This is a genomic window from Halorussus rarus (assembly GCF_003369835.1).
GTDB classification, from domain to species: domain Archaea; phylum Halobacteriota; class Halobacteria; order Halobacteriales; family Haladaptataceae; genus Halorussus; species Halorussus rarus.
In genome coordinates this window covers 382,341-493,100 of the sequence record NZ_QPMJ01000001.1, presented here as the reverse complement: position 1 = coordinate 493,100, position 110,760 = coordinate 382,341, and the positions used below count along the sequence as shown (strand labels likewise).

The window sequence follows — 110,760 nt, the reverse complement described above, 5'->3', positions numbered from 1 at the left end:
CGCGCGCCGGTCCAGCTCGCCAGGGAGTGTCTCCCGCACATGCGCGAGACCGGCGTCGGCTGCGTCGGCAACATGGCCTCGGTCCACGGCCACTACGTCACCGCCGACAAGGTGGCCTACAACGTCGCGAAGTTCGGCCTCCGGGGGCTCACCCAGTCCATCGCGGCCGAGGGAGATGGGGACGTCCGCGCGTTCTCGGTCAGCACGGGCTACGTCAAGACGCCGCTCGTGACCGACCAGATTCCGGACACCGCCGAGCAGCGCGGCATCTCGAACCGGGAGGTCGTCGAGGACGTGATGCTCGGCCAGTCGCGCACCGACGAGATGATGACGCCCGCCGAGGTGGCCAACCTCTTCGCGTTCGGCTTCTCGAAGCACGCCGACCACCTCAACGGCGGCGACCTCCGGTTCGACGACGGGATGACGCTGACCTACGAGTGAGCCGCGGTCTCTCCCCGGATTCCACAGCGGGACCACGACGCAGAGACCGTCCCAGCCGTGAACCGCCTACTCCAGTTCGTCGAGCGCCTCGACGACGCGCTCGATCATCTTCTGCTGGCCCCGCCGGAGGTTCTTCGACACCGCGGGCTTCGAGACGTCGAACTCGTCGGCGAGGTGGCCCAGGGTCGCGCCGCGGGGGCTCTCGAAGTAGCCGTCGCTGACGGCGGTCTCGAGGGTCTCGCGCTCGACGTCCGAGAGGTCCCGGCACCCCTCGATGAGGGTCATCGCGGCGCCCGCGTTCTGGACGAACCCCTGGAGGTCCGGAATCTCGGTGTTGTTGCGGTCGAGCACGTCGAACTCGTTGTCGCGTTCGAGCTCGGCCAGCGTGGTGTCCTCGCGCTCGACGTCGTCGAAGCCGACGTGCCAGATCTCGCTGCCCTCCTTTATGTGGAAGGGGCCGGTGATGTAGCCGTCGTTCTCCCGGATGGCGGCCATCGCGTCGGTCTCGCCGATGACCGTCCGGATGTGGGCGACGTTGCCCCTGCGGGTGAGCAGGTCGTAGTTGTGCATGTTGTCGTGATCCCGCAGGGAGCCCAGCCCCGCGGTGAGTTCGTCCCGGTCCTCGCCCTCGACCATCAGCCGGGTCTCGAGCCGGCGCTCCGTCCGGTCGAAGTCCCACTGGACGGCCGAGAACCCCACCGCGTGGTCGTCGGTCGTGTCGATAAACGGGCAGTCGTACTGCTCCATGTCCATCGTGATGTCTATCATGGGCCTGCCCTTGCTATCCGACCCCATACGCGAGGCAGGTAAAAAGATTTTATCTTCGGTTCCGGCAATCATCGCCGGAGGCGGGCCGTCGGCGGCGACCCGCATCTTTCCGACGCCGTAACTGCTTTCCACGGCGTGGCCCTACACTCTCTTGTTATGGCTCAGCGCGAGGAACGCGGAGACGCGTCTACGCTCGACGGGATGCCGCGGCTCGGAATCGGCACGTGGGAGAACACCGACGCCGGGACGTGCGCCGAAAGCGTCCGGCAGGCCCTGGAGATGGGGTACCGCCACGTCGACACCGCCCAGATATACGACAACGAGGAGCACGTCGGTCGGGGCATCGCCGACGCCGACGTGGACCGCGACGACGTCTTCCTCGCGACCAAGATCTGGACGAGCAACCTGACTCACGACGACGTCATCGAGACCACGAGGGAGAGCCTCGACCGGCTCGGGGTCGACTACCTCGACCTGCTGTACGTCCACTGGCCGGCACGCGAGTACGACCCCGAGGACACGCTCTCGGCGTTCGACGAACTGTACGACGAGGGGCTCGTCGAGAACGTCGGCGTCTCGAACTTCGAGCCCCGGCACCTCGACGAGGCCCGCGAGGTGCTCGACGCGCCGCTGTTCGCGAATCAGGTCGAGATGCATCCGCTGCTCCCGCAGGACGAGCTCGTGGAGTACGGCCGCGAACACGACGTCAACCTCGTGGCGTACTCGCCGCTGGCCCGCGGCAAGGTGTTCGACGTCCCCGAAATTCGGGACGTCGCCGAGAAGCACGACGCCTCGGCCGCACAGGTCAGCCTGGCCTGGCTGCTCCAGCGCGACGGCGTGGCCGCGATTCCGAAGGCCTCCAGCGAGGACCACATCCGGGACAACTGGGGGGCGCGCGACCTCGAACTCGACGACGAGGACGTCGAGAAGATCGAGTCCATCGACGACCGCGAGCGCCAGGTCGACCCCGGCTTCGCGCCGTGGAACTGACCGAGGCGGCCCGGCGGGCGCGGGAGTTCCGTTCCGACGGGGAGAACAAAATGTTTTACTGATAGGTCTCCGTCGCTGCGGACGATGATCGACTCGCCCGACGATTCCACCGTCCGCGCCCTCCATCGACTCGTCGAGCACTACACGCCCGACGGCGCGCTCGGCCGGACCCTGCTCGGCGGGCCGGCGCTGCTGCTCGCGCCGTTCATGTTCCTCGGCGGAGTCGCCGTCCTCGGCAGCGCAGGGAGCTTCGCGGCCTTCGTGACGGCCCTGCTCATGGTCGTCCTCAGCGTGCCGGCGCTCCTGGTCGGAGTCGTATCGCTCTGGCCGGTCTACCTCTCGCTCATCGGCAACGTGGAGTCGGCGGCCGCGTACCCCGACGGCGCCGCCGGCCCGGACGACGAGCGCCAGACCGCCGAGGACGTCCTCAAGCGTCGGTACGCCGCCGGGGAACTGAGCCAGGACGAGTTCGAGCACCGCCTCGACTCGGTGCTGGCGACGAGCGAGCGCGGAGACGACTCCCGGCCGAGTGGTCAGTCGAGCGGAGAGCGAGAGCGCCGTCGGGAAACCGACACGCACCGCGAACGCTCCCGGAACCGGTAGGTGGCCGGTCTCGAAGTGGTAATAACCCTACATTTCTGGGGGCAGAATCGACACCGTTCCGCCGGAACGACCCCGAAACTTCATAACGGCCGTAACGTATTAAAACGCAGATGCACGGCGGAACAAGCGGTACCGGCCTCGTCGGAGCGATCCGATACGACCTGCAGCGGCTGCACGAGAGTTGGATGGCGCTGTTCTTCCCCCGGCAGCGCGGGAACCAGAGCGGCGTCCTCGGCAAGTGGGAACCGACCTCGACGTCGGGGAAGGTGGCGTACGGCGCGTGGAGCGCGGTCGGAACGGCGGTCGTGGCGCTGCTCTACCCCCTGACGCTGTTCGGCTTCGCGGCCCGCTACTACACCCGGAAGATAGACGGGACCGCGACCCGACTCGGCGTCGTGGGCGTGCTGGTGCTGTCGATACTCGTGTGGGGCGGACTGACCGCGCTCGCCCGGGTGCGCTTCTCGACCGACGGCTTCCTGGCGGTCGCGGTCGCCGGGGGAGTCGCCACCGTGGCGGCGGTGCTGGCGTACGTCTCGGGGACCCGCGGGGGCCGGCTCAGCACGGTGCTTTTCGCCTACCCGTTCGCGATGACGGCCGTCTTCCTGCCGCCGGTCGTCGCGGCGCTGTACTCCCCGACCCTCTCGGAGGTGATCTTCCCCAAGAGCTACACGCTGGCGGTCTGGCTGCTCGACAACCCGCTCGACCTCTGGGGCCTCAACACGTTCCTCCGCGAGCAGTTCACCCTCGAGGGCGCGAACTACGTGGCGATGTGGTTCGGTCTCTCGGTGCCGACGGGGTGGTTGCTGGGTCTGCTGGTGACGCTGGCCGACGTCGTCCGGCCCAAGGGAGAGTAGAGCAACGCTTTTGCTTTCATCGTCCCGAGAGTCGCGTATGGAGTTCAACGCACCTGTAACCGGTGCAGTGTTGCTCGCCATCGTCGCCCTCGGAACGGTAGGACTCATCGCCATGGACTTCATGGCCACGAGCACGGTACTGATGATGGTGGCCCCGTCGATGCTGGTGTTCGGTCTGATCGCGCTCCTGCTCGGCGTCAAGCACGGCGAGTACCGGGCGATGCACTGACGGGCCGGATTCGGCCAACTGATCGAAAAGAAAGGACGCGGTCCGCGACCCGCCGTCCGCGACCGCGGACTGTGCGGTCAAGCACCAGCAGTTAGACCGCGAGCGAACGAAGTGAGCGAGCGGACCGAGGAACCCTCGAACTCACGCGCCGTCAGCGCGTGAGTGAGGGGGTGACGACGTGTTTTTCATGAACGTTTTCCCAGGGAGAGAGCGCCTACGGCGCTCTCGACCGCAGGAAAAGGTTCACATGTAGCCCAGGTCGCGGAGGCGCTCCATGAGGTCCTCCTTGTCCTGGGCGCGGCCGGCGCGCTCGGTGGTGTCGTCGAGGTCCTGGAGCCACGCGGGGTCCTCGGTGGTCTTCTCGGTGCTGACCTCGCTGCCCAGCGACCGGAACCCGGCGAAGTACTTGGGGCTGACCGGGATGTCGTCCTGCGTGAGGTCGTTCGGCAGGTCGTCGTGGTCCTGGGGCACGTAGCCGTCGTCGGGGTACTCCTCGACGGTGTCGGGCACGACGTAGTGCCAGAAGGTGTCCCAGACCGCGCGCTCGTCGAACTGGAGGATGGGCTGGACGCGGTCGTGGGGCGGGTAGATGTCGGGGTCGTGGCGCGGGCTGAAGAACGTCTCGTCGGCCCGGGCCTCCTGCTCGTCCCAGCGCACGCCCGAGATGATGCCGTCGATGTCGTGCTCCTCGATGGCGTCGTTGAGCGCCACCGTCTTCAGCAGGTGGTTGCCGACGTAGGTGTCGAGCAGGAACGGGAACTCGTCCTCCTCGTACTCGAGGATGTCGCGGACGTGGTGCTGGTTGTGCTCGTTCAGCGCGTCGATGGGGATGTCGTCGCCGGGTTCGAGGTCGTTCTCCTGGGCGTACTCGCCGACGTCCTCGTTGCGGGCGTAGACGACCTCCAGGTCCCACTCGTCGGCCCACTTATCCACGAAGTCGTGGATGTCGTCGAAGTGCTGGTAGTGGTCGATGAACACCGCGGGCGGGGTCTCGAGGTCGTACTTGTCGGCGACCTCCTTGATGAAGTACAGCGTCAGCGTCGAGTCCTTGCCGCCGGTCCACATCACGGCCGGATTCTCGTACTCCTCGAGGCCCTGCCGAGTGACCTCGATGGCCTTCTCGATCTTGTGCTCCATCGAAGCGTAGTCCTCGGGGTCCTCGCCTTCGCCGTCGGTGTAGTCGACGTCCACGTAGTCGGGGAAGTCTTCTGCCATCGTTCGTAATTAGATATAATTACCGGCCTAAAGTGCTTTTCGGCTCTCCATCGTTTCAGGCCGCGTAAACTACCTTGCAGGCGTCTTCTACCGCGATTCTGCGTGGTGGCTGATGGCACACCTCGACGCTTCGACTGACGTACAGGAATCCGCGTGAACCCCGATTACTTCATCTTTTTGCAGCGACCGGAGGCTCGCGCACGATAGGTAGTACTGCGAGCGAACGAGCGCAGCGAGTGAGCGAGTAGACCAAGGAACCCTCGACGAGTCCCGAGCGGTAGCGCGGCGCGGAGCGCCGCGAATGTGAGTGGCGAAGCCGCGAACAAGCGAGGGACGAGTGAGGGGGTGACGCCGTGTTTTTCGTCAACGTTTTGCAAGCGAGCGCCGCTCGTGGCGCGAGCGCAGCAAAAGGTTGTTTAGATGAACTCGTTGTCGCGCCAGTCGACGCCGCCGGAGCCGGAGTTCGAGGAGGTCGGTCCCTCGACCACCTCGATGGAGGCGGGGCGGTCCTCCCCGTCGACGATGCGGGTGGCCTGGAGTTCGCCGTCCTGCTCGGTGATCGCGGTGAGCGTCCCCTTCTCGGCGAGGCGCGCGATGTCGCAGAGCACGAGGAACATCGGGTACTGGAGCGCCGTGTTCTGGAGGACGGTCTCCCGGTCGCCCTTGAACGCGGCGACCTCGATGAGTTCGCCCATCGGTTCGTCGTCCTCCTCCTCTTCCTCGACGTCGTCACCCCAGCGAGGCCCCTCGCGTCGCTTCTGCTCCTCCTCGGTGTAGACGCGGGTCTCGGAGATGCTGGCCTTCAACTGGGCGGTCGGCGTGTACTTGCTGATGCTGTCGTCGTCGGCCACCGCGCTGATGATGAGCGTGTTCTTGCGCCGGGTGATGTCGACGCTGGCGATCTTGGGCGGCAGGTCGGGGTCGTCCTCGAAGTGGTCGTACACAGTTTCCAGCGGCAGTTCGAGCGTCGAGTGAAGTCGATATACTTGCCCCGTCATTTGTGAGTTACACGCAGGTTCCCGGCTGACGACACGGTACACGGAAACGTAGGTGGTCCGAACATATATGACCTACCCTTTCAGTTCCGGATTGTGTCAATCTAGTATCGGATTACGCCGACAGCGTCTCGCCCAGCTCGCCCCGCTCGTCGAGCTCTCCCAGCACGTCGCTGCCGCCGACGAACTCGCCGTCGACGAACGTCTGGGGGATGGTCTCCCACCCGCTGTGGTCCTCGAGCGCGGTCCGGAACTCGGGGAGCGCGTCGAGCACGTCGACGGTCTCGTAGTCGTCGCGGTGCTGCTGGATGAGTTCGAGCGCCTTCTGGGAGTAGCCGCACTGGGGCATCAGCTCGTTGCCCTTCATGAACAGCACGACGTCGTTGTCCGCGATTGCCGAATCGACGCGCTCGCGGACCTCCTCCTCGCTCAGGTCGCTCTCGGGTTGGAAGGTCATGCCGTTCGATACGGCCCCCGTGCGCAAAGAAGTTGCGTTACTCGTCGTTGCCGACCCGCACGACGTTGATGAGCGAGTGGACCGGGACGCCCTCGACCTCGTCGACGCCCTGCTTGTCGACCAGGACGACGCAGCCGACCGGCGTGCCGCCCTCCTCGCGGATGGACTCGACGGTCTCGGTCATGGTGGTCCCGCTGGTGATGGTGTCGTCGACCACGTAACACTCGCGGTCGCGTATCTGGGCGAAGTTCCGCGAGAAGGTGCCGCCGAGGTCCTCGATGTCGCCCTCCTCCCACTGGTGCTTGCTTGGGGCGTAGGTGCCGAGGTCGGTGTCGAGTTCGCGCGCGACCGCGGTGGCCAGCGGCGCGCCCGCCTTCTCGATGCCGATGGTCAGGTCGACCTCCTCGCCCTGCTTGGCCATGAGGTCGGCCATCGCGGCCCCGGCGTGGTAGAGCCGGCTGCTGTCCCGGCCGAGCGCCGACCAGTCGACGTGGATGTCGTGGGGGCCGCCGGTGGGTTCGGGTCGCGGGGTCGTCGGCGTCTCGGTTCCGGTGCCGCTGCGCTCGACCAGCCAGCTCGCGGTCTCCCGCGAGACGTTGAGCTCGTCGGCGATCTCGCCCTTCGACAGCCCCTGGTCGGCGAGTTCGGCCGCGCTCTCGATGAGGTCGTCGACGTTCTTCATATCTGGTCGAATTGGACCGCGGTCTTTATTGTCGTTTCGTCATCCGCAAATGCGGCCCGGTAGTCGTCGAGGCCGTGGACGCCCGTGACCAGGTCGTCGAGGAACCACGCCGGGAGGTCCCGGAGGGTCCGGACCGCGGCCTCGAAGTGGGGGACGTCGGAGTTGACGCTGCCGACCAGCGCCTTGTTCCCCATCACGAACTCCTTGTGGAGCCGCCCGCCGTCGATCTCGAACTCCCAGGGTTCGGGCACGCCCAGCAGCGCCCCGACCCCGCCGGGCGCGAGCGCCTCGATGCACTCGAAGGCGTGCTTCGCGTAGCCGGTGGCCTCGTAGACGAGGTCCATCGGCTCGTGGGCGTCGGGGATCTCGGGCACCGGCGTCTCCCGCGAGTCGACGTAGGTCGCGCCGAGCCGCTCGATGAGGTCGACGGTCGGGTCCGGCCGGTCGCGCCGACCCAGGCAGTAGGTGCGGTCGTAGCCGCGCGATTCGAGCATGGCGAGCGTGAGCAGGCCCAGGCTCCCGTTGCCGAGGACGAGTCCCGTCTCGGGCTCCCAGTCGAACGCCGACCGGGAGGCGTCGGCGTGGTCGAGCGCCTTCTCGGTGATGCTGACGGGTTCGACCAGAAAGCCCCACTCGGCGAGGTCGTCGGGCACCGGCACCAGCGACTCGGCGGGGCTGGTGAAGTACTCGGCCATGAAGCCGTGGGCGCCGTCGATGCCCCGTTCGACGTACTCGCCGGGCGGCGCCATGTCGGGCTGACCGCGCTCGAAGTACTCGTTGGTCCCCGACGCGGGGCGCCGTCGGACGGTCGGGGCGACCACGTCACCCGGTTCGAAGACCGTGTCGGTGCCGTCGACGACCACGCCGACCGCCTCGTGGCCCAGCACCATGTACTCCTCGCCTTCGGGGAACGCACCGTGGCTCCCCTCGATGACCTCGTGGTCGGTGCCGTCGACGCCGACCCGGAGCGTCCGGACCAGCGCTTCCCCGGGTTCGGGCTCCGGACGCGGCACCTCGGCGACCGTCGGCGAGGTCGCGCCCCGCTCGATGACAACTGCTTGCATGGGTGTCGGTTGGGGCGGGAGGGTCTAAAGATTTATTCTATATCGAGTAAACATCTTGCGTCAGGAGAAGTGGCCCCGCTGGATGGGTGTGCGCCGGAGAGAACGGCGTAGCGACCTACTCCCAGAGGTCGTAGAGGTCGTCGCGGACCGCCTCGGTGACGAGGTCGCCGTCGAGTGCGACGCCCGGGTCGTCGGTTTCGCCGGCCACGACGCCGATCTCGCTCGCCTCGATTCCCTCGGCGTCGAGCGCCGCGAGGGCGTCGTCGCACTCGTGCTCGGGGACCGCCGCCAGCAGCGCGCCCGACCCGAAGATTCGAAGCGGGTCGACGCCCATCGCCTCGCAGATTTCGGCGGTCTCCTCGCGGACCGGGACCGCGCTCCGGTCGACCTCGAGGCGGACGCCCGAGGCGCTGGCGAGTTCGACCAGTCCGGTGACCAGGCCGCCCTCGGTGGGGTCGTGCATCGCGGTGGCCGACTCCCGGAGCACTCGGGCGTCGGGCACGACGCTGATGTCGCCGAAGAAGTCCTCGGCGCGTTCGAGGACGTCGGCCGACAGGGCGAGGTCGTCGCGGAAGTCGGTCGCCAGCACCGCGGTCCCCTCGATGCCCGCGCCCTTGGTGAGGACGAGGCTGTCGCCGGGCTCGGCCCCGCCGGTCGGGACGTACTCGTCGGCCAGCCCCAGCGCGGTCATCGATACCATCGGCCGCTCCAGCGCGGGGACGAACTCGGAGTGGCCGCCGACGATGGTGACGCCCAGCTCGCGGGCCTCCTCGTCCATCTGGGTCGTCAGCGCGTCCAGAGTTTCCCGGTCGTCGTCGGGCAGGAACATCACGTTCGTCAGCCACCGCGGGTCGGCCCCGCAGGCGGCGACGTCGTTGCACGCGACGTGAACCGCGAGCGTGCCGAGTCGCTCCTTCGCCAGCGAGAGCGGGTCGGAGTTGGCCACCAGGACGCTCCCGTCGTCGAGTCGCATCGCCGCCGCGTCCTCGCCGTACTTCGGGCCCATCAGTACCGAGTCATCACGCGCACCCGTGCGCGAGAGGACACGAGCGAGGTCGTCGGGGTCGAGTTTGCCGAGCATACCCGTGCCTCGGAGGTCGGGGGCCTAAGGTGCGGCGACTGGCGAGTGACGCGGGGTCGGCGGGGACCGACGGGTCTCCGAGGCGATCGAACCGTCAGCACCGAAGAATTAACACTCCGAGCGTCGTTTCGTCCACGTCCAATGTCCTCGCTCTCGGAGTGGGACGCGCTCGCCGGCGCGGCCGCCGTCGCCTACCTGGTCGCGCTGCTGCGGCTCCGCGTCGACGTGGGGAATCCGGTCCACCTGGTGCCGTTCGCGGTCGTGCTGTTCGCCGGACTGGTCCTCGTGCTCCAAGGGCTCGCCCCGCCGGACTTGGAAGTGCGGCTGGTCCGGTTCCGACTCGGTCGGGTCGGGCGGGCCGTCGAGTGGACCGCGGGCGTCGCGCTGACCGGGCTGACGTGGCTCGCGCTGGGCGAACCGCTGACCGCCGTCGCAGTGGGACTCGCAGTGGGCTACCTGTGGACCCAGCGCGACGACTACTACGTCGACCTCCGCGACAGGGTCGACCGACTCGAAGCGGCCGAGACAGCCGTCCCGGAGGAGAAGTCCTGAGTCCGATTCCGGCGCTCGGACGCCGACGTGGCGACTGAGCGACGCGTCAGGGATTTAGCGGCTCGGTGCGTGGGACTGGCATGGAACTCCCCGAAGCCCTCGACGCGAAGCTCGACGTGCTCCGGCCGACGTGGCGGTGTCACGACTGCGGGAAGACCTACCGGTTCAACCGCCGGACGTGTCGCCGGTGCGACTGCACGGTGTTCGACCGGGTGCGGTGAGTGGAAGCGGACGTGGACTCTTTTCGAGAGACGAGTCGCTCCAGTAGCATCCGGGGCAGACAGCGGTCGGCGCGCGCTGGCGTCTGCACGAGCGGAGCGAGTGCAGGCTCGTGGGAGCTTGCTCCCACGGCGGCCCCTCGGGGTCCGCCACGCCGCGCGAGGGAGGCGGTCGCGTTGCTGCGACCGCCGAGGCTGGGGAGGGGTGAGGCCCGCGGTTGCGGTGCTGTGCGGAAACTCATCGGTGACGGCAGTAGCTAGCTCCTGCCCAACATCCACTTTAATTCAGAGCCAGAAATCGTGTCCGAAGCTCAAGAAGAATGTCTCTACCCGTTTTTCACACCGACCCCCGCCCTTTATCCCCGCGAGCGACCCACTGCCGGCATGGAGCGGTACGACCAGCTCTATCGACTCTACGACGAGTTCGACGCGGCGACCCTCCGGGCGCTCCAGGACTTCGTGGACCTGTTCCCGCCGGTCGACTCGCGGGTCGCCCTCGAGCACTGGCAGGAGGTCGGCGACGAACTCGACGACCGGAAGACCGAGATTCGAGAGGCGTTCTCCGCGACGGGCGAGACCTTCTGCGAGCTCGCGGCGCGGGCCACGCGCGACCAGGCGTTCACCGCGCTCGACCTCCACGCCAAGCACGACCGCGGTGTGAACGTGCTGGTGCTCGACGTCGACGAGACCCTGCGCTCGGCCGGCGGCACCGACAACGAGATCCCCCGCGAGACGCTCCACCTGCTGACCGAGTTCCACGAGGCCGGCACGCCCATCGTGGTCTGCACCGGCCAGACCCTCGAGAACGTCAAGGGCTTTCTCATCCAGGGACTGGGCAACGAGATCGTCCACTCCGGGGACCTCTCGGTGGTCTACGAGGCCGGCACCGGGGTGTTCACGCCCGGCCACGGCGCGGACACCAAGCGCCTGCTCTACGACGACCTCGACGACGACGTCCGGGCCATCTTCGACGCGGTGCGCTCCCGGGTGCTCTCGGAGGCCCCCGAGGAACTGCGCCGGGGGTGTCACCTCCAGGGCAACGAGTTCAACGTCACCATGAAGCCCAACTTCGAGACCGGCAGCGACGACGCCCGCGCGGTCATCGACCGCGCGCTGGTGTACGAACTCGACCTGCTCGGCGACGCGGTCGCGGCGGAGGCCGGTGACGGGGAAGCCACTCCGAGCGCGGACGCAGACCCGAACGAGAGCGCCGGGGACGACTCGGTAGCCGGAGACCGCGCCGGCGACTGGGCGCGGGCCTACTACGTCGAGCAGGACCCCGAGATCCGCGGCGTGCTCGAACGCGAGGGCGAGACGCCCGACTGTGGGCCCGAGGACGTGCCCGACCCGATTCAAGACACCTTCGAGCGCATCGACGTGGCCTACTACGAGGCCGACGCCGCCGAGATCGGGAGCCTCGAACTCAACAAGGTCGTCGGCGTCGAGGCCGCCTTCGAGGTGCTGGGCATCGACGACCCCTTCGCGGCGGTGCTGGGCGACAGCAAGAGCGACCTCCGGGTGATGGAGTGGGTCGCGGAAAACGACGCGGGCATCGCGGCCGCCCCGGAGCACGCCTCCCGCGACGTGCTCGACCACGTGATTCGCACGGACGAGCTGGTGTTCGACCGCGGCAAGGCCGGCGACGTGCTCCGGACAATCTTCGCGCTGAACCGGCTGGCGAACCTGGGATGAGGGGCTCGTGCAGCGATTTTTGTGGTTGTGGAGAATTTCGGTTACAACTCCAATGAAGCACCGTAGAAGCTAGCTACTGCCGTCACCTATGTACCGCAACCGCACGGCACCGCGACAGCCTCACGCCTCCCCAACCGCCTGCGCTTCTCGGTCGTCACTTCGCTCCTCCCTGCGATGCTCGTCCCTCGCGCGACTCGGCGCGACACGAGGTCGCGCCGGCGCGCGCCGGGGTCGAGGTGAACCAGTCGCTCTTGCGGTCGTCGACGCTCGACAGAGAAGCGACGAAAGAGGTCGGGGGAGAGAACCCAGAAACGAAGAATGGCCAGTTTCAGACGTTCAGTCGGAACCGGACCGTATCGCCGTTCTCCAGGGGGCTCCCCGTCGAGAGCGTCTCGGTCGAGTCGAACGACTCGCGGACGACCACGGTGTCCGAGCGGAGGCGCTGGCCGTCCAGGACTCCAGCGCGGACCTGCGGGCCGTACTGGTCGGCGAGTGCGTCCACCACGTCCGCGACCGTCGCGTCGTCGGGCACCGCCACGCGGGCCTTGCGCGTGCCGGTGCGGGCGACGAGAGTGCCGGTGAGTTCCACGGTGACGTTCATACACCTTCATCGTGACCCCAGGGACTAAAAGTTTACTCACACGCGAAATAGTCCTGCCGGGACGGAATCGCTTAAGGACGCGGCCCGCCACTTTCCCGGCATGGTGAACAACGCACCGGCGCCCGGTAGCGACGACCCCGTCGGTCTGCACGGGGTCGTCCCGCCGACCGTCACGGCGTTCGACGCGGACGAATCGGTCGACTACGAGGCGACCGCGGCCCACGCCCGCTTCGTCGCGGACCGGGGCGCCCACGGCGTCTTCCCGCTCGGGACCAACGGCGAGTTCCCGCTGCTGACCCCCGACGAGCGCGAGGGCGTGGTCGAGGCCGTGGTCGGGGAGATCGACGGCGACGTCCCGGTCATCGCGGGCGTCGGCGCACCCAGCACGCGCGAGACGGAGGCCCACGCCCGGCACGCCGAGCGGGTCGGCGCCGACGGCGTCGTGGTCGTCACCCCGTACTACTACCCGCTCGACCACGACGCGGCGGTCGCCCACTACCGGCGGGTCGCCGAGGCGGTCGACCTCCCCGTGTACGTCTACCACATCCCGAGCAAGACCGGCAACTCGCTGTCGCTGGAGACGCTCGACGCGCTCGCCGACATCGACAACCTGGTCGGGCTCAAGGACTCCAGCAAGGACGTGCCGTGGCTCGGCCAGGCCATCGACGCCCACCCGGAACTCACGTTCCTCGCGGGGTCGGACTCGCTGCTGTTCCCCGGCCTGGAGGTCGGCTGCGCGGGGCTGGTGAGCGCGGTCGCCAACGCCTTCCCGGAACTGGTCGCGGACCTCTACGACGCCTACGACGAGGGCGACGAGGAGCGCGCCCGCCGGCTCCAGAGCGAGGTGTACGACGTGCGGTCGGCCCTGAAGCGCGGCCCGTACATGGCGGGGGTCAAGACCGCGCTCGGCCTCCGGGACGTCGGGTTCGACGTCGGGCCGCTCCGGAGCCCGCTCCGGACGATGGACGACGAGGACCGCGAACAGCTCCGGGACGACCTCTCGGACCTCGGCCTGCTCTGACTCGCGGACCCGCCCGTCTTCCTTTTGTTTTCCGGTTCGTTCCGCTCGGTTCCGCATGATTTCGGCCGAACAGTCGGAGGGTTTAATGCCCTGGTGTGCTAATAGTTATCACACGAGTCGAGTCGGGCGGACGCGGCTCGGCCCCGCGACCGCGGAGGCTGTCGCTCGTCACGAAGGTCACTCATGAACTGCACCATCCCTCCACTCAACAAGCGCACCGCACTCGGCGGACAGTTCTGGGCGGTCGGCGCGCTCGGCGCGCTGAGCGTCCACTGCGTCCCGTTCGCGACGGTACTGGTCGCGGTCGGCGTCCAGTTGGTCCTGGGCCCCGCGCTCGCGGCCGGCCGGAGCGCCGGACCATTCAAACTTTTACTCTCTCCGGAGTAACCATTTCGCATGGTTCGTAACTACGAGTCGCTCCACGACCCGAACGCCGAGTACACCATGCGGGACCTCTCGGCGGAGACGATGGAGGCCACCGGAGCGCGCGGCGGGGGCCGGGACGTAGAGATCACCGACGTTCAGACCACGATGGTCGACGGCAACTTCCCGTGGACGCTCGTCCGCGTCTACACCGACGCCGGCGTCGTGGGGACCGGCGAGGCCTACTGGGGCGCGGGCGTACCCGAACTCGTCGAGCGGATGAAGCCGTTCGTGGTCGGCGAGAACCCCCTGGACATCGACCGGCTCTACGAGCACCTGATCCAGAAGATGTCCGGCGAGGGCTCGATCCAGGGCGTGACCGTCACCGCCATCTCGGGCATCGAGATCGCGCTCCACGACGTCGCGGGCAAGCTGCTCGACGTCCCCGCCTACCAGCTGCTCGGCGGGAAGTACCGCGACCAGGTCCGGGTGTACTGCGACTGCCACGCCGGCGAGGAGGCCGACCCCGAGTCGAACGCCGCGGAGGCCGAGCGCGTGGTCGAGGAGCTGGGCTACGACGCACTGAAGTTCGACCTCGACGTGCCCTCGGGCCACGAGAAGGACCGCGCGAACCGCCACCTCCGCAACCCAGAGATCGACCACAAGGTCGAGATCGTCGAGGCCGTCACCGAGGCCGTCGGCGACCGGGCCGACGTCGCCTTCGACTGCCACTGGACCTTCTCGGCGGGCAGCGCGAAGCGCCTCGCGAGCGCCCTCGAGGAGTACGACATCTGGTGGCTAGAGGACCCGGTCCCGCCGGAGAACCTCGACGTCCAGGCCAACGTCACCCACTCGACGACCACGCCCATCGCCGCGGGCGAGAACGTCTACCGAAAGCACGGCCAGCGCCGGCTGGTCGAGGAGCAGGCGGTCGACATCGTCGCGCCCGACATGCCCAAGACCGGCGGGATGCGCGAGACCCGCAAGATAGCGGACATGGCTGACACCTACTACATCCCGGTCGCGATGCACAACGTCTCCTCGCCGGTCGCCACGATGGCGTCGGCCCACGTCGGCGCGGCCATCCCGAACTCGCTGGCGGTCGAGTACCACAGCTACCAGCTGGGCTGGTGGGAGGACCTCGTCGAGGAGGACGTCATCGAGGACGGCCACATCACGGTCCCGGAGGAGCCCGGCCTCGGCGTGACCCTCGACATGGACACGGTCGAGGAGCACATGGTCGAGGGCGAGGAGTTGTTCGACGAAGCGTAGCTTCGTCGCATCCTGACGGTATCTCTGTTCTCGGCAGCCTACCCGACTCCCCGATAGCGTTACAGTTTTGGTCCGCGGCTCGCCGGCTACGAGTATGGCCCCCGCCCTCCTCTCCCCGAAGCGCCGCGACGCCCTCCTCGCAGTTGTCGCGCTCGCGCTGCTCGCCGGACCGATCTGGGCGCCGCTGGCCCACTTCGGCGACCCGACCTACCGCTACGAGAGCGCTCGCGTCACCGCGTCCGACGGGACCATCGCGTACGCGAACGACTCGGACCCGCCGGTCCGCGGCCCCATCAGCGCCGACGTCGCGTGTACAGGTGATTTCGCACACTCGCGGGGCTGCTACTTCGAGCGGTACCTCGCCCGGAACCACACCGTGCCGACGGGAATCGCGTCCAGCACGCCCGGACCGTCGAGACTCCCGACAGTCGACCACTACGAGTACGCAATCGTGAACGGAACGACGTACGAGACGAGCTACGTGGCCAATCGCTCCGCGGAGAACAGCGACGGGATGTACCGCGTCGACCTCGCGCTCGAGCCGGCGTCGGCCGGCGACGCGCTCCAACGGGTGTCGGTCTCGGCCGAGGACGTCCGCCCGGCCGTCAGGGAAGCCGCCAGGACCGGCGTCGGGACGGCCCACCGCGAGGTCGACGTGCCGGAGACGCCCGTGCGACTGGGCGACAACACCTACTACCGTGTGTACGCCGCCGGACACACCGACCGGCTCAACGTGGAACTGCTCCTCGCCGACATCCTGCGGTGGGGCAGTCCGCTGGTCGGCCTCGCGCTGGCCGGGCGACTCCGGAGTCGGGTCGACGTCCGGTACGTCGGGGACGGTCGCTCGGAGTAGGCCCGGCCGGTCGTCGGTCTCGGGCCGCGCCCTCGTCCCGAGGAACGGCCTGCACCCCGGTTCGTCGACCGACGCACCCCGCTCCGGACCGCCCGCTACGCGAGCGCCGGTTCGACCTGCCGACCGATCCAGAGCAGGCTCCCGACCAGCAGGACCACCGCGGACGGAATCAGCCACTCGAACGCGGTCAGCAGCGTGCTGGAGGCCTGAATCCCGAAGACGATGAGGACGACCGAGCCGCAGCAGGCCGCCCCGGAGAGCAGCGCCGGAACCCCGGCGAGCACCCCCGTTGACGACGTCCCGATGCCGCAGGCCGCCGGCTGCCGCCACGCGAGGTACGTCACCGCGAGGTTGAGGCCGACGAGCACCGCGACGCCCAGCCCGAGGACCGTGTTCAGCGAGAACAGGTAGGTTCCGAGCCCGAACTCGACGAGCGCCACCGGCTCGAACGACAGCGCGCCGTTGGCCAGTTCGAAGAACCGTCCGAGCGGATCGCCGGCCACCGTCAGTCCGACCCCGTCGTTCCCGAGGTTCAGCAGGTCGCTGAACCAGAGGTACGCCACGAGATAGAGGACCGTGACGCTCGCGAACACCGCCCGACCGTCGCGCCGGCCGAGCGCCGCCCGGAGGGCGAACCCGGTGCTGGCGACGGTGCGCCCCACCGGCCCGCCCGCGACCGTCTCGGCCGCCATCAGGTCACCAGCCCCGTGCTCGGGTAGAAGCCAGCCCACGCCAACCACATCGCGTCGAAGGCGTACACCCGGTCGAGCGGCAGGTCCGCCGGAACGTGGCTGGTGCCGTCGGCGGCGACCGCCCGACCGTCCCGGTAGTCGAAGGCTGCGTCGTCCGGGTTCCGGTAGACGTACGCCGTGTCGAGGGTCGGGTCGTAGACTGCCAGGTGGGTCGACTCGTCGTCCGACCCCGCCGATCCCGACAGGAGACCCGCCTCCCGCAGCGCGGACTTCTCGACCGCGAGGCGCCCGTCCCCGGTGCGAACCCCCACGACCACCGCCTTGTTCGGCAGGCGGTCGTCGCGGCCGAGCGGCGGGAACAGCGTCGCGTCCCGCGAGTAGTAGCCCGCGGGGTCCGGTACGTACGAGCCGTAGGGGTCGTTGCCGTAGTCGCGGAGCGCGTCGGTGTCGGTCGAGAGGACCCTCGTCTCGGGGTGGGCCGTCCTCCACTTCCGCCAGGTCGTCCAGACCAGCCGGAACTCCTGCAGCGACTTCCCCTCGAACTCGCCGGAGATGGCCGTCGCGAGCACCTGGGGCCAGCGGCTGTCGGTCGCGCGGTCGTACATCACGAGGTTGTTGTTCAGCAGCTCGCCCGAGACGCCGAACGTGGTCTCGCCCCGGCGGAACCCCATCGCCGTCCCGGTCAGCGGGCAGTAGGTCACCGCCACCGGCTGCTCGCCCACGACGTCGTTGACGATCTCGTGGTGGACCAGAATCCGCTGCGGGTACGCTTTCACCTCGCCGTTACGGACCAGCCCGAAGACGACGTCCCGGTCGCGAAGCTCCCGGTCGGCTCTGTCGACGCCCCAGAACGTGGGCTCGTCGATCGAGGGGATGCCGTCCTTGGGCGGGCCACCGGACAGCACCTCGTCGCGGAGCGCCCCGAGCTCGTACTCGACCGGCAGCGCCGTGCTGCGGACCGGGACTCCTCCCATTCGTTCTCCCGTCGTGGTCGCGGGCTGTGCCGACTCCCCTTCGTCCCGGTCCGACGGCGGCTGCGGGGTCGCACCGCCGAGACACCCCGACAGCCCGCCGACGGCGGCCGCCATCGCGGATACGAACGCTCGTCTCGACGTCGGTTCCATGCCGGTCGGTACCGCTTGCGAAGAGTTAACGCTTCCACGCCTGTGCCCGCCGACTGCACACCCGACCGCCCGGGCTCACTCCGCCGAGACGACGGCCGGTTCGAGTTCGCCGACCGCGGCGAGGACCTCGCCGCGCTCGCCGTCGGGCACCTCGAACGACGCCAGCGCCTCGTCGAGGTGGACCGCGATGATCTCGAAGTCCTGCGCGCCGATGTCGAGGTGGGCGTGGGCGGTCTCGAGGTCCGCGCCGTCGTACTCGACCGGACCGCCCGTCGCGGACGCGAGGAACTGGGTCTGGTGGGTCCGGAGCGACGCCACGTCGGCGTCCTCGAAGAAGTGAGCCACGCGCTCGTCGTCGAGGACGCGCTCGTAGAACGATTCGACCACCGCCGCGATGGCGTCGCGACCGCCGAGCCGTTCGTAGAGGGTCTGGGACACGTGTGACTAATCGGATATAACCGAGGCGATTAAATGTATTGGCCGATTTGCGGAAATTCACCGACCACCACTGCCTGAAAAAGTGTCAGCGGTGGCGAACTGTCGGATTCGGTGGTATATTTCCGGGGAGTAGTATTTTATACTTTGCACGGCTCGGAGCGAATAACAGGTATCACGCCATGAAGACCGGGATTCTCATCGTGGACGACTCGGAGTTCATGCGCCAGCGGGTCAAGAGCGCGCTCGCGGCCGACGAGTACCGCATCGTCGCCGAGGCGCCCAACGGCGCGTGGGCCATCCAGCGGTACAAGGAGCACGCCGACGAGGTCGACCTCGTGCTGATGGACATCGTGATGCGGAAGGCCAACGGGCTGAAGGCCACCGCCGCGATCAAGAAGCTCGACGAAGAGGTGCGGGTCATCATGTGCACCAGCGTGGGCCAGCGCCAGAAGATACAGTTGGCCGCGCGGGCGGGCGCCGACGCCTACATCACCAAGCCGTTCGAGGACGAGGAGCTGACCGACGCCATCGACGGGGTGGTCGCCCCGTGACCGCGGTCGCGACCGACGACGCCGACCGGCGCCTGCGACCCGACGCCTCGCGGGGGTACAGGGATGGCTCCGACTGACGACGCCTTCCGCCGCGAGGCGAGGTCCCAGATCCGCACGCTGAACGACGGCCTGCTCGCCGCCGAGGCCGGCGGGGACGCGGACGCGCCGGTCGCCGAGCTGTTCCGGGTCGCCCACTCGCTCAAGGGGTCGTGCCGGACCCGCGGGCTCGACGACGCCGGCGACCTGGCCCACGCGGTCGAGGACGCGCTCGACGCGCTCCGGGCCGGCGCGGTCGAACCGACGCCCGCGCTGATCGACGAGGCGCTGGCGACCGTCGACCTCCTCGAAGCGACGGTCCGGACCGACGCTGTCGGCGGCGACGTCGAGGGCGACGTCGCCGCGACCTGCGCGTCACTTCGGGCGACCCTCGACGAGGAGCGCGCGCGGACGCCGACCGACTCGGACGCGACGCTCGACGCCGCCGCGTCCGGCTTCGCCGACCCTGACGACGACTGGGACCCCGCCGAGGAGGGGCTGAGCGACGACGTCGTCGCGGCGCTCGAGGAGACCTCCGAGTTCGACGACATCGACGGCCTGCTCGACGGGCTGGACGACCCGGCCGACGACGAGGAACTCGACGGGTGGGGCATGCTCGGCGACGAGGGCGACCTCGGGACCGACTCCGCGACGTCCGGTTCGACTTCGGCCGACTCCTTGCGAGGGGCCGACGACGCCGACTCCGCCGCCGGCCCTGGTCCCGCGGAGACCCCAGACGAACCCTCGGCGTTCTTCGAGGAGACGAAACGGCGGGTCGACGACGACCAGGGCGTCGACGACCTCCAGGCCGACATCGACGCGGTCGAGTTCGGCGAGTTCGACGACGAGGACACCTACACCATCGAGGAGCTGCTGGCGCTCGAACCAGAGGAGGATCCGGACGAGGACGCCGCGGCGGCCCCCTCCGAGGACGGCGCCGCCGGACCGGCGTCGGAATCGGCCGACGCCCCGACCGGAAGCGGCGACTCCCCTGACCTGCCGCCCGACCTGCTCGGGACCGGCGACGTCGACGCCGACCCGGCGGGCGGCGCGGCGGTCGGCGAGAGCAGCGGCGAGCCTGCCGACGCGATCGGCGACCCCCTCGGGCTGGCCGACGCCGATCCGTCGCCGGACGACGACCAAGACGGGGCGGTCGGTGCGCCCGACGCGACGACCGACGCGAGTGGCGAGCCAGACGCGGACGGCGAGGTCGAGGGAGTCGACGAGACCGACGAGACCGAAGAGACCGAAGAGCCGGGCACGTTCGTCTTCGGGGGCGACGAGGCCGAGGACGCGCCGGAATCCGGCGACGGATCGGTCTCGCCCGGGGAACCGACGTCGTCCGCGACGCCGGACGAGGCGTCGGACGCGGAACCAGCGACCGCGGCGGACGACGGGACGGACGCCGACACGGTCGCGGCCGACGACGGGGCACCGGACGCTGATCCGGTTCCGGACGACGACTCGATCCCCGACGCGGACTCGGTGCCTACTGCGGAGTCGGCCCCGAACGCGGACTCGCTTCCGGACCCGGACGCGATGCCGGACGCCGAACCGGCGTCGGACGCCGACCCGATGCCGGACCCCGACTCGCTGCCCGAGACCGACCTCGGCGTGGACCTCCGCGGCGAGTTCGACGCCGACCTCGACGGCGACTCCGACGCGGGCGGCGGCGCCGAGATGGACGTCGCGGTCGACGAGGAGATGGCGGAGTTCGAGTCGCGGTTCGGCGACCTGCTCGGCACCGGGCCGGGGAGCGAGGACGCCGGCGACGAGGGCGAGGTCTTCCGGTCTGCGGTGCCGACCATCGAGGCGAGCAGCCTCGACGCCGCGGAGTTCCCGGACCGGGGCGGGGAGCGCGCCGGCGACACCCGGGAGTTCGACCGGCTGCAGGCGACGACCGTCGACGTCGAGACCGCCGACCGACTGCTGAACGTCGCCGAGGAGCTGTCGCTGTCACACCTCCGGCTCGACGAGGCGGTCGGCCCCGAGACCGACGAGGCCGTCCGCGAGGAGGTGTCGAACCTGCTCCGGATCGTCACCGAGTACCGCCGGACCGTCGTCGACGTGCGGCTCGTGGGGCTCGAGACCGCGCTCGAGGAGATCCCCCGGACCGTCCGGGACGTGGCTCGCTCGCAGGGCAAGGAGGTCGAGGTCGTCGCCGACGACGCCGACGTGGAGCTCGACCGCTCCATCGTCGACCGGCTCCGGGACCCGCTGGTCCACCTCGCGCGCAACGCGGTCGACCACGGCATCGAACCGCCCGAGGAGCGCGAGGCGGCCGGCAAGGCGCGAGACGGGACCGTCGCCATCTCGGCCGAGCGCGTCGGCGACGAGGTGGTCGTCGAGCTCTCGGACGACGGTCGGGGCGTCGACCCCGAGGCGGTCCGCGACCGAGCCGTCGAGAACGGCGTCGTCACCCGGGCCGAGGCCGCGGAATTGAGCGACGAGCAGACCTACGACCTGCTGTTCGAGCCGGGATTCACCACCAGCGATGAGGTGACCGACGTGAGCGGCCGGGGCGTCGGCATGGACGTGGTCCACCGGACGGTCGCCGACCTCAACGGCACGGTGAGCGTCGAGAGCGACCCCGGCGTGGGGACCACCGTTCGGCTCACGGTCCCGGTGTCCATCGCGCTGACCGAGGTGCTGTTCGTGGCGACGACCGGCCAGACGTTCGGCGTCCCGATGACCGCGGTCGAGCAGGTGACGCCCGCACCGCCGGTCGAGACCGAGAACGGCCGGGAGGTGGTCCGGCGGTCGGACCTCGACCTCGTGGGCGGCCTGCCGGAGGGCGTCGAGGCCGAGGACGCCTACCCCCACGTTCGGCTGGCGTCCGCGCTGGGGCTCGAGGGCTCCGACACCGACTCCGAGCCCGAGGCCGGCGACCAGATGGTCTGGCTCCGCACCCAGGCCGGCCGGCTCGCGCTGCGGTGCGACCGGATGGTGACGTCCCAGGAGGTCGTGGTCCGGCCCTACGGCGACCTGCTCCGGGACGTCCCCGGCGTCAGCGGGGCGACCACGCTGGGCGACGGCCGCGCGGTGAACGTGCTGGACGTGGCAACGCTATGAAACTCGACGTCGACACCCTCGGGACGTTCTACGAGATGGCCCGGGAGGGCGCCGGCCTGGCGGCCAGTCGACTGAGTTCGATGACCGACATCCCGGCGCGGGTCGAGGTCACCCACCTCAACTTCACCAGAGACGACTCGGTCGCGCGCGAACTGGCCGACGCCGAGTGGGTCGGCATCCGCGTGGGCCTCTCGGACGGGGTCGGCGGGACCTCGCTGCTACTGTTCGACCGCGAGAGCGCCGAGACCATCGCCTCGGCGGTCGTCGCGGACGTCCCCACCGTCGAGGAGGGGACGCTCCGGGAGAGCACCGTGACCGAGATCGCCCAGATAATGAACAACGGGTTCGTCGACGGGTGGGCGAACGTGCTCGACACCAACGTCGACGTGTCGGCACCGACGTACGTGACGGCCGACGACCCCGACGCGTTCCTCGGCAATGCGGAATTCGCGCTGGCGGGAGCAGGAACGGGCGGCGATGGCGACACGGTAGCTGCCGAAACCGCCGAGACGGGCGAGCGGTCCGGAACGCCCGCGTCCGACGACCTCGCGGTGCTGTTCCGGAACAACCTCGAGGCGGTCGGCGAGGAACTGACGTTCCGCCACTACCTGATTCCGGACGCCGAGACGGTCCGGCGGCTGTTCCGGGCCCGGACCGAGGACCGCGCCATCGAGTTCGAGAAGCTGGTCGGGTTCGACCGCATCGCCCAGCGCGGCGCGACCCAGGTGGCGGCCAACCTGACCCAGATGACCGACATCGAGATGGACGTCGACATCCGGCGCATCAACTTCATCTCGCTCGACGCCATCCCCAGCGAGGTGTCGACCGAGCGGATGATCGGCGTGGCGTTCAGCTTCTCCGGGATGCCCAGCGGCTACCTCCTCTTCCTGTTCGACGAGGGCTCGGCCCGGCGGCTGGTGAGTCGGAGCGTCGAAGGCCGGACCGCGACCGACTTCGGCGCGTTCGAGCGCGACGCCGTCCAGGAGCTGTCGAACGTGATGGCCAGCGGGATGCTCGACGGGTGGGCCAACCTGCTCGACACGACCATCGACCACTCGACACCGGCCTACGCCCACGACATGGGCGCGGCGGTGGTCGACCCCCTCGTCGTGGGGCTGGGCGAGTCCCAGGAGTTCGCGTTCGTCTTCGACACCCGCATCGAGGCGGTCGACACCGAGGTCGACCTCGACATCTACGTCATCCCCGACGAGGCGGACCTCCGGACCGCGCTCGGCGAGTTCGACATGGCCCGGGTGGCCGACACGGAACCCGAGGCCGACACCGACCTCTCCGGCGAGGAGATGGACCTCGACTACTGGGACTCGCTCTGAGCCGCGAGCCGTCCTTCCGACGAGAGTTACCTTTCTGGGGGGATACTGCCCCTCACCCCACGAACCCCTAACTTTCGCTCCGAAGCGTCCTCTATCATGACGGCCAGAACAGTTATACTATCAGTCCGAATCCGATTGAAACATGTACCAGCGTCGGAGGGACCCGCCGCCGGACGCGGCGCACTGGACCGAGCGAGGCGTCGTCGGGTCGGGATCAGCGCGCGCCGCGACCGGGCCCGCCGGGCGGGAGCGGTAGCCGTGCACGGCATCGTCCTCAAGGGGCTGAAGGACTTCGTGACCGCCGAGTACGACGACGAGGCCTGGCGGACCGTCCGGGACCGCGCGGACCTCGGCGGGACGGTGTACGTCCCGGTGACCGAGTACGCCGACGCCGACGCGCTCGCGCTCGTGGAGGCGGCGTCGGCGGTCACCGGCGAGTCGGTGCCCGACCTGCTCGACGCGTTCGGCCGGTTCCTCGTGCCGTCGCTGGTCGAGACCTACGGCGTCCACGTCGACGCCGACTGGACCGGCCTCGACCTGATCGCCAACGTCGAGACGTACATCCACGAGGCGCTGCGGGGCAAGCAGCTGTCGACCTACACCCCGCCCAACCTCGGCGCCGAGCGGGTCGGGGCCGACGAGGTGGTGGTGACCTACGCCTCCGACCGGGAGCTCTGCCCGCTTGCGGTCGGGCTGCTCCGGGGCGTCGGCGACTACTACGGCGAGGCGTTCGCCGTCGACGAGCGGACGTGCATGCGCGATGGCGACGACCGGTGCGAACTGGTCGTCCGGCGTTGACGGTCGTTGGTCCGCGACCCTCTCGCTGAACGTGATCGTATCTCGGTCGGTTCTACAGATATGTTTCGACGGTTGATTTTACCTGGCGCTATATTTTTATAACTCTTCGTTCATGTTTCGTTAAGATTTATTACGTCGTACTGATTGTGTTCGCTCAATGGCTAACGTTGTGCGAGCGGTCGTCCCCGGCTTCGTCAGGCGGCGCTACCCGCTGAAGGTGGGTCTGACGATGGCGGCGGTCGGCGCTCTCGCGGCAGGAGGCGTGTACGCGACCGGTCAGTTCGACCGAACTGTCGTCGGAGCGACGCTCGGCGGCGCGCTCCTCGCGGGAGCCGTCGGGACGACCGTCTCGTGGCGGGCGAGCCGGGCGCTCGACCGGCTCGTGGCGAGCGCGGACCGGCGGGCCGACGGCGAGGAGCCGTCGTTCGACTCCGCCCGCGCGGACTGCGTGGGCCGGGTCGCGGCCTCGATGGCCGACACCCACGAGACGCTGCTGGACGAGCACCGCGCACGGCTCGAAGCCGAGGACCTCCACGCCCACGTCGAGCAGACCGCCGAGGAGTACGGCCGGGTCATGCGCCGGTGCGCCGACGGCGACCTCGGCGAGCGGGTCGAACCCAGCTCCGAGAGCGAGGCGATGAACCGGGTCGCGACCGAGTTCAACGCGATGCTCGAGGAGTTCGAGGCGACCGTCGAGAACCTCACCCGGTTCGCCAACGAGGTGGCCACCTACAGCCAGGAGGTCACGCTCAGCACCGAGGAGGTCAGCGACGGGAGTTTGCGGGTCGTCGACTCGCTCCGGGACATCTCGGTCGACGCCGAGGCCCAGACCGGCGACCTCCGGGCGGCCGCCGACCAGATGGACCGGCTCTCGACCGCGGTACAGGAGGTCGCGGCCTCGACCGACGACGTGGCCGCCATCGCCGAGCGGACCGCCGAGACCGGCCGCGAGGGCCGGGCGGCCGCCACCGACGCGGTCGAGGGGATGAACGATATCGAGACCGAGTCCGAGGAGACCGTCGAGGCCATCGAGGGGCTCGAATCCGAGGTCGAGCAGGTCGACGAGCTCATCGACTTCATCTCCGAGATCGCCGAGCAGACCAACATGCTCGCCCTGAACGCTCACATCGAGGCCTCCCGCGCCGGCGAGCAGGGCGCGGGCTTCGCGGCGGTCGCCAACGAGATCAAGGACCTCGCCGAGCGCACGAAGGAGGCGGCCGGCGACATCGAGGGGCGGCTCAACCGCATCCAGCACCAGACCGACCGGACGGTCGACGAGGTCCGGGACACCAGCGACCGGATCTCCCAGCAGACCGACTCGGTCGAGAACGCCGCGGAGGCGCTGGCCGACATCGCGGGCTACGCCCAGAAGACCAACGCGGGCGTCCAGGAGATCTCCGACGCGACCCAGCAGCAGGCCGACTCGACCGAGGAGGCCCTCCAGATGGTCGAAGAGGCCGCGGCGGTCAGCGAGGCCATCACGGCCGAAGCCGAGACCGTGGCGACCGCCGGCGAGTCCCAGACGACGGCCCTCTCGCAGGTTTCGGACAGCGCGAGCGACCTGGCCCGCCAGGCGACCCGGCTCAGCAACGCGCTGGACTCGTTCGACACCGAGGACGCCATCGGCGAGGACGCGGGCGACGACGCGGACGAGGACGACGGCTCCAAATCAGCCGGGGCCGACGCCGACGGGTCGGGAGTCGATACGGACGACTCGGCGGTTCCCGACGAAGGCGACGCGACCGCCGACGCCGACGACCCGCTCCCGCCGGAGGACCGCGACACCGAGCCCGTGTCCGTCTCGACCGCGGACGTCGGGAGCGATGCGGAGGCGGACACCGCCGAGACCGACGCGGCCGAAATCGACCCGGCCGTCGCCGATGTCGATACCGACGCAGGGACCGACTCGACCGACGTCTCCACGGAGGACCCGCTGGCCGAGTCCCCCGAACCCGGCGGCGAGCCGACCGAACCCCTCGGCGACGGGGAGGCCTGACGGATGAGCGGCGAGCTATCGAGCGCGACGACGACGGGGGCCGCGGCGGACCGGCGCGAGTGGGTCGAGTTCGTCCGCTTCGGGCTGGGCGGCGACGAGTACGGCCTCGAACTCGGCCACGTCGAGCGGGTTCTCGACGCGCCGGCGGTGACCCCGGTCCCCCACACCGGACCCGCCATCGCTGGCGTGGCCAACCTCGGGGGCCGGATTCCGGTGGTCGTCGACGGCCGGGCGCTGCTGGACCTCCCGCCCCGAGCGTCCGACGAAGAGTCGACGCTGCTGGTGCTCGACCGCAGCGACGCCCGGCCGACGGGCCTGCTCGTCGACGAGGTGGCGGGTATCGACGCCCGACACGTCGGGCGCATCGAGACGCCGACGTCGGCCGACTGGGAGCCGCCGGCGAACCGGCGGTGGTTCCGGGCGGTCGTCGCCGACCCCGATGACGGGGACGACCCGCTCGGGGTGCTCGACCTCGACGCGCTGGTCGACGAAGCGAGGGCCCAGGCATGACGCCCGGCCGCGACGCGACCGGGCGGACCCGCGAGGGCGGCGCCGGGTCGGGCGGCGGCACCGAATCGGGCGGCGCCGAGTCGGGTGACGCTGAGGCCGGCGCGACATCGGGCGGCGAGGACGACGAGCGGACCCGCGCCGACGACGAGCGGGCTCGGGGCGACGAACGCCAGACCCCCGACGCGGGCGGAACGGACCGCGATGCGCGCGACGGCGAGCCCGACAGGGGTTCTGTCTCAGACGCCGAGCAGGCGATTCCGCTGAAGACGCTTGCGGTGCTGAACTGGCTGGGCGACCGGGGCGTCACCGGGGTCGAGGACCGGCTCAACGACGTGCTCGACGACGACCTGACCGCGACCACCGAGCAGGTCAAGGTCGGCTACGCCGAGCAGCGGACGGTCGGCGGCCAGTTCGTCGCGGCCGACCGCGCGGGAGCGCGGGTCCTGCTGAGCGAGCCCCTCGTCGGGAACGTGCTGGTCGTGTTCCCGATGGCGAGCGCGAACAAGGCGGCCGCGCTGATGCTCCGGCGGGCGGTCGAGGACCTCTCGTCGGTCTCGACCGAGATGGGACGGGACGCGCTGACCGAGCTCTGCAACATGATGGCCAACGGGTTCGTCGACGAGTGGGCGACGCTGTTCGACACTACCATCGACACCGGGTCGCCGGTCGCGGTCCAGGACCCCGAGCGGACCCTGGTCGCGCGCATCCTCAAGCAGTACGGCGTCGGGCTGTTCATCCGGTCGCGGCTGCACATTCCCGAGTACGACGTGAACGCGACCATCTACGTGTTCCCCGGCCGGCGGGAGTTCGTGACCAAGCTCTCGGCGGTCGGCCTGGAGGTCATCGATCCGTGACTGGGCCACACCGACCGGCGACGACGGGGGTCGTCGACTCGTGACGACGGAGGTGACCGCGTGATGGAGACCTACGAGACCGACCTCTCGGAACCCGATCGCGAGCGCCGCCTCGTCGGCGTCTCGGAGTACGAGGTGGTCGCCGACGGCGCGACGCTGGTCGCCTACGGCCTCGGAGCCTGCGTGGGACTGGCGGTGTACGACCCCGAGCACGGGGTCGGCGGGCTCGCCCACGCGATGCTCCCCCGACAGTCGGAGGGCGGCGGCACCGCCGACGGCAAGTACGTCGACGCCGCGGTCGAGCGACTGCTCCGGGAGGCGGTGTCGGCGGGCGCGAGCTACGCCGGGCTGGAGGGGTACGTCGTCGGCGGGAGCGACCTGCTCGACCTCCGGGAGCTTCCGCGGGAGGTCGGCGACGATAACGTCGCGACGGCCCGCGAAGCGTTCGGCGGTCTGGACGTACCGGTCGCGGGAGAGGACGTCGGCGGCGGGCGGGGCCGGACCGTCGAGTTCGACACCGGAACGGGACGCATCGCGGTCCGGACCGCCTACGACCCCGAACCGGTCCTGCTCCGGGACGGCGGGGACGGAACCGGCGGGGACGAGACGGGGACGGACTGACGGGTCGCGCGTTCTGGCGCGGTAATTCTCCGGGAAGCGACGCGTGCCCGGAGCGTCGCGGCCGCGACTGCCAGATCAGTCCTGTCCGGAGACGCCGGCGGACGTCGCCTTGTCGCCGAACTTCTCGCGGACCTTCTGCACTTTGGGTTCGGCCTGGATCGAGCAGTACTGGTCGTCGGGGTTCTTCTCGTAGTAGTCCTGGTGGTACTCCTCGGCCTCGTAGAACTCCTCGAGGGGCTCGACCTCGGTGACGATGTCGTCCTCGTCGTAGGCGCCCTCGGCCTCCAGTTCCTCGATGAACCGCTCGACGGTCCCGCGCTGCTCGTCGTCGTGGTAGAACACCGCCGACCGGTACTGGGTGCCGACGTCGGGCCCCTGGCGGTTGAGCTGGGTCGGGTCGTGGACCGTGAAGAACACCTGGAGGACGTCCTCGTAGCTCAGCGCGTCGGGGTCGTACTCGACCTGCACGACCTCGGCGTGGCCGGTGTCGCCCGAGCAGACCGCCTCGTAGGTCGGGTCCTCGACGTGGCCGCCGGCGTAGCCCGACGTGACCTCGCGAACGCCGTCGAGTTCCTTGAACGCGGCCTCGGTGCACCAGAAGCAGCCGCCCGCGAGCGTCGCGGTCTCTGTGTCTGGAGTCATTGGGTGAACGTAGGCGCCCCAGATGGTTAGGTTTGCGGGAAGCGGCTAGGAATCGGGCGTGGTGTGAACCTCGGAAGCGACAGAGGCGCGACTACCGGCCACGTCGAAAAGACGTCCCAGAAAGCCCGCGGCCGCTCACGGTCGTTGTCTCCGAAAATTGGGAATTTTCGGGATGACGAAAGAGCTTCGCTCTTTCGAACCACGCGACATCTCCGACGGACGTAGCTGCGTCGGAGAGAGGTCGCGCAAGCGACCACGGCCTTCGGTCGCGAGCGGCCGGCCCCTTTCAGTCCCACCCGGACGATTAGTCCGCGTCACCGAGCGCGAGCCTCACACCTCCCCAGCCTCCTCCGTCGTTCGCTTCGCTCACTCGGTCGTCCCTCGCGCGGTTCGGCGCGGCACGGAGGTCGCGCCTGCACGCGCCGACGTTCGTCGATGAACTTCCGACACCGACTGATTAGCAGATCGGCTTCGGGTCCAGCCCCATCCCCTTCAGCGTCTCGGCGTAGTCGTCGTAGGCGATCTGCACGACTTCCTCCGCGGTATGTTGAGCGCGTTCCCAGTCCTCGTCGTCCTCGCAGCGGGCCGCGAGCAGGTCCGCGCCGGCCGAGACGCCCTTCCGGGTGTCCTCGCGCAGCTCGCGGAAGAGGTCGGCCCGGCGCTCGTCGGCCTCGTTCACGAAGAAGTTCACGACCTGCAGCTGAGTACGGTCGCTCGCCAGCGACCGGCCGACCAGCCCCGCCGCGCGCTCGACCGTGTCGTCGAGTTCGCGGAGGCGCTCGTGGACCGAGTCGACCGCGTCGTCGGGGGCGGACTCGCCGCCGAGTTCCGCGGCCACGCGCTCGTAGTGGTCGGTCTCCTGGTCGGCCAGCGCGGCGAACGCGTCGGCGGCGTCCGAACCGGCCTCGCTGTCGGCCCATTGCCGGAACGTCTCGCGGGCGGTGTGCTCGCTCTGCGCCGCGGCCCGGAGGACCGCTTCGGCGTCGAGGTCGGCGTCGGTCAGCGCCACCAGCGCCTGCTGGGAGCCCAGGCGGTCGAGTTCGGTCGCCTTCGCGGTCTCTACCTCGTCCGGAAAGGCGTCGGCGTCCATGCCCGTCGGTACGCCGCGAGCGCGTTTGAAGGTTTGCGGAGCCGCGCCCCGGGTGAGGGACCGCCGACCGCCTCGCCGCTCGCCACACCGTTTTCTCTCCCCGGCGCGTACGACCGGACATGACCGGCGAGACCGAAGAGAACGACGACACACCGTCGATATCGCCCAAGGAGCTCCACGAGCGAATCCGGCGCGGCGACGCCGTCCACCTGCTCGACGTGCGCAACCGCGACGAGTACGAGGCGTGGCGCATCACGGGCGACGGCGTCGACGCGACCCAGGTGGCGTACGCGCAGTTCACGGCCGCGAAGGCACGCGGCGACCTGCCCGCGTTCGTCGACGACCTCGGCCTCGACCCCGACCAACCGGTCGTCGCGGTCTGCCCGCGCGGGGAGGCCAGCGCTACGGTCGCAGAGTTCCTCCGGGACGAGGGCTTCGACGCGCGGAACCTCGCCGGCGGGATGCGGGGCTGGGCGCGGGTGTACGTCGCGACCGAACTGCCGGCCGCGGCCGTCCCCGGCGACGCGACGGCCGTCCAGTACGACCGGCCCGCGACCGGCTGTCTCTCGCACCTGGTCGTCGCCGGCGACGAGGCCGCGGTCGTCGACCCCCTGCGGGCCTTCGCCGACCGCTACGTCGCCGACGCGGAGGAACGGGGTGCGACCCTCCGGTTCGCCGTCGACACCCACGTCCACGCCGACCACCTCTCGGGCGTCCGGCGACTCGCCGAGGAGACAGGTGCCCGAGCCGTCCTGCCCGCGGGCGCGACCGACCGCGGCCTCGCCTTCGACGCCAAACTGCTCGACGACGGCGACGAACTCCGGGTTGGCGACGTCGCCCTGACCGCGCTCCACGCGCCGGGCCACACCACCGAGCTGACCGCGCTCCGGCTCGGCGACCTGCTGTTCTCGGGCGACGCGCTGTTCGTGGATAGCTTCGGCCGGCCCGACCTGGAACGCGGAGCGGAGGGCGCGCGCGACCTCGCCGGCACGCTCTACGACACCCTCCGGGACCGCCTGCTCGCGCTCCCCGACGACACGCTGGTCGCGCCCGGCCACCGGACGCCCGAGGCCGCGCCGAACCCCGACGAGGGCGGCGCCTACGCGGCCAGAATCGGCGCTATCCGCGAGCGACTGCGCATTCCCGACGAGAGGGCGGCGTTCGTCGACCGGGTGCTCGACTCGCTACCGCCCCGGCCCGCGAACTTCGAGGACATCGTGCCGGCGAACCTCGGCAAGGAGTCGCCGGACGACGAGACGGCCTTCGAGATGGAGCTCGGGCCGAACAACTGCGCGGTGGCCGCGGACGACTGAGCGAAAAGGGCTGTCGGCGGCGCACGGAGCGGCGGTCGACCGCGGGCCGCTATCCGTCGTTCTCCTCGTTCGCCCCGACGTGCTCGCCATGCACGCGGTCGCGGTCGCCCTCCTCGTCGTCGGGCAGGGCCGCGGCGTCGGACTGGTCGGTCTGTTCGGAGTCCATCTCCTCGTCGACCCGCTCCATCTCCTCCTCGACCTCCTTCTCGCGCTCGGCCTCCATCTCGTCGCGCCGGTCGGTCTCGCCCTCGGCGGTCTCTTCGTCTACCATGTCCGGATCGAGGTTCCAGATGGCCTTCGACCTGGTGGCCCTCCGTCGAATCCGCCGCGCGCTTCGTTCGTCGGAACGGACTCTCGCTCGCCGGAAGCGCAAACTCTTCGGCGCGCCGCCTCCTTGCCCCGACATGGAACTCGACCCCGACGAGGTGTCGTCGATGTACCGGACCCTCGCGGGCGGGGTCGTGCCCCGGCCCGTCGCGTGGGTCAGCACGACCGACCCCGAGGGAGCGGACAACCTCGCGCCCTACAGCTTCTTCAACGTCGCCGCGGTCGACCCGCCGATACTGATGTTCGCGCCCGTGGACGACGACGGGTCGCCCGAGGGGCTGAAGGACACCCCGCGGAACGTCCGCCGGACCGAGGAGTTCGTCGTCAACGTCGTCACGGAACCGGTCGCCGAGGCGATGAACGAGTCCGCCGCGACCCTCCCGCCGGGCGAGAGCGAGTTCGACCGCGCCGACGTCACGCGCGCGGAGTCGCGGGCGGTCGCCCCGCCCCGGGTTGCCGAATCGCCCGTCGCCTTCGAGTGCTCGCTCCGCGAGCTGGTCGACCTCGGCGGGTCGACGATGGTTCTCGGCGAGGTCGAATGGGCACATCTCCACGACGAGGTGACGACCGACGGGAAGCTCGACGTCGAGAAGCTCGACGCCGTGGGGCGGCTGTCGGGGAGCCGCTACGCGACGACCCGGGACCGGTTCTCGATGGAGCGACTGCCATGAGCGGCGAGGACGACCCGACCGAAGACGGGGGCGACGAGCGGAGAGACGGGGACGGGGCCGAGGTGACGAGCGAGGCCGACGCGATCGAACGCATGGACGACCCGCTGACGGTCGGGCGCATCGCCGCCGACCTCCGGGAGCTGGGCGTCGAGGCCGGCGACACCCTGCTGGTCCACTCGTCGCTGTCTGCGCTCGGGTGGGTCGCGGTCGGGCCGTCGGCGGTCGTCGACGCGCTGCTGGAGGTGGTCGGACCCGACGGGACCCTCGCGATGCCGACCCACTCCACGCAGTACAGCGACCCCACGGGGTGGCGGAACCCGCCGGTGCCCGACGACTGGGTCGGTCGCATCAGGGCCGAGCGCCCGCCGTACCGCCCGGCGGTCACGCCGACCCGCGGGATGGGCGCGATTCCGGAGTGCTTCCGGTCGTACCCCGGCGCGATCCGGAGCCGCCACCCGACCTACTCGTTCGCGGCGCGGGGCGCCGACGCCGAGTTCGTCGTGGCGGACCACGCCTACGACCACGGGCTCGGCGAGGGGTCGCCGCTGGCCCGGGTGTACGACCGCGACGGGAGCGTCCTCATGCTCGGCACCGGCTACGACACCAACACCTCGTTCCACCTGGCCGAGCACCGAGCCGACCGCGAGCAGACCGCATCGACTCACGAGGCGCCGGTCGTCGGCCCTGACGGGGACCGGGAGACCGTCACCTACGAGCAGTTGGACTACGACAGCAGCGACTTCGCGGAGGTGGGACGGGACTTCGAAGACGAGCGCCCGGAGGCGGTGACGGCGGGGTCGGTCGGACTGGCGGACGCGAAACTCGTCTCCCAGCGCGACCTGGTCGACTACGCCGCGGAGTGGTTCGAGAGGAATCGGGAGTAGGCGACCGGTGGTCGAGACCCGCCTCAGTCGTCGGCCGCCGCGGGCTCGTTCTCGGTCACGGCCTCGGCGTCGTCCTCGATGCTCGGCGGGTACTCCCCGCGGTCGAGCACGAGGTCGGTCTGCGGGCGGGCCATGCAGGTCAGCGCGTAGTCGTCGGCCTCCTCGTCGGTGAGGCCGCGGGCCGCCGGCTGGGTGACCTCGCCCTCGACGATCTCGGCCGAGCAGGCCAGGCACATCCCCACGCGGCAGGAGTACTCCTGGGCGACGCCCTCCTCGATGCACCTGCTCAGGATGGTCTCCGTGTCCGAGACCTCGATGGTCTCGCCCGTGCCGACGAACTCGACGGTGTACTCGGTCATACCTCGGGGCTACGAAACTCCGACACTAAACTCTTTATCGCCGTCTCCGTCGGCGTATCGGGGACGGAATCCCGGTTCGCGTATAAAGAGTTTTGCCCCCTCCGTCTCGTAGCCGAAGGTATGGCTACGCACGAGCGCGACATCGTCGTCGTCGGGGCGGGGACGGCGGGCTGTTACGCCGCCGCCACCGCCGCGCGTGAAGGGTACGATGTCGTCGTAGTGGAGCGCAAGGACGAGGAGGAAGCGGGCCACATCGCCTGTGGCGACGCCCTGAAGGGCGCGGACGCCTTCCCCGAGGCCATCCCGAAGTCCCAGCTGGAGCCGTCGTTCACCAACACCGGCGTCGACCACGGCCGGTTCGAGATCCCCCAGGAGGACACGGTGCTCGAGATTCCCGTGCCGGGCGAACTCGCGGTCATCGACCGCTGGGAGTACGGCCGGCGCATCATCGAGGGCGCAGAGAACGCCGGCGTCGAGTTCCACTACGACACCGTGGTCAAGGACGTGACCCAGCGCGAGGACGGCCGGGTCACCGGCGTGCGGGGCAAACGCAACGGCGACATCCAGCGCTACGACGCAGACGTCGTCGTCGACGCCGCGGGGTCGCTCTCCATCCTCCAGGACAAGGCCGACCTCGCCGACGCCACCTTCGACACCAACGTCACCTACTCGCAGTTCTGCTCGGCCTACCGCGAGATCGTCGAGGTCGAGGAGCCGGTGCCGTGGGACGACGCGCTCGTGTTCAAGCCCACCTCGCGCGCGGCGGGCTACCTCTGGTACTTCCCCCGGACCGACACCGAGATCAACGCCGGGCTGGGCTTCCAGATGAACGAGGAGCCGATGCACCTGGTCGACGACCTGAAGCGCGACCTCCGGAACCGCGCCGAGTTCGACGGCGCGACCGTCACCGACAAGCTGGGCGCCGCGCTCCCGACCCGCCGGCCCTACGACTCGGCGACCGCGCCGGGCTTCGTGGCGGTCGGCGACGCCGCGGGCCACGTCAACCCGACCACGGGCGGCGGCATCGCGGGCGCGGCCTACGCCGGCAAGTACGCCGCCGAGGCCGCCATGGACGCCATCGAGGACGGCGACGTCGGCGAGGCCAACCTCTGGGAGTACAACCAGCGCGTGATGGACCACTTCGGCGCGCGCTACGCCGGCCTCGACGTGTACAACATCTTCTCGACCGCGGTGGAGGTCGACGACCTGATGGGGCTGCTCGGCGCGCTCCCGGCGAACAAGCTGGCCGAGGCGCTCTACTCGGGGTCGGCCAACATCGGCTGGTGGCTCAAGATACAGACCGCCGTCAAGTCGTTCGGCCACTGGGAGCTCATCTACGACCTCTATCAGGCCAAGAACCTCGCCGACGACCTCATCGACCACTACGAGCGCTACCCGAGCCGCCCGCAGGGGCTCGAACCCTGGCAGCGCAAGCGCGACGAGATCATGGACGACATCTACGCGACGACCGGCGCCGAGCCGAAGTACTGAGACGACCTTTTCCAGCGGGCGGCGCCTGAACGCGCCGCCCTTGCAAAAGCTCGACCAAAAACACCGTCAGAGCTCCGCTCTGACGAGCCTGCGCTCACTCCGTTCAGGCAGACACGGCACTCCTCCCTCCGGTCGTCGCTTGGTCCGCTCGCTCACGTTCGTTCGCTCGCGGCACAACAACTGGTGCGAACCGCAAACGGCCGAGTCGCTACTCCACCTGCTCTCGTAGCTCCTCGACGTGGTTCTCCAGCCGGCTCAGCGCCGCGTCGGCGTCCATGTAGCCGTTGTCGTACTCGCTGTACACCGTGTCCGCGTCGCGCAGGAACTCCGAAACCGCGTCTTCGAGGTCACTCATACGTTACCACAGGAAGGGCACGGAGAAAGGCCTGATGAAGTCGCGCCGGCGTAGCTGACAAGTTGCGCACCAGCATACGGCGCGAAGCGCCGTTTCGCCGCGAGCGAACGCAGTGAGCGAGCGGGAGTTTTTAGCGTAGATTTTTACGAGGAGTGGTGCCCGCAGCGCCGGAGGCGCGAGGACACCCGACGAAGTAAAAAGGTACTATTGGAACATCCGGAGCGGTTGGGCCTGCGAGCTCTCGTCGGTCTCGGCCTCCTGCATCCGCTGGGCGAGCTGCTCCTTCTGCTCGCTGATCTCCTCGGCGCGTTCGACCAGGTCGTCGGTCGGGACCTCGACGCCCGCCAGCGGCGAGATGCCGTGCTCGATGAGGATGCGGGCGGCCTCGGGGTCCGGGAACTGCGGGTCGCTCTCCACGACGAGGCCCAGCGCGTCGAGCCCCCGGGCGTCGGCCTCGTAGAGCAGCGCGCCCGTCGGGCCGCTGACCGCGCCGCGCTCGCGGGGAGTGGAGATCTCCTGCTCGTCGAGTCGGTCGCCGGCGTCACCCGTCGCGACGCCGTAGAGCGTCGGAATCTCGGCGGCGTCCTTCTCGGTGGGGAGCCCGCTCATGTAGACCGGCGTGGCCTCGCGGTCGGCGATCCAGTCGGTGACGCAGGCGGCGAACTCCGGGGCCGCCGACGCCGACACCGGGACGTCGCTCTGGAGCGCCACGAGGTCCCGCGACTCGTCGGCGTAGAGCCGGACCGGCGGCCGGAGCGTTCGGCTGTCGTCCTCGTACACCGCGATGCGCGGCAGGCCCTCGCAGTCGATGCTGGCGTAGTAGCTCATCCCGAACGACTCGACGAGGTGGTCGGTCGCCAGCTTGCCGACCAGCCCGACGCCGGGGAGCCCCTCGACCAGCGCGGGTCGGTCCAGCGAGACGTCGTCGTCGTGGATCGTGACGCTTGCCATGGCAGCCAGTTACGTCAGCGCGCGCATAAAGGTCCGGGCTGGTTCGCTCGCCGCTTCGCGACCGAGCGGCGTCGCGGTCGTCGGGCGACAGGGCTACGTCTCGGACTCGGGGTCGGCGGTGTACGCGAGTTCGAGCTGGAGCAGGGCCGAGCAGGAGATGTTCTCGACGTCGAAGTCGATGCCCTCCACCTGCTCGTTGAGATAGCCGTTGCACCTGCGCTCTTCGATGATGTTCTCGATGGTCGCCGGCGAGCCGCACTCCGGGCAGTCGAAGTAGTAGCCGCTGTCGCTCTCGTGGATGGCGTCGGGCTCCAGCTCCATTCGAGCGGCGTCGTCCCAGTCGATGTCGTCGGGTGCGTTCGCGTTTGCCATGCGTGAGACGACGGGCGAAGGACGGGTAACGGCTACGGCCGGACCCGCCGGCACTCGCCGGGTTCCGAAACCCACAAGCGCGGCTCGCGCCAACCGTCGACCGATGGAGACACTCGAGCGGTACGAACCGCTGGTCGACGACTTCGAGGCGTTCCTCGACGCCTGCCGGCGGCCGCTTCCCTCGGTCGTCCGGGTCAACACGATCAAGGCGACCCCGGAACGGGCGAAGGCGGCGCTCGACGAGGACGGGGTCGGCTGGACCGACCGCGAGTGGTCCGACACCGTGCTGGAGCTCGACACCGACGCCCCCGGCAGCACGTGGGCGTCGTACCACGGCTGGGTCCACGGCCAGGAGGAGGTCTCGGCGATTCCGGCCGAGGTACTCGCGCCGGAGGCCGGCGAGCGCGTCTGGGACGCCTGCGCCGCACCGGGGAGCAAGACCACCCAGCTCGCGGCGCTGATGGACGATGAAGGACTCGTCGTCGCCAACGACAACAACCTGGGTCGGCTGTCTGCGCTGCGGTTCAACACCGAGCGACTCGGCGTGACGAACGCCGCCGTCACGAACGCCGACGCCCGGAACTTCTCGCTCAAGCCGTTCGATTTAGACGCCTTCGACCGAGCGCTCGTCGACGTGCCCTGCTCGTGCGAGGGGACGATACGGAAGAACCCGACCACGCTCGACGACTGGACGATGGACCACGTCCGGAGCGTCGCCGGCGTCCAGAAGGGCATCCTCCGGCGCGCGGTCCAGGCCACGAAGGAGGGCGGCACGGTCGTCTACTCGACCTGCACGTTCGCGCCCGAGGAGAACGAGGCCGTGGTCGACCACGTGCTCGACGAGGAGGACTGCCGGCTCGTCGAGTTCGACGTCGGCCTCGACGCCCGGCCCGGCGTCGCCGAGTGGGACGGCGAGCGGTTCGACGAGAGCGTCCGGAAAGCGAAGCGGTTCTATCCCCACCACAACGACACCGGCGGGTTCTTCTGCGCGAAACTGGAGGTGGCGGGATGAGCGGCGAGAGCGGCGGCGGGGCCGGCAAGACCAACGTCGGCCAGCGGTTCGACCGCCTGCCCGAGACCGCCGACGAGCGCGAAGTCGAGGGCCGGGCGACCCGGCGGGAGGTCGTCGACTGGTGGGACGACCGGTTCGGCGTCCCGCCCGAGACGTTCGACGGCTACACCTTCTGGGAGAAAGGGAAGGGCAAGATCTGGATTCTCCGGGGCGAGGCGCCCTCGCCAATCCGGGTCGAGGCGCTGGGGATGACGTTCCTGCGGACCCGCCAGGAGCACTGGAAGCCGACGACCGACGCGGTCCAGCGGTTCGGCCGCGAGGCGACGAGGAACGTCATTCGACTCACCCGCGAGCAGGCCCGGACGTTCGTCCGGGGCGAGGACCAGGAACTCGACTGGGACGGCGACTGGGGGTACCTGGTCGCGGCCCACGACCAGGCCGGCGCCCCCGAACCCCTCGGCGTCGGCCTCTACGTCCACGGCGAACTCCAGAGTCCGGTGCCGAAGGGCCGCCAGCGCGACCTCTGAGGTCTCTTCACCTCACTCCTTCTCCCGGACCGTCCCGCCGCTCAGCCCCTCCCACTCGACCGTGAAACCGAGTTCCGAACGGCCCGCACCGGCGTCACGTTCAACTACGCGCGCGGATTCTGTCCCTCATGGCAAGTGATAACACGATCCGTCGGAAGTGGGACGAGGGCGAACCCGTAATCGGCGCGAAGGCGATGACGATGTCCCCGGCGGTCGTCGAGGTGTACGGCGCGCTCGGGTTCGACTTCGCGTGGCTCGACTTCGAACAGTTGGGCGGCAGTCCGCTGGACAGCACCGCGGTCGACGAGCTGACCCGTGCGGCCGACGCGGCCGGCATCGAACCGCTGGTCCGCCTGCCCGCCCCCGACCCGACGACCGCCAGGAAGTTGCTCGCGGCGGGCGTCCGGACAGTCCTCGTGCCCCACGTCGAAACGGCGGCGCAGCTCCGGGAGGTCGTCTCGGCGACTCGATTCACCTACGACGGCGCCCCCGGCGGCCGCGGTGCGACGACGGGCCGCGCGAACGCCTGGGGCGCGGGCGCGCGACCCGCAGACGAGGACATCGTCGTCGGAACGATGGTCGAGACGAAAGCCGCACTCGAGGAAATCGACGAACTCCTGTCGGTGCCCGAACTCGGATTCGCCTTCGTCGGACCGGCCGACCTCTCGGTCGCGCTGGGTCACCCGGTCGAGAAGGACCACCCGGAGGTCCGGGAGGCCGTCGCGACGGTACGGGACGCGTGCCTCGCGGCCGACGTCCCGGTGGGATGTGCGGCCGACGACCGCGCGACCGCCGAGTCCGCGCTCGAGGAGGAGTATCGGCTGGTGCGCGTCGGCGACGAGCTCTCGGCGGCCCGCGAGGTACTCGGCGAGCGGGTCGAGCACCTCCGGGCGGCGGCCGTCGAGCCGAGCGAGTAGTTGGCGAGGCGGGCCCGAGCGGTCGTGCGGCGGGAACCGGCCCGTCGCCCGGTCGAGGACAGCCTTTTGCGGGTCGCCGTCGTGGACGGGACATGGCAGGCTCCGAGATACATGGCCTGACGGCCGCGGAAATGGCGCGGCGGGTCCGCGACGGCGACCTTACCGCCACGGAAATCGTGGATGCGCTGCTCGAGCGGATCGACGAACGGAACGACCGGACCAACGCCTTCGTGACGGTGACCGACGACCTGGCGCGGGAAACCGCCAGGGAAGTGGACGAGGCGGTCGAGCGCGGCGATCCGCCCGGGCCGCTGGCCGGCGTCCCGGTCGCGATCAAGGACCTCGACGACGTCGCCGGGGTGACCACGACCCATGGGTCGAAGCTGCTGGAGAACCGCGTCGCCGACGCGAACGCGCCGTTCGTCGAGCGGCTCCTCGACGCGGGCGCGGTCGTGATCGGCAAGACGAACACGCCGGAGTTCGGGCTGGGGTGTACGACCGACAACAGAGTCGTCGGGCCGACCGGGACTCCATTCGATCCAGACAGAAACGCCGGCGGGTCGTCCGGGGGCGCCGGCGCGGCGCTCGGCGACCGGCTCGTCCCGCTGGCACAGGGGTCGGACACAGGCGGCTCCATCCGGACGCCGGCCTCGTTCTGCGGCGTGTACGGGCTGAAGCCGTCGTTCGGTCGCGTTCCCATCGACAACCGTCCCGACGCGTTCGGGCACCACACGCCGTTCACGCACCTCGGCCCCATGGCCCGCTCGGTCGAGGACGCCGCACTGATGCTCGAAGTGATGACGGGTCCCCACCCGGCCGATCCGTTCAGCCTTCCCGACGACGGGACCGACTTCGTCGCCGCGACCGAACGCGCGATAGACGGGATGCGGATCGCGTACACTCCGGACTTCGGCATCTACCCGCTCGATTCCCGGGTGCGAGCCGCCCTCGACGACGCCGTCGACGCCTTCGAGCGCGCCGGCGCGGTGGTCGAGCGCGCCGACCCGGACCTCGACCTCGAACAGGCCGACGTCCTCGACGCGTTCTACACGTTCGCGAAGGTGCGCTGGGAGGCGCTGTTCGACGCGCTCGAAGCCGAACACGACCTCGACCCTCGCGGCGCGGACCGCGACCGCCTCCGGTCGGTCACCGTCGAGACCATCCTCGAATCCGACGCGGTCTCCACCCGCGAGTACAAGCGCGCCGACGTCATCCGCACGAAAATCTACGACGCCCTCCGGGAACTGCTCGCCGAGTACGACCTGCTCGCCACGGCGACGCTCGCGGTCCCGCCGTTCCCCCACGGCGAGGATCCGACCGAGATAGACGGGACCGAGGTCGAACCGCTCCGGGGCTGGGTCCTCACCCAGCCGTTCAACATGAGCGGCCATCCCGCCGCCTCGATTCCGGCCGGGGTCACCGACGACGGCCTCCCAGTGGGACTGCAGGTCGCCGGCGGGCGGTTCGCAGACGACGACGTGCTCGCGGCGAGCGCCGCCTTCGAGCGCAAGCGGCCGTGGGACGAGTCGTATCCGAAGTGACGTCGAGAGGCGTCGGATTCCCGGAATCGGCCCTTCGTACAAGGAATCGCCGAATCATAATTATAGAGAAGATACTTTGCCGAATCGGTCGACGTCGAGAGTAGGTATGAAGCAGGTGAGATTTCTCGATCCGGCCGGAAGCGAACGGCGCGGTGAGTGGACCGGCGACGGCGTCGCCTTCGCCGGGCGGACGTACGACCTCGACGAGGTCCGACTGCTCCCGCCGGTGGAACCGTCGAAGATCGTCTGCATCGGGCGGAACTACGCCGAGCACGCCGCGGAGACCGATTCGGAGGTCCCCGACCGGCCGCTCCTGTTCCTGAAGGGGCCGAACACGCTCGCCGGACACGGCGACACGGTCACGCTTCCGGCGGACAAAGAACGCATCGACTACGAGGCCGAGTTAGGCGTCGTCATCGGCGAGCAGTGCCGGAACGTCTCGGCGTCGGACGCCGATAGCGTGATACGGGGGTACACGTGCGTCAACGACCTCTCGAACCGCGAGGACCAGCGGAAGGAGCAGAACTGGATCCGCGGGAAGGCCTTCGACAACGCCGCGCCGATCGGCCCGGTGGTTGCGACGCCGGACGAACTGCCAGAGAACCCGACGGTTCAGTCGCGGGTGAACGGAGAGGTCAGACAGGAGGCCACGACCGACAAGATGATTTTCCCGGTGGCGGAACTCATCGAAGAGATAACGAAGCTGGTGACGCTCGAACCCGACGACGTAATCGCCACGGGGACCCCGGAAGGCATCGGTCGGCTGGAGGAGGGTGACAGCGTGGAGATCGAGGTCGACGGAGTCGGTACCCTCCGGAACGAGGTCCGTTTCGACTGACTCGCGTCGGGGCGGCGCCACGTCGTCGGTTTCGACCGAACGGTCCCGCGGCGAAGCGCAGCGCTCCGGCGACCGAATCGCTCGGAGCTGTTTCTCCGCGGGCGTTCCCGTCGAAGCGCTACGCGAACCGAAGACTGCGGGGACTGAATCCCGGAGCGACCGTAGCGGCCGGTCAGCGACCCACTCTCGGTCGACCGTCCCGGACACCCGCCGGTAGAGAGGTTTCAGATGTTTCGACGGGAAGTAATGGAGAAGAGAGTTACCCCTCAGAAGTTCTCGGGATTGGGCGTCTCGCCCTCCGGCCAGGCCTCCAGGTCGGCACCCGACGGGTAGTGGAGCCTGCCCTGGTCGTCCCATCCCCAACCGGCCTCCGAGAGGGCCTGGCGTGCGGCCTCCACGTCGCGGGTCTCTTTGCCGACCTTGGTGAGGTTGTCCTCGTCGTACCACGGGTGTTGCTGGGAGTTGAACGTGCCGTAGACGACCTCGTCGGACTCGCCGAACGCGTAGGTGTCGTTGAGGCCCTGCCGGTCGACTGCGTACGACAGCGCCTGGCGGAACTCCCGGAACATCCCCGGCGCGTACGACATCTGGGGCATCATCCCGAACGGGAGGAACGCCGCTCCGTTGACGATCTGGGCAGTGTCGCCCATGCTGTTCGATATCTGGCGGCCGGCGTCGGGCGTCAGCGTCACCGCGATGCTGAGTTCGCCGTTCTCGAACGCCCGGCGTACCGCGGAGACGCTGTCGTATATCGACAGGATCATCGGCGATTGGACTTCGAACTGGGGATTCCCGTCGTGGGGCTCCAGTGCGATGTTCTCCTGATTGTTGTACTGCGTGATCTGGTAGGGACCGGCGCCGATCATCGGGTCGTCGAAGTCGGTCGGGTTCTCCTCGATACCGGCCTCGACGTAGGGGTCCCGGGGCAACACGCCGAACGTCGGCAACTGGGCCGTCACCAGCGTCGGCGACGGCTCCGGCGTGACGAACTTGACCGTGCTGTCGTCGACGACCTCGACGGTCAGCTCCGCGGGGAGTGCGGTCCACTGGTAGTTGCCCTCGTGATACTGAGCGGCCAGGAACTCGTAGGTCCACTTGACGTCTTCGGGCGTCACCGGGTCACCGTTGTGGAAGGTCGCGTCCCGCAGGGTGAACGTGACCTCCGTTCCGTCGTCGGAAACCTCCCCGAGCCCATCGGCCAGCACGGGCACCCGTTCGTAGTCGGAGTTGTACAACATCAGCGGCGAGTGCGTCAGTTGGGTGTACAGCCCCAGCGAGTCGGTGTCGCCGACGGTCGGGTAGAAACTGCTGGTGAGGAACTCGCCGGGGAGGTTCCCCAGGATGGTGTCCGTCCCTTGCTGAGTCTGAGCGCCGCTCTCGACCAGCGCGGCCCAGTTGACCGCGGACAGCCCCGCGCCACCGGCCTCGATGGGCTGGACCATGTCCGTGTTGATCGCGGCCGTCGTCGGCCGCTCTATCGTCGGGATGAACGGCATGTCCTCCGAGTAGATGCTCATCGCCTCGCCGACGACCTGTCGGCGCTCCTCGGGGACGCCGATACTCTCCTGCTGGTTGGCCAGCTCCGAGAACTGCGTGTTCGCGTAGTTCGAGGGATTGTACTCCCCGTTCGCGCCCGCGCGGCCGATGCTGTACGACTGCAGCAGATTGTTGGGGTCGAGCCTCCCGGGGTCGGGACCGTGGCTGTTGACCGCGACGTGGAACTCCCGCACGTCGTCGCCGACCGCGGTGATCCCCTGGGCCGTCGTCATCGGCTGGGTCTCGATCTGGATGCCGAGATCCGAGGCGACCGACTGGATGTTCGAGATGGTCTCCTCGAACAGGACCGTCGGCGGCCCCTGATCGGACCAGTACTGGAACGTCAGGGTCGGTACGCGCTCGCCCAGACCGCCACCCCCTCCGCCGTCGGTCGTCGTCCCCGTCTCTTGCCCCCCGCCGTCGGTCGTCGTCTCCTGCTGTCCCCCGCCGGTGCACCCGGCCAAACCGGCGGCCGACGCGGCGCCGATTACTTGCAGGACTCTCCTCCTGTCAACCCCCTCTTGCTTGCCATCTGTTGGCATGGACCACACATCTACTCAGGATATTAAAAGAATACCGGTGACATTGAACATGTATCGACGCTTAATTTCTCCGATTCCGATAAATCGTATCGCGATTCTATGTAAGTTATAGATGATGTGACGCATCTCGACAGGAGCGATCCGTCGCTCCGCCGGCCACGCCGAGGGGAGGCGGTCGGACGTTCGGAGCGTTCTGTCCGTCCCGGACCCGACGCTGACGAACTGCGGCGTCGCACGGCATCGCTCCGGGTGTCGAATCGGGTCCCCCGATTCGGCGCCGGGTCCGGGTAGGGCCGGTCTACTCGGCTTCGCCCTCTCCGACGGAGACGCGGGGGTCGAGCACCCCGTAGAGCAGGTCGACGAGGAAGTTCCCCAGGATGACCCAGACGGCGGCGACGAGGAACACGAACTGGATGACCGGGAAGTCCCGCGCCAGGACCGAACTGACCAGCAGCGAGCCGATGCCGGGCCAGTTGAACACGATCTCGATCAGAACCAGCCCGCTGATGGAGGCCGCAAGCGAGATGGGGTAGAGCGTGACGACGGGCAGGGAGGCGTGGCGGATGATCTTCCGCAGGAGCTTCGACTGCGGGAGCCCCTTCAGCCGGTGGTAGTGGAGGAACTCCTGGTCGCTCACCTCGACGACGCTGTTGCGCATGATCAGCGCGGGGTACTGCATGAAGTACAGCGTCACCGTCGCGAACGGGAGCGCGTAGTGCATCCAGAACTCCGGCAGCAGGAACCGGTGCCAGTACGGCTGGTCCTCGATCATGATCATCGTCGGCGCCGAGAGCATCCCCGACGTCGGGAAGATGCCAAGCGACGAGGAGAACACTGCGATCAGGATGATGCCCAGGAAGAAGTCGGGGATGGAGTGGAACACCGAGACGCTGATGATCCCGGTCTTCTCGAAGTACCCGCCGCGGCGCCAGCCCATGATCGCGCCGAGGATACCGCCGATGATGTACGTCGCCGTGATGGCGGGCGCGACCAGCACGAACGAGTTGAGGATCCGGGGCCAGACCAGGTCCCAGACGGGCTCCCCGTAGCGGAACGACTGACCGACGTCCGCGGTCATGAGGTTCACGATGTAGCGGACGTACTGGACGTGCAGCGGCGCGGCAAGGCCCCACTTGCGCTCCAGCGCCTCGACCTGCTCGGGGTCCATCCCCTGCTGTACCAGCAGCGAGGTGTAGTCGCCCGGCATGAACCGGAAGAACAGGAACAGCGCGGTCGCGACGAGGAAGATGAGCACCGCCGTCACCGCCGTGCGTCGGGCGAAGTACCGCAGGCGGCTCACGGGCGCTCACCTCCCCGCGGCGACGCCGTCCCACCGGCGGGCGGCGAGCCGTCGTTCGGCGTCCGATCCGTCTCGCTGCCGCCCGGCGGGTGTGACGCGTCTCTGATCATACCGTGTCCTCCGCACTGCTCGGATGGGGGTCGTCGCTCGGTCGTTCGATCATCTCGGGCTCGGCCTCCTCCTCGTGGTCGTAGTAGAGGTGGCAGGCGACCGAACGGGTCTCGTCGCCGTCGGGCGCGACGTCGAGGGGCGTCCGGTCGCAGACGTCCATCCGCTCGGGGCAGCGGTTCTTGAACCGACATCCCTCCGGCATGTCTATCGGATCGCCCGGCTCGCCGCCGATGGTCGCCTGCTCGCGCTCGTAGTGGGGATCCGGAATCGGGATGGAGCGGATCAGAGCCTGGGTGTAGGGGTGTTTGGGGTCCGCGAGCAGCTCACGGGTCGGCGCCTTCTCGACGATTCGACCGAGGTACATCACGTTGATCCGGTCGCAGATGTACGACACCGTCGACAGGTCGTGAGAGATGTACACCATCGACACGCCGAACTCGTCGGTCAGCTCGTTCAGGAGGTTCAGGATCTCGGCCTGCGTCGACACGTCGAGCATCGACGCCGGCTCGTCGGCCAGGATCACGTCGGGCTCGGTGATCAGCGCCCGCGCGATGGCGACGCGCTGTTTCTCCCCCCCGGAGAGCTGGTTCGGGAACTGCCGGATGTACTGGTCCGCCGGCGTCAGTCCGACGGTCTCGAGCATCTCCTCGATGTCGGTGCGGTCGTAGTCGATGCCGTGGATCTGCAGGGGCTCGGCCAGGGTGCGGCGCACGCTAAACTTCGGGTCAAGAGAGTTGAAGGGGTCCTGGAAGACGATCTGGACCTGCTGGCGGAACTCCTTCCAGTCGCTCTTGGTGAACTCCGAGGTCGGTCGGCCGTGGAACCGCAGTTCGCCGCCGGTCGGCTCGTAGAGCCCGATGAGGGTCCGGAGCAGGGTCGTCTTCCCGCAGCCGCTCTCGCCGATCACGCCCTGGACCTGGTTCTCCTGCAGCGTCAGGTCGACGTCATCGACCGCCCGCACCAGGCGCGGTCCCCCGCCGGCGAGCCGGTTCCTGATCGTCTCGACCAGCCCCGAGGTCGTGTCGAAGTACTTCTCCAGCGACCGCAGCTCAAAGACCGGTTCGTCGTCGCTCATCCCTCCCCCTCCAGGATGCTCGTCGACTCGGTCGAGCGGTCGAGGTACTCGCCTGCCAGCTCCGACATCTCGTCGGCCCGGACGCACCACGCGAGGTGGTCCTCGTCGCCGGCGACGGGGTTCGCCGGGGGCGCCCCTTCGCGGCAGGCGGACACGGCCCACGGGCACCGGTCGACGAACGTGCAGAAGTCCACCTCGTCGCGCAGTTGGGGCGGGTGGCCGTCTATCACGGCCAGCTCGCGGTCCGGGTACCGCACGTCGGGGAACGCGTTCTGGAGGAGGATCGCGTACGGGTGCCGCGGGCGGTCGAACACGTCCTCGACGGTGCCCGTCTCGGCGATCTGGCCGCCGTGCATGACCGCCATCGAGTCGCAGTTCTCGAACACCAGCGAGATGTCGTGGGTGATGAGCAGCATGCTGACGTTCCAGTCGTCCTTCAGGCCGTTGATGTGGTCCATGATCTGGTCCTGCATGATGACGTCGAGCGCCGTCGTCGGCTCGTCCGCGATGATCAGGCTGGGCCGGAGGAACAGCGCGAACGCGATGATCGCGCGCTGCTGCATCCCGCCCGAGAACTGGTGGGGGTAGTCGTCGATCCGGGACTCCGACAGCCCGACGACGTCGAACAGTTCGCGGAGCCGGTCGAGCGCCTCGGGCGTCGTGAGGTCGGTGTGGTACTTCGCCATCTCGACTGCTTGCTCGCTCAGCTTCATCACGGGGTCGAGGCTGTTCATCGACGACTGGGGGATCACCGAGATCTCCTTCCAGCGGATGTTCTTGTTGAACTCCGACTCGGAGTAGTCCTGGATCGGCTCGCCCTTGTACCGGATCGTCCCCGAGGCGACCTCGCCGTTGTCGTCGAGGCCGCCGACGATGGCGTCGGCGATGGTGCTCTTTCCGCAGCCGCTCTCGCCGACCAGCCCGAAGTAGTCGTGTTCCTCGATCGAGAACGAGGCGGCGTTGACCGCGTGGACGTCGTCGGGCCCGTCGGTCCGGTAGCGGATGTCGACGTCCTCGAACGCGAGTATCGGGTCGGACACGTCAGACCACCACCTCGTCGTCGCCGCCGCCCTCGTAGCCCCGTCCGAGGAGGTACAGCGAGAGGACGGTCAGCGCGATCATGATGCCCGGCGGGAACGACCACCACCAGGCGTCGGCGACCCGGCCCGCCTGGTTGGCGTTACGGATCATGATGCCCCACGTCGGCGTGAACGGGTCGGTCACGCCGATGAACGAGAGGCCGGCCTGCTCGAGTATCGCCAGCCCGACCCCCATCGCGAAGAACAGCGCCGCCATGTTCGCGATGTTCGGCAGGATGTGCTTGCGCATTATCCACAGAGTGCTCGCGCCGGAGGCCCGCGCGGCCATGATGTACGGCCGCTGCTTGATCTGGAGCACCTGCGAACGGATCACCCGGGCGATGAACCGCCAGAGGACGAGCCCGAGGATCGCGATCGTGGTGTAGAAGCCCGCCCCGAAGAACGTGATGAGCACGATGGCGAACGGGATGAACGGGATGCCGTACATGAAGTCGACCAGTCGCATGAGGAAGCTCTCGGTCTTCCCCCCGACGTACCCGGCGGTCATCCCCACCGACAGCCCGACGGTCATCATCAGCCCGCCCGCGAGCAGCCCCGTGATCAGCGTCGTCCGCGCGCCGATCAGGAGCCGCGAGAGCACGTCCTCCCCCCGGTCGTTGGTGCCGAGCGGATGGTCGAGCGACGGCGGTTCGTACCGCATCAGCTCCCCGTCGGCGGTCGTCTGCTGTTCGTTGTACTGGTACGGGGCGATCATCGGTCCGACGACGCCGAGAATCAGGATCCCGACCAGGACCGCGAACGCGAACTGGGTGATCCGCTCCGAGAGGAGGTTCCGAAGCGTCCGCCGGGCGATGACCACGAGGTCGCTCTCCCGGTACGCTTCGAACTGTTCGGCGACGCTCATCGCATCCCCCACGACGCCGGCACGCAGTACTCGGCCTCTCCGTCGACGGTCATGATATGGTGCATGTTCACATACTCCAACCGGGATAAAGATTTTGACTTCGCGACCGGCTTCCTCGCGTGAGACGCCGGTTCTCCGCGGTGGCGTTCATGCGCAGTGGCGCTCCAGCTCCGCCTCGACCGTGGCGGTGCCGTGGGCGCCGTACAGTCGCGCCTCGACCGTTCCGTCGCGCACGAACAGCAGCGCCGGTCCCGCGGTGAGGTCGTACTCCCGCTCGAGGAACTCCCGGTGGGCCGGGCCGTAGACGGCGAACGGCATCACTTCCCGGGGCTCCGCGAAGACCTCCTCGAGGTCGCGCCGGGCCAGCTCGCAGCTCCGCGAGTCGTCGAGCCAGGCGTAGACCACCGACGGCGAGTACACCCGCGTCAGCTTCGGGAGGTGGTCGGCCGGCACCGGAACGAACGGATCGGGAGCGCCCTCGGCCCTGACGTCGTCGTCCCGGAACAGCCGCAACGGAGGGAGCAGCTGTAGCCACTCCTCGTCCTCCGTCGCCTCCACGCGATCGGCGAGGGCACACAGCTCGGCGACGGTCCGCGGGTCCGCCGCACCGAGCGCCGCGAACTGCTCGGCCACTTCCTCGTCGTCGACCCGGCGCCGGACCGCGGCTGCCAGGCCGTCGGCGTCGCACCCCTCGAACTCGGTCGCGTACTCCCCCACCGCGTCCTCGAACTCCCCGGTCGTCGTCGCGGTCTCGTCGACGACGGTCAGGACGCTCGCTGCGAATAGCGAGTTGCTTGTTGACATCCCACAGACCCTAGCCGGCCCGCACGGACATAAATCCACCGCGAGCAACACCGGTGACCGGGAACCGGCTATCGGTTGACGACCTGACGCGTCGCGAGCGCTGTCGGTCGCCGCGCCGGTTCCCCGACGGGGAAACGCTTTTGGCAATTGTTATCTATTGACGTGGCTATGGCGACCCGACCGGAGATACCGACGCTCGGGCTCGGCACGTACCGGAACGACGATCCAGACCGGTGCGCCGAGAGCGTCCGGACCGCCCTGGCAGCGGGGTACCGACACGTCGACACCGCGGAGGCCTACGGCAACGAGGAGGCGGTCGGGAACGGAGTGGCGACGAGCGAGGTGTCGCGAGAAGACGTCGTGCTCGCCACGAAGGTCCTGCACCCGAAGTTCACCGACGACTACTCGACCGAGGGCATCGTCGAGAGCGGCCGGGGCTGCCTCGACCGCCTCGACGTCGACTCGGTCGAGCTCTTCTACGGCGTCCACTGGCCGGGCGGCGACTACGACCCCGAGGACACCTTCGCGGCTTGCGCGCGCCTCCACGAGGAGGGGGCGTTCGACCGCCTCGGCGTGTGCAACATGACGCCCGAGCTCGTCGACGAGGCCCGCGAGACCTCGGACGTGCCCGTCTCCGCGGTCCAGGCCGAGATGCACCCGCTCCTCCAGCAGGAGGCGCTGCGGGAGTACTGCGACCGGCACGGGATGGACCTGGTCGCCTACGCCCCGCTCGGGAACGGTCGGGTGTTCGAGGTGCCGGAGCTCCGCGAGATCGGCGAGAAGCACGGCGTCAGCGAGGCGCAGGTCAGCCTCGCGTGGCTGCGCGAGAAGGGCGTCGCGGCCATCCCCAAGGCCACGGGCGGCGAACACATCCGCGACAACTGGGGGTCGCGCGACCTCGAACTCGACGACGGGGACGTCGACAGAATCGACTCGATCGACCGCGAGGAGCGCCAGTACGACAATCCCTATGCCCCGGACTGGTGACGGTCGGCCGACCCGGTCGGGTCGCCCGGTCTCCGGACGGGTCCGGACGGGACGCATCGCCCCGGCCCCGGGTCGGCGGCACTGACGGGTGCTCCCATGAACCGCCGGGAACTGCTGTTCGCGTTCGTCGTCAGCGGTGTCCACGGCGTGGACCACCTGTTGAAGCGCGTCTTCCCGCCGCTGATCCCGGTCTGGGCGGCGGCGTTCGGCTACCCGCTCTGGCAGCTCGGCCTGCTCCTCGGCGCCCACTCGTTCGGCTCCGCGCTCGGACAGGCGCCGATGGGCGTCCTCTCCGACAGGTACGACCGGCGGTACCTGCTCTCGGCTGGCCTGGGCGTGATGGGCGTCGGCGTGCTGATCCTCGCGACGGTCCCGACCGTCACCCCGCTCGGCGTCGGAGTCGCCGTCCTCGGATACGACGCGGACGGTCGCCTCCTGGCGATGCTGGCGGCCATGCTCGTCGCCGGATTCGGGTCGAGCACGGTGCACCCGTCGGGATACCCGCTCATCACGGTGAACGTGAACGCGGCCGACAAGGGGCGAGTCCTCGGAATGTGGGGGAGCGCGTCCAAGTTCGGCGACGCGCTGGCCCCGGCGGCGGTCGGCGTCCTGCTCGTCGTCCTGCCGTGGACCGCCATCCTCGGGCTGTTCGGCGGGCTCGCGCTCGCCTTCACGGCCGCCCTCTTCGTCGTTCTCGGCTCCTTCGAGACCAGGCCGGTGGACGCCGATCCCGACGCGTCCGCGGAGGCCCGGACCGGCGGAGACAGCCGCGCGTACCGGTACCCGATGATCGCCATCTTCGCCTACTTCGCAGTCCAGATCATGGCCGCCAACGGCGTCACCGTCTTCCTCCCCGAGTTCGTCGCGTCGATATACGGGTTCAGCGTCTCGGCGTTCGGGACGACGCTCGCGCCCGAGTCCACCGCCAGTTTCTACTACTCGTCGCTACTGGTCGTCGCCGGGCTGGCCCAACTGGGCACCGGCGTGCTCGCCGATCGGTTCGATCGTCGGAAGATAGTCATCGGCTACCTCCTCGTCGCGACGGTCGCGCTGGCGGTCCTCTCCGCGTTGCCCCTCTCGCCCGTCGGACTGTTCGTCGTCTTCGCGGTTCTCGGCGCGAGCCTGTTCAGCCAGAACCCGGCGCGGGACGCCCTGGTCAGCGACATCACCCCGCCCGAGCGCGAGGGGCGGACCTTCGGCTACCTCTGGACCGGGGCGCTCGTTGCGGCGTCGATTTCGCCCCCGGCGGTCGGGTACGTGGCCGAGATCGTCGGCCTCCGCGTCGCGTTCGCCGTGCTCGCCGGGGTCGTCCTCGCGTCCGCCGTTCCGATCGCGTTGCTGTTGAACGAACGTGTCTACGCCAAGCGGGCGCCGACCGTCGCGGACACCGACTGAACCGGTCGCTGTCGAGTGGTGCCCTCCAAGCGTCCGGCTGAGCCGCGACTGCGGGCAAATCTTTTTGGCCCGGTCAGTAGTGGGGGCTGTTGGCATGCAACACGTTCGATTCCGAGACCCGGCCGGTTCGGTCCGTCTCGGGGAATGGGACGAGGGGGAAGCGGTGTTCGCGAACCGACGGTACGGCCTCGACGAGGTGACGGTGCTCCCGCCGGTCGAGCCGAGCAAGATCGTCTGTATCGGACTGAACTACAGCGACCACGCCGAGGAGACCGACTCGGAGATTCCGGACCGACCGTTGCTGTTCCTCAAGGCGCCGAACGCGCTCGCGGCCCACGGCGATACCATCGCGCTCCCGGAGGACAAGGAGCGCATCGACCACGAGGCCGAACTGGGCGTCGTCATCGGCGAGCAGTGCCGGAACGTCTCGGCCGACCGAGCCGACGACGTCATCGCGGGGTACACCTGCGTCAACGACCTCTCGAACCGAGACGACCAGCGCGAGGAGCAGAACTGGATCCGCGGGAAGTCGTTCGACAACGCCGCGCCGATCGGCCCGGTCGTCGCGTCCCCCGACCGGGTACCCGACGACGCCGCCATCGAACTGCGGAAGAACGGGGCGGTCCAGCAGGAATCGACCGTCGACAACCTGATCTTCTCCGTCCCGGAGCTTATCGAGGAGATCACCGAGCTGATGACGCTCGAACGCGGCGACGTCATCGCGACGGGCACCACGTCCGGCGTCGGGCCGATAAGCGACGGCGACACCGTCGAGGTCGAGATCGAAGGGGTGGGCACGCTCCGCAACGAGTTCGTCGCCAGGGAGTTCACCGGCGACGTCGACCACGACTTCATGCCCGACCAGTAGCTACGGGCCGTAGACCCCACCATTCACGAAAGCCCCCTCGACGGGCAGACGAGTGACGACAGCGCCGCTCAGCCCTTGCGCCGGACGGTCCCGCCGCTCAGCCCCTCCCACTCGACGGCGTACCCCAGTTCGGACAGCAGTGCGCTCGCGTCGTCGATGCCGTACTCGCTCAGGAGTTCCTCGACCGCCGAGTAGGCCGTCCCGGACTCGATCCGATCGTCGAGTTCAGCGAGCACACCGGGCCGCACCAGCGTCCGGCCCACGCGCTCGTGGTCGGGGAACGGCTTGTCCGCGACGGCGTCCTCGCTGACGCCGTGTTCGGCCGCGAGGGCTTCGAGCGAGATGACGTCCGCCTCCGGGACCAGCTCGCCGGGCAGGTCGGCCGCGCTCGCGGCGACCAGGTCGTCCTCGTAGCGCCGGAGCGCGTCGCGGACGTCCTTGAGCCGGATAGTTCCGGAGTAGGGAATCGCGCGGTGGTCGCGGGCCTCGACGTCCTCGCCGACGCCCAGGCTCTCGTCGACCGCCACCAGCAGTTCGACGTCTTCGACGGCCTCCAGTTGCGAGAGCTTCTTCTCGACGTACTCTGGCGTCCAGAACCCCATAATCTCGAAGAAGACCCGGAAGTCGGCGTGCGAGTAGTCGAAGGCGAAGTCCGGAATCATCACCCGCGCGCCGGTCTCGAGGGGTTCCGGCTCGCGGGTCAGCGCCCAGTCGAGGTCGAGCGACTCGAACCGGGCGGCGAAGTCGGCCTCGACGCCGCTGTCGAAGGTCACGTCCGCGACCGGTTCGGTGCCCGGCACGCGGACGGGGTCGTCGTCCGAGAGCGAGAGGGTGCGCTCGGTGCCGTAGTCGTCGACGGTCGCCGTAAGCGTCCAGGCGTCGGCCTTCGCGACGGTCCGGAGGAGGCGCGCGAACCGGGTGCCGTACCGCCGGGTCGACCGGAAGAGGGCGTCGGGTCCGGTGACGACGATCTCCCGGTCCGAGACCCGGCGCTCGGGTCCGCTCCCGCCCCCGGTCTTTCGGATCTCGTACATCAGCCGGAGGCGCTTGACCGCCGAGACGAGCGCCCGCGGGTCGGCGGTCCGGACCCGGACCTCGGTCGCATCGAACAGGGCGGTCTGGGCCAGCGAGAGGTTATACTGGGCCAGAAGCTGGTCGGGGTCCCACCGCGCGTCGAATCGGCCCATGACCTGCCGCTCGTCGAGGTCGGCGTACAGCGCGTCGGCCACCGCGTCCGGACCGGCGCCGAGCCGGTCGCTCGCTTCCCGGAGGGCGGCGTCGCGCTCGGCCTCGGTGACGACCCCCACTGCTTCGGCCGCCTCGAACGCGGTCCGGCGGGCGCGCTCGGGGTCGACCGCGGCCTCGGTCTCGAAGGCGGCCTCGCGGTCGAGCAGCTTGGCGAACCCCCGGACCAGCTTGAAGTGGTCGGCGTCGGCTTCGAGGTCCTTCAGCGCGGCGTCGAGGTCCGCGCGGGGCTCGCCGACGTGGCCCTGGTAGGTGCCGAGGACCCTGGCGGCCAGCGGCCGGTGCTCCCGGCCCGCGAACCGGGGGCGGTAGCCTCCGCCGGCCCGCGAGACCCGCAGCAGGTCCTTGGTCAGCATGGCCGGAGAGAGGGGCGGCGCGTACAAAAACCGTCGGAAGACAGAAGACTCATCCCGATGGCCTCGGACCCTCGGCTATGCGCAGGCGTGACGTGCTCCGGAACTGTGCGGCCCTCGGTGCCGCGGCGGGCGTCGGCTCGCTCGCAGGCTGTGCGGGCGGTGGCGACGACGAGTCGAAGTCCGCGGCGTCGCTCTCCCAGACGTCGTTCGACCGGCGGGAGAGCGAGTCGGGCGACCTCGTCGTCACGGTAACCATCGAGAACACCGGGACCGAGGCGGGAACCGGCGACCTCTACGTGACCGTGACCGCCGCCGAGCCGAGCAGTGGGAACGAGACCGACGACGACGGGACCGTGGCGAGCCGCGAGTCCCGGGACGTGACCGTCCCGGCCGGCGAGAGCAAGACCGTCGAGATCGAGTTCGACATCCCGTACGAACAGTTCCGCGAGCAGGGCTCGATCGACATCGACTTCCGGCCCTGAGTCGCGGGGTCCGCCGGCGCTCCGCACCGCAGTCTCCCCTCCTTACCGCCTGCGCTCGGCCACCCGCTCCTCGGCGGTCTCGGCGCTGACGACCTCGTACAGCAGCGCGGGCCGGCCGTCGTCCTTCGGCCGGAGGATGCGGCCGAGCCGCTGGGTGAACTCCCGCTCGCTGCCGCTGCCCGACAGCACCACGGCGACGTTGGCGTCGGGGACGTCCACGCCCTCGTCGAGCACGTTCGAGGTGACGACCCGGGAGTAGTCGCCCTCGCGGAACCGCTCCAGAATCTCGCGGCGCTCGGCCGCCCCGGTCTGGTGGGTGACGGCGGGCAGGAGGAACCGCTCCGAGAGCCGGTAGACCAGGTCGTTGTGCGCGGTGAAGACGATGACGCGGTCGTCGCGGTGGTCGTCGAGAATCGATTCGAGGGCGTCGACCTTCGCGTCGCTGTTCATCATCACCTCGCGGGCGCGCTGCTTGGCGAGCAGCGCCTCGCGGGCCTCGGGGTCCGAGCCCGAGCGCTTGACCAGTTCCTGGTAGTCGCTGCCGCTCCGCATCCGGATGTCCGACCGGGCGAGGTAGTTCGTGAACACCTCGTTGGCGGCCTCGTAGCGCTCGCGCTCGGCGTCGGTGAGTTCGACCTCGACGCGTTTGACGTCGTAGGGCGCGAGGTGCTCGCCCGCCAGTTCCTCGGGGTCGATGGCGTACGCCTTCCCGCCGACGAGGTCCGCGACCACCTCGTGAGCGCCGTCCGGGCGCTCGAAGGTGGCGGTCAGTCCCATCCGGGCGGGCGCGGCCAGCAACCGGGCGATGTCCCGGTACCCTTCGCCGCCGAGGTGGTGGACCTCGTCGAAGATGGCCAGCCCGAACCGGTCGCCGAGTTCGTCGGCGCGCAGGTACGCCGAGTCGTAGGTCGAGACGGTGATGGCTTCGACGTTCTGCTCGCCGCCGCCCAACTGGCCGACCGGGACGCCGAACTCCGCCTCGAGTTCGCGGCGCCACTGCTCCAGCAGGTCGATGGTCGGGACGACCACGAGGGTCGCGGTCTGGAGCGACTCGATGGCCTTCAGTCCGATGACGGTCTTGCCGCTGCCGGTCGGGAGCTCGAGGACGCCCCAACGGCTTCGCCGCTGTGAGCCCCCGCTCGCGTCGCTCGCGGGGACGCCCCGCCGGCCGGCGTCCTCCCACGCCGAGAGGGCGTCGCGCTGGTACCCGCGGAGCTCGTAGGTGGAGGCCACGTCGGGGAGGTCGGGCGCGTCGAGGACCGAATCCTCGAGGTCGGCGCCCTGCCGGGCCAGCGCGTCGCGGAGGGCGGCGTACCGGAAGGCGGGCGCCCGGCGGGTCTTCGACCGGGCGTCGGCCGCGGCGTGGGGCAGATCGAGATCGGCGTCGGGGTCGGTCTCGACCCGGATTGTCCCCTCCTCGAAGGTGAGCGTCGCGTGGGGCACGGTTCGGTCGATTCTCGGGGCTGGGTCGCCTTAAGCGGTCGGTCGTCGGACCCGCCGGAGTCGGGCGCCCCGCGGAGTCGTGCGCCAGGGCACGCTCCGCGCTCGCGCCCGACTCCCGGCCGGCGGGCAGGCAGATTAAGTTGCCGGGCGGCGAAGCCACGTACGAAACCATGGGGGACCAGGACAAACGGCGGGCGGCGCGACTCGTCGACCGCGTCATCGAGGAGGTCGCCGCGTGGCCCCACGTCAACACCAACGAGCACCGCTTCGAGGGCCGGGAGTTCACGCTGGGCCCGCGCGAGGTGGGCCACGTCCACCGATGGGGCATCGTGGACGTGCCCTTCACCGAGCGCCTGCGCGACACCCTCATCGAGGAGGGCAAGACCGAAGAACACCACGTCGTCCCCGAGTCGGGGTGGACGACCATGTACGTCGAGGACGACGAGGACGTCGACCGGGCGACCTGGCTGCTCCGGGTCTCGTACCTCTACCACGTCAACAACCTCAAGAAGACGCCGAAGGGCGCCGAGATGTTCGACGAGATCGACGTGGCCGAGGAGCTCGAGGACCTGGGCATCAGCGACGGGGTGCGGGCCGCGTTCGAGCGCCGCGGCGTGATGGAGTCCTGACCGACGAGCCGTCGCAACGCGGTCGGCAGACCCGCAGCAGCCCCTGTCCGGGACCGCCCCGACTGACCGACCGCGGCGGCGCCCCGCCCGCTTTCTGAATCCTTAAACGCGCCCAACCATTTGTACCGCGTATGACCGACGAGGAAGTCACCGAGCAGGTGCGGGAGGACGCCGACGGAGCCGACGAGGAGCACGAGGCAGAGGAGGACGCCGACGCCGACTCCGCGGCCGAGGCGCAGGCCCGGGCGGACGCGCTCGGCCCGACCAGCACCAAGCTCGTCGCCGAGGTCGCCATCGAGGACGAGTCGCTCGCCGAGGACCTCGAGGACCACCTCGCCGACGTCGAGGCCGAGCGCGAGGCGGCCAGCGAGCGCGCCGACGAGCTCGAATCCAAGCTCAAGCGCGAGCGGGCGGACTTCCAGAACTACAAGAAGCGCGCGAAGAAGCGCCAGGAGCAGCTCGAGGAGACCGCAACCGAGGACCTGGTGGAGAACCTGCTGGACGTCCGGGACAACCTCGTGCGCGCCATCGAGGACGACCACGACGACGTCGAGAGCCTCAAGGAGGGCGTCGAGATGACCCTGAAGGAGCTCGACCGCGCGTTCGAGGACGAGAACGTCGAGGAGATCGCCCCCGAGCCCGGCGCCGAGACCGACCCACAGCGCCACGAGGTGATGATGCAGGTCGAGAGCGACCAGCCGGAGGGCACCGTCGCCGACGTCTACCAGCCCGGCTACGAGATGGGCGGGAAGGTCCTGCGGGCGGCGCAGGTGACGGTCAGCCAGGGCGACGAGTAGGCTCGCAAGAGGACGGGCGGAGCGAATCCCGGTCAGGTTCGTCGGGCTCGACGTGTCGCGAAGTGGAGTGGAATTGCGGTCGGATATATAAGTATGTCATTCTCGGACACAGGTGGGCGCCAAAACCGAAAGACGGCGAGCCGATAGCTCAGCGCGGCCGTACGCCGAGACTAGCAAGGCTTAAACGGAAGAACCCGCAACGTATCGAACAAGATGGCGAGTAACAAGATTCTGGGCATCGACCTCGGTACCACGAACAGCGCGTTCGCGGTCATGGAGGGCGGCGACCCGGAGATCATCGTCAACAGCGAGGGCGAGCGAACCACGCCCTCGGTCGTCGCCTTCGACGACGGCGAGCGCCTCGTCGGCAAGCCCGCGAAGAATCAGGCGGTCCAGAACCCCGAGCGCACCATCCAGTCCATCAAGCGCCACATGGGTGAGGACGACTACACCGTCGAGATCGACGGGGAGGAGTACACCCCCGAGCAGATCTCGGCGATGATCCTCCAGAAGATCAAGCGCGACGCCGAGGAGTACCTCGGCGACGACGTCGAGAAGGCGGTCATCACGGTCCCCGCGTACTTCAACGACAAGCAGCGCCAGGCGACCAAGGACGCCGGCGAGATCGCCGGCTTCGAGGTCGAGCGCATTGTCAACGAGCCGACCGCGGCGTCGATGGCCTACGGCCTCGACGACGAGTCCGACCAGACCGTCCTCGTCTACGACCTCGGCGGTGGCACCTTCGACGTCTCCATCCTCGACCTCGGCGGCGGCGTCTACGAGGTCGTCGCGACGAACGGCGACAACGACCTCGGCGGCGACGACTGGGACCAGGCCATCATCGACTACCTCGCCGACGAGTTCCAGAACCAGCACAACATCGACCTCCGCGACGACCGCCAGGCCCTCCAGCGCCTGAAGGACGCCGCCGAGGAGGCCAAGATCGAGCTCTCCTCCCGGAAGGAGACCGACGTCAACCTCCCGTTCATCACGGCGACCGACGAGGGGCCGGTCCACCTCGAGGAGAGCCTGACCCGCGCGAAGTTCGAGAGCCTCACCTCCGACCTCATCGAGCGGACGGTCGGCCCGACCGAGCAGGCGCTCGATGACGCCGGCTACTCCAAGTCCGACATCGACGAGGTCATTCTGGTCGGCGGCTCGACCCGGATGCCCCAGGTCCAGGAGCAGGTCGAGGAGATGACCGGCCAGGAGCCCAAGAAGAACGTCAACCCCGACGAGGCGGTCGCGCTCGGCGCGGCCATCCAGGGCGGGGTCCTCTCGGGCGACGTCGACGACATCGTGCTGCTCGACGTGACGCCCCTCTCGCTCGGCATCGAGGTCAAGGGCGGCCTGTTCGAGCGGCTCATCGACAAGAACACCACCATCCCGACCGAGGAGTCGAAGGTGTTCACCACCGCCGCCGACAACCAGACCTCGGTGCAGGTCCGGGTGTTCCAGGGCGAGCGCGAGATCGCCGAGGAGAACGAGCTGCTCGGCGAGTTCCAGCTGACCGGCATCCCGCCCGCGCCGGCCGGTACCCCGCAGATCGAGGTGTCGTTCAACATCGACGAGAACGGCATCGTCAACGTCTCCGCCGAGGACCAGGGCTCGGGCAACCAGGAGGAGATCACCATCGAGGGCGGCGCCGGGCTCTCCGACGAGCAGATCGAGGAGATGCAGGAGGAGGCCGAGCAGCACGCCGAGGAGGACCAGCAGCGCCGCGAGCGCATCGAGGCCCGCAACGAGGCCGAGAGCGCGGTCCAGCGCGCCGAGACGCTCCTCGACGAGAACGAGGAGGAGATCGACGACGACCTGAAGGCCGACATCGAGGCCGAGATCGACAGCGTCCAGGAGGTCCTCGGGGACGAGGACGCCACGAAGGACGACCTCGAGGACGCCACCGAGAGCCTGAGCGAGGAGCTCCAGGAGATCGGCAAGCAGATGTACCAGCAGCAGGCCCAGGCCGGCGCGGGCGGCGCCGGCGCTGGTCCCGGCGGCGCGGCGGGCGCCGGTCCGGGCGGCATGGGCGGCCAGGGCGGTCCGGGCGGCGCAGGTGCCGGCGGCGCCGGCGACGACGAGTACGTCGACGCCGACTTCGAGGACGTCGACGACGAGGAGGACCAGTAGGGACGACGAGTCGTCTGCTCGTCAGAGCTTCCCTCTGACGGAGTCGACGACGGCGACGAGTAACCGCGGCGACCGGAAACGCCGACCGTTCGGACGCCTGAGCGCTCGCGCGGCAACGGACCCTTGAAGTAACTCCGACTTTTACCGACTCACAACGAATGAGCGAGGACTTCTACGACGTGCTCGGCGTGAGCAGAGACGCCGACGAGGAGGAGATCAAGGCGGCCTACCGCGAGAAGGCCACCGAGTACCACCCCGACGTCAGCGACGACCCGGACGCCGAGGAGAAGTTCAAGAAGGTCAAGAAGGCAAAGGAGGTGCTGACCGACGAGGAGAAGCGCCAGGCGTACGACCAGATGGGCCACGACCGCTTCGAGCAGGCCGAGAAGCGCGGCGGCTTCGACGGCGGCGCGGGCGGCGCCGGCCGCGGCGGCATGGGCGGCGGTCCGTTCGGCGGCGCCGGCGGTGGCGGGATGGGCGGCGGCATGGGCGACATCTTCGAGCAGTTCTTCGGCGGCGGAAGCGGCCGCCAGTCCAACCGGCCCCAGCAGGGCCAGGACCTCCGGACGCGGCTGACCATCGACCTCGAGGACGCCTACGAGGGCGTCCAGAAGCAGGTCAGCGTCCGCCGGCCCGAGCGGTGCGACGACTGCGACGGCGAGGGCCACCCGCCGGGCACCGAGTCGCACACCTGCCGGGAGTGCAACGGCCGCGGCCAGGTCACCCAGGTCCAGCAGACGCCGCTCGGCCGGGTCCAGCAGACCCAGACCTGCCGGCGCTGCGGCGGCGAGGGCGAGATCTACGCCGAGACGTGCTCGACCTGCGGCGGCGACGGCACGGTCACCCGGGAGGCCACCCTCTCGGTCGAGGTGCCGGCGGGCATCCAGTCGGGCCAGAGCCTCCAGATGGAGGGCGAGGGCGCGCCCGGCCCCAACGGCGGGCCGAACGGCGACCTGCTCATCGAGGTCGAGGTCGAGGACCACCCCGACTTCGAGCGCGACGGCGACGACCTCCACCTCCAGGAGCCCATCTCGTTCCCGCAGGCGACGTTCGGCGACACCGTCGAAATCGCGACGCTCGACGGCACCGTCGAGATGGACGTTCCCGCGGGCACCCAGAGCGGCGAGACGTTCCGGCTCCAGGGCAAGGGGATGCCCCGCCTCCGCCGGCGCGGCCAGGGCGACCTCTACGTGCAGGTGCAGGTCGTGACGCCCTCGGACCTGAACCAGGAGCAGAAGGAGGCCCTCGAGCAGTTCGCGGAAGCCGGCGGCGAGGAGGTCAGCGTCGACGAGGGGTTCTTCGAGAAGATCAAGAACTCATTCTGAGACCACCTTTTTTCTTCGTCGGGTGTCCTCGGACGCTCCCTCCGGTCGCGTCCTGCGGGCACCTCTCCTCGAAAAAATCTGGACCAAAAAAGAGCCGCTCGCTCGGGCTTCGCCCTCGCTCGCGGTAGGACTGCTTGTGAGAGGTGTGTGAGTCCGACTCGCGACTCGGCCCGTCGCCTTATCCGTAGCTGGCCCCCAACTTCGACCCGAATGAGCGAATCAGCCCAGCCCCTCGACGGCGTGACCGTCGCGATACTCGTCGCGCCCGAGGGCACCGAGGAAGTCGAGTGCACCGAGCCCAGGCAGGCCGTCGCCGACGCCGGAGCCACCGTCGACGTGCTCAGCACCGAGAACGGCGAGGCCCAACTGGTCAACAACGACCTCGAATCGGGCGAGACGGTCGCGGTCGACGCGACGCTCTCGGACGTCTCGGTCGACGACTACGACGCGCTGCTCGTCCCCGGCGGCACCGTGGGCGCCGACCGACTCCGGCTGCAGGAGGAGGCCGTGAGCTTCGTGCGCGACCACGTCGAGGCAGACCGCCCGCTCGGCGTCATCTGCCACGGCCCCTGGCTGCTGGTGGAGGCCGACGTCGTCGAGGACCGGACCCTCACCTCCTTCCCCAGCCTGCAGACCGACGTCCGCAACGCCGGCGGGGAGTGGGTCGACGAGGAAGTCGTCACCGACGAGGAACTCGTGACCAGCCGCAAGCCCGACGACATCCCGGCGTTCACCGACGCCGTCGTCGAGACGTTCGCCGCCGAAGCCGAGTAACCCCGTACTGCGAAATTCCCGGCACGCCGCGGGTCGCGGACGTATCGAATCCCGGGACGGCGGAGCCGAGCTTTTTGGCGTCGGGGTTCCTACTCCCGACCGATGCCGCCAGCCCCGATGTACGAGTCGTTCGCCGCCGTCACCCTGCTCGTCCTCGGACTGCTCATCCTCCTCGCGCGGGCCTCCGAGGCGATGTTCGCGGGGGACGACGACGGCGCAGCCGACGAGGACGGCCCCGACGACCGGGAGAGCGCCGTCCCGGAGACCGGCGCGGCCCGCATCGAGCGCCACCGCGACGTCGGCGGGACGCGGGCAGAGCGAATCGAGCGCCGGGTTCTGGACGACGACCGAGACGGCGAGAACGGAGTCCCGTGGGACGACGCGGACCGCGACGACGCGCCCTGGGGCGAGAACGAGTCGGAGGCCGGTGACGTGGCGGGTCGAGAGGACGCCCCCGGCGAAGGGACGAGTAGTCGCGAGCCGGCCGAACAGGAGCACCGGCCGGGGCTGGAGCGCAACGAACTCCACTTCTCGACCGGCGCGCTGCTGGCCAACGTCGCGTTCAGCCAGGGGCTGTTCGGCGCGGCGGTGGTCGGCGCGGCCTGGCTGGCGAACGTCCCCCTGCCGGCGCTCGGCGTCGACCTGACCAACCCCTGGAGCGTCGGCCTCCCGGCGGTCGCGGTGGGCGCAGCGGTCGGCGTCGCGCTGTACGTCGCCAACGAGCTCTCGGCGACGGTCGTCGACGCCGCGGGCGTCGAGTACTCCGAGGGGCTCCGGGAGTCGCTCGCACCCGACACGGCCGTCGGCTGGCTGGTGCTGCTGGGCGTGGTCCTGCCCGTCATCGCGTGCTTCGAGGAGCTGCTGTTCCGGGCGGCGCTGGTCGGGGCGTTCGCCGCGGGGTTCGGCGTCTCGCCGTGGCTGCTCGCGGTCCTCTCGACGGTCGCGTTCGCGGTCGGCCACGGCGCGCAGGGGCCCGGCGGCGTCGCGGTCACCGGCCTGCTCGGGTTCGCGCTGGCGGCGGCGTTCGTGCTCTCGGGCAGCCTGCTGGTCGTGGTGGTCGCCCACTACCTCGTGAACGCGCTGGAGTTCGGCGTTCACGAGGGACTGGGCGTCGAGTGGGCGCGGGACGAACACTTATAGGACTGCTGAGATTACTTCGAAGCGACAGTGAGTACCGACACCCACTCCCGCGACGCGACCGGCGCGACCGCGGAGGAGTCGACCGAGACCGACGGGACCGACTCGTTCTTCGGCTTCCTCGTCGGGCTGTACGCCGCCGCGCTGGCCGCGCCCGCTGCCACCATCGGCGTCGCGCTCGCCGCGACGACCGACGCCCCGGTCCTGTTCGGCACGTTCCTCGTCGTCGGCGTCGTCGCCGTGGCCGCCGGCGCGCGGGTCGGCGGTCGACGAGCCATCGCGGTCCGGCTCGGCGACACCCGGTGGTCGTGGCTCGCGCCGCTGGCGGGTCTCGCGTACCTCGGGGTCCTGCTCGCCGTCGGCGACGGTCCGGGCTCGACGGCGGTCGTCTGGCTCTCGCTGCTCGGCGCGCTCGGCGGCTGCCTCGTCGGCGCCGGCCTGGTCTTCGCGGGGCACAACCGCCACGCGAAGGCCGTCCTGGCCGAGTCGGCGCGGGTCGTCGAGTTCAGCGCCCGCGGTCCGGCCCGCGACCGGAAACGGGTCCACTGGGCGGTCGGCGCGCTCATGCTCGGCGGGATGGTCGGCCTCGCAGCGACGGTCGCGCTCGAACGCCCCTCGCTCCGGTGGGTGTTCCACCTGCTCGTCGCGGCGGGCGCGGGCCTCGTCGGCGTGACCACCGAGCGGACGTTCGCGGTCGCCGACGCCGGGGTCCGGATCGGCACGCCGGTCCACAAGCGCGTCCGGCCGTGGGCGAGGTTCGAGAGCTACTCGCTGACCGACGACGCGCTGGTGCTCCACCACGGCGGCTGGTCGGCGTGGGGGCTGCGCGACGTCCGGCGCGACCCCGCGGACGTCGACGACCTGGACGCGGTGGCTGCAGTGCTCGACGAGCATCTGCCGCGGAAAGAGTAGTTGTACTGCGAACAGGCAACTCGAGTGAGCAGGCCGAGCGACGACCAGTGCGAGCGGCGTAGCCGCGAGCACGGAAGGAGCGACGGCTTTTCGTCGACATCTTGCAAGGGAGCACCGCTCGGGGTGTCTTGGCGGGCGGAGCGAGCCAAGGGTCGGAAGACGCGGTTCGTCTTCCGGCGCGACCGCCGGCCGAACCGAGTTCGGCCGAGCCCTCGCTCGCGATGCTCGCGAGGACGCAGTAAAAGGTCGTTGAGCAAATTACTTCACCCAGTCGCGCAACATTTGCCAACAGGAGGAGACCATGGATACGCTCGAAGACGTCGACGAGATCGTCCACGAACCGAGCCGGGAGTTCGTGGAGTCGACCAACGTCTACCAGTTTATGCAGGAGCACGGCATCGACGACTACGACGAACTCATCGAACGGACGACCACCGAGGTCGAGGGGGTCGAGGCGTCCGGCGTCGACTGGTTCTGGGACGAACTGGTCGACCACCTCGGCCTCGACTTCTACGAGGACTACGACGAAGTCCGGGACGACAGCGACGGACCGCAGTTCTCCGAGTGGTACCCCGGCGGCGAGCTCAACGTCGCGCACAACGTCGTCGACCGCCACGCCGCGCCCGACACCGTTGCGTCGGAGACGCAACGAGCAGACGGCAAAGCCGTCAACAGCGGGACCCGCAACAAGGTCGCGTGCATCTGGGAGGGCGAGGACGGCGAGGTCCGGGAGATAACCTACCACGAGCTCCACCGCCAGACGAACAAGGTCGCCAACGCGCTGGAGGAGCGCGGCGTCGGGGCGGGCGACACGGTCGGGCTCTACATGCCGATGGTGCCCGAGGTCATCTCGATCCTCTACGGCGCGTTCAAGGTCGGGGCCATCGCGGTGCCCATCTTCTCCGGGTTCGGCGTCGATGCCACCGCGACCCGCATCGCGGACCCCGAGTGCTCGGTGCTGTTCACCGCCGACGGCTTCTACCGGCGGGGCGACGAGGTGTCGCTAAAGGGCACCGCCGACGAGGCCATCGAGCAGGCGGGATACGTCGAACACACGATCGTCTACGACCGGTTCGGAACTCGAGAGGGGAGCGAGGATGGCACCCCCGACATCCCGTGGAACGACGACCGCGACGAGTGGTGGGGCGAGGCGGTCGAGACCCGGTCCGACGAGTACGACACGCGGTCGATGGCCTCGAACGACGAGTCGATGCTGCTGTACTCCTCGGGGACCACCGGCAAGCCGAAGGGCATCGTCCACACCCACGCCGGGGCGCTGGTACAGGCCGCCAAGGAGATCTACTTCGGCTTCGACCACAAGCCGGAAGACCGGTTCTTCTGGGTCAGCGACATCGGGTGGATGATGGGCCCGTGGACGCTCATCGGCAACCACGCGCTCGGCGGCACCGTCTTCATGTACGAGGGCGCGCCCGACTACCCCGAGCCCGACCGGTTCTGGGAGATGATCGACCGCCACGGCATCTCGACGTTCGGCATCTCGCCGACGGCCATCCGCGCCCTGCGAAAGTACGGGGACGAGCACGTCGAGAAGCACGACCTCTCGACGCTCCGGCTGCTCGGGTCGACCGGCGAGCCCTGGGACCCCGAGAGCTGGCTGTGGTTCCACGAGAAGGTCGGCGGGGGCGAGGCGCCCATCATCAACATCTCGGGCGGCACCGAGATCATGGGCTGCTTCCTGATGCCGATGCCCGTCCAGTCGCTCAAGCCCTGCACGCTCGGCGGGCCGGGCCTCGGCATGGACATCGACATAGTGAATTCGCAGGGCGAGTCCATCGCCGACACCCACGAGCGGGGCTTCCTCGTGGCGCGGGACTCCTGTCCCTCGATGACCAAGAGCCTCTGGGAGGGCGACGAGCGATACCTCGCGGAGTACTGGTCGACGTTCGAGGATCCGCCGCTGTGGGACCACGGCGATTGGGCCCAGAAGGACGAGGACGGCTTCTGGTTCCTCCACGGCCGGGCCGACGACGCCATCAACGTCGCGGGCCGGAAGGTCGGTCCCGCCGAGGTCGAGGGCGCGCTCATCGACCACCAGGCCGTCAACCAGGCCGCCGCGGTCGGCGTCCCCGACGACACCACCGGCCAGGCCGTGGTCGCATACGTCATCCTGGAGGAGGGCCGCGACGTGAGCGACGCGCTCCGCGAGGAGCTCCGCGAGCAGGTCGGTCAGGAGCTCGGCAAGCCGTTCAAGCCCCGCGAGATACTGTTCGTCGACGAGTTCCCGAAGACCCAGAGCGGGAAGATCATCCGCCGGGCCATCGAGGCGACCTACACCGGCGAGGACCTCGGCGACATGTCCTCCATCGAGAACCCCGAGGCGCTGGACGAACTCGAAGCGGCGCAGTAGGTCGACCTCAGGCGACGTCGCCGGGGCGGACGGCCTCGCCTTCGGGCGCGTCGTCTCCTTCCGCGACGACGGCGAAGTCACCGATAGCGTCGGCGTCGGGCAGCAGAATCGCCGCGCCCGCGAGCAGCGGGGTGACGACGCCCGCGATGACGGTGCCGGGGTCCGCAAGGGGCGCGCGGACCGCCACCCGGTGGCCGGAGTCGAGCCCCCAGTCGTCGGCGACCTCGCGGGCCGCCGAGAGCAGGTCGGCGTGCGAGAGCTCGTCGCGTTCCGTCACCAGCCCGACCGTCTCTGGGTCGACCGGCGTCTCCGGGAACGCGGGGTTCTCGCTCCAGACGTCGCGCTCGAAGTGCGCGATTCCGGGGTCGTCGGGCGGCCCGCCGTAGGCGACCCGCTGGCTTCCCGGCGCGACCGCGTAGGCGCCGACTTCGTCGTGAGGCGCGACGACGATGCGGGCGTCGACGTCCGACCCGCCGTCGTCACCGGGTTCCGAAAGCCCGTACCGGGTCCGCGCGCCGAGCAGCGCGGCCCCGAGGAACGCGAAGATGGCCTCGGGTTCGAGGTCGTCGGCGACCGCCACGGTGGCGTCCGCGTGGACGCCTCGCCGGCGCCAGAAGTTACCGGTCTTCCACGCGGTGTTGCAGAACCGCCGGTAGTCGTAGCGCCGGTTCTCGCGGGGCGCGACCAGTGCGGGGTCCTCGCTCCGTCTGCCGCGGGTCACGAGGTCGCCGAGTGCGTCCATGGCCGGGCGTAGGCGGGGTACGGGAAAAGTGGCGTCGGTTCGGTCGCTGCCGGCGACATCGCCGGAATGCCCGGAGCTATCCGAACCCCTACCCAACTGTTAGCGCTAATCGTGATGTGGGGTCGGCGAGGGACGCATGAACGAGAGCGACGTTCCCGGCTACACCGACGGGAAGGGATCGGTGGTCGAACCGCCGCTCGACGCCCCGAAGTTCGAGCGACTCCAGCGGACGGTGCTCTGGTCCGAGGAGGACGGGGAGCACCTCCGGCTGGCGGGCGACGTGCTGGAGGGCCAGATAGACGACGTGCCGGAGGCGTGGTACGATGTGCCGGCCGTACGCGAAAGAAGGGGACTTCCGAACGGCCGCGCGGCGGACGCCGCCGGCCGCGTTCGCGGGGTCGGTCATCTGCAGTTGCGGGCACGGTCACTCGCCACGCGGTCGCGAAGTCGGTCGACAGGCGCGCTCGTCACTCGGTCTCGATCGGGTCCTCGAACTCGACGTCGGTCGCTCGCCCGCGGCCCGACAGCCACGTGCTGACGGCGACCGAACTCCCGGTCAGCAGCCCGACGCGGGTGCCGAGCCGCTCGCCGCCGACTTTGCGGGCGACGATACTCGCGACGACGAACGCGACGATACCGCTGAGGAGGCTCTTCTTGAGTCCCATGGTCGACGCTACGACAGGTAGCCAAAAATAGGTGTCCATCGCACCCGGCGCGTGGGAATCCGTGGCACACCGCGGGGAGGCGCGGTGGAACCGACGTCAGCGCAGCTGGCAGCGTCGGAACGGCGGCGCCGTCGCTGGTCGGCGCGAAAGAACGGGAGAACGGAGAGAGCCGCGTCGCGTTACTGCGGGCTCGGGCTACCGGTGCCCGACCGACCGACGTCGCGCTCGAGCGCGGAGCCGGTGATGTTCTTGAGCCGGTCGACCAGCCCGTCCTTCTCGGCCTCGCCCGCGAGGGCGACGTCGAGCACTTCGCTGATGTGGGAGACGGGGATGATCTCGATCTGCTCCTCGTACTCGTCCTCGATCATCACGTCGTCCTCGTTGGCCTTCGGGATGATGACCCGGTCGAGACCAGCCTTCGCGGCGGCCTCGATCTTGTGGGTGACGCCCCCGACCGGCAGCACGTCGCCGCGGACCGACAGCGAGCCGGTCATGGCGAGGTCCTGGTGGATCGGGATGTCCTCCAGCGCCGAGATGACCGCGGTGGCGACCGTGATGGACGCCGAGTCGCCGTCGACGCCCTGCTGGCCGGCCTGGACGAACTGGATGTGGACGTCCTTCTCGGAGATGTCCTCGTCGCTGAACTTCTTGATGATGGCAGAGACGTTCTGGACCGCCTCCTCGGCCATCTCCTTGAGCTGGCCGGTCGCGATGACCTGGCCGGGCCCCTGCGAGGGCGTGACCTCGGCCATCACGGGGAGGACGATGCCGGAGTCCTCGCCCATGACCGCCAGGCCGTTGACGCGGCCGGTGACCTCGCCCTGGTTGACGGTGAGCTCGTAGTCCTTCCGGCGCTCGATGTAGTCGTCGGCGACCTGCTGCTCGATGGAGCGGCTGCGGCGCTTGGCCTGCAGCACGTCCTCGCTGGTGGTCTCGTCCTTGTTCGCGGCGCGAGCGATGTCGCCGGCGACGCGGACGAGCCCGCCGAGATCCCGCAGCTTGAGCGTGAGGTGGTCCTTGCGACCCGACCGGCGCTGGGCCTCGAGGATGACCTCCTCGACCGCCTCCTCGTTGAAGTGGGGCAGCCGACCGTCCTTCTCGACCTCCTGGGCGATGAACCGGGTGTACTTCCGGCGCATCTCCGGGGTGTCGTCGATGGTGTCGTCCATGTACACCTCGTACCCGTACCCCTTGATGCGGCTCCGGAGCGCGGGGTGCATGTTCTCCATCGCGTCCATGTTCCCCGCGGCGATCATGATGAAGTCGCAGGGGACGGGTTCGGTCTGGACCATCGCGCCCGAGGAGCGCTCGGACTGGCCCGTGATGGAGAACTCGCCCTCCTGGATCGCGGTCATCAGCTTCTGCTGGGACCGGATGTCGAGGGTGTTGATCTCGTCGACGAACAGCACGCCCTTGTTGGCCTTGTGGATGGCCCCGGCCTCGACGCGGTCGTGGCTCGGGGTCTCCATCCCGCCGGACTGGAAGGGGTCGTGGCGGACGTCGCCGAGCAGGGCGCCAGCGTGGGCGCCGGTGGCGTCCTCGAACGGCGCGGCGGTCTGGTCGGCCTGGTTGACCAGCAGGTTCGGGATCATCGCGTCGTTGCCCCGCGAGCCGTAGCGGAACGCGAGGTAGATGACGCCGGCCGCGAGGATGCCCAGCAGCGGCCGGGTCGCGATGAGCAGCGAGTACCCCACCACGATGGCGATGATGACCCACATCAGGAACGACCGCATCTGGTTTCGCTTGCGGGCCTCCTCCTTGTGGGCGTCGATGATCTGCTCGCCCTTCCCCGCGGGGACGGTCCGAACCTTGGGTTCGTTGCCGTCGTCGGGGTTGTGGTAGACGAGCACGTCCTGCAGATCCTCCTTGGGCAGGAGTTCGCTCATCGCCTTCGCCAGCATGGACTTGCCCGTCCCGGGCGTCCCGATCATCATCACGTGGCGGCGCTGTTTGGCCGCCTTCTGGACCACGTCCCGGGCGTGGTCCTGCCCGATGACCTGATCCACCAGTCGGTCGGGGATGTCGATCTCTTCGGTGGTCTCGATCTCCAGTCCGCCGAGCAGGTCCTCCTCGACAGCGGCCTCGTCGGTGACGTCGGGTTCGACGTCGCTGCCGAGATCCTCGAACGCCGAGCCGTCTTGCTCGGTCGTCTGCTCCGTGGACGGAGCCTCGTTTTCGGTGTCCTTACTCATAGAGCTGTCCTGTACGTACCTGAATTGTGGGCTGCTGAATTGATATACTTTCTCCCTCGATTCGCCGGAGGCGGCGACGGCGAACTCGGACGCGACGGCGGTCTACGGGGCGATTCTCGCGGACGCTCCGTCTCGTCACCCTTATAAAACCTCCCGGCGCAACGATACGTATGACCCGCGGGTTCTACATCGGGCGGTTCCAGCCCTACCACAACGGCCACCACAACGTGGTCGAGAGCATCGCCGAGGAGGTCGACGAGCTCGTCCTCGGCATCGGGAGCGCCGGCGACTCCCACAGCCAGCACGACCCCTTCACGGCCGGCGAGCGCATCATGATGATCACCAAGTCGCTCGTCGACCACGACCTCGTGACCTACGGGGTCCCCATCGAGGACCTCGACCGCAACTCGGTGTGGGTCAGCCACGTCCAGAGCATGTGCCCGGACTTCGACGTCGCCTACTCGAACAACCCCCTCGTCATCCAGCTGTTCACCGAGGCGGGCGTCGAGGTCCGCCAGTCGCCGATGTACAACCGGGAGGTCCTGGAGGGGACCGAGGTCCGCGACCGGATGATCGACGGCGGCGACTGGGAACGGCTGGTCCCCGACGCCGTGGTCGAGGTCGTCGAGGAGATCGGCGGCATCGAGCGCATCCAGCGCGTGAGCGACTCGGACAGCAACGGGGAGTAGGACGGCGACGGGGAGCGGTCCGGAAGCGAAGGGGGAGTAGTCCGGAGACCCGTCGACCCGAACTGGTGCGCTTTTTGCGGTCGGCGTCGAACCGCCGTCCATGATAACGCTCGCCTCGGACTTCGGCACGCCCTACCCCGCGGCGATGAAGGGCGTGATGCTCCAGCGGACCGACGCCCGACTGGTCGACGTGGCCCACGACTTCCCGCGCCAGGACGTCCGGACCGCGGCGTTCTGGCTCCGGGAGGTGCTGCCGTACTTCCCGGCGGCGGTCCACCTCGTCGTCGTCGACCCCGGCGTCGGCACCGACCGGGCGGCGCTCGCGGTCCGGGCGGGCGACCACGCGCTCGTCGGCCCGGACAACGGCGTGCTGCTGCCGGCGGCCCGCGAGCTGGCGGCGCGGGCGGCCGGCGGGGACGCCGACACTGCCGACGTCGAGGTGTTCGAGGTGGAGTACGACGATGAACGGACCGCGAGCACCACCTTCCACGGCCGGGACGTGTTCGCTCCCGCCGCCGCCGGAATCCACGAGACCGGCGTCGCGTCGTTCCACGAGCGCGACGACGTGGCGCCGGTCGGCGAGTACGAGGACCTCGGGTTCCCCGAACCCGAACTCGAAGACGGCGCCGCGGTCGGCGAGGTCCTCGTCGTGGACGATTTCGGGAACGCCGTCACCAACCTGCCCGGCGACCTGCTCGACGGCCAGGAAACGGTCGCGGTGAACGGCCGGCCGGCGCCCGTCGCGCGAGCCTACGCCGAACTCGCGGCCGGCGACCGACTCGTCACGGTCGGGAGCCACGGCAACGTCGAACTGGCGGTCAACCGCGGCCGGGGCGACGACGCGTTCGGGGTCGCGGTCGGCGACGAGGTCCGGATCGAGTGAAGGGGGCGTCGACGAGTTCTGTGCGGGGAGAACCGGGCGGCGGGACGCCAGTCGGCGCGCATCAGACGTGCTCGCCGATACCGGGTATTCCGTCCTCGAGCGCGTCACGTTCGAAGTAGAGGAGTTCGACCGCGACCACGGCGACCGAGATGCCGACGACCGAGTAGAAGACGCCCCGCTGGGCGGTGTAGAGGTGCCAGAGGAGGATCGGGAAGAACGCCACGGTCCCGAGCACGCCCAGCGCCGGGACCGCGGGGTTGATGTCGACCTCGTCGGCGTCGCGCCGAGCGAACGCCAGGTAGCTCATCGCTCCGAACACGACCATGAACGCCAGCGATCCGAACGACGTGATGCCGTCGAGGCTCCCGTAGACGGTGAACGCGGCCGCGATGGCCCCCAGCACGAGGACGGTCCGGACCGGCGCGCCGCCGGCCGACGCGTCGCCCAGTCGGTCGGGGAGCAACCCGTCCGAGAGCATCCCCTTCGCGAAGTTGGCCGCGCTGAACAGCGTGCCGTTGATGGCGCTCCCGGTCGAGAACAGCGCCGCGACCGCCACCGCGACGAACCCGAGGTGCCCCAGGAACGGCCGGACGGCCTTCGCGACCGCGATCTCGGGATGCCGGGCGATGGCCTGGGTCGAAACCAGGCTCGTGACGAGGATGGCGATCATGCTGTCAATGATTATCGCGCCCACGATGGAGATGTACACCGCCTTCGGGACGACCGACTTGGGATCGCGGATGCTGTCCTGGTCGTACATCACGAGCTGCCAGCCCTGGAACGAGACGAACGAGATGGCGACGGCAGTCACGAACCCGAGGTCGGTCACCATCGAGAAGCCGAATGCGAGCCTGTTCACCGTGTGCCCGTAGTAGAGGCCCCACCCGCCGATGACCAGCAGGATGGCGATCTTCAGCCCGACGAGCACCTCCTCGGAGGTGCCAGTGGCGCGGGCGCCGACCGCGTTCAGCCCGACGAACCCCGCGACCGCGACCACCGACGCGACCGGCCGGAACGGGAGGCCGAGCACCGACCCCATCCCGACGAGCTGCGCGGCGAACCCGCCGAACGCGAACGCGTACATCGCGACCGCGCCGACGTAGCCGAACAGCAGCGTCCACCCGACCATGCCCGCCAGCGTCGCGTTGCCGACGAACTCCTCGATCATCGAGACCGACCCGCCCCGGGCGTCGGCGAGTCGGTTGAGCTTGACGTAGGAGTAGGCCGCGCACATCGAAATCAGGCTCGCGGCGGTGAACGCCGCCCACGCCGCCGCCCCCGCGATGGTCGCCACGACGCCCAGTACCGAGAAGACCCCGCCACCGATCATCCCGCCCAGCCCGATGGACGTAGCTCCCGCTAAGCCGAGCTGTTCGTCTCCCATATCTGTCCATTCAAGTTGCGTAGGGTTCAAACCTGCGGCGACGCCCGACGTGACTGCCGGCTCACAGCTCGGTCTCGACGACCGACCCCCACCGCTCCATCCCCTCTGCCTCGTAGAACCCGAGCGCATCGTCGTTGCCGTTTCGGACCGCGAGCGCGACGTACTCGCAGTCGCGGTCCTCGGCCCACGACTCCACGAACCCGAGCAGGTCCGCGCCGTACCCCTGCCCGCGATGGGCCTCGGCCACGACGAAGTCGTGAATCCAGGCGTGGCGGGCGTGGTGGAGGACCCGCTGGACCGAGACGCCGGCGACGGCGACGAGTTCCCCGTCGGATTCCCGCGGCTCCCCCACGACCGACGAGGTGTCTGGGTCGTCGGTCCCGACGAACAGCCCGAACAGCCGGTAGTCGTCCTCGTCGGCCCACGACCGGACGAACGACTCGTCGGCGTCGGTCCAGAGCTGGCGCAGAATCGGGAGCGCGGCGGTCCACTCGGCCTCGGTCGTCAGTTCCTCGACGGCGGTCTCGGGCATGCGCGAGGGGTCGCACGCCGGTCGGAAGGAGATTCCGCCGGCGTGCCACTCGTCCGCAAGCGCCGCGAGACAGCCGTCAGGCACGCTCGCCGACCTCGTCGTCGTACCGGGAGGCGACGCTGACGAGCGAGAACAGCACCGCCATCACGGCCCCCGTCAGGAGCATGCCGAACGCCGCCATCGAGACCGGCGTCATCGGGAACGAGACCAGCCCGAACAGGTCCATCGGGACCGCGCGCTGCTGGCCGGACGCGCCGACCACGGCGCCGATGCCGCCGGCCACGAGCACGATGACGACCGCGAGGACGCCGAAGATGGGTCGACTGGAGATGCGCGACTCGGTGGTCACGGCCGGGCGTTCGGACTCGGCGAGATTATGGCTATCGGTACTCGTTCAACTGCTCCTTCAGGTCGCGGGCGGCCGCGCCGGCGGCCTCGTCGAACGGCGCGTCCGACCCCTCGCCGGCGAAGATGATGCCCCGGGTGGAGTTGACCAGCCCGGCGCCGTTGGTCGCGGTGGCGCAGGTCGCGGCCGCCTCGACGTCGCCGCCCTGGGCGCCCACGCCGGGGACGAGGAACGGCAGGTCGGGGACGCGCTCGCGGACCGCCCGGAGCTCGTCGGGCGTCGTCGCGCCGACGACGAGGCCGACGTTGCCGTGGCCCGCCGCGCTCCACTCGGCGGCGAGGTCGGCCACGCGCTCGTAGACCAGGTCGCCGTCGGCGAGCTTGAGCTCCTGCACGTCGGCGCCGCCGGGGTTCGAGGTTCGACACAACAGGAAGCAGCCCGCGTCCTCGCGGTCGAGGAACGGCGCCAGCGCGTCCCGACCCAGGAACGGGTTGAGCGTGATAGCGTCGACCGAGTCCAGCACCTTGGCGTACTGGCGGGAGGTGTTGCCGATGTCGGCGCGCTTGGCGTCCAGCAGCACCGGTACGCCGGCATCGTGAGCGTGCTCGACCGTCTTCTCCAGCGCGCGCCAGCCGTCGGGGTCCTCGTAGAAGGCGGCGTTGGGCTTGAACACGGCGGCGTGGTCGGCGGTCGCGTCGACGACGCGGCGGTTGAACTCCCACCGGGGCAGGTCGGCGTCCCGGACCTCGTCGGGCAGGCGGTCCTCGTCGGGGTCCAGCCCCACCGACACGACGCTGTCGACGGCGGCGATGCGGTCGGCGAGCCGGTCGAAGAACGCGGTCATCGGTGGGAGTTCCGGAGGCGCCGATACAAAGGTTGCTACTCGGCCGAGCCGGCACGCCGACGCGGATCGCGCGATACTTGCCGCGAACTGCCGGAGTTCGGCCACTACCCTTACGGGTATTTTGGTCGTCTCTGTGACCGCATGGTCAGTCAGCACAAGCTCACGCTGTTCCTCGTCGTCGCCGTCGTCGCTGTCGCGCCGGCGACGGCGCTCGGGGGAGGGGTGCCGACCGCCGACGCCCGGACGACGGGCGCGCCGGCCGACGCCGGCGGGGTGGCGGCCCAGCAGTCGGGGACGGCGGCGTGTGACTACGCGGCGTTGTACAACCAGACGATAGACTCGGTGGTCCAGGTCCAGACCGCCAGAGGAGGCGGCTCCGGGTTCGTCTACGAGGTGGCGGACGGCGGCTCGACGAGCTACGCCGTCACCAACCAGCACGTCGTCAATCAGTCGACCAGCGTCGGGGTGCAGTTCTCCCGCGGCGAGACCCGGGCGGCCACCGTGGTCGGAGCGACGCAGCTCGCCGACCTCGCGGTCGTCCGCGTGGACGACACGCCGGACTACGTCGAGGCCCTGGACGTCGCGGACGGGACGCCGCGTCCCGGCGAGCGCGTCGCGGCCATCGGGAGCCCGTACGGCCTCGAGACGACGATCACCGCGGGCATCGTCAGCGGCGTCAACCGGACGTCGCCGATCGGCTTCCCGCTGCCGAACACCATCCAGACCGACGCGCCCATCAACCCCGGGAACAGCGGCGGCCCGCTCGTCGCCTGTGACTCCGGAGCCGTGGTCGGGGTGAACCAGGCCGGCGGCGGCGAGAACATCGGGTTCGCCATCGGCGCGTCCGTCGTCGAGCAGATCGTGCCCACTCTCATCGAGGACGGCGAGTACGCGTACTCGCTGCTCGGGGTCCAGGGAGTCACGCTCACCCAGCCGCTGGCAGAGGCCAACGACCTCGAGGTCGACAGCGGCGTCTACGTGGTCAACACCGTCGACGGGACGCCCGCGGCCGACGCGATCCAGGGCGCCGACGACGACACCGTCGTGAACGACACGCGCATCCCGGTGGGCGGCGACGTCATCGTCGCAGTCGGCAACCGGAGCATCGAGTCGCGCGAGGACCTGCTCTCGTACCTGTTCACCGAGACCCGGCCGGGCGAGACGGTCGAGGTGACCGTCGTCCGCGACGGCGAGCGCCAGACGGTCGAGGTCACGCTCACCCAGCGCTCCGACGAGAGCCAGTAGCGGACGCGGTCCCTCGACGTGCGGCTTTTTCCGCGACCGGTGCGCCGTCGAGCGACGACCGCGGGGGAAAGCGGCGCTCCAGCCGTCGGCCAGTAGCCTCTTGCGGAGCTTCGGCGAAGCGGGGACGGGGAAACAATGGACTACGCGAAACTCGCGTCCGTCAGCCTCGCGCTCCTCCTCGTCGGAGGGTTCGCCGGGGCCGGCGTGGCGAAACCGCTCTCGACGGCATCGCAGTCGCAAGCGACCGGCCCGGCCGACCGACCGGCCGACGCCGGAATCGGGGCGCTCTCGACCGACGCCGCCCCGGTCGCGGCCCAGCAGGGCGGCCAGGTCAACCTGAGCGCGGTCGACACCACGGCGACGGAGGCCATCCGACTCGCCGCCAACCGGTCTGACGGCAAGCCGGTCGTCGTCACGCTCACCACGCTGAACGGGACGCCGGTGTTCAACGTGAGCCTGCTCGCCCAGAACCGGAGCGTCTCGCAGGTCACGGTCGACGCGACCGACGGGACGGTCACCGCGGTCCGCAACGACATCACCGTCGCCGACCGGCGGTTCCTCGGCGGCGAGGCGTACGCCTACGAGGAGCTGCGGCCCGCGACCGAAGCCATCCGTCTTCTCCGGAATCGGACGACCGGTCAGGTCGTGAACGTCGGGCTCCGCCAGGGCGAACTCGTCTACGGCGTCGCGCTGCGGACGCCCGAGGGGAGCCGGACGCGTGCGCTCGTGGCCGCGACCCGGAGCCCGGTCCTCGGCATCCAGGTCACGAACGCGACCGGGCCGACGACGACCACTGCGTAGTCAGCTCGTCGGAGGGGAGACGCGGACTGCTATCGCTCGCTGACCAGCGAGATCTTGCCCACGTGGTCGCCGTCCTCGGCGTACCGATGGGCCGCGGCGACGCCCTCGGCGGTCAGCTCGAACTGCTCGTCGTCCAGTACTGGGTCGAGGCCGCCGTCTTCGACCGCGTCGTTGAGCCGCCGGAGGCGCTCGCCCACGCGCTCGCGACGCTGCCGGCGCAGCACCGGCAGGATGACCAGCACGACGCCGAGCGACAGCGCCTTCTGGTGGAGCGGGCTCAGGTCCTGGGTCGAGCTCGACTCGGTGGTGACCACCCGCTCGTGGGGCGCGACCGCCTCGAACGCGGTCTGGAGGTGGTCGTCGCCCACGGGGTCGAACACCACGTCGAACCCCTCGCCGCCGGCGTACTCGTCGACGTACTCCTCGACGTCGGTGTCGGTGTAGTCGATGGTCGCGGTCGCGCCGAGGTCCGCGGCGAGGTCGCGCTTGCGCTCGGTCGAGCCCGTGGCGTAGACGTCCGCGCCGAGCCAGTCGGCCAGCTGGACCCCCGCGTGGCCGACGCCGCCCGCGCCGCCGTAGACCAGCGCCGAGTCGCCCTCGCCCGCGTCGGCCTCGCCGACCAGCATCTCCCAGGCCGTGAGCCCGACGACCGGGAGCGCCGCGGCTTCTTCGAGCGAGAGGGCCGCCGGGACTGGCGCGAGCAGGTCGGCGTGGGCGGACACGTACTCGGCGTAGGCGCCCTGCGCGCCGGTGACGCCGCCGACCATCCCGTACACCTCGTCGCCCTCCTCGAAGTCCTCCACGTCGCCGCCGACCGACGCGACGACCCCCGAGGCGTCGCAGCCCAGGACGGCCGGGAAGTCGGGCGCGAACGGGGGCAGATCGCCCCGGCGGATCTTGTACTCGACCGGGTTGACGCTCGACGCCGCGACCCGGACCAGCACCTCGTTCGGGTCGGGGTCGGGTCGGTCGAGCTCGCGGTCCTCGAAGACGTCCGGGTCGCCGAACTCCTCGATGACGACTGCGCGCATCGTGTCGGTCACGGCGGGCACCTACCGGCCTGAGGCGTAAACGGTCGTCGGCCGGTGGTCGCCGGCTTCCGAGGGTTCAAAAGGGATTCCGACCAACCGTCGGGTATGGAGGCTTTCGCCCCGGGCAGCGTCACCGCCGTCTTCGCGCCGGCCGGCGACGGCGACGAGTCGAAGGGTGCGAGCGTGGCCATCGCCGACGGCGTGGTCGCCGACGTGACGCCAGCAGACCGAAGTACCGATGGGCCGGTCGTGACTGTCGACGGCGAGCCGACCGACTTCGAGCCGGTCGAACTGGCTATCGACGACCTGGACGTGCCGGCCCGCGTCGACCTGGCCGCCGAGGTGCCCATCGGCCGGGGGTTCGGCGCCAGCGGGGCCGCGACCCTGGCGACCGTCATCGCCGCGAACGCCGAGTTCGAACTCGGTTACTCGCGGGAGGAACTCGTCGAGGTCGCCCACCGCGCGGAGGTCGCGGCCGGGACGGGACTGGGCGACGTGTTCGTCCAGGACCGCGGCGGCCTGGTGGTCGGCGACGGCGGCGAACCCCGGGCGTACGACCGCGAGACGCCCGTCGAGTACGCGAGCTTCGGCCCCATCGCCACGGAGGAGGCACTGGCCGACGATGAGCTGATGGCCCGCGTGGCCCGAGCGGGGACCGCTACCCTCGACGCGCTCCCCGCGGACCCTACGCTCGACCGCGTACTCCGCGACTCGTGGGACTTCGCGCGCGCCATCGACCTGCCGACCGACGAGGTCCGGGAGACGGTCGCCGCGGTGGAGGCCGCGGGCGGGACCGCGAGCATGGCGATGGTCGGCGAGACGGTGTTCGCGGTGGGCGTCGAGGGCGTGCTGCCGAACCGGACCGGGGTGTGTCCCGACGGCGCGGAACTGCGGTGAGCGAGGGCGGCGACGAACCGCCGTCGAGCGGTCGGCGGAGCGCCGACCCCCGCCGACTGTGAGCCACCGAGACTAAGCCCGTTCTTCCCCTCGTAGAGAATCCCGTCAGGAATCGGGGGAGAGCGCACGATGACCCGGAGACGAACCACCGATACTCGCGAGTCAGACGCACAGCGACGCACGAATCGACGCCGCGGTTCGGAGTCGCGGACCGGCGCGGGGGTGAGCGGTCGATGAGCGTCGACCTGAAACCCGTCGAGGACCAGGTGATCGTCATCACCGGCGCGTCGTCGGGGATCGGGCTGACGACCGCGCGGATGGCGGCCGACCGCGGGGCGCGGGTAGTGCTCGCGGCCCGGAGCGAGGACGCGCTCCGCGAACTCGAAGCGGAGATCGAGCGGACGGGCGGCGACGCGACCTACGTCGTCGCCGACGTGAGCGACCGCGACGACGTCCGGCGAATCGCCGAGGAGGCAGTCGACGCCTACGGCGGCTTCGACACCTGGGTCAACGTCGCCGGCGCGTTCCTCTACGGGAAACTCGAGGACACCCCGGTCGAGGACATGCGAGAGCAGTTCGAGACCAACGTCTGGGGGCTGCTGTACGGGTCGCTCGAGGCCGCCGACCACCTGAAGGAGCGGGGCGGCGCCATCATCAACATCGGGAGCGTCGCCACCGACGAGGCCATCCCGCTCCAGGGGAGCTACTCGGCGTCGAAGCACGCCGTCAAGGGGTTCACCGACGCGCTCCGGATGGAACTGGAGAACGACGGCGCGCCCGTCTCGGTGACGCTGGTCAAGCCCGCCTCCATCGACACGCCGTACGCCGACCACGCCAAGAACTACATGGACGAGGACGCGACGCTCCCGCCGCCGTTGTACGCGCCCGAGACGGTGGCGCGGGCCATCCTCGACGCCGCCGAGCGCCCCCAGCGCGACGTCTACGTCGGCGGCGGCGCCAGGGGGATGGCCGCACTCGGCCACTACGCGTCGCGGCTCATGGACCGCGTGATGGAGTCGGCGTTCGTCCCGATGCAGAAGCGTGACGAACCTGCCCGCCCGGACGGGGCGAACAACCTCGACGCGTCGACCGGCGAACTGGAGGAGCGGGGCGACTACGACCGCCACGTCTCCGAGACCAGCGCCTACACCGAGGCCTCCCAGCGCGGGTCGCTGGCAAAGTCACTGCTGGCCGGCGCCGGCGTCGGCGCCGCCGCGCTGGCACTGTACGCCCGCTACCGGTCGCGGCGGGCCGAGGACGGGACCGTCGACGCCGAGGAGGAGCGCCGGCGCTCGGTCGGTTCGATTACGCAGCGATCCCGATAGGACGCGGGGTAGCCGGCGAAAAAGGACGAGTTCGCGCTACGGCTCGCTCGGGGGCGAGCGACCTACTCCGAGGCGATGACGTCGTCGATGCGGGCGATCATCGTCGCGGCCTCGGTGGCCGACTCGAACGCCTCGCGCTTGACCGCGGCGGGGTCGAGCACGCCCGCCTCGACGGGGTCCTCGACCTCACCGTGCTCGCCCTCGGCGATGATGCCGGCCCGGCCCTCGTCGCTCTCGTTGGCGGCCCGGAGGTCGACCAGACCGTCGATGGGGTCCATGCCGGTGTTCTCCGCGAGGGTGCGCGGGAGCACGTCGACCGCGTCGGCGAACGCCTCGACCGCGAGCTGCTTGCGGCCCTCGATGCCGGCCGACTCCTCGCGGACCCGGTCGGCGACCGCGATCTCGACCGCGCCCGCGCCGGGCACGACGCCGCCGGTGTCGAGCGCCGCGGTCACCACGTCGAGGGCGTCCTCGAGCGCGCGCTCGAGCTCGTCGATGACGTGCTCGGTGCCGCCGCGGATCAACATCGTCACCGCCTCGGCGGCCTCGCCGCCCTCGACGAACGCGAGGTCGTCGTCGCCGAACGTCTGCACCCGGACCGTCTCGGCGCGGCCGAGGTCGGCGCCCTCGATGTCTCCGACCTTCCCGGTGCGGGAGGCGCCGGTCGCGGAGGCGATAGCGCGGGCCTCGTCGTCGTCGACGTTCTCGAACGCGAGGATGCCCGCGTCGGCGAGGTAGGCCGCCGGCCGGTCGTCGATGGAGTCGGTCCCGAAGACGACGTCCACGCCGGCCTCCGAGAGCGCGTCGGCGTACTGCCGGAGCTCGCGGTCCTCGGCGTCCATCGCGGCGGTCAGCTGGTCGACGCTCTCGACGCTGTACTCGGCGTCGATCTCGGCCTCGCGCACGCCGAACTCCTCGTCGACGACCGCGATGGTCGCGTCCTCGACCTGTCGGGGCATGTTGGAGTTGACCGGTTCGACGTCGCTGATGACGCCCTCGACGAGCTCGGTCGCCGACGACGACCCGCCGGTCTGGGTGTGGACCCGGACGTCGTCGCGGCGCACGCCCTCGTCGCCGTCGACGTGGCGGATCGCCCGGACCACCGCGTCGGCGAGCTTCTCGGTGGTGATGTCGCCGGTCCCCTTACCGGTCATGCTGGACTCGGCGACGTGCCGGAGGAGTTCGTCGTCGAGCTCGTCGTCGAGGACCAGGTCGTCGACCGCCTCGACGGCGATGTCGCGGGCCTGCGCGTACCCCTCGACGATGGTCGTCGGGTGGACGTCGTCGTCGAGCAGGTCCTCGGCCTTCGAGAGCAGTTCGCCCGCGAGCACCGACGCCGTGGTGGTCCCGTCGCCGACCTCGTCCTCCTGGGCCTCGGCGACCTCCACGAGCATCTGGGCCGCGGGGTGCTCGATGTCCATCGTGCTCAGGATGGTCGCCCCGTCGTTGGTGATGGTGACGTCGCCGGTGTCCGTCACCAGCATCTTGTCCATCCCGCGGGGCCCGAGCGTGGTCCGTACGGCCTCGCTGACCGCTTTGCCCGCGGAGATGTTCGAGGACTGTGCGTCCCTGCCGTGCGTTCGTTCGGTGTCGTCCGCGAGGACGAACATCGGTCGACCGCCCATGCGTCGCTGTCCGGATTGTGAGTCTGCCATGGTTGCTCCCCATCTACAAGATGTTTGAACTTCTATATAAATTTTTCTTCCCCGAGCGAAACAGTCCGTCAAGCGTAGGTATCCCCGTCCGACCCGGACAGTCTCCGAACCGCTTATAGCTGTTTTGCTATTTCGCAAAAATATTTCCGATTCCTGGAATGCATATCTGTCTAAAACCACCTGCTTTTTTGTAATAGCGGTTCCACCAATCTCACGAGCGAAACCCGAATATGTCAGAAGAAAATCTCGATCACGGAATGGGCAATCCCCGACACAATAACAACTGGTGGCCGAACAAGCTGAACCTGGACGTCCTCGACCAGAACGCCGAGAACGTCGGTCCGTACGGCGAGGACTTCGACTACGCCGAGGAGTTCCAGAAGCTCGACCTCGACGAGGTGAAGGCGGACATCGAGGACGTGATGACGACGTCGCAGGACTGGTGGCCGGCCGACTACGGCCACTACGGCCCGCTGTTCATCCGGATGGCGTGGCACAGCGCCGGCACGTACCGTACCGTCGACGGCCGCGGCGGCGCGACCGGCGGGACCCAGCGCTTCGCGCCCCTCAACAGCTGGCCCGACAACGTGAACCTCGACAAGGCCCGCCGGCTGCTCGAGCCGGTCAAGCAGAAGTACGGCCGCAAGCTCTCGTGGGCCGACCTGATCGTCCTGGCCGGGAACGTCGCCATGGAGTCGATGGGGTTCGAGACGTTCGGCTTCGCCGGCGGCCGCGAGGACGAGTTCGAGCCCGACGAGGCCGTCTACTGGGGCCCCGAGACCGAGTGGGAGGGCTCCGAGCGCTTCAACGACGAGGGTGAGCTCGAAGAGCCGCTCGGCGCCACTGTGATGGGACTCATCTACGTGAATCCGGAGGGTCCGGACGGCGAGCCCGACACCGAGGGTTCGGCGGAGAACATCCGAGAGGCGTTCGGTCGGATGGCGATGAACGACGAGGAGACGGCCGCGCTCATCGCCGGCGGACACACGTTCGGGAAGGTCCACGGCGCCGACTCCGGCGACCACCTCGGCGCCGAGCCCGAGGCGGCGCCGATCGACCAGCAGGGCCTCGGCTGGGAGAACGACTACGGCGAGGGCAAGGGCCCCGACACCATCACCAGCGGCATCGAGGGGCCGTGGACCAGCGCGCCGACCAGCTGGGACATGGGCTACATCGCCAACCTGCTCGACTACGAGTGGGAGCCCCACAGGGGCCCCGGCGGCGCGTGGCAGTGGCGGCCGGTCGACGAGGAGCCCCAGGACACCGTGCCGGACGCCCACGACCCGTCGGAGAAGCGCACCCCCATGATGCTGACGACGGACGTCGCCCTGAAGCACGACCCCGAGTTCCGGGAGATCCTGGAGCGCTTCCGCGAGGACCCGACCGTGTTCCGGGAGGCGTTCGCGCGGGCCTGGTACAAGCTGATCCACCGCGACATGGGCCCGCCCGAGCGGTTCCTCGGTCCGGAGGTCCCCGGCGAGGTGATGCTGTGGCAGGACCCGCTCCCCGACGCCGACTACGACCTGATCGGCGACGAGGAGGTCGCCGAGCTCGAGGAGGAGCTCCTCGACTCCGACCTGTCGGTCTCCCAGCTGGTCAAGACCGCCTGGGCGGCCGCGTCGACGTACCGCGACAGCGACATGCGCGGCGGCGCGAACGGCGCCCGCATCCGCCTCGAACCCCAGAAGAGCTGGGAGGTCAACGAGCCGGCCGAGCTCGAGACCGTGCTGGAGACCCTCGAGGGAATCCAGGCGGACTTCAACGGCTCGCGGTCCGACGACGTGCGAGTCTCGCTCGCGGACCTCATCGTGCTGGGCGGCAACGCGGCCGTCGAGGAGGCCGCGGCGGACGCCGGGTACGACCTGGAGATCCCGTTCGAACCCGGCCGGACCGACGCCACCCAGGAACAGACCGACGTCGAATCGTTCGAGGCGCTCAAGCCGAAGGTCGACGGCTTCCGCAACTACTTCGGCGGGGACTACGACCAGCCGACCGAGGAGCTGCTGGTGGACGAGGCCGACCTGCTGGACCTGACGGCGTCCGAGATGACGGCGCTCGTCGGCGGGATGCGCGCGCTCGGCGCGAACTACCAGGACTCGGACCTCGGCGTCTTCACCGACCGGCCGGGGACGCTGACCAACGACTTCTTCGTGAATCTGCTCGACATGGACTACGAGTGGGAGGAGTCCTCCGACTCGCGGGAGGTCTTCGAACTGCGCGACCGCGAGACGGGCGAGGTCGAGTGGGAGGCCAGCCGCGCGGACCTCATCTTCGGCTCGAACTCCCGGCTCCGGGCCATCGCGGAGGTCTACGGGAGTGAGGAAGAGAAGTTCGTTCGCGACTTCGCGGACGCCTGGCACAAGGTGATGACCCACGACCGCTTCGACCTCGAGTAGATCGCACCTCCGCGCGACGCCCCCATTTCTCTACCGCCGTTTCTGCGCCCCTTTTCCGCCCCGGCCGAGGCGACCCGTTCGGCGTCACGACCCCGCTCGACGGACCCCCGGCCGGAGCGCAACCGACACTGAAAAATACCGGAGTTCCGAACCGTCTTCCCAATGCTGGAGTTGGAGCATCGCTTCCGGGTGGTGGACGTACACGCCAGACTCAACGCGGACGCTGGGGGCGTCCAGACCCGCGGGCGGGCCATCAGCCCCGAGCGGTTAGAGCGGGAGATGCATCAGGCGGGGGTCGTGCGCTCGGTCGTGTTCCCGGGCACGCGCGCCGGCGGGAGCTACGTGAGCGCGAACAACGCGGTGGCGCGCCGGAGCGTCGACCGGCCGTTCCTGGCGTTCGCCCGGATCAACGGGCCGCGGGACCCCGGCGAGCGCGCGTCGTCGCGGCTGCGCAACCTCGCCGCGCGCCGGAAGGACCACCACACCTCGCCCGAGGACGTCGAGCAGTACGCCTACGACGACCGGTTCCACGGGTTCAAGCTCGACCCCGCGAGGGACGGGCTGCCCGACGACGAGACGCTCGACCAGCTCGAGGCGGTCGACCTGCCCGTGCTGGTCCACGCGGGCGACCGGTTCCCGCCCGCCGCGGCCGAGGAGGCGCTGCTCTCCCGAGAGTTCCCCGTCGTCCTCGCCCACTTCGGGGGGCACCCGCTGAACCGCGACCTGATGGCCGAGTCCATCGACCTGCTCCAGCGCAACGACGACTGCTACCTCGACACCAGCTACGTCCGCTACCGGGACCTGCTCGAGCGCGCGATGATGGAGCACCCGGACCGCGTCCTGTTCGGCAGCGGGGCGCCCAGCTCCCACCCGAACGTCGCGGTGATGGAGATACTCACCCTCGACGTGCCCGAGGACGCGATGCGGAAGGTCTTCGACAAGAACGCCCGGCGCGTCCTCGGCGATTCGCTGCCGAAGGACTTCTGAACGGCGTCGCGGGCACGGAGCGTCCCGGGCCCGCCGCGTCTCGTCGCGGGCCCTGCCCCGCCCGAACCCCGACGACGGTCACTCCGGCGCCCCGCTCGCGACGGCGTCCGACGCGTCGCGGCCCGGGAACTGCGGACGGTCGCCGTCCAGTTCCTCGCGGGCCGCGACCGCGAGGAACGGCTCGAGCGCCTCGACGCCGTCGTCGAGCGACACCTCGTCGGCCGGGTCGGCGTACGAGACGACCCCGAAGTCGGCCAGCTTCGGGAGGTGGGTGTGGACGAGCGACGCCGCGGCCCGCTGGCGGTCGTCCGCCAGGCCCGCCGAGACGACCGCGTCCGCGAGCCCGTCGAGGTCGGTCCGACCGTTCTCCCGCAGGGTGTAGATGACGCGGCGCCGGGATGCGCTCCCGAGCACGTCGCACGCTCGGTCGATGCGCTCGTGATTCGGCCGCTGGGCAGATCCGCTTACCATCGATTCCACGTGCTATCGCCCCGTTATTAATGGGTGGACTCGTTCCCATCCGTTTCACCAGTCGGTTTAGTGACCATTGTGTCCGTTGTGACCGCCGGAATCCGGCGGCGGTCGGCCGTGCCATTAAACTCTCGTACGTGGTACGGACGGTATGACGCTCATCGCGGACTTCTACCTCGAGACGCCGGTCCTGCGGGACGCGCTCGACGCGGTGCCGGCGATGGACGTCTCCGTCGAACAGCAGACGCTCCGGGAGGCCAAGCCGTTCGCGCTGTCGTTCTGGGCGTCGGGCGAGGACTTCGCGGCGTTCGAGGCGGCGCTGGCCGACGACCGGACAGTCGACGACGCGAGCGTGCTCACGGAGGTCGGTGACAAGCGCCTGTACCAGGTCGAACTCACCGACGAGGGCGACGAGCTCATGACGTACCACGCGTGGGCCGACCTCGGGGGCGTGTTCATCTCCTCGGAGCGGGCCGGCGAGGGGTGGCGGGTCCGCATCCGGTTCCCCGACCGGGAGAGCCTCCGGGAGTACGTCGACTTCTGCGAGCGCCGGGACCTGACGTTCGACCTCCGGAGCCTGTACGCCGCCGACGACCCCGACGTCGACCCGATGGGACTGACCGAGCGCCAGTGCGAGGCGCTCCGGACCGCGACCGAGATGGGCTACTACGACGTGCCGCGGCGGGTCGAGCTCGAGGACATCGCCGAGGTGCTGGGCGTCTCCCGTCAGGCGGTCTCCGAGCGCCTCCGCCGGGCGACCCGGGCGCTGGTCCGGGCGACCATCGAACGCGACGGCGAGGGCGACGGAGAGGACGAGGGCGGCGCGGACGCCGAGCGCGGGGAGTGAAGGAGTCGAGCGGGCGGCAGACGAGCGCGAGAAGCGACACCGCCGGGACGGCAGACGGGCGACCTACTGGGTGGGCTCCTCGCGCTCCTCGGCCTCCTCGGGGTCGCCACGCCAGTCGTAGCGCTCGACCGCGCGGTCGGCCCGCGCCGACAGGCCGTAGGGGTTCCGGGCGCCGCTCCGGTCGGCGAACCGGGCCCGGAGCCCGTCCTTGCACCCGATCAGCGAGCTCTTGGTCACGCGCTTGCCGCGGCCCATCCACTCCGAGGGCGTCACGTCGCCCCGGAGGACCTCGGCGGCGTTCTCGACCCCGTCGGAGACGGCGTCCCGGAGCGTCCGCCGGAAGACGCCCGGACGGGGGCCGTAGTTCTTCACGAGCCGGTAGGCGAGCGCGCGGTACTTCCAGCCCCAGTCGCGGTCGTCGTCCTCGTCGTCCTCGGCGGTGTCGGTCACGCTCACCGACGACGACCACGCCACCTCGAAGTCGTTGGCGGCGAGCCGGTGGGCGCAGTCGCGCGCCCCGCCCGTCACGAGGTACTCGTCGAAGCCGTCGACCGCCTCGACGGCCTCGCGGGTGAGCGCGACGTTGCCCCCGTCGAAGTAGGTCACCTCCCGACCGTCGATAGTCCGGCGCTCGGGCGACTCGGTGGTCACGCCCGCCCGGACCGACCGGTGGACCGGGCCGGTCACCACGTCGGCGGCCGCGAGCCCCGTTCTGACCCCGTCGGCCCACGACGCCTCGACCGCGTGGTCCTGGCCGATCAGCGCGACCGCGTCGCCGGTGGCGGCCGCGATGCCGGCGTTCCGCGCCACGTTGAGTTTGCGGTCCGAGACCTCGATCAGCACGTCGACGTCGTCGCGGTCTCTGACCATCCCGGTGGTCCCGTCGGCGGAGGGGCCGTTGACCACGACCACCTCGGCCTCGGGCGCCTCGGCGGCCAGCGCGTCGAGACACGCCGCGAGGCTCTCGCGCCCGTTGAGCGTCGGGACCACCACGGATAGCTCCATACCCCCGAATCTCCCGCCCGAGGCTTAAAAGCAGTTCGGCCTCGAAGTGTCGGACGGGCGTCTGACGACCCGCTGTCCGCTTTCCGACGCGTCACTCGACGCTGGTGTTCCAGTAGGAGACCGACGCGAAGTAGTCGCCCACCGGCGAGTCGCCCAGGGCGGTGTCGGCGTTCCGGATTGGACCCGCCACGGCGCCCGGAATCTTCCGGTAGAAGCCGTACGGGAGGATCCAGTCGTGCTCGGCGTCGACGAGGCGGAGGTCGGCCTCGTCGAGCAGTTTCCGGACGTCGTCACGCGAGTAGAGGTGCGACCCCATCGGGAGCAGCCAGTTGTAGACGCTCCGGGTGCTCGTGGCGTTGAACGTGTCGAAGACGACCTGGTCCTTCGCCACCCGGCGCATCTCCGAGAGGAAGGTCGCGGGGGTGTCCGCGAGGTGGAAGAACCGCATCGCGAACACGGTGTCGAAGTGGTCGTCGGGGAACGGGAGCCGACCCGCGTCGCCGCGCATGAACTCCAGGTGGTCGGCCACCCCCGCCGACCGGGCCTTCTGGCGGCCCTGCTGGAGCATCGCGGCCGAGATGTCCAGCCCCACGATGTCGGCGCCGCGCTCGGCCAGCATCACCGTGAACCGGCCGGTACCGCAGGCTATCTCGAGCACGTTCTTCCCCTCCAGCGGGCCGACGGCGTCGAGGACGGCCTGCTTCTCTCGACGGTCGATGAGCCGCCCGCCGCGGGAGAATCGCTTCTCTTCGTACTCCTCGGCGACCTCGTCGGTCTGGTACCACTCCGCTCCTTTCACGCTTCTCGTCTCCTTGTAGTCCGCCGGGGGACTAAAACCGTATTGGAACCGACTCGTCAGACGCCGGCGGTTGTGGTCGTCGCGGCCGACAGCCTCACCCCGCTGGGCGTCGGAGAGCCACATCGGTCGAGTCCACCGATGACTACCTGCACGGCATGCGGACGCGACCTCGAGGCCGAGGACCTCGTCCGCCACGAGCGCGGCCGGTTCGTCGTCGTTCACTGCCCCGACTGCAAGTGCGTGCTAGGCCGGTACAACCGCCACGGCGACGAACCGCGGACCGACAATCGACGAAGGTGACGGCGACCGAGCGGACGGCCGCTTGTCGCCGTTCTGGCGCTACTCGCCGCCGGTGACGACCCGGTCGGGCCTGATGCGGACGATGACGCGGGAGCCCGACTCCTCGTCCTTGTTCGGGTACTCCTCGACGTCCATGTAGCGCCGGGCGAGGTCGTCGATGTGCTCGACCGCGCCGTCCTCGGTCACCTCGACCACCTCGCCGCGGACCGAGACGTAGCGGTAGGGTTCGTCGGGGTCCATCACGCAGAGGCCGACCTTCGGGTCGCGCTCGACGTTGCGCTCCTTCTGGCGGCCGCGCGCGGTGTTGACCAGCAGGTGGCCCTCCTCGTCGCGGTCGATCCAGACCGGAGTCACCTGCGGGGTGCCGTCGCCCATCAGGGTCGCGAAGTTGGCGAACGTCTCGCGCTCGAACAGGTCGGTGAACGACTCGGGGATCGATTCCATGGGTGAGGCCACGTGCCGGGGCGACGTAACACTGGTCGCCGGCGTCAAAAACCGAATATAAGCCGAAATAATATGGCCTTAAGGAGTATGGATTGTACAGATGTGCATATAGCCAAGCTTTACCCGTGCTTCGTCAAGTCACGTTTTACATGAGCACGACCCCGGACGAGACGCCCGTAACCGAGCAGCTCTCAGACGACTTCCGCGAGCGCCTGCGCGAACTCCCCCCGAGCGCCAAGCTGGTGGCCAAGGTGCTGGAGACCGACGCGCCGCTCTCGCAGGGCCAGCTGGCCGAGGAGTCGCTGCTGCCCGACCGCACGGTCCGGTACGCACTCAATCGCCTCGAGGACGAGGACCTCGTCGACTCGCGGTACAGCTTCCAGGACGCTCGCAAGCAGGTGTACTTCCTCGACCGCTGACCGCGCTCGACGAACCGACCCCGTTTTCTGGCCGGCGCGCCACGCATCCGCCATGGAGCACCGCCAGGTCTCGGTGCCGACCGGGACGCTCGCCCCGACCGGCGCCACCAACGCCTACCTGCTCGGCCGCGAGGACGCGCTGCTCGTCGACCCCGCGGGCCGGACCGACGACCTCGACGCCGCCGTCGAATCCCACGAGGTAACCCACATTCTCGTCACGCACACCCACCCGGACCACGTGGGCGCGGTCGCCCACTACGCGGACGCCTGCGACGCGACCGTCTGGGCGCGGGCCGGCCGCGAGGACCGCTTCGAGGAGGCGACCGGCGTCGCGCCCGACCGGACCTTCCGCGAGGGAACCGAGATCGCCGGCGTCACGGTGCTGGAGACGCCGGGCCACGCGCCCGACCACGTCGCGCTCGCCGCGGACGACACGATGGTGACGGGCGACCTCGTCGTCGCGGAGGGGAGCGTGGTCGTCGGCGCGGACGAGGGCGACGTGCGGGCGTACCTGACGTCGCTCCGGCGGCTCTACGCCCGGAACCCCGACCGGCTCCTCCCCGGCCACGGCCCCGCCATCGACGACCCCCGGAGCGCCGTCGAGCGCCTGCTCCGCCACCGCCTCGACCGCGAAGCCGCGGTGCTGGCGGCGGTCCGCGACGGCGCGCGGTCGCTCGACGAGGTGGTCGACGCGGCCTACGACAAGGACGTCTCGGAGGTCAGGGACCTCGCCCGGAGCACGACCGCCGCCCACCTCGAAAAGCTGGCCGTCGAGGACAAGGTCGAGTGGGACGGCGAGCGAGCGCGGCCGGCGGATCCGGAGTAGCAAGCGCTCGGTGACGTCGTCCATCGGTCCGGGTGGATGAAAGGGGCCGGCCGGTCGCGTTTACTTTAGTCGCCTGCTCGGCCGCTATCCGAGGCGAGTGGTAACGAGCCGAGGATATGCCGAGTGGTTCGAGAGAGCGAAGCTCTCTCGTCATCCCGAAGATCTCCGATTTTCGGAGACAGCGACCGCGACCGACCGGGGGCTTTCTGGATGTTCTTCATTCCGATTGCTGAGGAAATCTCGAAGCGTTTAGTCACTACCTTCGTAGCCGATAAACACCCTTTTTCCCCGCGAAGCCGAACCCACAGGTGTGCAGAGCCTCGAAGCGGAACTACGGCGCGCTCGCGACCTCGACACCGCCGACCTGGCCGACGCCATCGAGACCATCGGCTTCGAATGCACGCGCTGTGGCGCCTGTTGCAAGAGCGAGGCCGACGATCCCCACACCGCGACCGTCTTCCCCGACGAGGTGCGAAATCTCGAAACTGCGACCGACTACGACTGGCGGGACGTCGCTCGACCGATGCCCTACGGCCTGGACGACCCGGAGGAGGGCGACGCTGACGGCACAAACAGCGAGCCCACCGGCGAGACGTTCGAGTGGGCGCTCCAGACCGACGCCTGCGGCGATTGCACCTTCTACGAGGAGGACGGCGACGGTACGGGAGCATGCTCGGTCCACGAGGACCGCCCGCTCATCTGCCGGACCTACCCGTTCAGCGTCGCGCTCGGGGGCACGAGCCAGCCGATGGGCGAGGCAGTCGACGAGGAGGGCATGGTCCGGGCCCACGAGTGCGAGGGGCTGGGCCGGGACATCTCCCGCGAGGGCGCCGAGGACCTGGCGGCGGCGCTCAAGGAGCGGGCGGTCCGGGAACTGACCGAAGCCATCGCGGTCCGCGACGAGTACGCCCCCGCCGACCCCGACGAGGGCGTCGTGGTCCACGACTCCGAGGGTGCCAAGCGCCCCGACGGAACGCCGTACGAGGGGTGAGTCCTGCAAGCGGCTTGCGGGACGACGCGGGCGACGTTCTCCGAAAGCGGAGACCGGAAGGAAGCTGCGGCGACCCACGGAAAGCGGGGAACCGAACGGGACAGAGCGAGAGATAGGAGGTGACCGGGCGTCGGTCACGTCGTCGCCACTGCTCGCGCGACGTCGAGCGCGACCGACGCGCGCTCTCGCGACGGTCCCGAGAGAACCGACGGGACAGGTGAGACGGCCGCAGATCGGATTCCGAGCGCGCGGCGCGGGCGCCGCGCCCGGGGCGAGGTGGAGTTCAGAAGTCCTCTTCGATGATCTCGCCGACCGCGAAGTTGGACTTGACCTCCGTGATCTCGACCTTCACGCGCTCGCCGATCTCGGCGTCGGGTACGATGATGACGTAGCCCCGCTCCACGCGGGCGATGCCGTCGCCCTGCTTGCCGATGTCCTCGACCTCGACGTAGCGGATCTCGCCCTCCTCGACGGGGGGCTGGGGTTCCGAGGGCGCGCCGCCGCTCGACGAGTTCGACGACGACTCGGACTGCGTCGAGGAGTCCGAATCGTCGGAGATGAGCGCGACGCGGTAGGTCTCGCCGGGTTCGACCGACCCGGTCTCGATCTCTCGGCGCGGTACCTCGACGACGTACTTGTCGTCCTGGATAGTCACGTCAGCACTGAACAGACACAGGAGCTTGTCAGAGATCTCCAAGGTTATATGCCTCCATTCGGACCCAAGTGGTCAGCCCGTAAAGAGTTTTTCTACAACCGACCTTTTGCTGCGTCCTCGTGAGCGAAGCGAACGAGGGCTCGAAACGGCGGAGCCGTTTCGGCGGGCGCGGCCTAAACGCCGCGCCCTTGCAAAACGTCGATGAGAATCCGGCGCTCCTCCCTCCGCTTCGCTCCGGTCGTCGCTTGGACCGCTCGCTCGGGCTTCGCCCTCGCTCGCGGAGGATTTCGGTGTACACGTTTTCCGCCGCCCCGGGTGTCCGCCGTTTTCAGTACGCTACGGTTTCCGCCAACCGAACGCCACGCGTCAACTGGCCGAACATTGATAGTGCAGGGCCGATGAGGTGTTCGTATGACTACCGACTCGACCGGCGGGTGGACCGGCTACGACAAGCTCGCCGGCCTGATCGCGCTGACGCTGATGGCGGGCTACTACGTGACGCCGATACAGCGCGGGGTCGCGGGGGCGATGCACGCCATGCTCGGCCCGGCCACGACCATCCTGCCGTTCTCGGTGCTCGTGCTGCTGCTGGCGGGGACCACCGGCGTCTCGTCGGCGGTGCTCCAGACGAAGCTCCGGAGCCGGCAACGGATGGAGCGGCTCCAGGAGCGCATGACGGACCTGCGCGAGCGGATGGCGTCGGCCCGCGAGCGCGACGACGACGAGGCCATCGAGGAGCTCCAGGCCGAGCAGCTGGACCTCACCGGCGAGTACCTCGCCGCGATGAAGAGCCAGCTCCGACCCGCGGTGTGGAGCATGCTCGTCTCCGTCCCGGCGTTCCTCTGGCTGCGATGGGTGTTCGTCGCGCCCAGCGCCGCCGTCGCGCCCGCGGCGCTCGCGCTTCCGGTCGTGGGACATATCGCGTGGACCGCGACGCTGGTCGGCCCGCTCAAGGTCTGGCTCGCGTGGTACATCGGGTGCTCGCTCTCGACCGGGCTGGTCGCGCGCAGGATCGTCGCGCGGCTCGCCTGAGAATCGGCGCTTTTTCTGGCGGCGCTCGCACTCTCCTTCGGTTCATCCCGGGTCGACGTCGGGACTACTCCGTCCGCTGTTCGCCCGCGGTGCGTTCGTCGACTCGGTCGATGATGGCGTCCACGAGTTCCGGGACGACCGTCCAGACGCCGTAGTAGCTGTCGGGGTCGCGCTCCTCGGCGAGCATCGCGGCCTTGGCCGCGTCGTTGCCGGCGCCGTCGAAGGCGACCAGCCACGTCCCGGCCAGGGAGTGACGCTCGCCGTGGACGACGAACCGGTCGTCGCCAGGGACGTACGCCGGCTCCTCGAACACGTGGACCTCGCACCCCGCCTCGGCCACGTCGGCGTAGATTCCCCACTGGTCGTCCATCGATGCGAACCGCTGCTGGCCCGCGGCGTAGAGTCGGCCCTCGCCCGCGCGCCACGCCAGCGTCTCGATGCGGTTCGACAGGGCGCGGAGTCCAGCCCGGTCGCCGTAGCCGGCGAGGAAGAGCGTGTCGGACTGTCGGAACGGCGAGACGACCTCGCCGATCGGGTCGTCGCCGCGACCGGGGTGGACGAGCGGCCCGCCCACGAGGACGGAGTTGTGGAGGACCGCGAACTCCTCGGGCTGCTCGTCGGTGAGCGTGGTCCCGACCGTCACGTCGTCGATGTCGAGGTAGCGGCCGAGGGTGTCCCCCAGCGCGTCGAGGGTCGCCTCGGAGCAGTCGGTGTTGAACGCCGCGAGCGTCAGCCCGTCGGGCACGGTCTCGGGGGCGACGCGGCGCTCGCGGACTGGCGGGTCTGGCATGTGGGAACGTCGCGTAGTTGGGGCGAGCGTTCAAAAAGCGTAGTGGCCTCGGGGCGACACGACGCGCGGTTCGGGTGTCGCGTAGACCGCAGCCGTCCGGCGTCCGCGGTCGGCGCCGTCCCGTCGCCCTCAGTCCGCGCCCTCGGGGGTCTCGGCGGTCGCGAAGGCGGTCAGGTCGACGTCCACGTCGGCCGCCAGGTCCTCGGGCGACTCGTAGGGGCGGTTGACGACGACGTTGCCGGCGCGCTGCTTCCCGAGGCCCGGAATCGCGGTGAGCTCGTCCATCGTCGCGCTGTTGACGTCCAGCGGGTGGACCACGCCGGTCACCGACCGGTAACCGTGGTCGACGACCGCGACGTCGACGATTCGACCGAGTTCGCGCTCGCCCGGAATCCCCACGAGAAGGGGGTAGGTGCCGAGCTGTCGGCCGAACGTCCTGCCGTCCTGGTGGTACTCCAGGTGGACGTCCGGCAGCACCGTCCCGGCCGGCGCGAGTCGCTGGAGCATCGGGTTGTCGACGTTCTCCCGCACGCGGGTCTTGTACCGCTTGAACAGCTTCTTGTGGTCGTTGGCGATGTCGGCGCCGACGTCGCTCATCTCGGTGCCGTCGAACGCCATGACCTGCCGGATGTTGACCCGCCGGAGCATCAGGCCGGCGTCGTACACCCGGTCTAAGAACGCCTCGTTGTGCTCGAACGTCTCCCGGCGCTCGCCCTTCAGCCCGTGGAGGAGGTTGATGCCCGGTAGGAGTTTGGGCAGTCGATTCGCAGCCGACTCGCCGTGCGTGGGCGCGTCGGCGGGGTCTTCCCCGGGCCGCCAGCCGGCCTCCTCGTTGACGATCTTCACGGCCTCGAAGCACTCGTCGGCGGTCACGTTGAGGTTGTTCTCCTCCTGGACGACGGGATCGGCCGACTCCAGGCCGAAGGCGGCGGTGTCGCCCGGCGTGTTGTGCTCGGCGATGACCCGGATGCCCTCGCGGGCCAGGTCGGGCCACTCCACCACCGTGATGGGGTTCATGTTGTCGAGGTGGAGCGTCTGGAGGTCGGGCGCGACCTCGCGGATGCCGCCGTAGAGTTCGCGCAGGGCGTCCGGGTTTGGCTTCTCGCCGTCGCCGCCGTACGCCAGGATGTCGGCCTGCCGGCCGAGCCGGAAGTGGCGCACCCCGCGGTCGGAGAGGACCTCGACCTCGCCGACGACCGAGTCGGGTTCGCGGAAAGAGGGGTTGCCGTACAGCGGCTCCGTGCAGAACGAGCACCGGTAGGGACACCCCCGGGAGGTCTCCATCTCGGCGATTAGGTAGTCGGGGTGGTTGGGGTGGTGCTCGACGACGAACGCGCCGTCCGCGGCCCACCGGTCGATCTCCTCGTTGTCGCGCATCCGGTTGTTGAACCCCTCCAGACCGCTCTGCAGGAGGTCGTAGGCCGCCGCCTCGACGTCTCCCTTCGCCACGAAGTCGAAGTCGAGGTCGTCGCGCTCGGTCTCGGTGCCGCCCGCGTTCTCGTCGCCGACGCCGAACTTGACCGGGCCGCCCATCAGGCTCGTCCCGTCGGCGGTCCAGGCCAGCTTGCGCACCTCGTCGGGTTCGGCCGGCGTCCCGCCGACGTACTTGCCGGGGACGGTCATCCCGCCGAGGTAGACGAACAGGTCGGCGTCCTCGACGTCTCGCCACTTGCTCGTGTCGTCCCGGAGTTCGTCGATAGTGTGGTAGGTGACGTTGTCCTCGGGGACGCCCGCGTCGACGACGGCTCCCGCCGTGTACCGCGGGTACGTCGAGATGTACGGCGGCACGCCGAAGTGGGCCGGTTCGTCGACGTACCCGTCCACGAGGGTCACGTCGAGGTCCGCGAGGTCGGTCATGGGCCACCGTAGCCCCTCGACGGGTAAAACGGTGACTACACGCGACCGACGGGCGGGAAGCGCCCGCCGAACGGCGGAACCGCCGTCACTCGGTTCGCGCCCCGCGAAGCGGCCCCGGTCAGTGCAGGAACGGGTACGACCGGAACGCGTCGAGGACGGCGCGGCGGTCCGCCGCCTCCGAGAGGTCGGCGGTGTAGATACAGGGGTACGGGAGGCCGCGGGCCACCCGGAGGGTGTCGCCCTCGACGCTCACCTCCCGGAGGCGCCGCCACCGAATCGCGGTGGCGCCCCATCCGTTCCCCTGATGGATCAGGAGGTGATCGTCGAGCGCGACGAGTTCGTACTCCTCGGTGCCGGTGAACGCCGTCGAAATCACCGCTCCGATGACGCTCCCGACGACCGTTCCCGCGGAGAGGGCGCCGTCGGTCGCCAGCGAGAGCAGCGACAGGGTGGCGACGCACGCCCCGATTCTGAGCGCGACCGCCCGCCGCCGCGACTCGACGGCGGCGACCTCGCCCCGGACCTGCTCGCGCTTTAGCAGCAGCATCCCGCGGTGGGCGCTCCCCACGGCGCCCGCGCCGAACCCAGCGAGCGCGAAGACCAGCGCCCGAATCGAGGTCCCGTCGGCCGGCGTGGCTCCGCCGAACAGCGCCGGCCCGAAGACGCCGACCGCCGGCAGGAGGCCGAGTCCGGCGAGCGCCCAGTGGGCGCGGGCTTCAGCTACGCGGTCGAGCGCGTCCGGTACCTGTTCGACGGCGGCCCACGCGACTACGGCGACGCACGCGCCGAGGCCGAGCGAGAGCACGGGGTCGGACGGCCACGGCCCCGGCGTCGCGAGGAACCCGGCGAGACCGACGAGGGCGCCGAGCGAGAGGGCGAAGGGTCGGGTGTCGGGGCGGCGGAGTCGCACGCGTCCCGATAGCACCGCCACCTATTTGATAGCTGTCATCTCCGGCCGCGGGGAGGCGACGACGAGTCCGGCCGACGACGCCCCCGCGTCGAGCGCGAACGCCGCTCCCTCCCGTCGTTGTACGCCGCCTAAACTCACCGTTCACACCGTTCAACCCAGTTCAGACCGGCGCTGGAACGGCGCCGACGGAAGTCCGAAATCGGACATCTATACCGCCCAACAGTAAGCGCCGTGGAACAAGGGCCGGACCGGTCGAACCGACGACAGGCGATTCGCATGTCCGACCGAGACTCCACCACCGACGGCTTCGAGCGACGCGGCGTGCTGGCGGCGCTGGCGACCGGCATCGGCGGCGCCGGCCTGGCGCGCGGGTCGCTCGCCCGACTCGACGCCCCGGAGACCGGGTTCGTCGTCGAGCAGGGCGACCGCTGCGTCCCCATCACGCCGCTCTCCGGCGACGAGACGGTCGAGGCGTTCTACGACTACCGGACGCCCTACACGTCGCCGTCGGGGGCTAAGTACAGCTCCTACGGCACGACAGACCTCCAGCGCCCGGAGACGAGCATCTGCTTCCTCTACGACGGCCCCGAAGGGCTGAGCCTGGTCGTCGTCCACGACGAACTCGACGACGGGACTTCGGGCGGGGCGGTCAGCTTCGACCTCGCCTTCGAGCACCCCGACCGCGGATCGTGGGTGGTCGGCGACGACGACTACGACGCCGCGAGCAACTACGACACCTTCGACCGGACCGCCGAGGGGTGGTCGGTCGACTGGACGTGGGCCGACGGCCGGTCCGACGGCGGGGCCTACCGCCCGCTCGGCGAGTCCTTCGCGGTGACGATAGCCCCGGCGTTCAACGAGGCCGCGGAACTGTACGGCGACCACTACGAGGGCGAGATCACCGACTGGGAGGTGCTCTCGGGCGACCGGGACTCGCCCGAGCGCGTGTCGCTGGCGCTGGACGAGCCCCTCACGATTCGCCCGGGGACCTGCGGCGAGACGACGACCGCGACAACGACGACCCGGCGCGAGACGACCGAGGAAGAGACCACGGCCGAAGAAGAGACGACAGAGGAGGAGGAGGAGGACGCCTCGGAACCGATCACGGCCGACCTGACCGTCGTCCCGGGCAAGGTCAACCCCCGCAGTCACGGTCGGCTGCCGGTCGTGGTCCGGTCGACCGACGCGTTCGACGCCACCGCGCTCGAACCCGGGAGCGTCGAGCTCCGGCCGGGGAAGGCCAGTCCGGTCAAGCGCATCGCGACTGACGCCGACGCCGACGGCTACCGGGACCTCAAGTTCCACTTCTGGATGGACGCGACCGGTATCGACTGGGAGACCGAGCGGCTCGAACTGACCGGCAAGACGGCGAACGGCCGCCCGGTCGTCGCGACCGCCGACCTCCGACTCGTTCCGAACGGCGACGACGAGGACGAGAGCGAGGAGGGGAAGGAAGACGAGGACGACGACGAACGCGAGCGGCGCGAAGAAGCGGAGGGAGATGACGAACGCGACGAGGGTGAGGACCGAGGCGGAGACGATGAACGTGAGGGTCGAGACGGGGACGACGCCGCCGACTCGGAGCGGGACGAAGAGGACCACCCGAGACGCGAGGGAGAGCGCCGGGACGACGGTCGCGGACGAGAAGACGACGAGGGCCCCGGTAACGGCCGAGGACGCGGACGGGGAAATGGTCGCGGAGAGGAGCGCGGAAACGGTCGCGAACGGGGCCGCGGAAACGGTCGCGGTAAGGGACGAGGAAGAGGAAACGGCCGCGGCGAGGACCGGGGAGAGGGCCGCGACGATTGAGGTCGGCCTTCGAGTTACGGCGGAGACGGCTTCGGGACGGGCGCCACGGCTCTCCTGGCCCCTCTACAGACGTAGCTGTAACATTTCGGTCAAACCGCCGGGCGGCGGAGGACCGCCCCGGCGTCGTCGCGGCCCGAATTCGCCGAAGCCCTCCCGTTTATGGTCGCTCGGGCGTTAGTTTCGGACATGCCCGCCACGCTCGAAGCGAAGTGTACGAACGACGACTGCGAGATGGACATGTTCGAGATGCACTACACCTACGACATGCCCGACGACGTCGGCATCTCGGACTTCCAGTGTCCGTACTGCGGCGGAACCGACTGCCTCGAGGCCATCGAGCTATGACGCTCCGGGACATCGGCCGGTCGGTCGGGAGCGCGGTCCTCCAGCGGGTCGGCCGGGCCGCCGGCAAGGTCCAGGAGTCAAAGCCCCTGCCGGTGGACCTGCTGGAGAGCGACGACGCCTACCTCGTGGTGTTCGACGCGCCCGGCGCCACGGGCAGCGACGTCCAGGTCCGGTACGCCGACGGCGCGGTCCACGTCCGGATCGACCGCTTCAGGGACTTCTACGAGGGGTTCGAGATGCTGTTCCCGGGCCGGGGGCTCTCGCTGGACGGCCGGGCCGACCTCCCCGCCGACGCCGTGGTCGACGCCAGCGCGGCGTCGGCGACCCTGACCGAGCACGGCACCCTCCGGGTCCGCGTGCCCAAGCAGGAGCAGTCGACCGGGGACGCCCCGTCCGAGTCGGTCGAGGCGTAAGCCGACACCTGCGGTTCTCTCCCCGCGCCGACCCGAGAGTCCGGCGGCTCGCGGACCGCCATCCTTTGCTCCTACGCCAACATCTAACCGTCAGTCGCCGGACCGTTATACATGGCCGACACGACCGACCGAGTCGAGCGGCTGGTGGACGAACTCACCCGCGACGAGAAGCTCCGGCTGGTCCGGGGCGCGACGGACCCGGCGGGGACCGCGACGGGCTACCTGCCCGGCGTCGACCGCCTGGACGTCCCCGAGTTCCGGCTGGTCGACGGGCCGCTGGGCGTGCGCGCCGAGGGCGAGCGAGCCACCGCCTTCCCCGCCTCGCTGGCGCTGGCGGCGACGTTCGATCCGGACCTCGCCCGCGAGCAGGGCGCGGCGATGGCCCGCGAGGCGAAGGCCCACGACCAGGACGCGCTGCTCGCGCCGGGGACCAACCTCGTCCGGGTGCCCCACTGCGGCCGGAACTTCGAGTACTTCTCCGAGGACCCCCGGCTGGCGGCCGGCGTGACCGCTGGCGTCGTCGAGGGGATCCAGGACGAGGACGTCATCGCCACGGTGAAGCACTACGTTGCCAACAACCAGGAGCACCACCGCACCGAGGTCAGCGCCGAGATCGACGAGCGGACGCTCCGCGAGCTCTACCTGCCGGCGTTCCGCGCCGCGGTCGAGGCCGGGGTCGGGTCGGTGATGACCGCCTACAACCGGGTGAACGGGACCCACGTGAGCGACCACCGCCGGCTGGTCACGGACGTCCTCAAGGAGGAGTGGGGGTTCGACGGCTACGTCGTCTCGGACTGGTACGGGGTCGAGAGCACCGTCGGCGCGGCCACCGCCGGCCTCGACGTCGAGATGCCCGGCGTCTCCGTGGCGGAACTCGAAGGCGCGCCGGACGCGGCCGGTGATGCCGACGCAGACGCCGACCACGTTCCGGACGACGCGCCGGACGCGGACCTCGACTCGATCGACGGCGTCCCGAACCCGACGAAGGCCGGCCTCTTCGGCGAGCCGCTGTCCGAGGCGGTCGACGAGGGGACGGTCCCCGCCGAGCGCCTCGACGACATGGTCGCTCGCGTCCTCGGCCAGATGGAGCGCATCGGACTGCTCGACGGGGACCGCGACGACGGCGCGCTGGACGCGCCCGAGCACCGGGAGCTCGCCGAGCGCATCGCCGCCCGGGGGACGGTCCTGCTCGAAAACGACTGCGTCCTGCCGCTCGACGACGAGACGGACGTCGCGCTCGTCGGGCCGAACGTCCACGAGGCGACCCTCGGCGGGGGCGGCTCTTCGGAGACGACGCCGTTCCGGGCCGTCAGCCCAGGGGATGGCGTCACCGCCCGCGCCGAGGGCGAGGTGATCGTCGCGCGCGGCGTCCCCGAGATCGAGGACGTCTCGCTGTTCGACCTGCTGCCCTTCGTCGACGGCGAGGAGGAGCGCGACGGCGTCGCGGCCGACCCCGATCCCGACCCGGACCCCTCCATCGACGAGGCGGTCGCGGCCGCCGAAGCGGCCGACGTCGCCGTGGTCGTCGTGCGCGACGCCACCACCGAGGCCCGGGACCGCGACGACCTCCGACTGCCCGGCCGGCAGGACGAACTGGTCGAAGCCGTCGCCGAGGCGGCCGACCGCACGGTCGCCGTGGTCAACGCGGGCGGCCCCGTCGAACTCCCGTGGCGCGACGACGTCGACGCCCTGCTCGCGGCGTGGTACCCCGGGCAGGCCCACGGCGCCGCGCTCGCCGACGTGCTGTACGGCGACAGCGACCCCGGCGGTCGCCTCCCGGTCACCTTCGCGCCCGAGGAGGCATACCCCGCGGCCGACGAGGCCCAGTACCCCGGCGTCGACGGCGCGGCCGACTACTCGGAGGGGCTGTTCGTCGGCTACCGCCACTTCGACGCCGCGGACGTCGAACCGACCTACCCGTTCGGCCACGGCCACTCGTACGCCGACTTCCGGTACGGCGGGGCCGAGGCGGACGGCGAGTCGGTACGCGTCACCGTCGAGAACCGCGCCGAGCGACCCGGCCGCGAGGTCGTGCAGGCCTACGTCCGGCCGCCGGAGGCGCCGGAGGGCGTCGCGCGACCGGTCCGGGAACTCGCCGGCGCAACCGCGGTCGGCCTCGATGCGGGGGAGACCCGGACCGTGGAGATCGACCTCGCCGCCCGGGCGTTCGCCCGCTACGACTCCGACGACGGATGGGTCACCGACGCCGGGACCTACACTATCGAGGTGGCCCGGTCCTCGCGGGACGTCCGGACGACGGTAGAGACGGAACGATAGTCGAGACGGGGTTTTCCGGCGACCGCGTCGTCGCTACTCGACCGCCATCCCCTCGACGACGTCGAACTCCTCGTCGCCGTCGAAGCGGGTCGGGGCGAACCCGGGCACGGGGTCGTCGCCCAGCACCGACTCGGCGGCCGCCTCGCCGAGCGCCGGCGCGCGCATGAACCCGTGGCCCTGCCACCCGGCCGCGACGTGGAGGCCGTCGCGGAGTTCGCCGAGCAGGGGGTCGCGGTCGGGCGTCGCCACGCAGAGCCCGGCCCACGACTCGCGGACAGCGCCGAACCCGCCGAGCCGGCGGGCGAGCCGGTCGCGGGTCACCGCGCGGAACTCCCGGTCGGCGTCGCGCTTCCAGTCGTCGGGGTCGCTCTCGACCTCCTCGGTGCCGTCGCCCGCCAGCAACCCACCGGGGTGGGGCCGGAGGTAGTAGCCCCCGGTCGCGTCGTAGCACATCGGCAGGGCGGCCCGCGTCCGGTCGGCGAGGCCGGCGGTGAGCGCCTGGACCCGATAGGGTTTGAGCGGGACCGGGATGCCGGCGATGGCCAGCAACCGCTTGGTGTGGGCACCGGCGGCGACGAGGATCGCGTCGAAAGATTCGCGGTCGCGGCCGGCGTCTCCTCCGCCAGCGCCCTCGCCGTCGACGCCCGCGACCGCGACGTCCGCGGCGTCGATTCGAGCCTCGACGCCGGTCCGGATCTCTGCGCCAGCGGCCCGGGCCTTCTCGGCGAGCAGGTCGGCGTAGCTCCCCGGGTCGGTGCAGCCGGCGTTCTCCGCGATTGCGGCGACGCCCACGTCGTCCCACTCGACCGCGGGGAAGCGCTCACGGAGGGTCGTTGCACCTGCGAACGAGACGTCCCGGCCCCGCTCGCGCATCCGGGGCACCTGCTCGCGGATGCGCTCGGCGCGCTTCTCGTCGCCCTCGCGGGCGAACCAGACGTACGGCGTCTCGCGGAACTCGAAGTCGCCCTCGCCCGAGAACTCCCGGAACCGCTCCATCGCCCGCGCGCCGACCCGGGCGTCCTCGGTCGCTGCGAAGGCGTCGTAGAGGATGCCGGCCGCCCGGCCGGTGCTCGCGCCGCCGACCTCGCCCTTCTCGTAGAGGACGACCTCGGCGTCCCGGCGCGCGAGGTCGTAGGCCGCGGTGACGCCGACCGCGCCGCCGCCGATCACCGCGACTCTCATCGGTGCTCCCTCGGCCAGAGGTCCGCCACGTCGCGCTCGGCCAGCCAGTCGACTAAGGCCGCGAGGTCGTCGCTCGCGTGGTCGAGCAGCTTCTCGCCGACCTCTCGCGACCCCTCGGTGGGTTCGCCGACCGCGCCGCTGTCGGTGAAGTCGACGGTGTCGAAGCCGACCGGGGCGCCCCGAACTGATTTGCCCCACGAGTCGGCGCCGCGCTCCTCGGCGTCTTCGAGGGCCGCCTCGCGCACGAGGTCGCCCGCGACCGCGAGCATCACGCTGGTCTCGACCGCGTCGGCGTGGCCCAGCGAGGTGTCGAGTTCCGCCTCGATGAGCGCGTCGAGGTTGGCCCACCAGTTCCACGGCGTCGCGAAGGCGACCTCCTCGTCGCGGAGACCGCGGGCGGCCCGCCGGAGCGCGTCCGAATTGCCGCCGTGACCGTTGACGACGACCGCCTTCCGCACGCCGTGCTCGGCGAGACTCGCGACGATGTCGGCGACGTACGCCTCGAAGGTCTCGGGGTCAGTCCAGAGCGTCCCGTCGAACTGGCGGTGGTGGGCGCTCACGCCGACCGGAATCGGCGGGAGCAGAACCGTATCGTCGCGGTCGGCAGCCGTCTCGGCCACCGCGCGGGCCGCGAGGAAGTCGGTCCCCAGCGGGAGCGCGGGGCCGTGCTGCTCGACGCTGCCGGTCGGCAGCACCGCCACCTCGGCCTCGGTGAGGGCGTCGGCCGCGGTCGTCGTGGTGTGTTCGTGGAGATGCGAGCGACTCATGGCCGAGGGATTGACGAGCGCCCACTTAGAGGTGTGCCCGGCGGAAATGGAGGCGGGGAACCGAGAAGGTGCGAGCCACAGGGTGGGACGAGAGCAGTCGCTACTCCGGCGCGACGACCTGGTTGCGGAGCGTGCCGACGCCCTCGTAGGTGATCTGGACCTCGTCGCCGGGTTCGACCAGGCCCGGATTCGCGGGACTGCCGAACGCTACCACGTCGCCCGGCCGGAGGGTGAACCGTTCCGAGATGTACGAGACGACCTCGTAGGGATCGAACAGCATCAGCTCGGTGTTGGCCTCCTGGCGGCGCTCGCCCGCGACGTCTGTGTACATGTCGAGGTCGGTCGGGTCGACGTCGGTCTCGATCCAGGGGCCGAGCGGCCCCGACCCGTCGAACGCCTTGCGGGCGGTCCGGCCCTGCTGGTCGAGCGCGTCCACGTCGTTCATGACGGTGTACCCCCGGACGACCGTCGAAACCTCGTCGGGCGCGACGTTCCGGCAGCGCTCGCCGATGACGGCGGCGAGTTCGCCCGCGTAGGTGAGTTCGTCGGTGAACGGCGGGTACCGAATCGGCTCGCCGTGGGCCAGCAGCGACGTCGGCGGCTTGATGAAGAAGTCCGGTTCCTCCGGGCGCTCGTACTCCATCTGGTCGAGCGTCTCGGCGTAGTTTCGGCCGACGCAGTACAGCGCCGAGGGGTCGCACGGCGGGAGGAGGCGTCCGTCGCGGCCGACCTCGTAGGTGCCGTCGTCGGCCCGGACGACGCCGTCCTCGTACTCGCCGCGGACGGGTCCGTCCGGCGTCAGCAGGCGTGCGAGTCGCATGGCTCGGCGTTCGGAGTCGGAGGGGAAAGGCGTACCGACCTGGGTCGGGTCGAGCGGGTCCCGGTCAGTCGCGGCGGCCCGCCGACCGGCGCGCTACCCGAGGAACTCCTCGACGCCCCGGGCGGGGTAGCCGACGACGAGGTCGACGCCGGCCTCCTTCAGCGCCGCGACGCGCTCGCCGACGCCGGAGGGCGTCCCGACGAGCGCGTAGTCGCGGACCGCGGCCGAGAGCACCTCGCGCGCCCGGTCGGTCGCGGTCCGGTCGGTGGCCGCGCCCTCGGGCAGCGCCTTCGCGACGGGGCCCCGGCGGGCGGCGTAGCCGCCCACGGCGTCGAGCACCTCGTCCTCGTCGTCGGTGAGGACGGTGGGCGCGTACACCGCGAGTTCGCCGTCGAAGCCCGCGGCGCGGAGCGCCCGTACGTCTCGCTCGGTGGTCCGCGAGAGGAGCTCGAACTGGGTCGCGCCGGTCGCGAGCGCCAGCCGCTCGACGCCCTCGGTGCCGACCCACGCGGCGGGGTCGCGCTCGACCGCGGACCGGAGCCGGGGCGCGACCGCCCGCCGGCGCTCCTCGTCGGTGAGGTATGCGGGGTGGCCCGCGACCGCGACCCGGTCGACGCCCTCGGGGATCGCCTCGTATCGGGCGTCGTCGCCGAGGGGGTCGAACCCGTCGGCCCTCACGGGCGTGGTCAGGCGAACCTCCTTCTGGGAGGCGATGCGGGCGAGCGTCGCCTCGTCCGGGAAGTGCTCGCGCCCCTCGTAGTCGATGGCGACCGTCTCGAAGGGGAGTTCTACAGCGCGCGATACGTCGCACTCGGCGGGTTTGAGCGCGGCGGCGTCCAGTCCAGTCTCTGTGATAGTCTTGCCAGTCGTCAGCACTCGCGAACACCTCCAGTAATAGTCACTCGTGTTACTCGTCTACTGCTCGTGCGGAACGCGATCCATCGTCTCTGCGACCATGTGACCACTGGTACCCGCGGGAGGGTCAAAAGGGTATCGGCACGCACGAATTCTTACCGGGTCGGGGGATTCGCGCACAACCGGCCCTCCTGACCGGCGCGCACTGGCGGCCTCCGAGGGGCCGCCAAGCGTGCGAGGGACGAGTAGCGCAGGCCGAAGGCCGAGCAACGCAGGCGGTTGGGGAGGTGCGTGGCTGTCGCGGTGCGGTGTTGTGCGGTACAGATGTGACGGCAGTAGTAGCACTCACCGACCCTTCACCGTCACAGTGGGGATGAAGGGAAGCCCCCAACGAGAACTGCCTACCGGTCGCTCACACCTCGTCGCGGTCGGTGTAGGTCCACCGCTCGGTGATCTTCCCGTCGTCGTCGAAGCGGTGGAAGTCCGCGAAGCCGAACGACACCTCCTCGTCGTCCTGCGTCCCGGAGAACTCGCCGCGGACCGCGACGGTGTCGCCGTCGACCACCAGGTCGCGGACCTCGTGGCTGCCGTCCTCCAGCGGCCGGTCTTCCAGGTAGAACTCCCGGAACTCCGCCATCCCGGAGACGTCCGCCTGGCCCGGGCGCGCGTAGGTCACGTCGTCGGCGAACAGCGAGAACACCGACTCGTAGTCCTCGGCGTCGACGTACTCGTAGTAGTCTCGGACCGCGTCGGGATTCGCGTCTGCCATGTGCGGACAAAGGCGGCCGGATGCGTTGTTTCTTTTGACAGGGTACGGGCGGCACCGAACGAAAGAAAGACCTTCGCGGCGGCCGACCCCACCACTATGGACTACGAGACGCCGCTGTTCTTCCACGTGATGCAGTACGCCGAGCGGGCCGACCGCGACGTGGTGGACATGGTGAGCGGGAACCCCGACTGGGGGTCGCCCGAGGCGCTCGCCGAGGGGCTCCACGAGTATGCCGACCTCGGCGGCGCGGACTTCCAGTACCCGCCGAGCGAGGGGCTGGTCGAACTCCGCGAGGAGATCGCCGAGCGCCGGAACGTCGACCCCGCCCAGATCATCGTGACCAACGGCGGCGGCGAGGCCAACTACCTCGCGATGGCCCGGGCGCTGGAGCGCGAGCGGGGGTCGGAGTTCGTGCTCACCGACCCGGTCTACCCCTACTACCCGGGCAAGACGACGATGCTCGACGCGACCGCGCGGTACGTCTCCACCGCCGACGACGGGTCGCTCGACCCCGACGCCGTGCGCGAGGTTGCCAGCGAGGAAACCGCCGGCATCGTGGTCAACACGCCGAACAACCCCACCGGCGCGGTGTACGACGAGGCGACGATGCGCGAACTCGTCGCCGTCGCCGAGGAGTACGACGCGCTGCTGGTCAGCGACGAGGTGTACGACCACTTCGACTTCTCGGGCGAGTTCACGTCGGCGCTGTCGTTCGACTCCGACCACCGCGTGGTCACCAACTCCTACTCGAAGACGTTCGCCATCACTGGGTTTCGCGTCGGGTACGCGGTCTTCCCCGAGTCGCTGGTCGACGTGGCCAAGACCCGCCACATGCTGACCAACGTCGCCACCACCCGACCCGGCCAGTACGCGGTGCTCCACGCGCTCCGGAACACCGACCCGGCCTACTACGAGGCCAACCGCGAACTCCTGCGCGAGCGCGTCGCGACGTTCACCGACGCGCTCGACGCCGCGGGCGCCGAGTACTCGTCGCCCGACGGCGCGTTCTACGTGATGGCCCGGTTCCCGGACTTCCCGGGCACGCTGGAGAACGTCGAGCGCCTGGTCGACGAGGCGGGCGTCGCGGGGATGCCCGGCGAGGCGTTCGGCGAGTCGTTCGACGACTGGCTCCGGTTCGCGCTGGTGAGTCCGCGCGTCGAGGAGGCCGCCGACAGGCTGGCGGCGTACTTCGAATAAGCGTGACTGTCGAGGGTCCGTCACTGGACTCAGCCGTCTCCGGGTAGTCGGACTGGCGGTCCCCGAGCGCGCGGGGGTTCCGGGCGACCGCGCGAGGCGTCCGGTCGGGGTTCGTTCCGGCTTCCCATTTGAATGTTCGCAAGAGTTGGGTGTTGAATGTCGCGTTGTCAGGCCGGCAGTTCCACCGTCTGGGTGGATGAAAGGGGCCGGCCGGGGGCTTTCTGTCCTACTTCTCTGCCGAGGCTGGGTCGTTCAACTCGTTTTGACTTGTCATAGCCGGGGACTCCCCGAACGGAATCACCGTGCCCGCTTCCCGAACAACTAAGCCCCCGCGAGAACCCCTCCCCGTAACGAATGGCCGACACGAAGGACGAGCTCGCCGGGGTCGTCGACCTCTTCGGCGGACTCACCCACGACGAACTCGAACAGGGCCTGGTCGAGCTCGCGTTCAAGCAGGGCAAGAGCGTCGAGCGCGAGGCGTTCGCGGCCGAGATCGAGCGCGCGGTCGAGAGCTACTACCTCGTCGAGACCGAGGCGAGCGGCGACGGCGGCGACGAGGAACGGGCCGAAACGGTCCTCGTCGCCGGGCCCGCCGCCTTCCCGACCGTCCCGGAGAACGGCGAGGACCTCCCGCACATCATGGACGTGCCCGACAGAGAAATCGACCGCGAGGGGCTCGGCGAGGCGGTCGCCGAGCGCCTGCACGAGGAGGCCCGGACCGTCGCGGCCGCCGGCGACCCCGACCGCGCCCAGGAGCTGCTCGACGTGAGCTACGACCTCGAGGCGTGGGCGCCGGTCGAGACCGACGACGTGCGCGAGACGCTCGACCGGGCCTTCGAGTAGGGTCGGTGCCCGCCTCGCGTCCCGGAGTATCGCGAGATCGACCGCCCGGGGCGGCGCGTCGAGGACGAGCGAATTAAGGCGCCGGGGTACGACGTGGGCGTATGGAACTGGGTCGCGTGGCCGACCACGACCCGCGGGACATCCCCGACGAGGACCACGACGCCGCGGTGCTGGCTCCGGTGGTCCGCCGCGACGGCGAGGATTACCTCCTGTTCACGAAGCGGGCCGACCACCTCGGCGAGCACCCCGGCCAGATGAGCTTCCCGGGCGGCGGCCGCGAGCCGAGCGACGCCGACCTGGAGGCGACCGCGCTCCGCGAGGCCGAGGAGGAGATCGGGCTCCGCCCGGCGGAGGCCGACATCGTCGGACGCCTCGACGACATCCGGACCACGAGCCGGTACGCCATCACGCCCTACGTCGCCACCGTCCCCGACCGGGAGTACGTGCCCGACGAGCGGGAGGTCGCCGAGATCGCGGTGCTGTCGGTCGCCGACATGATCGACCCCGATAACTACGAGAACGAGCGCCGCGAGCACCCCCAGTACGGCGAAGCGATCGTCCACTTCTTCCGCGTCGACGGCTACACGGTGTGGGGCGCCACGGCCAGGATGGTGGTCCAGTTGCTGGAGCTGACGACCGACTGGCGCGCGCCCGAGACCATCGACCGCGTGATCGACCCCGACGCCGACGTCCGGCAGGGGAACTGAGCGCTCGCAGCGGCGCGTCCTCGACTGGCGGCGCGTTCTCGCGCGGCGTCCCCTACCTTCATTCGACTCCGCCCCCTCACCACCGGGTATGGACGACTACGCCGAGGACCCGCCGGTCGAGGAGCGCATCGGAGACGCCCTGCGGGCGGCCGACCAGACCGTCGCGGTCGCCGAGTCCTGCACCGGCGGACTGGTCGGGTCGCTGCTGACCGACGTGCCGGGGTCGAGCGACTACTTCGACCGCGGGCTGGTGACCTACTCCTACGACGCCAAGCTCCGGGAGCTCGGGGTCGCCCGCGAGGCCCTCGACGAGCACGGCGCGGTCAGCGAGCCGGTCGCGCGCCAGATGGCCCGGGGAGTCCGGGACGCGGCCGGTACGACCTGGGGCGTGGCCACGACCGGCGTCGCGGGCCCGACCGGCGGGAGCGACGAGAAGCCGGTCGGCACGGTGTTCGTCGGGGTCGCCTACGCGGGCGACTGGGGGACTCAGGAATCGTACTCCGTGGTCTCGCGCTACGAGTTCGACGGCGACAGGACGGAGATCAAGGAGCAGATCGCCCGGCAGGCGTTGCGGGACGTGCTGGCCGAGGTGGAGTCGAACGCCGAGTAGTCGCCAAACGTCGCCTTCCCGAAGCTATTTACGCCCGGTGGTGTCAGTCGCCATATGGGACTACTAGCAACGGCCGTGGCTGTGGGCGTTCTCGTCGGCGTCGGGTACCTCTACCTGCGCGCCTACTGGATCGACGACCCCTGGCTCAACAGCGAAGTGTTCCGGTAGCGACGAAGTGGTTCGGTGACCGTCTCGTCTCCTCTCGTTCTCGCAGTTCAGGACGTCGGTCTCGTCTTTTTCCGCTCTGTCGCGCTGCGACTCGCTCTCTGTCGCGCTCCGACCCGCGAATCGCAAGACGCGCGTCAGACGACAGACAGAAAGCCTTGAGTCGTCGCCGGGCGAGGGTCGGACCGTGACCCGAGAGCCATGAACAAGGAGGGACACGTCCTGAACGCGGTCCTGTTGAGCATCGGTCTGGGGTACGTCTTCCACCCCGCGGGCGACGTGCCGACGTTCCGGGCCATCGCCGAGATATCCGTGCCGGTCGTGCTGGGGGCGCTGTTCCCCGACGTCGACACCGCCTTCGGCAAGCACCGCAAGACGCTACACAACCTCCCCGTGCTGGCGCTGTTCTACCTCTACCCCGTCTACTTCGACAACCTCCACTTCGTCTGGGTCGGCGTGGCGACCCACTACGCGCTCGACATGCTGGGGAGCAAGCGCGGCATCGCGCTGTTCTACCCCTTCGAGAAGGAGTACAACCTTCCCGTGGGCGTCCCGGTCTCCAGCAAGTGGGCCACCGTGGTCACGGTCGGGGTCTCGGCGCTGGAGGTCGCGCTGATCGCCGGCGTGGTCCACCTCGACCTGCCGGTCCAGGACCTCACACGGACCGTGGCCGGCCTCATCTAGTAGACGCCGTCGAACCGGTCCTCGTAGGCGATGTGGTCGGGGTGGGTCGGTTCCGTCCCCGAGAGGAACAGCCGGTCGATCTTCTCGTAGGAGTTCTCCCAGCCGAGGTGGGCGAACTCGGCGGCGCAGCGCAGTTCGTGGCGCCAGCCCGACCGCCGGACGACCCTGCGGGGCGCACCGTCCTTGAGCGCCGCGATCAGATCGGCTTCGCCGTCGAGCGACCCGTCGAACTCGGTCCACGCCTCGCCGACCGACTGCCGTCGGTGGGCGTACGACGAGGTGAACGCCGGCAGGTCGTACTGGGCGGTGAGCTCGCGAGCCCGGCGGTTGTGGTGGGGCCAGTGCTTCGGGTTGTACGTCTCGACGGCGTCGATCCGGTCGCGATAGGCCGCGAGGTCCGACTCCGACAGCGAGACCGTGAGGAACTCCGGATGCGGAACGAGCACCGCGGCGCCCTGGCGGGCGAGCTCGTCCATGGCGTCGGCGAGCGAGATGAAGTCCGGAATCGGGTCGTCGAGCCCCAGCGCCAGGACGTGCTTGCGGTCCCGCCAGTCGTTGGTGAACACCTCGCGGGCCGGCACGACCAGTAGATCGTCGTCCGAGTACCGCGCGGCCTCCCGACGCACGTCCGGAAAGCGCTCGAAGTGGGGCGCGTACACGAGCGCGTCCAGGCCCCTGGCCTTCGCTCGCTCGACTATCCGCTCGTCGAGCACCTTCACGTGGAGGTCCACGCGGAACGACTCGCCCTCGGTCACGTCTGTCCGAACGTTGCCACACCCTGCTGTTAACCGTTCTGATTCTATCAACCATCGGGAGGGAGCGTCACGGACGTCCACGGCGGTCGGACCGCTCGGCGCGCGTCCCCGGGCCGGACGGCGGGAACATCGACGGCTCGTCACGACGCGACGGCGGCCGCCTCGGGTGCCGGTACGGTCTTTGGCCGTCGTCCCCAATCGTCGACAGGGAATGAGTAACGGCGAGGACGACGGGGACGCGGGCGGCCGGGTCCCGGACGTGGAGGTGTCGTGGTCGGGGGTCACCGAGACCTACGTCGTCGCGCTGGAGCGGTTCATCCGCGGCGTGGAACTGGCGACCGCGACGGTGTTCGCCGCGCTCTTCGCCATCGGCGTCGTCGACCTGCTGCTCCAGATCGTCCAGTCGGCGCAGACCGGCGAGATCACCGACCCCCTCGTCGTCATCCGCTTCATCGACACCGGACTCCTCCTGCTGATCATCGTCGAGGTGTACCAGACGGTCCTGGCGTACGTGCAGGAGAGCCAGACCCGCAGCATCGTCCGGCTCATCATCTACACCGGCGTCATCGCGATGGTCCGGAAGGCGATCATCTTCCGGACCGGGGAGTACGGGACGACCCAGGACGCGCTCTTCGCCGCCGTCGCCTACACGGTCATCATCTTCGGGCTGGTCGCGCTGCTGTTGACCGAACGGGTGTACGGCGAGACCCGACTCATCGAATCGGAGTGACGCCGGAACGATCCGGCCCGCCGACCGATAGCCCCGGAGTATAACCCGGCGCGGGCCCATCGTCCGGCATGGAGCTCCTCGCAGACGACATCGTCCCCGAGTACGCCCGCGACGTGAAACACGAGGCCCGAGAGTTCGCCGACGAGCACATCGCCCCCAACGCCGAGGAGTACTTCCGCGAGGGGAAGTATCCCCGGGACCTCATCGAGGCCGGCCAGGAGGCGGGCCTCGTCGCCCAGGACATCGGCGAGGAGTGGGGCGGCCGCGGCTGGGACGTGGTCCAGATGCTCTCGGTCGCCGAGGAGTGGTTCCGGGCCGACGCCGGCATCGCGCTCTCGCTCCAGCTCGCCAGCTTCGGCGCCGAGATCGTCGAGGAGTACGGCACCGACGAGCAGTGCGAGGAGTACCTCCGGCCCGTGGCCGAGGGCGACCAGATCACCGGCCTCGCGGT

General features: G+C 69.8%; 115 protein-coding genes (2 of these 115 running past the window's edge). 66 read left to right on the top strand and 49 right to left on the bottom strand.

The window, feature by feature from the left end:
- A protein-coding gene (locus DVR07_RS02545) for an SDR family oxidoreductase (protein ID WP_115795211.1) crosses the window boundary here: on the top strand, positions 1 to 441 show its 3' portion. It extends 402 nt beyond the left edge of the window; 441 of the gene's 843 nt are visible here — the last part of the coding sequence; its start codon lies off the left edge, out of view; its stop codon occupies positions 439 to 441.
- Positions 442 to 507: 66 nt separating this feature from the next.
- On the opposite strand, the gene DVR07_RS02540 is transcribed toward DVR07_RS02545, so the two are convergent.
- Entirely contained in the window at positions 508 to 1,209 is a 702-nt protein-coding gene (locus DVR07_RS02540) for a helix-turn-helix domain-containing protein (RefSeq protein ID WP_115795210.1), read from the bottom strand.
- 156 nt (positions 1,210 to 1,365) lie between these two features.
- Here DVR07_RS02540 and DVR07_RS02535 point away from each other — a divergent pair, with 156 nt between their 5' ends.
- The 4 genes from DVR07_RS02535 to DVR07_RS02520 all read left to right on the top strand — a co-directional run bounded on the left by DVR07_RS02535 (position 1,366) and on the right by DVR07_RS02520 (position 3,885).
- On the top strand, positions 1,366 to 2,199 hold the full coding sequence (locus DVR07_RS02535; RefSeq protein WP_115795209.1) for an aldo/keto reductase: 834 nt from the start codon (positions 1,366 to 1,368) through the stop codon (positions 2,197 to 2,199).
- Positions 2,200 to 2,283: 84 nt separating this feature from the next.
- Positions 2,284 to 2,802, top strand: coding sequence for a DUF1707 domain-containing protein (locus DVR07_RS02530; RefSeq protein WP_115795208.1), 519 nt, complete (start codon positions 2,284 to 2,286; stop codon positions 2,800 to 2,802).
- 110 nt (positions 2,803 to 2,912) lie between these two features.
- Entirely contained in the window at positions 2,913 to 3,656 is a 744-nt protein-coding gene (locus tag DVR07_RS02525) for a hypothetical protein (protein ID WP_115795207.1), read from the top strand.
- Between the two features lie 37 nt (positions 3,657 to 3,693).
- Positions 3,694 to 3,885 (top strand): DUF7333 family protein, encoded by a 192-nt coding sequence (locus DVR07_RS02520; RefSeq protein ID WP_115795206.1) that lies wholly within the window; start codon positions 3,694 to 3,696, stop codon positions 3,883 to 3,885.
- 243 nt (positions 3,886 to 4,128) lie between these two features.
- Here DVR07_RS02520 and DVR07_RS02515 read toward each other — a convergent pair whose 3' ends face one another.
- The 6 genes from DVR07_RS02515 to DVR07_RS02490 form a co-directional block, all read right to left on the bottom strand.
- A complete protein-coding gene (locus DVR07_RS02515) occupies positions 4,129 to 5,100 on the bottom strand; it encodes a phosphoadenosine phosphosulfate reductase family protein (RefSeq protein WP_115795205.1) in 972 nt (323 codons plus the stop codon).
- Between the two features lie 416 nt (positions 5,101 to 5,516).
- Positions 5,517 to 6,098: a DUF7110 family protein gene (locus DVR07_RS02510; protein ID WP_115795204.1), complete on the bottom strand. Its 582-nt coding sequence runs from the start codon at positions 6,096 to 6,098 to the stop codon at positions 5,517 to 5,519.
- Positions 6,099 to 6,210: 112 nt separating this feature from the next.
- On the bottom strand, positions 6,211 to 6,552 hold the full coding sequence (locus DVR07_RS02505) for a glutaredoxin family protein (RefSeq protein WP_115795203.1): 342 nt from the start codon (positions 6,550 to 6,552) through the stop codon (positions 6,211 to 6,213).
- 37 nt (positions 6,553 to 6,589) lie between these two features.
- On the bottom strand, positions 6,590 to 7,234 hold the full coding sequence (gfcR, locus tag DVR07_RS02500; protein WP_115795202.1) for a transcriptional regulator GfcR: 645 nt from the start codon (positions 7,232 to 7,234) through the stop codon (positions 6,590 to 6,592).
- Complete coding sequence (locus DVR07_RS02495; protein WP_115795201.1) at positions 7,231 to 8,298, bottom strand: glucose 1-dehydrogenase; 1,068 nt, start codon at positions 8,296 to 8,298, stop codon at positions 7,231 to 7,233. Before DVR07_RS02495 ends, gfcR begins: the two co-directional genes overlap by 4 nt.
- Before the next feature lie 115 nt (positions 8,299 to 8,413).
- Complete coding sequence (locus DVR07_RS02490; protein WP_115795200.1) at positions 8,414 to 9,379, bottom strand: AIR synthase family protein; 966 nt, start codon at positions 9,377 to 9,379, stop codon at positions 8,414 to 8,416.
- Between the two features lie 141 nt (positions 9,380 to 9,520).
- Here DVR07_RS02490 and DVR07_RS02485 point away from each other — a divergent pair, with 141 nt between their 5' ends.
- The 3 genes from DVR07_RS02485 to DVR07_RS02480 all read left to right on the top strand — a co-directional run bounded on the left by DVR07_RS02485 (position 9,521) and on the right by DVR07_RS02480 (position 11,841).
- Positions 9,521 to 9,931: a hypothetical protein gene (locus DVR07_RS02485; RefSeq protein ID WP_115795199.1), complete on the top strand. Its 411-nt coding sequence runs from the start codon at positions 9,521 to 9,523 to the stop codon at positions 9,929 to 9,931.
- Positions 9,932 to 10,011: 80 nt separating this feature from the next.
- Positions 10,012 to 10,152: a hypothetical protein gene (locus tag DVR07_RS21290; RefSeq protein ID WP_162829405.1), complete on the top strand. Its 141-nt coding sequence runs from the start codon at positions 10,012 to 10,014 to the stop codon at positions 10,150 to 10,152.
- A 381-nt stretch (positions 10,153 to 10,533) separates the two neighbouring features.
- On the top strand, positions 10,534 to 11,841 hold the full coding sequence (locus DVR07_RS02480; RefSeq protein ID WP_115795198.1) for an HAD family hydrolase: 1,308 nt from the start codon (positions 10,534 to 10,536) through the stop codon (positions 11,839 to 11,841).
- A gap of 328 nt (positions 11,842 to 12,169) precedes the next feature.
- Here DVR07_RS02480 and DVR07_RS02475 read toward each other — a convergent pair whose 3' ends face one another.
- Positions 12,170 to 12,442 carry a MoaD/ThiS family protein gene (locus tag DVR07_RS02475; RefSeq protein ID WP_115795197.1) on the bottom strand — a complete coding sequence of 91 codons (273 nt, stop codon included), beginning with the start codon at positions 12,440 to 12,442 and terminating at the stop codon, positions 12,170 to 12,172.
- Between the two features lie 100 nt (positions 12,443 to 12,542).
- On the opposite strand from DVR07_RS02475, the gene DVR07_RS02470 reads away from it, so the two are divergent.
- From DVR07_RS02470 to DVR07_RS02455, 4 genes are all read left to right on the top strand, one after another.
- Complete coding sequence (locus tag DVR07_RS02470; RefSeq protein WP_115795196.1) at positions 12,543 to 13,463, top strand: dihydrodipicolinate synthase family protein; 921 nt, start codon at positions 12,543 to 12,545, stop codon at positions 13,461 to 13,463.
- A 183-nt stretch (positions 13,464 to 13,646) separates the two neighbouring features.
- A complete protein-coding gene (locus DVR07_RS02465; protein ID WP_115795195.1) occupies positions 13,647 to 13,850 on the top strand; it encodes a hypothetical protein in 204 nt (67 codons plus the stop codon).
- 9 nt (positions 13,851 to 13,859) lie between these two features.
- Positions 13,860 to 15,098, top strand: coding sequence for a mandelate racemase/muconate lactonizing enzyme family protein (locus DVR07_RS02460; protein WP_115795194.1), 1,239 nt, complete (start codon positions 13,860 to 13,862; stop codon positions 15,096 to 15,098).
- Between the two features lie 94 nt (positions 15,099 to 15,192).
- A complete protein-coding gene (locus DVR07_RS02455) occupies positions 15,193 to 15,951 on the top strand; it encodes a hypothetical protein (RefSeq protein WP_115795193.1) in 759 nt (252 codons plus the stop codon).
- Between the two features lie 95 nt (positions 15,952 to 16,046).
- Here the strand turns inward: DVR07_RS02455 and DVR07_RS02450 are convergent, their stop codons facing one another.
- The 3 genes from DVR07_RS02450 to DVR07_RS02440 form a co-directional block, all read right to left on the bottom strand.
- Positions 16,047 to 16,643 (bottom strand): hypothetical protein, encoded by a 597-nt coding sequence (locus DVR07_RS02450; protein WP_115795192.1) that lies wholly within the window; start codon positions 16,641 to 16,643, stop codon positions 16,047 to 16,049.
- On the bottom strand, positions 16,643 to 17,767 hold the full coding sequence (locus DVR07_RS02445; RefSeq protein ID WP_115795191.1) for a DUF3179 domain-containing protein: 1,125 nt from the start codon (positions 17,765 to 17,767) through the stop codon (positions 16,643 to 16,645). Before DVR07_RS02445 ends, DVR07_RS02450 begins: the two co-directional genes overlap by 1 nt.
- A gap of 75 nt (positions 17,768 to 17,842) precedes the next feature.
- The gene (locus tag DVR07_RS02440; RefSeq protein ID WP_115795190.1) at positions 17,843 to 18,205 is read right to left on the bottom strand and encodes a group I truncated hemoglobin; all 363 of its coding nucleotides are present in this window, start codon (positions 18,203 to 18,205) and stop codon (positions 17,843 to 17,845) included.
- Positions 18,206 to 18,384: 179 nt separating this feature from the next.
- Here DVR07_RS02440 and DVR07_RS02435 point away from each other — a divergent pair, with 179 nt between their 5' ends.
- The 8 genes from DVR07_RS02435 to DVR07_RS02400 all read left to right on the top strand — a co-directional run bounded on the left by DVR07_RS02435 (position 18,385) and on the right by DVR07_RS02400 (position 27,974).
- Positions 18,385 to 18,756 carry a response regulator gene (locus tag DVR07_RS02435; RefSeq protein ID WP_115795189.1) on the top strand — a complete coding sequence of 124 codons (372 nt, stop codon included), beginning with the start codon at positions 18,385 to 18,387 and terminating at the stop codon, positions 18,754 to 18,756.
- 63 nt (positions 18,757 to 18,819) lie between these two features.
- Complete coding sequence (locus DVR07_RS02430; protein WP_115795188.1) at positions 18,820 to 21,864, top strand: ATP-binding protein; 3,045 nt, start codon at positions 18,820 to 18,822, stop codon at positions 21,862 to 21,864.
- A complete protein-coding gene (locus tag DVR07_RS02425; protein ID WP_115795187.1) occupies positions 21,861 to 23,195 on the top strand; it encodes a chemotaxis protein CheC in 1,335 nt (444 codons plus the stop codon). Before DVR07_RS02430 ends, DVR07_RS02425 begins: the two co-directional genes overlap by 4 nt.
- A gap of 258 nt (positions 23,196 to 23,453) precedes the next feature.
- Positions 23,454 to 23,993, top strand: coding sequence for a heme NO-binding domain-containing protein (locus DVR07_RS02420; protein WP_162829404.1), 540 nt, complete (start codon positions 23,454 to 23,456; stop codon positions 23,991 to 23,993).
- Positions 23,994 to 24,150: 157 nt separating this feature from the next.
- Complete coding sequence (locus DVR07_RS02415; protein WP_115795185.1) at positions 24,151 to 25,989, top strand: methyl-accepting chemotaxis protein; 1,839 nt, start codon at positions 24,151 to 24,153, stop codon at positions 25,987 to 25,989.
- Between the two features lie 3 nt (positions 25,990 to 25,992).
- Complete coding sequence (locus tag DVR07_RS02410; protein WP_115795184.1) at positions 25,993 to 26,499, top strand: chemotaxis protein CheW; 507 nt, start codon at positions 25,993 to 25,995, stop codon at positions 26,497 to 26,499.
- Positions 26,496 to 27,353: a chemotaxis protein CheC gene (locus DVR07_RS02405; protein WP_115795183.1), complete on the top strand. Its 858-nt coding sequence runs from the start codon at positions 26,496 to 26,498 to the stop codon at positions 27,351 to 27,353. The genes DVR07_RS02410 and DVR07_RS02405 overlap by 4 nt, the downstream gene beginning before the upstream one ends.
- A gap of 63 nt (positions 27,354 to 27,416) precedes the next feature.
- On the top strand, positions 27,417 to 27,974 hold the full coding sequence (locus tag DVR07_RS02400; RefSeq protein ID WP_115795182.1) for a chemotaxis protein CheD: 558 nt from the start codon (positions 27,417 to 27,419) through the stop codon (positions 27,972 to 27,974).
- A 75-nt stretch (positions 27,975 to 28,049) separates the two neighbouring features.
- On the opposite strand, the gene msrA is transcribed toward DVR07_RS02400, so the two are convergent.
- Both msrA and DVR07_RS02390 read right to left on the bottom strand, forming a co-directional pair.
- Entirely contained in the window at positions 28,050 to 28,616 is a 567-nt protein-coding gene (gene msrA / locus DVR07_RS02395; protein WP_115795181.1) for a peptide-methionine (S)-S-oxide reductase MsrA, read from the bottom strand.
- Positions 28,617 to 29,073: 457 nt separating this feature from the next.
- The gene (locus tag DVR07_RS02390) at positions 29,074 to 29,706 is read right to left on the bottom strand and encodes a rubrerythrin family protein (RefSeq protein WP_115795180.1); all 633 of its coding nucleotides are present in this window, start codon (positions 29,704 to 29,706) and stop codon (positions 29,074 to 29,076) included.
- A 119-nt stretch (positions 29,707 to 29,825) separates the two neighbouring features.
- Here DVR07_RS02390 and DVR07_RS02385 point away from each other — a divergent pair, with 119 nt between their 5' ends.
- On the top strand, positions 29,826 to 31,019 hold the full coding sequence (locus DVR07_RS02385; protein ID WP_115795179.1) for an MBL fold metallo-hydrolase: 1,194 nt from the start codon (positions 29,826 to 29,828) through the stop codon (positions 31,017 to 31,019).
- A gap of 49 nt (positions 31,020 to 31,068) precedes the next feature.
- Here the strand turns inward: DVR07_RS02385 and DVR07_RS02380 are convergent, their stop codons facing one another.
- Positions 31,069 to 31,290: a hypothetical protein gene (locus DVR07_RS02380; protein ID WP_115795178.1), complete on the bottom strand. Its 222-nt coding sequence runs from the start codon at positions 31,288 to 31,290 to the stop codon at positions 31,069 to 31,071.
- A gap of 133 nt (positions 31,291 to 31,423) precedes the next feature.
- On the opposite strand from DVR07_RS02380, the gene DVR07_RS02375 reads away from it, so the two are divergent.
- On the top strand, positions 31,424 to 32,017 hold the full coding sequence (locus DVR07_RS02375; protein WP_115795177.1) for a flavin reductase family protein: 594 nt from the start codon (positions 31,424 to 31,426) through the stop codon (positions 32,015 to 32,017).
- A gap of 92 nt (positions 32,018 to 32,109) precedes the next feature.
- Entirely contained in the window at positions 32,110 to 32,901 is a 792-nt protein-coding gene (locus DVR07_RS02370; protein ID WP_115796281.1) for an aminoglycoside N(3)-acetyltransferase, read from the top strand.
- A 23-nt stretch (positions 32,902 to 32,924) separates the two neighbouring features.
- On the opposite strand, the gene DVR07_RS02365 is transcribed toward DVR07_RS02370, so the two are convergent.
- On the bottom strand, positions 32,925 to 33,260 hold the full coding sequence (locus DVR07_RS02365) for a 2Fe-2S iron-sulfur cluster-binding protein (protein ID WP_115795176.1): 336 nt from the start codon (positions 33,258 to 33,260) through the stop codon (positions 32,925 to 32,927).
- 120 nt (positions 33,261 to 33,380) lie between these two features.
- On the opposite strand from DVR07_RS02365, the gene DVR07_RS02360 reads away from it, so the two are divergent.
- On the top strand, positions 33,381 to 34,751 hold the full coding sequence (locus DVR07_RS02360; protein ID WP_115795175.1) for a geranylgeranyl reductase family protein: 1,371 nt from the start codon (positions 33,381 to 33,383) through the stop codon (positions 34,749 to 34,751).
- Between the two features lie 208 nt (positions 34,752 to 34,959).
- Here DVR07_RS02360 and DVR07_RS21950 read toward each other — a convergent pair whose 3' ends face one another.
- From DVR07_RS21950 to DVR07_RS02350, 3 genes are all read right to left on the bottom strand, one after another.
- Positions 34,960 to 35,106, bottom strand: a complete 147-nt coding sequence (locus DVR07_RS21950; RefSeq protein ID WP_165881722.1) for a hypothetical protein — start codon at positions 35,104 to 35,106, stop codon at positions 34,960 to 34,962.
- A gap of 204 nt (positions 35,107 to 35,310) precedes the next feature.
- The gene (locus tag DVR07_RS02355) at positions 35,311 to 36,057 is read right to left on the bottom strand and encodes a proteasome assembly chaperone family protein (protein WP_115795174.1); all 747 of its coding nucleotides are present in this window, start codon (positions 36,055 to 36,057) and stop codon (positions 35,311 to 35,313) included.
- Between the two features lie 93 nt (positions 36,058 to 36,150).
- Positions 36,151 to 36,429, bottom strand: a complete 279-nt coding sequence (locus DVR07_RS02350; protein ID WP_193570003.1) for a hypothetical protein — start codon at positions 36,427 to 36,429, stop codon at positions 36,151 to 36,153.
- 103 nt (positions 36,430 to 36,532) lie between these two features.
- Between DVR07_RS02350 and DVR07_RS02345 the strand changes: the two genes are divergently transcribed.
- The 5 genes from DVR07_RS02345 to DVR07_RS02325 all read left to right on the top strand — a co-directional run bounded on the left by DVR07_RS02345 (position 36,533) and on the right by DVR07_RS02325 (position 41,264).
- The gene (locus DVR07_RS02345) at positions 36,533 to 37,441 is read left to right on the top strand and encodes an RsmB/NOP family class I SAM-dependent RNA methyltransferase (protein WP_115795173.1); all 909 of its coding nucleotides are present in this window, start codon (positions 36,533 to 36,535) and stop codon (positions 37,439 to 37,441) included.
- Positions 37,438 to 37,968 (top strand): DUF7122 family protein, encoded by a 531-nt coding sequence (locus DVR07_RS02340; RefSeq protein ID WP_115795172.1) that lies wholly within the window; start codon positions 37,438 to 37,440, stop codon positions 37,966 to 37,968. The genes DVR07_RS02345 and DVR07_RS02340 overlap by 4 nt, the downstream gene beginning before the upstream one ends.
- A 128-nt stretch (positions 37,969 to 38,096) precedes the next feature.
- On the top strand, positions 38,097 to 38,885 hold the full coding sequence (locus DVR07_RS02335; protein WP_115795171.1) for an HpcH/HpaI aldolase family protein: 789 nt from the start codon (positions 38,097 to 38,099) through the stop codon (positions 38,883 to 38,885).
- A gap of 92 nt (positions 38,886 to 38,977) precedes the next feature.
- Entirely contained in the window at positions 38,978 to 40,426 is a 1,449-nt protein-coding gene (locus DVR07_RS02330; RefSeq protein ID WP_115795170.1) for an amidase, read from the top strand.
- 106 nt (positions 40,427 to 40,532) lie between these two features.
- A complete protein-coding gene (locus DVR07_RS02325) occupies positions 40,533 to 41,264 on the top strand; it encodes a fumarylacetoacetate hydrolase family protein (protein ID WP_115795169.1) in 732 nt (243 codons plus the stop codon).
- Between the two features lie 266 nt (positions 41,265 to 41,530).
- On the opposite strand, the gene DVR07_RS02320 is transcribed toward DVR07_RS02325, so the two are convergent.
- The 6 genes from DVR07_RS02320 to DVR07_RS02295 form a co-directional block, all read right to left on the bottom strand.
- The gene (locus DVR07_RS02320; RefSeq protein WP_162829403.1) at positions 41,531 to 43,264 is read right to left on the bottom strand and encodes an ABC transporter substrate-binding protein; all 1,734 of its coding nucleotides are present in this window, start codon (positions 43,262 to 43,264) and stop codon (positions 41,531 to 41,533) included.
- Positions 43,265 to 43,640: 376 nt separating this feature from the next.
- The gene (locus tag DVR07_RS02315; RefSeq protein ID WP_162829402.1) at positions 43,641 to 44,642 is read right to left on the bottom strand and encodes an ABC transporter permease; all 1,002 of its coding nucleotides are present in this window, start codon (positions 44,640 to 44,642) and stop codon (positions 43,641 to 43,643) included.
- Positions 44,643 to 44,748: 106 nt separating this feature from the next.
- Positions 44,749 to 45,828, bottom strand: a complete 1,080-nt coding sequence (locus tag DVR07_RS02310) for an oligopeptide/dipeptide ABC transporter ATP-binding protein (protein ID WP_115795166.1) — start codon at positions 45,826 to 45,828, stop codon at positions 44,749 to 44,751.
- Positions 45,825 to 46,868: an ABC transporter ATP-binding protein gene (locus DVR07_RS02305; RefSeq protein WP_115795165.1), complete on the bottom strand. Its 1,044-nt coding sequence runs from the start codon at positions 46,866 to 46,868 to the stop codon at positions 45,825 to 45,827. The genes DVR07_RS02310 and DVR07_RS02305 overlap by 4 nt, the downstream gene beginning before the upstream one ends.
- 1 nt (position 46,869) lies before the next feature.
- A complete protein-coding gene (locus DVR07_RS02300) occupies positions 46,870 to 47,772 on the bottom strand; it encodes an ABC transporter permease (RefSeq protein ID WP_115795164.1) in 903 nt (300 codons plus the stop codon).
- A 147-nt stretch (positions 47,773 to 47,919) separates the two neighbouring features.
- Entirely contained in the window at positions 47,920 to 48,576 is a 657-nt protein-coding gene (locus DVR07_RS02295) for a hypothetical protein (protein WP_115795163.1), read from the bottom strand.
- A 168-nt stretch (positions 48,577 to 48,744) separates the two neighbouring features.
- Here DVR07_RS02295 and DVR07_RS02290 point away from each other — a divergent pair, with 168 nt between their 5' ends.
- The 3 genes from DVR07_RS02290 to DVR07_RS02280 all read left to right on the top strand — a co-directional run bounded on the left by DVR07_RS02290 (position 48,745) and on the right by DVR07_RS02280 (position 51,826).
- Complete coding sequence (locus DVR07_RS02290) at positions 48,745 to 49,563, top strand: aldo/keto reductase (protein ID WP_115795162.1); 819 nt, start codon at positions 48,745 to 48,747, stop codon at positions 49,561 to 49,563.
- A 96-nt stretch (positions 49,564 to 49,659) separates the two neighbouring features.
- The gene (locus tag DVR07_RS02285) at positions 49,660 to 50,958 is read left to right on the top strand and encodes an MFS transporter (RefSeq protein WP_115795161.1); all 1,299 of its coding nucleotides are present in this window, start codon (positions 49,660 to 49,662) and stop codon (positions 50,956 to 50,958) included.
- 94 nt (positions 50,959 to 51,052) lie between these two features.
- Positions 51,053 to 51,826 (top strand): fumarylacetoacetate hydrolase family protein, encoded by a 774-nt coding sequence (locus DVR07_RS02280; protein WP_115795160.1) that lies wholly within the window; start codon positions 51,053 to 51,055, stop codon positions 51,824 to 51,826.
- Between the two features lie 68 nt (positions 51,827 to 51,894).
- Here the strand turns inward: DVR07_RS02280 and DVR07_RS02275 are convergent, their stop codons facing one another.
- Positions 51,895 to 53,427, bottom strand: a complete 1,533-nt coding sequence (locus tag DVR07_RS02275) for a DUF790 family protein (RefSeq protein ID WP_115795159.1) — start codon at positions 53,425 to 53,427, stop codon at positions 51,895 to 51,897.
- Between the two features lie 77 nt (positions 53,428 to 53,504).
- On the opposite strand from DVR07_RS02275, the gene DVR07_RS02270 reads away from it, so the two are divergent.
- A complete protein-coding gene (locus DVR07_RS02270; RefSeq protein WP_115795158.1) occupies positions 53,505 to 53,909 on the top strand; it encodes a hypothetical protein in 405 nt (134 codons plus the stop codon).
- A gap of 42 nt (positions 53,910 to 53,951) precedes the next feature.
- On the opposite strand, the gene DVR07_RS02265 is transcribed toward DVR07_RS02270, so the two are convergent.
- Entirely contained in the window at positions 53,952 to 55,352 is a 1,401-nt protein-coding gene (locus tag DVR07_RS02265; protein ID WP_115795157.1) for a DEAD/DEAH box helicase, read from the bottom strand.
- A 170-nt stretch (positions 55,353 to 55,522) separates the two neighbouring features.
- On the opposite strand from DVR07_RS02265, the gene DVR07_RS02260 reads away from it, so the two are divergent.
- From DVR07_RS02260 to DVR07_RS02225, 8 genes are all read left to right on the top strand, one after another.
- On the top strand, positions 55,523 to 55,981 hold the full coding sequence (locus DVR07_RS02260) for a luciferase domain-containing protein (RefSeq protein ID WP_115795156.1): 459 nt from the start codon (positions 55,523 to 55,525) through the stop codon (positions 55,979 to 55,981).
- A 131-nt stretch (positions 55,982 to 56,112) separates the two neighbouring features.
- Positions 56,113 to 56,778, top strand: a complete 666-nt coding sequence (locus DVR07_RS02255) for a nucleotide exchange factor GrpE (RefSeq protein WP_115795155.1) — start codon at positions 56,113 to 56,115, stop codon at positions 56,776 to 56,778.
- Between the two features lie 213 nt (positions 56,779 to 56,991).
- Complete coding sequence (gene dnaK, locus DVR07_RS02250) at positions 56,992 to 58,905, top strand: molecular chaperone DnaK (protein ID WP_115795154.1); 1,914 nt, start codon at positions 56,992 to 56,994, stop codon at positions 58,903 to 58,905.
- Positions 58,906 to 59,063: 158 nt separating this feature from the next.
- The gene (dnaJ, locus tag DVR07_RS02245) at positions 59,064 to 60,230 is read left to right on the top strand and encodes a molecular chaperone DnaJ (RefSeq protein WP_115795153.1); all 1,167 of its coding nucleotides are present in this window, start codon (positions 59,064 to 59,066) and stop codon (positions 60,228 to 60,230) included.
- Positions 60,231 to 60,440: 210 nt separating this feature from the next.
- Positions 60,441 to 61,004, top strand: coding sequence for a type 1 glutamine amidotransferase domain-containing protein (locus DVR07_RS02240; protein WP_115795152.1), 564 nt, complete (start codon positions 60,441 to 60,443; stop codon positions 61,002 to 61,004).
- A gap of 102 nt (positions 61,005 to 61,106) precedes the next feature.
- A complete protein-coding gene (locus tag DVR07_RS02235) occupies positions 61,107 to 62,144 on the top strand; it encodes a CPBP family intramembrane glutamic endopeptidase (protein WP_240147426.1) in 1,038 nt (345 codons plus the stop codon).
- A gap of 27 nt (positions 62,145 to 62,171) precedes the next feature.
- Positions 62,172 to 63,053, top strand: a complete 882-nt coding sequence (locus tag DVR07_RS02230; RefSeq protein ID WP_115795151.1) for a hypothetical protein — start codon at positions 62,172 to 62,174, stop codon at positions 63,051 to 63,053.
- Between the two features lie 301 nt (positions 63,054 to 63,354).
- Entirely contained in the window at positions 63,355 to 65,421 is a 2,067-nt protein-coding gene (locus tag DVR07_RS02225) for an AMP-binding protein (RefSeq protein ID WP_115795150.1), read from the top strand.
- Between the two features lie 7 nt (positions 65,422 to 65,428).
- On the opposite strand, the gene DVR07_RS02220 is transcribed toward DVR07_RS02225, so the two are convergent.
- The 3 genes from DVR07_RS02220 to lonB all read right to left on the bottom strand — a co-directional run bounded on the left by DVR07_RS02220 (position 65,429) and on the right by lonB (position 69,020).
- Positions 65,429 to 66,163 carry a hypothetical protein gene (locus DVR07_RS02220; protein ID WP_115795149.1) on the bottom strand — a complete coding sequence of 245 codons (735 nt, stop codon included), beginning with the start codon at positions 66,161 to 66,163 and terminating at the stop codon, positions 65,429 to 65,431.
- A gap of 467 nt (positions 66,164 to 66,630) precedes the next feature.
- Complete coding sequence (locus tag DVR07_RS02215) at positions 66,631 to 66,828, bottom strand: hypothetical protein (RefSeq protein WP_115795148.1); 198 nt, start codon at positions 66,826 to 66,828, stop codon at positions 66,631 to 66,633.
- A 179-nt stretch (positions 66,829 to 67,007) separates the two neighbouring features.
- A complete protein-coding gene (lonB, locus tag DVR07_RS02210) occupies positions 67,008 to 69,020 on the bottom strand; it encodes an ATP-dependent protease LonB (RefSeq protein ID WP_115795147.1) in 2,013 nt (670 codons plus the stop codon).
- A 170-nt stretch (positions 69,021 to 69,190) separates the two neighbouring features.
- Between lonB and DVR07_RS02205 the strand changes: the two genes are divergently transcribed.
- On the top strand, positions 69,191 to 69,709 hold the full coding sequence (locus tag DVR07_RS02205) for a nicotinamide-nucleotide adenylyltransferase (RefSeq protein WP_115795146.1): 519 nt from the start codon (positions 69,191 to 69,193) through the stop codon (positions 69,707 to 69,709).
- A 100-nt stretch (positions 69,710 to 69,809) separates the two neighbouring features.
- Positions 69,810 to 70,592 carry an SAM hydrolase/SAM-dependent halogenase family protein gene (locus DVR07_RS02200; RefSeq protein ID WP_115795145.1) on the top strand — a complete coding sequence of 261 codons (783 nt, stop codon included), beginning with the start codon at positions 69,810 to 69,812 and terminating at the stop codon, positions 70,590 to 70,592.
- A gap of 61 nt (positions 70,593 to 70,653) precedes the next feature.
- Here DVR07_RS02200 and DVR07_RS02195 read toward each other — a convergent pair whose 3' ends face one another.
- The 4 genes from DVR07_RS02195 to pyrF form a co-directional block, all read right to left on the bottom strand.
- A complete protein-coding gene (locus DVR07_RS02195) occupies positions 70,654 to 71,976 on the bottom strand; it encodes an APC family permease (RefSeq protein WP_115795144.1) in 1,323 nt (440 codons plus the stop codon).
- A 61-nt stretch (positions 71,977 to 72,037) separates the two neighbouring features.
- On the bottom strand, positions 72,038 to 72,592 hold the full coding sequence (locus tag DVR07_RS02190; RefSeq protein WP_240318840.1) for a GNAT family N-acetyltransferase: 555 nt from the start codon (positions 72,590 to 72,592) through the stop codon (positions 72,038 to 72,040).
- Positions 72,585 to 72,857, bottom strand: coding sequence for a DUF7520 family protein (locus DVR07_RS02185; RefSeq protein WP_115795142.1), 273 nt, complete (start codon positions 72,855 to 72,857; stop codon positions 72,585 to 72,587). The genes DVR07_RS02190 and DVR07_RS02185 overlap by 8 nt, the downstream gene beginning before the upstream one ends.
- Positions 72,858 to 72,888: 31 nt before the next feature.
- A complete protein-coding gene (pyrF, locus tag DVR07_RS02180) occupies positions 72,889 to 73,698 on the bottom strand; it encodes an orotidine-5'-phosphate decarboxylase (RefSeq protein ID WP_115795141.1) in 810 nt (269 codons plus the stop codon).
- Positions 73,699 to 73,839: 141 nt separating this feature from the next.
- Between pyrF and DVR07_RS02175 the strand changes: the two genes are divergently transcribed.
- On the top strand, positions 73,840 to 74,943 hold the full coding sequence (locus DVR07_RS02175) for a S1C family serine protease (RefSeq protein ID WP_115795140.1): 1,104 nt from the start codon (positions 73,840 to 73,842) through the stop codon (positions 74,941 to 74,943).
- Positions 74,944 to 75,078: 135 nt separating this feature from the next.
- Entirely contained in the window at positions 75,079 to 75,744 is a 666-nt protein-coding gene (locus DVR07_RS02170) for a PepSY domain-containing protein (protein WP_115795139.1), read from the top strand.
- A 29-nt stretch (positions 75,745 to 75,773) separates the two neighbouring features.
- On the opposite strand, the gene DVR07_RS02165 is transcribed toward DVR07_RS02170, so the two are convergent.
- Positions 75,774 to 76,787, bottom strand: coding sequence for a zinc-binding dehydrogenase (locus tag DVR07_RS02165; RefSeq protein ID WP_115795138.1), 1,014 nt, complete (start codon positions 76,785 to 76,787; stop codon positions 75,774 to 75,776).
- A 93-nt stretch (positions 76,788 to 76,880) separates the two neighbouring features.
- Between DVR07_RS02165 and DVR07_RS02160 the strand changes: the two genes are divergently transcribed.
- Positions 76,881 to 77,672 carry a pantoate kinase gene (locus DVR07_RS02160; protein WP_115795137.1) on the top strand — a complete coding sequence of 264 codons (792 nt, stop codon included), beginning with the start codon at positions 76,881 to 76,883 and terminating at the stop codon, positions 77,670 to 77,672.
- A gap of 233 nt (positions 77,673 to 77,905) precedes the next feature.
- Complete coding sequence (locus DVR07_RS02155) at positions 77,906 to 78,997, top strand: SDR family oxidoreductase (RefSeq protein WP_115795136.1); 1,092 nt, start codon at positions 77,906 to 77,908, stop codon at positions 78,995 to 78,997.
- A gap of 62 nt (positions 78,998 to 79,059) precedes the next feature.
- On the opposite strand, the gene thsA is transcribed toward DVR07_RS02155, so the two are convergent.
- Positions 79,060 to 80,622, bottom strand: a complete 1,563-nt coding sequence (thsA, locus tag DVR07_RS02150) for a thermosome subunit alpha (RefSeq protein WP_115795135.1) — start codon at positions 80,620 to 80,622, stop codon at positions 79,060 to 79,062.
- Between the two features lie 260 nt (positions 80,623 to 80,882).
- On the opposite strand from thsA, the gene katG reads away from it, so the two are divergent.
- Positions 80,883 to 83,048, top strand: coding sequence for a catalase/peroxidase HPI (gene katG / locus DVR07_RS02145; protein WP_193570002.1), 2,166 nt, complete (start codon positions 80,883 to 80,885; stop codon positions 83,046 to 83,048).
- Between the two features lie 162 nt (positions 83,049 to 83,210).
- A complete protein-coding gene (locus tag DVR07_RS02140) occupies positions 83,211 to 84,035 on the top strand; it encodes an amidohydrolase family protein (RefSeq protein WP_115795133.1) in 825 nt (274 codons plus the stop codon).
- 78 nt (positions 84,036 to 84,113) lie between these two features.
- Here DVR07_RS02140 and DVR07_RS02135 read toward each other — a convergent pair whose 3' ends face one another.
- Positions 84,114 to 84,506 carry a DUF7344 domain-containing protein gene (locus DVR07_RS02135; protein ID WP_115795132.1) on the bottom strand — a complete coding sequence of 131 codons (393 nt, stop codon included), beginning with the start codon at positions 84,504 to 84,506 and terminating at the stop codon, positions 84,114 to 84,116.
- Positions 84,507 to 84,657: 151 nt separating this feature from the next.
- Between DVR07_RS02135 and DVR07_RS02130 the strand changes: the two genes are divergently transcribed.
- A complete protein-coding gene (locus DVR07_RS02130) occupies positions 84,658 to 85,353 on the top strand; it encodes a helix-turn-helix domain-containing protein (RefSeq protein WP_115795131.1) in 696 nt (231 codons plus the stop codon).
- A gap of 63 nt (positions 85,354 to 85,416) precedes the next feature.
- Here DVR07_RS02130 and DVR07_RS02125 read toward each other — a convergent pair whose 3' ends face one another.
- Together DVR07_RS02125 and DVR07_RS02120 are read right to left on the bottom strand one after the other, a co-directional pair.
- Positions 85,417 to 86,358, bottom strand: a complete 942-nt coding sequence (locus DVR07_RS02125) for a glycosyltransferase (protein ID WP_115795130.1) — start codon at positions 86,356 to 86,358, stop codon at positions 85,417 to 85,419.
- Positions 86,359 to 86,449: 91 nt separating this feature from the next.
- Complete coding sequence (locus DVR07_RS02120) at positions 86,450 to 87,157, bottom strand: class I SAM-dependent methyltransferase (RefSeq protein ID WP_115795129.1); 708 nt, start codon at positions 87,155 to 87,157, stop codon at positions 86,450 to 86,452.
- A gap of 138 nt (positions 87,158 to 87,295) precedes the next feature.
- On the opposite strand from DVR07_RS02120, the gene DVR07_RS21945 reads away from it, so the two are divergent.
- The gene (locus DVR07_RS21945; protein WP_165881721.1) at positions 87,296 to 87,457 is read left to right on the top strand and encodes a hypothetical protein; all 162 of its coding nucleotides are present in this window, start codon (positions 87,296 to 87,298) and stop codon (positions 87,455 to 87,457) included.
- A 39-nt stretch (positions 87,458 to 87,496) separates the two neighbouring features.
- Here the strand turns inward: DVR07_RS21945 and DVR07_RS02110 are convergent, their stop codons facing one another.
- Positions 87,497 to 87,901 carry a PPOX class F420-dependent oxidoreductase gene (locus tag DVR07_RS02110; RefSeq protein ID WP_115795127.1) on the bottom strand — a complete coding sequence of 135 codons (405 nt, stop codon included), beginning with the start codon at positions 87,899 to 87,901 and terminating at the stop codon, positions 87,497 to 87,499.
- A 149-nt stretch (positions 87,902 to 88,050) separates the two neighbouring features.
- Here DVR07_RS02110 and DVR07_RS02105 point away from each other — a divergent pair, with 149 nt between their 5' ends.
- The 3 genes from DVR07_RS02105 (at position 88,051) to DVR07_RS02095 (ending at position 90,137) form a co-directional block, all read left to right on the top strand.
- Positions 88,051 to 88,320, top strand: a complete 270-nt coding sequence (locus tag DVR07_RS02105) for a MarR family transcriptional regulator (RefSeq protein WP_115795126.1) — start codon at positions 88,051 to 88,053, stop codon at positions 88,318 to 88,320.
- A gap of 52 nt (positions 88,321 to 88,372) precedes the next feature.
- Positions 88,373 to 89,146, top strand: a complete 774-nt coding sequence (locus DVR07_RS02100; RefSeq protein ID WP_115795125.1) for an MBL fold metallo-hydrolase — start codon at positions 88,373 to 88,375, stop codon at positions 89,144 to 89,146.
- Between the two features lie 310 nt (positions 89,147 to 89,456).
- A complete protein-coding gene (locus DVR07_RS02095) occupies positions 89,457 to 90,137 on the top strand; it encodes a YkgJ family cysteine cluster protein (protein ID WP_115795124.1) in 681 nt (226 codons plus the stop codon).
- A gap of 283 nt (positions 90,138 to 90,420) precedes the next feature.
- Here DVR07_RS02095 and DVR07_RS02090 read toward each other — a convergent pair whose 3' ends face one another.
- A complete protein-coding gene (locus DVR07_RS02090) occupies positions 90,421 to 90,834 on the bottom strand; it encodes a TRAM domain-containing protein (RefSeq protein WP_115795123.1) in 414 nt (137 codons plus the stop codon).
- A gap of 369 nt (positions 90,835 to 91,203) precedes the next feature.
- Between DVR07_RS02090 and DVR07_RS02085 the strand changes: the two genes are divergently transcribed.
- Positions 91,204 to 91,824 (top strand): DUF106 domain-containing protein, encoded by a 621-nt coding sequence (locus tag DVR07_RS02085; protein ID WP_115795122.1) that lies wholly within the window; start codon positions 91,204 to 91,206, stop codon positions 91,822 to 91,824.
- 64 nt (positions 91,825 to 91,888) lie between these two features.
- Here the strand turns inward: DVR07_RS02085 and DVR07_RS02080 are convergent, their stop codons facing one another.
- The 3 genes from DVR07_RS02080 to DVR07_RS02070 all read right to left on the bottom strand — a co-directional run bounded on the left by DVR07_RS02080 (position 91,889) and on the right by DVR07_RS02070 (position 95,381).
- Positions 91,889 to 92,614, bottom strand: coding sequence for a hypothetical protein (locus DVR07_RS02080; RefSeq protein ID WP_115795121.1), 726 nt, complete (start codon positions 92,612 to 92,614; stop codon positions 91,889 to 91,891).
- Positions 92,615 to 92,743: 129 nt separating this feature from the next.
- A complete protein-coding gene (locus tag DVR07_RS02075) occupies positions 92,744 to 94,471 on the bottom strand; it encodes a radical SAM protein (protein ID WP_115795120.1) in 1,728 nt (575 codons plus the stop codon).
- 118 nt (positions 94,472 to 94,589) lie between these two features.
- Positions 94,590 to 95,381, bottom strand: coding sequence for a hypothetical protein (locus DVR07_RS02070; protein ID WP_115795119.1), 792 nt, complete (start codon positions 95,379 to 95,381; stop codon positions 94,590 to 94,592).
- Between the two features lie 276 nt (positions 95,382 to 95,657).
- Here DVR07_RS02070 and DVR07_RS02065 point away from each other — a divergent pair, with 276 nt between their 5' ends.
- The 4 genes from DVR07_RS02065 to DVR07_RS02055 all read left to right on the top strand — a co-directional run bounded on the left by DVR07_RS02065 (position 95,658) and on the right by DVR07_RS02055 (position 100,225).
- Positions 95,658 to 97,190: a hypothetical protein gene (locus tag DVR07_RS02065; RefSeq protein ID WP_115795118.1), complete on the top strand. Its 1,533-nt coding sequence runs from the start codon at positions 95,658 to 95,660 to the stop codon at positions 97,188 to 97,190.
- Positions 97,191 to 97,376: 186 nt separating this feature from the next.
- Complete coding sequence (locus DVR07_RS21940) at positions 97,377 to 97,535, top strand: DUF7559 family protein (protein WP_165881720.1); 159 nt, start codon at positions 97,377 to 97,379, stop codon at positions 97,533 to 97,535.
- Entirely contained in the window at positions 97,532 to 97,948 is a 417-nt protein-coding gene (locus tag DVR07_RS02060) for an Hsp20 family protein (RefSeq protein WP_115795117.1), read from the top strand. The genes DVR07_RS21940 and DVR07_RS02060 overlap by 4 nt, the downstream gene beginning before the upstream one ends.
- A gap of 111 nt (positions 97,949 to 98,059) precedes the next feature.
- The gene (locus tag DVR07_RS02055; RefSeq protein ID WP_165881719.1) at positions 98,060 to 100,225 is read left to right on the top strand and encodes a beta-glucosidase family protein; all 2,166 of its coding nucleotides are present in this window, start codon (positions 98,060 to 98,062) and stop codon (positions 100,223 to 100,225) included.
- 33 nt (positions 100,226 to 100,258) lie between these two features.
- Here the strand turns inward: DVR07_RS02055 and DVR07_RS02050 are convergent, their stop codons facing one another.
- The 5 genes from DVR07_RS02050 to DVR07_RS02030 form a co-directional block, all read right to left on the bottom strand.
- Positions 100,259 to 101,407: an NAD(P)/FAD-dependent oxidoreductase gene (locus tag DVR07_RS02050; protein WP_115795116.1), complete on the bottom strand. Its 1,149-nt coding sequence runs from the start codon at positions 101,405 to 101,407 to the stop codon at positions 100,259 to 100,261.
- Complete coding sequence (locus DVR07_RS02045; protein ID WP_115795115.1) at positions 101,404 to 102,174, bottom strand: creatininase family protein; 771 nt, start codon at positions 102,172 to 102,174, stop codon at positions 101,404 to 101,406. The genes DVR07_RS02050 and DVR07_RS02045 overlap by 4 nt, the downstream gene beginning before the upstream one ends.
- Positions 102,175 to 102,274: 100 nt before the next feature.
- A complete protein-coding gene (locus DVR07_RS02040) occupies positions 102,275 to 102,994 on the bottom strand; it encodes a fumarylacetoacetate hydrolase family protein (RefSeq protein ID WP_115795114.1) in 720 nt (239 codons plus the stop codon).
- Between the two features lie 93 nt (positions 102,995 to 103,087).
- Positions 103,088 to 103,870: a DUF7388 family protein gene (locus tag DVR07_RS02035; protein WP_115795113.1), complete on the bottom strand. Its 783-nt coding sequence runs from the start codon at positions 103,868 to 103,870 to the stop codon at positions 103,088 to 103,090.
- Positions 103,871 to 104,261: 391 nt separating this feature from the next.
- Positions 104,262 to 104,618: an ester cyclase gene (locus DVR07_RS02030; RefSeq protein WP_115795112.1), complete on the bottom strand. Its 357-nt coding sequence runs from the start codon at positions 104,616 to 104,618 to the stop codon at positions 104,262 to 104,264.
- A 96-nt stretch (positions 104,619 to 104,714) separates the two neighbouring features.
- Between DVR07_RS02030 and DVR07_RS02025 the strand changes: the two genes are divergently transcribed.
- From DVR07_RS02025 to DVR07_RS02005, 5 genes are all read left to right on the top strand, one after another.
- A complete protein-coding gene (locus tag DVR07_RS02025; protein ID WP_115795111.1) occupies positions 104,715 to 105,815 on the top strand; it encodes a pyridoxal phosphate-dependent aminotransferase in 1,101 nt (366 codons plus the stop codon).
- 354 nt (positions 105,816 to 106,169) lie between these two features.
- On the top strand, positions 106,170 to 106,658 hold the full coding sequence (locus tag DVR07_RS02020; RefSeq protein WP_115795110.1) for a DUF7109 family protein: 489 nt from the start codon (positions 106,170 to 106,172) through the stop codon (positions 106,656 to 106,658).
- 101 nt (positions 106,659 to 106,759) lie between these two features.
- A complete protein-coding gene (locus DVR07_RS02015; protein ID WP_115795109.1) occupies positions 106,760 to 107,365 on the top strand; it encodes an NUDIX hydrolase in 606 nt (201 codons plus the stop codon).
- A gap of 88 nt (positions 107,366 to 107,453) precedes the next feature.
- Positions 107,454 to 107,975 (top strand): CinA family protein, encoded by a 522-nt coding sequence (locus DVR07_RS02010; protein ID WP_115795108.1) that lies wholly within the window; start codon positions 107,454 to 107,456, stop codon positions 107,973 to 107,975.
- Between the two features lie 366 nt (positions 107,976 to 108,341).
- Positions 108,342 to 108,824, top strand: a complete 483-nt coding sequence (locus tag DVR07_RS02005) for a metal-dependent hydrolase (protein ID WP_115795107.1) — start codon at positions 108,342 to 108,344, stop codon at positions 108,822 to 108,824.
- Here DVR07_RS02005 and DVR07_RS02000 read toward each other — a convergent pair.
- On the bottom strand, positions 108,821 to 109,579 hold the full coding sequence (locus DVR07_RS02000) for a PHP-associated domain-containing protein (protein WP_115795106.1): 759 nt from the start codon (positions 109,577 to 109,579) through the stop codon (positions 108,821 to 108,823). The two genes, DVR07_RS02005 and DVR07_RS02000, sit on opposite strands and share 4 nt — an antisense overlap.
- A 211-nt stretch (positions 109,580 to 109,790) precedes the next feature.
- Here DVR07_RS02000 and DVR07_RS01995 point away from each other — a divergent pair, with 211 nt between their 5' ends.
- The gene (locus DVR07_RS01995; protein ID WP_115795105.1) at positions 109,791 to 110,309 is read left to right on the top strand and encodes a phosphate-starvation-inducible PsiE family protein; all 519 of its coding nucleotides are present in this window, start codon (positions 109,791 to 109,793) and stop codon (positions 110,307 to 110,309) included.
- 68 nt (positions 110,310 to 110,377) lie between these two features.
- Positions 110,378 to 110,760 carry the beginning of an acyl-CoA dehydrogenase family protein gene (locus DVR07_RS01990; protein ID WP_115795104.1) on the top strand. It continues 772 nt past the right edge of the window, so only the first 383 of its 1,155 coding nucleotides appear in the window; the start codon lies at positions 110,378 to 110,380; its stop codon lies beyond the right edge, outside the window.

Coding starts and splice junctions, on each gene's coding strand:
- DVR07_RS02270 (WP_115795158.1), top strand. CDS start 53,505: ATGCGCAGGCGTGACGTGCTCCGGAACTGTGCGGCCCTCGGTGCCGCG.
- DVR07_RS02275 (WP_115795159.1), bottom strand. CDS start 53,427: ATGCTGACCAAGGACCTGCTGCGGGTCTCGCGGGCCGGCGGAGGCTAC.
- DVR07_RS02410 (WP_115795184.1), top strand. CDS start 25,993: ATGAGCGGCGAGCTATCGAGCGCGACGACGACGGGGGCCGCGGCGGAC.
- DVR07_RS02425 (WP_115795187.1), top strand. CDS start 21,861: ATGAAACTCGACGTCGACACCCTCGGGACGTTCTACGAGATGGCCCGG.
- DVR07_RS02290 (WP_115795162.1), top strand. CDS start 48,745: ATGGCGACCCGACCGGAGATACCGACGCTCGGGCTCGGCACGTACCGG.
- DVR07_RS02065 (WP_115795118.1), top strand. CDS start 95,658: ATGTCCGACCGAGACTCCACCACCGACGGCTTCGAGCGACGCGGCGTG.
- DVR07_RS02220 (WP_115795149.1), bottom strand. CDS start 66,163: ATGGACGCACTCGGCGACCTCGTGACCCGCGGCAGACGGAGCGAGGAC.
- DVR07_RS02345 (WP_115795173.1), top strand. CDS start 36,533: ATGGAGACACTCGAGCGGTACGAACCGCTGGTCGACGACTTCGAGGCG.
- DVR07_RS21950 (WP_165881722.1), bottom strand. CDS start 35,106: ATGAGTGACCTCGAAGACGCGGTTTCGGAGTTCCTGCGCGACGCGGAC.
- DVR07_RS02330 (WP_115795170.1), top strand. CDS start 38,978: ATGGCAGGCTCCGAGATACATGGCCTGACGGCCGCGGAAATGGCGCGG.
- DVR07_RS02240 (WP_115795152.1), top strand. CDS start 60,441: ATGAGCGAATCAGCCCAGCCCCTCGACGGCGTGACCGTCGCGATACTC.
- DVR07_RS02110 (WP_115795127.1), bottom strand. CDS start 87,901: ATGGAATCGATCCCCGAGTCGTTCACCGACCTGTTCGAGCGCGAGACG.
- DVR07_RS02155 (WP_115795136.1), top strand. CDS start 77,906: ATGAGCGTCGACCTGAAACCCGTCGAGGACCAGGTGATCGTCATCACC.
- DVR07_RS02280 (WP_115795160.1), top strand. CDS start 51,053: ATGCAACACGTTCGATTCCGAGACCCGGCCGGTTCGGTCCGTCTCGGG.
- DVR07_RS02445 (WP_115795191.1), bottom strand. CDS start 17,767: ATGGAACCGACGTCGAGACGAGCGTTCGTATCCGCGATGGCGGCCGCC.
- DVR07_RS02235 (WP_240147426.1), top strand. CDS start 61,107: ATGCCGCCAGCCCCGATGTACGAGTCGTTCGCCGCCGTCACCCTGCTC.
- DVR07_RS02450 (WP_115795192.1), bottom strand. CDS start 16,643: ATGGCGGCCGAGACGGTCGCGGGCGGGCCGGTGGGGCGCACCGTCGCC.
- DVR07_RS21290 (WP_162829405.1), top strand. CDS start 10,012: ATGGAACTCCCCGAAGCCCTCGACGCGAAGCTCGACGTGCTCCGGCCG.
- DVR07_RS02520 (WP_115795206.1), top strand. CDS start 3,694: ATGGAGTTCAACGCACCTGTAACCGGTGCAGTGTTGCTCGCCATCGTC.
- DVR07_RS02085 (WP_115795122.1), top strand. CDS start 91,204: ATGACTACCGACTCGACCGGCGGGTGGACCGGCTACGACAAGCTCGCC.
- DVR07_RS02390 (WP_115795180.1), bottom strand. CDS start 29,706: ATGGACGCCGACGCCTTTCCGGACGAGGTAGAGACCGCGAAGGCGACC.
- dnaJ (WP_115795153.1), top strand. CDS start 59,064: ATGAGCGAGGACTTCTACGACGTGCTCGGCGTGAGCAGAGACGCCGAC.
- DVR07_RS02360 (WP_115795175.1), top strand. CDS start 33,381: ATGGCTACGCACGAGCGCGACATCGTCGTCGTCGGGGCGGGGACGGCG.
- DVR07_RS02010 (WP_115795108.1), top strand. CDS start 107,454: ATGGACGACTACGCCGAGGACCCGCCGGTCGAGGAGCGCATCGGAGAC.
- DVR07_RS02435 (WP_115795189.1), top strand. CDS start 18,385: ATGAAGACCGGGATTCTCATCGTGGACGACTCGGAGTTCATGCGCCAG.
- DVR07_RS02225 (WP_115795150.1), top strand. CDS start 63,355: ATGGATACGCTCGAAGACGTCGACGAGATCGTCCACGAACCGAGCCGG.
- DVR07_RS02205 (WP_115795146.1), top strand. CDS start 69,191: ATGACCCGCGGGTTCTACATCGGGCGGTTCCAGCCCTACCACAACGGC.
- DVR07_RS02335 (WP_115795171.1), top strand. CDS start 38,097: ATGGCAAGTGATAACACGATCCGTCGGAAGTGGGACGAGGGCGAACCC.
- DVR07_RS01995 (WP_115795105.1), top strand. CDS start 109,791: ATGAGTAACGGCGAGGACGACGGGGACGCGGGCGGCCGGGTCCCGGAC.
- DVR07_RS02045 (WP_115795115.1), bottom strand. CDS start 102,174: ATGAGTCGCTCGCATCTCCACGAACACACCACGACGACCGCGGCCGAC.
- DVR07_RS02460 (WP_115795194.1), top strand. CDS start 13,860: ATGGTTCGTAACTACGAGTCGCTCCACGACCCGAACGCCGAGTACACC.
- DVR07_RS02325 (WP_115795169.1), top strand. CDS start 40,533: ATGAAGCAGGTGAGATTTCTCGATCCGGCCGGAAGCGAACGGCGCGGT.
- gfcR (WP_115795202.1), bottom strand. CDS start 7,234: ATGAAGAACGTCGACGACCTCATCGAGAGCGCGGCCGAACTCGCCGAC.
- DVR07_RS02050 (WP_115795116.1), bottom strand. CDS start 101,407: ATGAGAGTCGCGGTGATCGGCGGCGGCGCGGTCGGCGTCACCGCGGCC.
- DVR07_RS02030 (WP_115795112.1), bottom strand. CDS start 104,618: ATGGCAGACGCGAATCCCGACGCGGTCCGAGACTACTACGAGTACGTC.
- DVR07_RS02300 (WP_115795164.1), bottom strand. CDS start 47,772: ATGAGCGTCGCCGAACAGTTCGAAGCGTACCGGGAGAGCGACCTCGTG.
- DVR07_RS02530 (WP_115795208.1), top strand. CDS start 2,284: ATGATCGACTCGCCCGACGATTCCACCGTCCGCGCCCTCCATCGACTC.
- DVR07_RS02015 (WP_115795109.1), top strand. CDS start 106,760: ATGGAACTGGGTCGCGTGGCCGACCACGACCCGCGGGACATCCCCGAC.
- DVR07_RS02355 (WP_115795174.1), bottom strand. CDS start 36,057: ATGGCAAGCGTCACGATCCACGACGACGACGTCTCGCTGGACCGACCC.
- DVR07_RS02405 (WP_115795183.1), top strand. CDS start 26,496: ATGACGCCCGGCCGCGACGCGACCGGGCGGACCCGCGAGGGCGGCGCC.
- DVR07_RS02140 (WP_115795133.1), top strand. CDS start 83,211: ATGCTGGAGTTGGAGCATCGCTTCCGGGTGGTGGACGTACACGCCAGA.
- DVR07_RS02160 (WP_115795137.1), top strand. CDS start 76,881: ATGGAGGCTTTCGCCCCGGGCAGCGTCACCGCCGTCTTCGCGCCGGCC.
- DVR07_RS02480 (WP_115795198.1), top strand. CDS start 10,534: ATGGAGCGGTACGACCAGCTCTATCGACTCTACGACGAGTTCGACGCG.
- DVR07_RS02130 (WP_115795131.1), top strand. CDS start 84,658: ATGACGCTCATCGCGGACTTCTACCTCGAGACGCCGGTCCTGCGGGAC.
- DVR07_RS02525 (WP_115795207.1), top strand. CDS start 2,913: ATGCACGGCGGAACAAGCGGTACCGGCCTCGTCGGAGCGATCCGATAC.
- DVR07_RS02255 (WP_115795155.1), top strand. CDS start 56,113: ATGACCGACGAGGAAGTCACCGAGCAGGTGCGGGAGGACGCCGACGGA.
- DVR07_RS02055 (WP_165881719.1), top strand. CDS start 98,060: ATGGCCGACACGACCGACCGAGTCGAGCGGCTGGTGGACGAACTCACC.
- DVR07_RS02100 (WP_115795125.1), top strand. CDS start 88,373: ATGGAGCACCGCCAGGTCTCGGTGCCGACCGGGACGCTCGCCCCGACC.
- DVR07_RS02295 (WP_115795163.1), bottom strand. CDS start 48,576: ATGTCAACAAGCAACTCGCTATTCGCAGCGAGCGTCCTGACCGTCGTC.
- DVR07_RS02385 (WP_115795179.1), top strand. CDS start 29,826: ATGACCGGCGAGACCGAAGAGAACGACGACACACCGTCGATATCGCCC.
- DVR07_RS02415 (WP_115795185.1), top strand. CDS start 24,151: ATGGCTAACGTTGTGCGAGCGGTCGTCCCCGGCTTCGTCAGGCGGCGC.
- DVR07_RS02470 (WP_115795196.1), top strand. CDS start 12,543: ATGGTGAACAACGCACCGGCGCCCGGTAGCGACGACCCCGTCGGTCTG.
- DVR07_RS02260 (WP_115795156.1), top strand. CDS start 55,523: ATGGGGGACCAGGACAAACGGCGGGCGGCGCGACTCGTCGACCGCGTC.
- DVR07_RS02495 (WP_115795201.1), bottom strand. CDS start 8,298: ATGCAAGCAGTTGTCATCGAGCGGGGCGCGACCTCGCCGACGGTCGCC.
- DVR07_RS02510 (WP_115795204.1), bottom strand. CDS start 6,098: ATGACGGGGCAAGTATATCGACTTCACTCGACGCTCGAACTGCCGCTG.
- DVR07_RS21940 (WP_165881720.1), top strand. CDS start 97,377: ATGCCCGCCACGCTCGAAGCGAAGTGTACGAACGACGACTGCGAGATG.
- DVR07_RS02485 (WP_115795199.1), top strand. CDS start 9,521: ATGTCCTCGCTCTCGGAGTGGGACGCGCTCGCCGGCGCGGCCGCCGTC.
- lonB (WP_115795147.1), bottom strand. CDS start 69,020: ATGAGTAAGGACACCGAAAACGAGGCTCCGTCCACGGAGCAGACGACC.
- DVR07_RS02020 (WP_115795110.1), top strand. CDS start 106,170: ATGGCCGACACGAAGGACGAGCTCGCCGGGGTCGTCGACCTCTTCGGC.
- DVR07_RS02505 (WP_115795203.1), bottom strand. CDS start 6,552: ATGACCTTCCAACCCGAGAGCGACCTGAGCGAGGAGGAGGTCCGCGAG.
- DVR07_RS02380 (WP_115795178.1), bottom strand. CDS start 31,290: ATGGTAGACGAAGAGACCGCCGAGGGCGAGACCGACCGGCGCGACGAG.
- DVR07_RS02365 (WP_115795176.1), bottom strand. CDS start 33,260: ATGACCGAGTACACCGTCGAGTTCGTCGGCACGGGCGAGACCATCGAG.
- DVR07_RS02465 (WP_115795195.1), top strand. CDS start 13,647: ATGAACTGCACCATCCCTCCACTCAACAAGCGCACCGCACTCGGCGGA.
- DVR07_RS02125 (WP_115795130.1), bottom strand. CDS start 86,358: ATGGAGCTATCCGTGGTGGTCCCGACGCTCAACGGGCGCGAGAGCCTC.
- DVR07_RS02375 (WP_115795177.1), top strand. CDS start 31,424: ATGGAACTCGACCCCGACGAGGTGTCGTCGATGTACCGGACCCTCGCG.
- DVR07_RS02195 (WP_115795144.1), bottom strand. CDS start 71,976: ATGGGAGACGAACAGCTCGGCTTAGCGGGAGCTACGTCCATCGGGCTG.
- DVR07_RS02025 (WP_115795111.1), top strand. CDS start 104,715: ATGGACTACGAGACGCCGCTGTTCTTCCACGTGATGCAGTACGCCGAG.
- pyrF (WP_115795141.1), bottom strand. CDS start 73,698: ATGACCGCGTTCTTCGACCGGCTCGCCGACCGCATCGCCGCCGTCGAC.
- DVR07_RS02310 (WP_115795166.1), bottom strand. CDS start 45,828: ATGAGCGACGACGAACCGGTCTTTGAGCTGCGGTCGCTGGAGAAGTAC.
- DVR07_RS02490 (WP_115795200.1), bottom strand. CDS start 9,379: ATGCTCGGCAAACTCGACCCCGACGACCTCGCTCGTGTCCTCTCGCGC.
- DVR07_RS02105 (WP_115795126.1), top strand. CDS start 88,051: ATGAGCACGACCCCGGACGAGACGCCCGTAACCGAGCAGCTCTCAGAC.
- DVR07_RS02540 (WP_115795210.1), bottom strand. CDS start 1,209: ATGATAGACATCACGATGGACATGGAGCAGTACGACTGCCCGTTTATC.
- DVR07_RS02215 (WP_115795148.1), bottom strand. CDS start 66,828: ATGGGACTCAAGAAGAGCCTCCTCAGCGGTATCGTCGCGTTCGTCGTC.
- DVR07_RS02455 (WP_115795193.1), top strand. CDS start 15,193: ATGGCCCCCGCCCTCCTCTCCCCGAAGCGCCGCGACGCCCTCCTCGCA.
- DVR07_RS21945 (WP_165881721.1), top strand. CDS start 87,296: ATGACTACCTGCACGGCATGCGGACGCGACCTCGAGGCCGAGGACCTC.
- DVR07_RS02175 (WP_115795140.1), top strand. CDS start 73,840: ATGGTCAGTCAGCACAAGCTCACGCTGTTCCTCGTCGTCGCCGTCGTC.
- thsA (WP_115795135.1), bottom strand. CDS start 80,622: ATGGGCGGTCGACCGATGTTCGTCCTCGCGGACGACACCGAACGAACG.
- DVR07_RS02350 (WP_193570003.1), bottom strand. CDS start 36,429: ATGGCAAACGCGAACGCACCCGACGACATCGACTGGGACGACGCCGCT.
- DVR07_RS02200 (WP_115795145.1), top strand. CDS start 69,810: ATGATAACGCTCGCCTCGGACTTCGGCACGCCCTACCCCGCGGCGATG.
- DVR07_RS02080 (WP_115795121.1), bottom strand. CDS start 92,614: ATGCCAGACCCGCCAGTCCGCGAGCGCCGCGTCGCCCCCGAGACCGTG.
- DVR07_RS02075 (WP_115795120.1), bottom strand. CDS start 94,471: ATGACCGACCTCGCGGACCTCGACGTGACCCTCGTGGACGGGTACGTC.
- DVR07_RS02060 (WP_115795117.1), top strand. CDS start 97,532: ATGACGCTCCGGGACATCGGCCGGTCGGTCGGGAGCGCGGTCCTCCAG.
- DVR07_RS02285 (WP_115795161.1), top strand. CDS start 49,660: ATGAACCGCCGGGAACTGCTGTTCGCGTTCGTCGTCAGCGGTGTCCAC.
- DVR07_RS02040 (WP_115795114.1), bottom strand. CDS start 102,994: ATGCGACTCGCACGCCTGCTGACGCCGGACGGACCCGTCCGCGGCGAG.
- DVR07_RS02135 (WP_115795132.1), bottom strand. CDS start 84,506: ATGGTAAGCGGATCTGCCCAGCGGCCGAATCACGAGCGCATCGACCGA.
- DVR07_RS02475 (WP_115795197.1), bottom strand. CDS start 12,442: ATGAACGTCACCGTGGAACTCACCGGCACTCTCGTCGCCCGCACCGGC.
- DVR07_RS02430 (WP_115795188.1), top strand. CDS start 18,820: ATGGCTCCGACTGACGACGCCTTCCGCCGCGAGGCGAGGTCCCAGATC.
- DVR07_RS02340 (WP_115795172.1), top strand. CDS start 37,438: ATGAGCGGCGAGAGCGGCGGCGGGGCCGGCAAGACCAACGTCGGCCAG.
- DVR07_RS02515 (WP_115795205.1), bottom strand. CDS start 5,100: ATGGCAGAAGACTTCCCCGACTACGTGGACGTCGACTACACCGACGGC.
- DVR07_RS02170 (WP_115795139.1), top strand. CDS start 75,079: ATGGACTACGCGAAACTCGCGTCCGTCAGCCTCGCGCTCCTCCTCGTC.
- katG (WP_193570002.1), top strand. CDS start 80,883: ATGTCAGAAGAAAATCTCGATCACGGAATGGGCAATCCCCGACACAAT.
- DVR07_RS02005 (WP_115795107.1), top strand. CDS start 108,342: ATGAACAAGGAGGGACACGTCCTGAACGCGGTCCTGTTGAGCATCGGT.
- DVR07_RS02370 (WP_115796281.1), top strand. CDS start 32,110: ATGGACGACCCGCTGACGGTCGGGCGCATCGCCGCCGACCTCCGGGAG.
- DVR07_RS02535 (WP_115795209.1), top strand. CDS start 1,366: ATGGCTCAGCGCGAGGAACGCGGAGACGCGTCTACGCTCGACGGGATG.
- msrA (WP_115795181.1), bottom strand. CDS start 28,616: ATGACTCCAGACACAGAGACCGCGACGCTCGCGGGCGGCTGCTTCTGG.
- DVR07_RS02400 (WP_115795182.1), top strand. CDS start 27,417: ATGGAGACCTACGAGACCGACCTCTCGGAACCCGATCGCGAGCGCCGC.
- dnaK (WP_115795154.1), top strand. CDS start 56,992: ATGGCGAGTAACAAGATTCTGGGCATCGACCTCGGTACCACGAACAGC.